This is a genomic window from Variovorax sp. GW821-FHT10B04 (assembly GCF_059415645.1).
Window position 1 is genome coordinate 1 of record NZ_JBWKNQ010000014.1, and the last position, 111,813, is coordinate 111,813.

Consider the following 111,813-nt stretch of genomic DNA (forward strand, 5'->3'; position numbering starts at 1 on the left):
GCGTTGCGCAGCGCATGGATGAGCACCGGCAACACGCCCAGGCCCTTGGCCCGCGCGGTGCGGATGTAGTCCTCCTGTAGCACTTCGAGCACGGTGGCGCGGGTCATGCGCGTGATGAGCGCGATGTAGACCAGCGCGAGGTTCACGCAGGGCAGCACCAACCCGCGCAGCCAGCCGCCCACGCCATCGGAGAGCGATGAGTAGCCCTGCACCGGAAACCACGGCAACTGGATCGCGAACGCGAACACCAGCAAGTAGCCGATCAGGAACACCGGCACCGAGAACGACAGCACCGCGAACAGCATCACCAGCCGGTCGATCCAGCTGCCGGCGCGGTAGGCCGCGAGCGTGCCCAGCGGCACCGCGACCACCAGCGTGAGCAGCATGGTGAGCACCGCGATCGACAACGTTGGCTCCAGCCGCTGGCCGAGCAGTTGCGACACCGGCACCTGCGTGAAGATGGAGGTGCCGAGGTCGCCGGTGGCGAGCCGGCCGAGCCACAGCACGAACTGGCGCCACAGCGGCTGGTCGAGACCGAGCGCGACGCGCAGCTTGTCGATGTCCTCGCCGGTGGCGAGGTCGCCCGCGATGAGCGCGGCCGGGTCGCCCGGCGACAGGTGGATCAGCAGGAACACCACGACCGCCACCACCGCCATCACGGGGAGCGTCGCGACGAGGCGGCGAAGGATGTAGCCCATGGTCGTGGTGTCTTCCCGCGGCGATTACTTGTCGAGTGCCCAGTACACCGGCATGCCCGACCAGAGCTTGTCCAGGCCCTTGATGTTGGCGCGCGCGGCCGAGGCGGCCGTGTACTGGCCGGCGTTCACGTAGGGAATCGCTTCATAGGCGCGCTTCTGGAAGGCGTCGAGCAGCTCCTTGCGCTTGGCCGGGTTGGTCTCCTTGATCCATGAAGTGCGCAGCTCGTCGAGCGGCTTGTCGCAGGGCCACCCGGGCAGGCTGTTGCCGCAGGCCGCGCTCAGGTAGGCGTTGGAGATCGGCGAGTTGACGTCGAACTCGCCGGCCACCGTCACGTACATGTTCCAGCCGCCGGCTTCGGGCGCGTCCTTCTTGGCGCGGCGTGCGCCGATGGAGGCCCAGTCGGAGTTCTGCATGTCCACGTTCATGCCGATGCTGCGCATGGTCTGCGCCGCGACCAGCGCTTCGGCGTTCAGGTAGGTCACGTCGGTCGGCACCAGCAGCACCACCTTCTCGCCCTTGTAGCCGGACTCGGCCAGCAGCGCCTTGGCCTTCGCGATGTCGGGCTTGCGGTAGGGCTCGGCACCGGCGTCGGTTTCGTTCGGGCTGCCGCAGATGAAGTAGGTCGCGCAGTAGGTCACGCGCATGTCGAGCGGGTAGCCCATGCCGGCGGTGAAGCGTTCCTGGCTGGTCGCCATCGCCAGCGCCTGGCGTGCCTTCGGGTTGTTGAAGGGCGGGAACAGCTGGTTCAGCACCAGGAAGCCCTGGTAGGAGCCGCCGGGAACGATCTTGACGCTGGTGTCGGTACGCAGCGGCGTGATGTAGTCGGGCGGCACTTGTTCGATGAAGTCGACTTCGCCGCGCTTCAGGGCCGCGACGGCGCTGTTCGAGTCAGGCAGGTAGAGCCATTCGACGCGGTCGAAGTTGCTCTTCTTGCTGCCGGCCAGGCCGCTCGACGGCTCGCTGCGCGGCACGTAGTTCGGGTTGCGCACGAACACCGCCTTGTTGCCCGGCACCCATTCGTCGCGCTTGAAGATGAAGGGGCCGGAGCCCAGCACTTCGGGCAGCGGCGAGGTCGCGGGCATCTTGGCCAGGCGTTCGGGCAACACCACCGGCGGAAAGCCCGATGGCTTGGCCAGCGCGTCGAGCACCATGCCGAAGGGCTCGTTCAGCGTGAGCGTGAAGTTGCGTGCATCGACGGCCTTCCAGTCGGCACCGGCCGCGCCCATCGCGCGTCCCAGGCTGTCGCGTGCGGCCCAGCGCTGCAGCGACGCCACGGCATCGGCCGAGGTGACCGGCGAGCCGTCCGAGAACTTGAGCCCCGGGCGCAGCGTGAAGCTCCATTGCTTGCCGTCCTTCGAGGTCGTGTACTTCTCGACCATCTGCGGCTGCGGCTTGCCGCTCGCGTCCTGCGCGAACAGCGTGTCGTAGACCATGTAGCCGAAGTTGCGCGAGATGTAGGCCGTGGTGAAGGTCGGGTCGAGGATCTTCACGTCGGCATGCGCGACCACCTTGAGGGTCTTGGTCTGCGCCAGTGCCGGCAGGCTGGCGACGCCTGCGGCGGCCACCAGCGTCAGGGATGCAAGGGCGGAAAGCGTTCGTCGTTTCATCTTGGAATCTCCGAGGGCAGGGAAGGAAGGAAAGCGGAAAGGTGTCGGTGCGTGCGTTGATGGCGTGCGCGCGGTCAGGCGTCCAGCGGCCACTTGGGGCGGCGTACCTTGCGGTAGGGCAGGGTCTTCAGGTCGAGCGTGACGGCGCCCGGTGCGGCCGCGTAGATCACGTGCTTCGCGACCTTCGAGAAGGACGCATAGAAATGCTGTGACGACTTGACCACGATGATCTTCTTGCCCGCCAGGTCGCAGCCCAGGCCTGTGAACACGTCGGTGCCCATCGCCTGGTTGCGCAGCGTGATCAGCACGATCTCGATGCCCTGCGTCTCGATCAGCGCGCAGTCGCCGAGTGCGGTCGGCGTGTTGGCCAGGCCGGTCATCACCATGTCGCGCACCAGCGCCTTCACTGTGCAGTCGAGGTCGAGCGGGTCGCCCGACAGCGGGCTGATCTTGCCGCCCACGCGCAACATCAGCCGCGCACCCACGCCGGCATCGAAGGCGATGCGCACCGCGACCGGGTCCCACATCGGGCCGACCGCGGCGTTGCCGATGCCGCGCTCCAGCATGCGCCGCAGGATGAAGGTCGAGTCGCCGGCCGCGCCGCCGCCGGGGTTGTCGGCGCCGTCCGCCAGCACGACCGGGCCGCCGTCGAAGGCCAGTGCCTGGTCGAGCGAGTCGTCGATCGACGGGTAGTTGACGGCGAGCGCCTCGCGCATGCCGATCAGCTCGTCGGCCAGCTGGCGCGCGAGCGCGTCGGCCTTGGCCTGGTCGCCGTCGGTGTAGACGACCACCTTGGTGCCCATCTCGGGCACGTCGCCCCAGGCGAAGCCGTGCGACACCGAGATCGACAGCACGCCGTCCTTGCCTTCGAGCGACTGGATGCGGTCGACGAAGCCGCGTGCCGGCTGGCGCGAGGTGTGCATGGTCACGATCATTCCGCAGTCGACCACCGCGTGGACCGGCTTGATCTTCTTCGCCACCGTGGCCGCGCAGATGTCGACCACCTCGAGGCCGCGCTCCAGCACGTCGGTGTGCGGGTATTCCTTGAAGGCGATCAGCACGTCGGTGTTGTCGACCATCGCGGGCGTCAGGTGGTTGTGCGGGTCGAGTTCGCCGCCGATCACCACGTCGGGGCCGACGATGGCGCGCACGCGCTCGATCAGGTCACCTTCACAGTCGTCATAGCCGTCGGCCACCATCGCGCCATGCATGCCGAGCAGCACCATGTCGACCGGCAGTGCGGCGCGCAGGTCGGCCAGCAGCTCGTCGCGCAGCGTCTCGTAGGCGTGGCGGGTGGTCGTGCCGCTGGGCTGGGCGCCGGCCGTCATGCCTTCGATCAGCGTCCAGCCGGCCTCCTTGCCGCGGATGCGCGCCGCGCACAGCGGGCCGGAGAACAGCGTGAGCTGCTCGGGGTGCTGGCCGGCCGGGAAGTAGCCGCGGTCCCTGAAGGACGCAAGGCCGGTCGGCATCGGGCCGAAGGTGTTGGTTTCGGTGGCGAGGGATCCGCTGAAGACACGCATGGTGAGCGCTCCGTGGCTTGTTGGAGATGGTGAACGAGAAGTGGGAAAAGCGGAAGGCGAGGCGGTGGTGGCCGGCGTTCAGGCGCCCGCGACCGCCGTCCCCGGAACGGCTTGCAGGGCCCGCGCCTGCACGCTGGCGAGGCGCGACGGGCTCAGCATGTCGGCGGTGAGTCCGAAGCCGGCGACGCGCTCGGGTACGGGCAGGCCACGCGCCAGCGCGGCGCAGGTCTCGCCCATGGCCGCCGAGGTCTGGATGCCGTAGCCGCCCTGGGCCGCGACCCAGAAGAAGCCGGGCACGTCGGGGTCGAAGCCGCCGACCAGGTCGCCGTCGGCCACGAAGGAGCGCAGTCCGGCCCAGGTGCGCGTCGGGCGGCGCACCGTCATGGTGGTGTTTTCCTCGATGCGGTGGATGGCCAGCGCGATGTCCAGCTCCTCGGGCTGGATGTCCTGCGGCGCGACCGGGTCGGCATTGGCCGGCGAGCCGAGCATCATGGCGGCGTCGGGCTTGAAGTACCAGGTCTCGTCGACGGCTGCCGTCATCGGCCACTTCGCGGTATCCGCGAAGCCCTGGGGCGGCGCGAAGATGAAGGCCGAACGACGCCGCGGCTCGAGGCCGATGGGCGGCACGCCGGCACGCGCAGCCACGACATCGGCCCAGGCACCGGCCGCGTTGAGCAGCACCGGTGCCTCATAGGTCCGGCCGCCGGCCGTGACCCGCCACATGTCGCCGACGCGCTCGATGGTTTCGGCCTCGGCGCTGCATTCGATGCGGCCGCCGGCGTGGCGCAGTCCGCGCAGATAGCCCTGGTGGATCGCATGCACGTCCATGTCCGCGGCGTCGGGCTCGTAGACCGCGCCGAGCACGTGATCGGCGCGCAATGCGGGCACCATCGCGCAGGCGCCTTCGCTGTCGAACAGCTTCGCTTTCGGCGACATCGCGCGCAGGATGTCCCAGTGCTCGGCGAGCTCGGCGTCCTGTCCGGGGGCGGCGACCATCATCGCGCCGCGCGGGCTCAGTACCGGGTGTTCACTGAAGCCCTCGGGCGGCGACTGCAGGAAGGCGCGGCTGGCCATCGTCAATGCCCGCACCTGCGCCGTGCCGTAGCTTTCCATGAAGAGGGCGGCGGACCGACCGGTAGAGTGGTAGCCGGGTTGCGACTCGCGTTCGAGCAGCAGCACGCGGCCGTGCGGTGCCAGCCAGTAGCCGACGGAAGCGGCGGCAATGCCGCCGCCGATGATGAGGAAATCGACCGTGTCAGTCATGGCGCTCTGCATGTGGGTGAACCGTGGGGGCTGCCTTCGGTGGTGATCGGCGGCGTGCGCGCAGTCTAAAGAAAATTTGCACATATGCAAATTTTTGTTCGATGATGGCAATCAATCCGATGAGCCTCTTCTGGTGCATTTGCATTTCTGCAATTTGCAGATACGCAACTTTCAGGCCAGAGATTCGCATCGACGGTGCCAGGAAGAAGAGATGTCCGCTGGCAGAATCGAAGCCATCCGAGAACCTGCATGACAAGCCCGAAGACCACTCCGAAGCCCATCAAGACTGCCCAGGCGTCCAAGCCGGCGAAGCCTGCCAAGGCGTCCAAGGCAGCCGATGCAAGGGCCGTGCGCAGCCCGGCGCCGGAACCCGAGCCGCACACGCTCGACCGCGTGGCCTTCGGCAAGCGGCTGCGTGCCGCGCGCAAGCAGTTCGGCTGGACGCTGGCCTACGTCGCAGAGCAGTCCGGCGTGTCGATCACCACCATCTCGCGCGCCGAGCGCGGCCAGCTCGCGCTGAGCTACGAGAAGTTTTCTGCGCTCGGCCACACCCTGCACATGGACATGGGGGCGATGTTTGCCGAGGCCGGTGCCAAGACGCGGCGGCTCGATCGCCCCGTGGTCACGCGCGCGGGCGAGGGCGTGACCTATCGCGGGCTGGCGTTCTCCTATCAGTTCCTCGGCACGCAGGTGGTCGGCAAGCAGATGAGCCCGATCCTCGGCACGGTGCATGCGCGCAGCGTCAACGGCCCCGAAGACTACGCAAGGCACGACGGCGAGGAGTTCGTCTACATCCTGGTCGGCGCGGTCGACGTGCACTTCGAGGATGGCGAGGTCATCCATCTCGAGCGCGGCGACATGCTGTACTTCGACAGCCGCATCGGCCACGCGTATGTCACGGTCAGCCGCCAGCTGGCCAAGACCATCGGCGCCTGCACCAGCGAAAGCAATCTCATGCTGTCGGCCCGGCAGGGCGTGCGCGAGGTGCAGCGCGCGGCGGGCTGAGGCCTGGAGACAGAACGAGAACGCAGGGCGGCGCGGGCCGGTTAGCGTTCTGCAACAACCTGCGCTCGCCACGCCCGTGCCTTTTCGCTAACCTGCATCGATGACTGCCCTTGCCCTGCAGCGGGAGGCCGCCAGCGCTCCGATCGGACCGCCGCCGCCCGCACCCGACATTCCTGTTCCTTCCACGCCGACGACCCCGATTGCACCGCCGCCGACCGTCGACCCGCCCGCAGCCGATCCGCCGCTGACCGAGCCCGGCCACGCGCCGCCGGTGTCGGACCCGCCGCCCGGCGCCCGAGATGCCAGAGATGCCGGCATCGCAATGAATGACGAGGCCACGCCGCGGGTCCTGGGACGACTTCATGCGCGGCGGCTTCGCGAGGTCTATCGCTCTGCGGGCTGGCCGTGCTGCGATGCGATCGAGGTCGACCTGCTCGCCGCGGGACTGCTGGAGCGCGTGCGGTCCGCTGCGGGGCACGAGACCTTGCGCGTGACCGACCGCGGCATCGCCCACATCGCCGGCACGCTGGTGGTCAACCGCGCGGCGATGTCGGCGCACGAGGCGCTGGTCGAGCGCGTGGCGCGCGAGATGACGCGCGCCGGCCGCATCGCCTGGCGCAACCTCGGTCTTCGCGCACGCCTGGCCGGTGCCAACGAAGGCGACAAGCCGCGCTGGTGCATCGCACGGCCGGATGTCTTCTCGATCCGCAACACCAGCGTCGAGGCGTATGCCCAGCCGATCGTCCACGAGATCAAGGTGCGCCGGGCCGACCTGATCGCCGACTTGCGCAAGCCCGACAAGCGGGCCGCCTATCTCGATCTCGGCGGTGAATGCTGGTACGTGCTCGGCGCCGACGCGCGTGGCCGCTGCATCGGCGCGCCGGACGAGATCCCGGCCGAATGCGGCGTGATGGTCGAAGAGGCGGGGCGGCTGGTCGTCGCGCGTGCGGCGGTGCATCGGCCGCTCGCGCGGATGCCGTTCTCGGTCTGGATGGTGTTGGCCAAGGCGCAGCCGGTGGCGGGTTTCGAGGAAGACGTGCAGTCGCTGCTGATCGGCGATGAACGGGAAGAGCCGGGCGACGTGAGCGACTTGCGAATTTGAAGTGCCCCGACGACGCGAGGTATCACGTCGAATAGATCGCTATTTTGGACAAATTTGAAGTCATTGGTCCAAAATAGCGAACATGCCACGCAAACCACCGATCGTTTTTCCGGAGGAGCAGCGCTTGCTTTCCGAGCTTGGAGAGCGGCTGCGCCTTGCCCGCAAGAGGCGCAAGCTGAGCAACGCAGTGGTGTCGCAACGTGCAGGGATTTCGAGGACCACGCTGTACAAGGTCGAGGCCGGTGACGCCGGTGCCACGCTGGGGTCTTATGTCCGGGTGTTGGCGGTGCTGGGCCTGGAAGCGGACCTCGGTCAGCTCGCTGCCGACGACAGGATCGGACGCAAGCTGCAAGACCTGGCACTGGAGCCACAACCGGTGCCCAAGCGCCGTACGACCGCTCGGACAGGCGCGGTCAAGTCCTCATCGGCCTCAGACGCTGAAGAATCGGCATGAGCAAGCAGGACAAGACTCTGGAAGTCTGGCTGGACGACCACTTGAGTCCCGCATGCCAGGTTGGCACGCTTGCGCATGACCGCGGACAGATTCGTTTTCGCTACGAACGCGACTGGCTGAAGGACCCTCGCGCCTTTGCACTGGATCCCGACCTCTCCCTGGACGAACACCCCTTCTTTCCCAAGCCGGAACTGGGTAATTTCGGGATATTCCTCGACTCGTCGCCCGACCGTTGGGGGCAGACGCTCATGAAGCGCCGCGAGGCATTGCAGGCCAAGGACGAGAAGCGGCCACCCCGCACGCTCCATGCCTGGGACTTCCTCATCGGCGTGCAGGATCTCACCCGTCAAGGCGCCTTGCGCTTTCGACTGTCGGGCACCGATACGTTTCTTGGCGACGAGAAGATGGCGGCTCCGCCGGTGACAACCTTGCGCGAACTGGAAGCCGTGGCCCACGAACTCAGCAACCGACGCATCGACGACCTCGATGCCCTGCGCAAGTGGCTCGCCGTGCTCGTTGCTCCGGGCGCATCGCTGGGGGGCGCCAGGCCGAAGGCCAACTTCACGGCGGCCGACGGCTCACTCTGGATCGGCAAGTTTCCCGCCCGGGACGACGATCGGGACGTCGGGGCCTGGGAGTACGTCGTTCATGAGCTTGCCCGGAAAGCCGGCGTGGATGTTCCGCCTGCGAAGCTGATGTCGCTCAACAACGATTTCCACACCTTTTGCGTGCAGAGGTTCGATCGCATCAAGGGCGCCCGCTGTTTCTATGCCTCGGCGATGACCTTGCTGCGCAAGACACAAAGTGAAGGCACGAGCTATCTGGAACTGGCCCAGTTCATCCGCCGGCAAGGCGATGCCGAGCATGTGGACGCAGACTTGGCGCAGCTATTTCGTCGCGTAGCGTTCAATGTCGCGGTCGGCAATCGTGACGATCACCTGCGCAACCATGGCCTTGTGCTCGGCAGGACCGGATGGCGTCTTGCGCCAGCGTTCGACGTCAATCCGAATATCGACAAGGCAGAGCATGTCCTGAACATCGACGACCTGGACAACCGGCCCGATCTGGAAACGGTACTGGGTACAGCCGCGTTCTACGGGCTCGACGACGAGCGGGCTCGGCTGATCGTGAATGAGGTCGTTGCGGCTGTCGATGATTGGCAGGGAACGGCTCGCAGAACGCACATTGCCGGAGCGGATATCGATTTGACGGCAGGCGCGTTCCGGGCGCACCGAGAGTTCCGGGATCAAGAAGATCGCGTGTAGCCGTGCAGCTGCACATGGCACTCTGAGGGTTCGGCTGGAGCGGGTGAAGGGAATCGAACCCTCGTCAGTTGCTTGGGAAGCAACAGCTCTGCCATTGAGCTACACCCGCGGACCGACGCGGATTCTAGCCTCAGCCTTGCCGCCTCAGCCCTGGGGTGGCGCGCTTCGCCGGCGCTCCATCCACTCGAAAATGCCCATCCCCACGAGCATCGCGGCGACGAACAACAGCGCCTTGTGCTCGCCCATGCCGAGTGCGACCAAGGCGGGCCCGGGACAGAAGCCGGCAATGCCCCAGCCGACGCCGAACAGCAGGCTCCCGGCGATGAGCCGGCGGTCGATGCGTCGGCTGCTCGGCAAGGCCATGTCGGCGCCGAGCAGCGATCGAGCTCGTCCGCGGACGCTGCGAAATGCGACGAAGCCCACGGCGATGGCACCGGCCATCACGAAAGCGAGCGACGGGTCCCAATGGCCGCCGAGATCGAGAAATCCGAGCACCTTGGCCGGGTCGGCCATGCCCGAGACGATGAGTCCGAGTCCGAAGACCAGGCCGGCGAGCCATGCGGCGAAGACGGTCATTTGTGCAGGACGCCTTCAGATGCCGACGACGTGGCGCAGCGCGAACACGGTCGCGAAGCCTGCACCCATGAAGGCGAGCGTGGCCGCGATGGAGCGGGGCGACAGCCGCGACAGGCCGCACACGCCATGGCCGCTGGTGCAGCCCGCGCCGTAGCGGGTGCCGATGCCGACCAGCAGGCCGGCGAGCACCAGGGCACCGGTGCCGGCGTCGATCCGCAGCGCCGGCAGCCGCACGAACAGTCCGTGGATCAGCGGCGCGGCGACCAACCCCAGCACGAAGGCAAGCCGCCAGGCGACGTCGCCGCGTGCGGGCCGCAGCAGCCCGCCGACGATGCCGCTGATGCCGGCGATGCGGCCGTTCAACAGCACCAGCATGGCGGCCGCGAGGCCGATCAGGAGGCCGCCGGCCAGCGACGACCAGGGCGTGAATGCAGTCCAGTCGATCGACATGGCGATTCCTCGAGGCAGTAGGGATGAGAGCGTACCGCCAGGAGGCCGCGCTCATCGGTCGGCGCTCGACGGTAGCGTCGAGCCCGGCGATCCGCCCCCACCGATTCAGCCGATGTCAGTGCCGCACGGTGCGCAGTTTGCCCTTGAGCCAGCGAACCGAGAACATCGCGGCGCTGGCGACGATCAGCAGGAAGATCACCATGGAGACCAGGCCGAGGATGAGCGCGAGATCGTGTTCCATCGGGATCAGGAAGATGAGCGCGAACAGCGCGACGAGTGCGGCCACCAAGGCGGCGTTGATTTTCCAGTTCATGTGTCGATCCCTTCTTTCGCCGGAGTTTTCACTCCTGTTTTGTCTCGATTTTTTTGCCGCATCCTATGCGCTCACGAGCGTTTGTTACATACAACATTAGACCTGCCTGCATCGACCGCGGCCTCCGGCCCGCCCGGGTTCAACCGTAACGTGCTGTCAGCCATGTCAGTGAAGGTAGTACGCATGCAAAGCCCGGGCGGATGCAATCCGGCCAGGTTTCGTGATGGCCGTTCAGTCATCCTCGTCCACGCTGGATGCGATGCGCAGCAGGCTGAAGAATGCGAGGCTCGCGAAGGCGGCGGCGACGCACAGAAGGGCGGTAATCATGCTTGTCTTCCTCTGGTTTACGAAGTTGTTCACGGGCGGCCGGTGGCCGTGTGGGGGTTGGTGGGGTTGTTGTTGTTCCGGACCGTTACGTAACGCCGGTCTACAACCAGATACATTTCGCCGCCGTGCATGCGCGGAGCAGGGCAGAATTTCTTCAATGCCGACGCGCATTTGCGAAAGATTGCGGGAATGTGACGGGGTGCTTTCATGGCGTTTTCCGGATGTCTTGGCCTTTAAGTCCGCAATAGCCGTACCACCACAAACGGCCTATTTCCTATGTACGAAAAAGGGCTTCGTGAGAGGAGAAACGGCCGGATGACAAAGGAAAATCAACGCTCTGGGGATATTCCCGAAGGGCGTCATTTTTTGGATACATAAGTACCCAAAAAATGTTCTGTGCCTCGCCATTTACATGTACGGGCTCTCCAATTGGCCTGTACACGCCGAAATACCGCTTAACATTAGTTACCACCAAAGACTTCGAGCGGGGAATCAGCGTTTGAGCAAAAAGCAATTGCCGATCGGCATGGTGTTGGCGAGGCTGCGCGGCCGGTTGGACTACTGGCTGGTCCTGGCGGGCGTCCTGCTGTGCGTCGGGATCATCGGCGTGACCGCTTCCCTGGCTTATGTGCTGAAACACCGTGGCACCGAGGGCGAAGCCCGCGCGCTGTCGACGCTGGCGCTCGTCGTCTCCGAGCAGACCGACCGCACGTTCCAGGCGCTCGATGCGTTGCACGGCGGCATCCTGCAGAGCTTTCCGGCCGATGCCCTGCGTTCCGCGGACGATCTCGCCAGGTACGCCGCCCGGCCGGAAGTCTTCGAGTCGCTGCGCAACAAGAAGCAGGGACTGGTCTTCGTCAACGTCATCCAGATCCTCGACGCGACGGGCAATGTGCTGGTGACTTCGCGCGCCTGGCCCGACAAGGCGCTGAACGTGAGCGATCGCAAGTACTTCCGTGCCCTGGCCGGCAACGACGTGCTGAGCTACATCAGCGAACCCGTCCGCAGCCGCCTCGACGGCGAGTGGATCATCTATCGGCTGGAGAAGATCCGCAGCCCGTCCGGTGCGATGCTCGGCGTGATCGCAAGCGCGATCCAGCTGTCCTACTTCGAGAACTTCCTCGCGTCCATCAGCGCCGGGGAAAGCAGTTCGATCAACCTGGTGCGCAACGACGGTGAACTATTGTTGCGCGTGCCGCGCATCGAGAGTGCGCTGGGCCAGACCTACCCGATTCCGCACGCCGTCGCTGCGAGCGGCAGCACGCGGCGCGGCATGGTGGCCGACGGCCGGTCACTCGATGGCGAGGAGCGGCTCTGGGCTTCGCAGGGGCTGAACGACTACCCGTTGACCGTGATCACCAGCACGACCACCGAACGGCTGTCCGCCGCGTGGCGCGCCGACGCGCTGCCGATCATCCTCACGTCCTGCGTGGCGGTGCTGGCGATCGGCCTGTGCGTCGCCCTGGGGGTGCGCCAGGTTCACGTGCAGTTCGGGCTGACCGCCAAGGCGGAGCACAGCGCGCGGCACGACGAACTCACCGGCCTGCCCAATCGCAACCTGTTCTTCGAGCAGCTCAAGCAATTGCGGCGAACCGCGGCATCGGACAAGTCTTCGGCCATCCTGCTGCTCGACCTCGACAACTTCAAGAACATCAACGACACGCTGGGGCATCCGGCCGGCGACATCCTGTTGAAGACCATCGGTGCGCGGCTGCGCCAGACGATCCGCAAGACCGATCTGGTCGCACGGCTCGGCGGCGACGAATTCGCCGTCCTGCAGCGCGACATCTCCTCGCGCGAGGAGGTCCACGCACTCGCCAAACGCCTGGCGCATGCGGTGAACCTGCCTTGCGACCTCGACGGCTACTACACCAGCACGCAGGTCAGCATCGGCATCACCTTCGTGCCCGACGACGGCATCGACCCCGACACGCTGCTCATGAACGCCGACCTGGCGCTCTACACCGCCAAGGCGGAGGGCAGGGCCACATGGAGCGACTTCGCGCCTCACATGGCGGCGCAGGTCGAGACACGGCGGCTGATAGAGGATGCACTGCGCAACGCGCTGCACGACGACGGCTTCGAGCTTCATTACCAGCCGATCATGTCGGCCGTGACCGGTGAGCCGACCGGCTTCGAGGCGTTGCTGCGCTGGAAGGAGCCCGACAAGAACCCGTGGACGCTGGAGCAGTTCATTCCCGTGGCGGAAGATACCGGCCTGATCGTCCACATCGGCCAGTGGGTCCTGGAGACCGTCTGCAAGGAAGCGTCCCAGTGGGCCGAGCATCTGCACTTTGCCGCCAACGTGTCGGCCCGGCAGTTCAACGAACGGGAACTGGTCAGCAACATCATCCGACTGGTGCTCCAGCATGACCTGCAGCCGCGCCAGCTGGTGCTGGAGATCACCGAAACCGTGCTGCTCCAGGACACGGACGCCATCCGGCACGCGCTGCACGAACTGCGCCGCTTCGGCATGAGCATCGCGCTGGACGATTTCGGCACCGGCTATGCGTCGCTGAGCCATCTGCTGCAGTTCCCGACCGACATCATCAAGATCGACCGGTCCTTCGTATCGAACATGGACACCAGCCCCGAGGCCGAGCGCATCGTGCGCACGCTGCTCGACCTGGGCCGCCATCTGGGCTTGCGCGTGGTGGCCGAAGGCGTCGAGAACGCCGCGCAGCGCGACTTCCTCTCGGCCAACGGATGCACCGACCTGCAGGGCTACTTCTTCGGCCGGCCGATGCCCGCCGGTGCGCTGCGGGAGCGCTTTCCGGAACTGCTCCGCGTGGCGACCGTCTGAGCTGACACGCGAGCGGACGCCCCGCCGGCCGACAGCGTGCGTGGGCCGGTTCTCACAGGCGCGGCGGCGGGCCGCCGGCAGAGTGCAGACCGATCGTCAATGCATTACTGAAAGGACAAGTCCATGGCACAAAGCAGCATCCTCGGTGGCGAGCACGCGCCCGCCCAGCCGAAGGGAACCGATGTCGACGCACTCGGCCCGAGCGACAGCAGCGACAGCGGCAGCGATGTGCAGACCGACCTGAACCACACCGCCATCGACGACGGCGACGAAGGCGCCCTGCCGATGGCCCACGGCGCGACGAGCGACGCGGCCGGCACCGGCGAGCGTGGCTCCGCGGACGCCGCTGCACCGGTCGACGATGCCGACGTCATGCCCGATCGCATCGGCGTCTTCCCGAGGGACGCGATGGAAGTGGCGACGTCCATCGAAGACCTCGATGCCGTGAGCGTCGAAGAACTCGCCGACAGCGACGCCGACGATGGCAGCGAAGACGACGAGGACGGCGACGAGAACGGCCCCGCCTGAGGCGCGCCCGCGGCCTCCGCACCGCGTAAAGGCGGCGTGCGGCCGGGGCAACGCCGGGGCAAGAACCGAGGGAAAGACCGGGTAAGGACAGAGCGCCGGCCGATCCCTGCGCGGGCAGCGGGGATGTGGCCGAAACCTATAATCGAATGTTCAAGCAAATCAAGCATTTAGGTGCACCCAGGCACCTCGAGGCATCCCGGTATTACAAGATTCCAAGATGAGCCAGCCCACTTTCAGCGTCGCAGACATCCGCAAGACCTTCCTCGACTTCTTCGCATCCAAGGGGCACACGGTCGTCCCGTCGAGTTCCCTCGTGCCGGGCAATGACCCGACCCTGATGTTCACGAACTCCGGCATGGTCCAGTTCAAGGACGTGTTTCTCGGCGAAGACAAGCGCAGCTACGTGCGCGCCGCGTCCGTCCAGGCCTGCCTGCGTGCCGGCGGCAAGCACAACGACCTCGAGAACGTGGGCTACACCGCGCGCCACCACACCTTCTTCGAGATGCTGGGCAACTGGAGCTTCGGCGACTACTTCAAGCGCGAATCGCTCACCTGGGCCTGGGAGCTGCTGACCACCGTCTACAAGCTGCCGGCCGACAAGCTCTGGGCCACCGTCTACATCGAGGACGACGAGGCCTACGACATCTGGACCAAGGAGATCGGCCTGCCACCGGAGCGCGTCGTGCGCATCGGCGACAACAAGGGCGGCCGCTACATGTCCGACAACTTCTGGATGATGGCCGACACCGGCCCGTGCGGCCCGTGCTCCGAAATCTTCTTCGACCACGGCCCCGAGATCGCGGGTGGCCCGCCCGGCAGCCCCGACGAAGACGGCGACCGCTACATCGAGATCTGGAACAACGTGTTCATGCAGTTCGACATGCAGCCCGACGGCTCGGTCAAAAAGCTGCCCGCACCCTGCGTCGACACCGGCATGGGCCTGGAGCGGCTGGCCGCGATCCTGCAGCACGTGCACAGCAACTACGAGATCGACATCTTCGACGCGCTGATCAAGGCCGCCGCGCGCGAGACCGGCACGCGGGACCTCGGCAACGCGTCGCTCAAGGTGATCGCCGACCACATCCGCGCCACTTCCTTCCTGGTGGCCGACGGCGTGATCCCGTCGAACGAAGGCCGCGGCTACGTGCAGCGCCGCATCATCCGCCGGGCCATCCGCCACGGCTACAAGCTCGGCCAGAAGAAGCCCTTCTTCCACAAGCTGGTGCCCGACCTCGTGAAGCTCATGGGCGACGCCTACCCCAAGCTGGTGGCCGACGCGCAGCGCATCACCGACACGCTGAAGGCCGAAGAAGAGCGCTTCTTCGAGACGCTGGCCAACGGCATGGAAATCCTCGACACGGCGCTGGCTGGCGGCGCCAAGGTGCTGCCGGGCGACGTCGCCTTCAAGCTGCATGACACCTTCGGCTTCCCGCTCGATTTGTCGGCCGACGTCTGCCGCGAACGCGGTGTCGAGGTCGACGAGGCCGGCTTCAACGCCGCGATGGAACGGCAGAAGGCCGCCGGCCGCGCGGCCGGCAAGTTCAAGATGGACCGCGCGCTGGAATACGCGGGCGCGGGCAACACCTTCACCGGCTATGAGCTGCTCGAAGCGCCCGCCACCGTGGCCGCGCTGTACTTCGAAGGCACGTCCGTCGCGCAGCTGACCGAAGGCCAGCCGGGCGTGGTCGTGCTCGACAGCACGCCCTTCTATTCCGAGAGCGGCGGCCAGATCGGCGATGCCGGCATCCTGACCGCCGAAGGCGTGCAGTTCGGCGTCGAGGACACGCAGAAGATCAAGGCCGACGTGTTCGGCCACCACGGCACGCTCACGCAAGGCACGCTGAAGGTCGGCGACGCCGTCACCGCGCGCGTCGACACCGAGCGCCGCGCCGCCACCATGCGCAACCACAGCGTGACCCACCTGATGCACAAGGCCCTGCGCGAGGTGCTGGGCACGCACGTGCAGCAGAAGGGCTCGCTGGTCGACGCCGACAAGACGCGCTTCGACTTCGCGCACAACGCACCGGTCACGCACGCGCAGATCCTCGAGATCGAGAAGCGCGTGAATGCCGAGATCCTCGCCAACGCCGCCACGCAGGCGCGCGTGATGGACATCGAATCGGCCCAGAAGACCGGCGCGATGATGCTGTTCGGCGAGAAGTACGGCGAGTCGGTCCGCGTGCTCGACATCGGCTCGAGCCGCGAACTCTGCGGCGGCACGCACGTGAGCCGCACCGGCGACATCGGCCTGTTCAAGATCACCAGCGAAAGCGGCGTGGCCGCGGGCGTGCGCCGCATCGAGGCGATCACCGGTGCCAACGCGCTGGCCTACCTGCAGGACCTCGAATCGACCGTGCAGACCGTCGCGCAGACGCTCAAGACCGCGCCCGTCGAACTGCAGAGCCGCCTGTCGCAGGTGCTCGACCAGATGAAGGCGCTGGAGCGCGAGGTCGGCACGCTCAAGGGCAAGCTGGCGTCGTCCAAGGGCGACGAGCTGATCGCGCAGGCGGTCGACGTCAACGGCATCAAGCTGCTGGTCGCCACGCTGGAAGGCGGCGACGTGAAGACCTTGCGCGACACCATGGACAAGCTTAAGGACAAGCTCAAGACCGCGGTCATCGTGCTGGCCGCCGTCGACGGCGCCAAGGTGCAGGTCGCAGCCGGCGTGACGAGCGACACGGTCGGCAAGGTCAAGGCCGGCGAACTGGTCAACTTCGTCGCGCAGCAGGTCGGCGGCAAGGGTGGCGGGAAGCCCGACATGGCGATGGCCGGCGGCACCGATGCGGGCAAGCTGCCCGCGGCCATGCAGTCGGTGCAGGCCTGGGTGGCCGAACGCGTCTGAGCGCATGCAGGTCCGCCAGGGCCGAATCGATGAAGAAAGCGCCCTCGTGGCGCTTTTTTCATTTCGACGTCTCAGCGATCGTCCAGGCGGACGAGGCTGCGCAGCATCAGCCGCAAGGTGTCTGCGGCGGCCTGCCGCTGCACGGCATCAGGGGCCATCTGCGCCCGCACGATGGCGCCGTCGAAAGCCATCGCCGCGGCCTGCGCAAGCGCGTCACGGGTCGGGTCGGCGGGCAGCAGCTGGGCGATCACGGCGGTCATGTCGTCCTTGTGGGCACGCGCCACCGCGACGGCATCGGGCATCGCGTCGGCCAGTTCGACGACCGTGTTGATGAAGGCGCAACCCCGGAAGACAGGCTGCGCGCACCATTCCTCCAGTGCATCGGCCAGCAACAGCAGGCTGCTGCCGTCGGGCGCCGGTGCGTGTGCGCCGCGCCGGCCGAGCGCATCGATGAACCAGGCCATCCATCCATCGTGCCGGTAGTCGAGAAAGGCGCGCACCAGGTCGTCCTTGCTCGGGAAGTGCCGGTAGAAGGTGACCTTGGTCACGCCCGCCTCGGCGATCAGCCGGTCGATGCCGGTGGCGCGGATGCCGTCGCGGTAGAACAGGTCGTGCGCGGTCGCGAGGATGCGTTCGCGCGCGGCGCTCGGGTGAGGTTGCATCGGGCGGATTCTAGGCAGGGCGGCATCGCCGATCGCTTCGGCCGGGCTCAGCCAGCGTCCGCCAGCCGCTGCAATTCCGCCAGCGCCAGTTCGATCGTCAGCAGCCCGGTGTCGATCGCCAGCGCGGGTTGCAGGGGCGGCTCGTAGGGAGACGTGATGCCGGTGAACTCGGCGATCTCCCCGGCTCTCGCCTTGACGTAGAGGCCCTTGGGGTCGCGAGACTCGCACACGGCGAGCGAGGTGCTCACATGCACCTCGCGCAGGTGCTCCGGTCCGATGATGTCGCGGGCCAGCGCACGGTCGGCACGGAAGGGCGAGATGAAGGCGGTGATGACGATCAGCCCCGCGTCGTTCATCAGCCGTGCGACTTCGGCCACGCGGCGGATGTTCTCCGCGCGGTCCTGCACGGAGAAGCCCAGGTTGCGGTTCAGGCCGTGGCGCACGTTGTCGCCGTCGAGCACATAGCAGGCGCGGCCACGGTCCGTCAGCTGCTTCTCCAGCGCGAAGGCCAGCGTCGACTTGCCTGCCGCGCTCAGGCCGGTGAGCCAGATCGTCAGCGGCTTGTGGCCGAGCAGGCGCTCGCGGTCGCCGGGCGAGACGCGCCCGACGTGCCACACCACGCGTGGCGCAGGTTCGCGCGGCGCGGCGGGCAGGTGTTGGGCCGGCGTCGCAGCCGGCGTCACGGGCGGGGGCGCTGCATCGAGGGTCATGCGTCGTTTTCTTTCTGCGGTCTTGTAGCGGCGCGCCATGCGCCGGACGACGTTGCGGGCCTGCTTGAACAGGAATTCGCCGAGCACTTCGTGGATCTTCAGATGGCTGGTCTCGTTGCCGTAGCGCGCATGCATCGGCACATCCACGACCACGGCATGAAGCCCATTGAGATGGAACAGCATGTCCATCTCGAAGAAGTAGCGCCGGCTGACCTGGTCGAAAGGCAGCGCCCGGGCCACGCCGGCACGGATCGCGGTGAAGCCGTTGGTCGGATCGCGCACCTCCCAGTAGCCGGACGAGAGCTTGGTCATCAGCGACAGCACTGCGTTGCCGACCAGCCGTGCCGGCGGCATGCCGCGCAGCCCCGCCAGATCGAAGAAGCGGTTGCCCTTGGCGTAGTCGGCCGTGCCGTCGCAGAGCGGGCGGACCAGCCCGGGGATCAGCGCCGGGTCCATCTGGCCATCGCCATCGAGCTTGACCATCACGTCCATGCCGGCCGCGAGTGCGGCCCGGTAGCCCGCCATCACCGCGCCGCCCACGCCCTCGTTGCGCGCCTGCCTCAGCACGACCACGCGGGCATCGCGGCAGTGCGCCTCGACGTGGTCGCCCGAGCCGTCCGGGCACTGGTCGTCCACCACGTAGATCCTGCAGACCTCGGGTCCGACCGCATCGAGCACCTGGAGGATGTGCGGCACCACCCGATAACACGGGATGACGGCGGCGATGCGCTGCGTCATGGCGTTGCGCCCGGTGGCGTGCGCCGCCAAAGTGCCAGCGCCGCCAGCATGGCTGCCGCGACGCCGAAATACTGGTAGCGGAAGTCGCACGCCAGGCCCACGACGAGGAAGCTGCCGACATAGGCCAGCCCGGCCAGCGCCAGGCTGCTGGCCGTGGCGTTGCGCGTGCGCAGCCCCGCGGCCAGCACCGCGACGAGCAGCAGCGCATAAGGCCAGCCCGAGAACGCAGCCAGGCCCCATTGCCGGTAGCGGTAGAGCAGATCGGTGTGGCGCGGCGCCGCCGGCAGGAAGCCGGGCGGAAAGGTGTAGGGCATGTTCCGCCGCAGGATGTCGAGGGCATCGCTGCTCACGCCCACGTGGGCCGGCAGGCAGCGGCCGTCCAGGCGGTTGCCGAGCAACTGCGCGGCCGCCGCGGCCTTGTGCTCCAGCAGCGACAGCGGCTCGGCGCGGAACAGTGCCCACCACAGCGGCAGCATCTGCGACTTCACGCCGACCAGCGTCGCGTTGAAGGCGGCCAGCGTGTCGACGCGCTCCGGTGTGTACGACTGCCGCGCGGCGCGCACGGCGGCGTCGGCATCGATGCCGAACTGCCGCAGCACGGCGTCGGGATGCCGCGCATGGACCACCATGCCGGCGATGTCGAAGCGTGCGGCCACGCGCCAGCCCTTGCCGCCCGGCGGCGTCTCGGTCTGCTGCGACGCCACCAGCCACGAGAGCGCGAGCACCCAGCCGATCCAGAGCGCGCCGACCTGCAACAGCCGCAGTCCGCGCATCCGCGCGGGCACGTGCACGGTGTTGCGGTCGATCGCCCACGCGGTCGCCACCACCAGCACCAGGGCGGCGATTGCGCCTTGCTGCCGCACCAGCGTCGCCATGGCGGCCAGCAGCATCGACGCGCCGATCACGGCCCAGGGCGGCGCATCGCGGCGCGTCGTCACCAGCGCGAAGGCCAGCAACAGCAGGTTGGCGCAGAAGACGTCCTTCCAGACCGTCCCGTTGTAGATCAGCGTGACCGGGCCGAGCGCGACGGCACCCGCCAGCAACAGCACGGGCCAGCGGCGGCGCCAGCCTGGACCGCCGTCCCGCAGTACCAGCGCGAGCGCGGCGAAGTAGAGCGCGGCGTCGAGCGCCATGAAGGCGCCGTGTCCGCCCCAGCGGCTCACCCAGGCCAGCAGCACGCTCATCCCGGGCGGGTTGAAGCTCGCATAGAAGCCGGTCATGCCCTCGGCCAGCTGCACGATCGAATCGAGCGAGTAGTGGCCCGGCCAGTCGAGCCAGACGGTGACCAGCCAGAGCGCCGCACAGACGATCGGCACCGGGAGCGTCCGGAACCGATGCGGCGTGTACGCGGCGCGGGCCGGCCGGATGCTCATTGCACGGTCGCCCGCCAGGCGCCGCAGGCAACGGCTCGATCGGGCGGGCCGATCAGCACCGACATCCGGTAGACGCCGGCCGGCACGTCGCCGGCCGACAGCGTTGCCGCAAAGCCGGCCGCGTGCAGGGACGGGCGCTTGAAGTGCTGCGCCACATCCGGCCGTTCGCCGCGCTGCAGAGGCGCGGCAAAGCGCTTGCCGTCCTCGCTCGCGAGCAGGAGCCGCACCTGCGCACCGACCTGTTCGTCGTCGACGGACAGGACGGCCCAGCCCTGGTAGGGCCGGGCGTCCGCGGTGGAGATCGCGAAGCCGGCGCCCGTGTCGGGCGCGCCGGCAGCGAGGTCGAGGTTGCAGGCGCCGCCTTCGGTGGGGCGTGCGTCCTGCGTCGACGCGGCGAAGCCGGCCGTCAGCGCGGTGGGCACAGGCACAGGTGCCGGTGCGGGCACCGGGTCGGGCACCTGGCGACCGCAGCCGGACAGGCCGACCACCAGGGCCAGTGACATGGCGGTCAGCGTCATCGCGGCCAGGGCCATCGTGGGTTCGGGCCGTTGCCGGGGTCGTTGTGTCGTGTCGTTCATGGTCATGTCGTGTTCCGTTTTCAGTGGCGCGCCAGGCGCCTGCGCACGCCGGCAAGGCCTTCGGTGCGCAGGATCTCCCAGGCGCGCCGCGTGAGCTTCCGGCGGTGTTCCGCATCGCCTATCGCCTGGCGCAGATGGCCCGACACCAGCGTGGCGTCCCATCGCGGAGCGCCTGCGCCGGCCCGGAACCCGGGCGTCAGTGCGTGCCGCAGCCGATCCATCGCGGCGGCGGCCTGCGCCGGCTGCTGCGCGAAGAAGTCCGGGTACTCGATCCGCCCCTGCGTTTCCCACCAGCCTCGAAAGCCGCTGCCTGCCGTGCTGGCGAAGGGGTCCGCAAAGGCCTTCTGCAGGTCGAGCCGCTCGCGGTACACCAGCCGGGCCGCCGGCGTGATGGCCGTGCCGTCGGCATAGCAGCCGAAGCGCCAGGGCAGGCGGGCCAGCGGGTCCTTGCCGAGCGCCTGCGTGGCGGCGTCGTACCAGTCGACCAGGGCATCGACCGTCGGATTGCCTCCCGCATGGCGCCGCACCATGGTGCGATGCGCGCCGCTGTCGAAGCCGGTGAAGTGATAGAAGCCGAGCGGCTCGCCATCCACGGCGACGGCGTCCGGCGCCGTGCCGCTCAGGCTGCGCTGCGTGAGGTTCCAGGGCGCCACGTTCAGGCGTGGCGTGCGCAGGATGCAGACGCCCTCAAAGAAGGCCGGCACCAGGTCGATCCAGCGCTGGTCGGTGAAGAGCCCGTTCGGAATGTCGGCGCGGCAGAAGTGGTAGATGCGCTCGCCCCACCATTGCGCGAAGGCCTTGCCTTCGGGCGTGGGCGCCACCGCGACGAAGCCAAGGTTGTAGACGCCGTGCTTCAGGCTGGAGATCTCGTTGTCCATGACCGCATCGAGCGACTGCTCCGGCTGCGTGAGGTGCGGCGTCAAGGCGATGTTCGACGCCTCCAGCACCCGAGGCACCTCGTCGATGCGAGAGAACAGGACCGTGTCGGGGTCGAGGTAGATCACGCCCTCGCAGTCCTCCCGGTCGAGCAGGCGCTGCAGCACGAAGGGCTTGATCGCGGTCGACAGCTCCACGATCGAATGGCAGAACGCCCAGCCGCGGAAATCCGGAATGCCGAGTGCCGAGGCCGGATGCACTTCGTCGAACGGTTCGGCCGACAGGTCGACGCCGTCGGGCAGCTCGTCGGACAGCGCCAGATGCATGACCCATTCCGGATGCCAGCGCCGCACCGACTCCGCCAGCATGCGGACCTTGGGGATGTAGTTGCAGGCCGCGCTCGTGTAGACGTGTATTTTTTTCATGAAGCAGTCACTGAATAGGTCGCGCGCCAGAACGCGTCCAGGCGCTCCAGCACGACGCGGGGGTCGAGCGAATCGATCACCAACCCCTTGGGGTAGGTCCGGGCGAGATCGGCCGGCGCACCGAAATCGAAGCAGGCGAAAGGCAGGTCCATCGCGACCAGCTCGTGCGCCACGAAGGAAAAGGTCTCGGCCATGATGGAAGGGAACAGGAACACGTTCGCTCCCGATGCCCGGATCAGCGCCGCGAGCTTTCCGGGCTCGTACGGGCCGGTCACCTGCACCGTGCCGGGTGGCACCTTCGCGTCCAGCGTGCCGATGACCGTCATGGCGCCGCAGCCGCCGCCCTGGCTTTCGCGCCGGGCCATCTCGGTCGCGAGTCCGCTCACGACCTGCGCCCCCTTGTGCTTGCCGATCGCGCCGACCACGCCGATGTGTAGGCGCTGCCCCGCGTCGATCGACACGCGCGGCTGCGGCGTGTGCAGCGCATGCGGTTCGATGTGCCAGGTGTCGGTGGCGACCGTCGGGTAGGCCTTTCGCAGCAGGCGAAAGGAGGATTCCGAGAACAGCCGGACCCGGTCGGCGGCCACCAGCAGCCGCACCCACTTCTCGCGCCACAGCCGCAGGTCCTTCACGCCCGTGATCGACACGAAACCGTCGCGATGGGCCGGCAGGCACTGCGCGCAGCGCCGCGCGTCGGGCACGCCGCAGAACTTGCCCGCATGGTCGATCAGGAACGAGGTCGGGCAGACGCTGAAGTAATCGTGGATCGCCGCCTCGAGCACCACGCCGCGGTGCCGCTTGAGCGCGATCAGCGTGTCGATCACGGCGAACGCGTCGCTGAACGACACGGCGCAGTTGTAGAGCACATGCCGGACGTTGCCGTGTTCCGTCAGCGGCAGCAGCTGTGCCGGTGAATCGACCGACAGGCGGCTCGATGCGCCGCCGTCGAACACTTCGACGAAGTACTGCAGCGACGCGAGGTGGAAGCTCAGCAGCACGACGGTCTCGCCCAGCGCCTGCCGCTGTGCGACGTATTGCGCACGGTAGATGTTGGCGCCGCCGCCCATGTCGTGGTCGACGACCACGGCCAGGTCGCGGTTGCGCAGTTGCCGCTTGAGCTTCAGCAGTTCGTCGTCGCTGGCACGCCGGGGCCGGCCACCGAGATAGTGGGACGCCTTGCGCCACAGCGCGGCCGGCCCCGCCGTGCGCAGCAGGGCCAGGCCCTTGCCCAGCAGCGCGCGGTAGTGCGTGGCGGTCTTGGCGAGTCGCGGCTTGTCGGGCGCCAGGTCGAGCACCGTTTCGACGATGGCTTCGGCCGCGTCGGCCGTCGCGGCGATCTCCCAGCGCAGCAGCGCCCGCGAGACCGGGCGCTCGTCCGAGGCCATGAACAGGAAGCCCGAATGCTCGGCATCGGCGACGTCGGGGAAGAAGGCCTTCACGTCTTCGCGCAGGCGGCCGTGGTCGGCGTCGATCTCGGCCGTGTCGCCGTCGCGGAAGTGCAGCTCCAGCACGACGCGCCGCAACGTACGGCCCGGGACGAAGCCCCAGCCATACGAGAAGAGCTGGCCTTTGCGGTAGAGCAGGTGGTCGACGTTGTGCCGAAGCGCGGGAGCCGTGGGAGGTGTGGAAGGCGCGGGACGCGTAGGAAGTGGGTCGCTCAAGAATGCAATCTCATGGGGTCGGAGCGGCGTCGCCGTCGCTGGGCGACTGCAGCTGCGACAGTGCGTCGAGCCGTTCGAGCGCCAGCCGTTGTGCCTCGGCCAGCGCGTTGTCTGTGGCGGCGATGCGTCGATGCAGCGCCTCGATTTCCTGCAGGCGTTCGATCGCCAGCCGGTCGGCCTCGCCGAGCGCGACGTCGGTCGCGGCGATGCGCGCGGACAGCGCCTGGATCTCGCCGAGCCTTTGCAGCGCCAGATGCTGCGCGTCGCTCAGCCCGGCTTCGGTCAGGGTCAGCCGCTGCTGCAGCCGCAACAGGCTCGCGTCGCTGACGGAGAGCTCGTCGGCGAACTGGAGGCGGGCGGTCATGCCCGTCCACGCGGTGCGCAGCCGCATCCAGTCCGGCGACAGCCCGAGCGCCGCGGCCGACGCGCCGCGCCGGCAGGCCGTCTGCAGCAGGGCGAAGGCGTGTTTCGGCAGGTCCGGCAATGCCGTCGGCGCGGGCAGGGCGGCTTCCGGTGTCGGCAGTTCCGCGGCGACGAACGCCCGGACGGCGGCTTCGCGCTCCGCCGGCATCGGCGGCAGGCCGCAGAACGCGGCGAGCCGCCGCGCGGTGGCGGGTGCGTCGGTCAGCAGGTCGTCGAAGTCGATCAGCATCGACGGCCGGTCCTGCGCCGAGTCGACCGCCGCCATCGTGTGGCCGGTCCAGAGCCAGGCGCTGCGCGACCAGCCGAAGCCGTCGCGGCGCGACAGCGACCGGCAGACGGCCGATGGCGAACGAATCGCCAGCACGTAGCGTTCGTCCAGGCCGCAGCGTGCAAAGGCGCGCTGCCAGAAGGGCAGCAGATGGCACAGGCGCGGGTCCTTCACGGCGAGCATCGGCTGGCCGCCGAGCTGCTGCATGAGCAGCGCGCAGGCCTCGTCGAGAAAGCCGTCGAGCGACGCGAGCGTGGTCGGGATCGGCGGCGCGAGCGATTCCCAGCGGCGGCCGAGCGCGGCGAGCATGCGCTCGTTCATCGCCACCAGGGCGCGGTCCTCGAAGTAGCCCTTGGCATTCCAGTCGTCGCCCGGATAGAGGTTGTCGCCCATCCAGACGCCGGCGGTCTGCAGCACGCCGGCCAGCGCGCTGGTGCCGCTGCGGTGCATGCCGAGGACCACGATGATCCGTGGCCGCGCGCCCGTGCGGATGCTCGTGTCCGTGCGCATGCCGCTCATGCCGTCCATGCCTTCCAGTCCGACAGGTCCTGCTGCAGGTAGTCCTCGAGGCGCTCGATCCGCGGCAGGTAGATGTCGCGCAGGGCAGGCAAAAGCGATGGGCGCAGCGGCATGCCGTCGCCTTCGAAAACCCTGGCCGGCGGGCGCCGGTCCGGGTGTGCCGCATCGAAGAATTCAGGCAGCGCCAGGTGGCGCAGCACACGGTTGGCGGTTGCCACGGGCGACGCGGCAATGGCTTCGTAGCGCAGTACCAGCAGTTGCGCGTCGCCGAACACCGCACGCCAGCGGCGCAGGCAGCCCTCGTAGTCGCCGCGTGCCAGTGAGCCTGCGGAGCGGAAGTGGTCTTCGAACCAGCGGTCGGACGCCTCTTCGTGCCGCATCTCGGCGCGGGCGAGCGCCATGCGCGCCGACGACCAGGCGCGCGCCATCGGGTTGCGGATCAGATAGACCAGCCGCAGCGCCGGAAAGTGGTGCCGGATGTCGCGGATCACGTTCTCCGGGAGGATCGCGTAGGCCGGCGTGATGTCGCCTTCGTGCTGCTGCGCATGCGTGAACAGGCCGCGGTACCAGTCGACGCTGCGTCCCGCCGTGTGGTCCCAGTAGTGCACCTCCTTGCCCGCGGGAAAGCCGATGGCCGGATGCAGCCGCAGCGTGTCGTGCAGCCAGGTCGTGCCGCTCTTCTGCGCGCCGATGCACAGGAAGCTCAGCATGCGGCGGCCTCTTCGTCGGACGGCGTCGGGGCCAGGGTGACGATCTCCGGCACGCAGGCGAAGTTGACGATGCCCGTCGCGTGCGGGGGCGCATCGTCCATCACGCCGAAGCAGCAGGCGTCGAGCAGCCGGTGCAGATGGCGGATCTCGCCGTCGATCTGGGCCGACACGCCCGCATTGAGGAAATAGATGCCGGCGTTGAGCAGGCACTTGAACTGGTATTCCACCCGCACCGCGGCACCGGCCGCCACGTCGGCCAGTCCACCGTCGAAGGCCTTGTGCGACGTGGCGCCGCCGAGCTCGACGCCCGTCGTGGTCTTGACCAGCATGCCGAAGCGCACGCCGCGCGCGGCTTCGGTGAAGCGGACGGTGTACGCATAGCGGTAGGTGCGGCCCGACACCAGCCGGTTCACCCGTTGGCCCGACAGCGTCTGGATGTGCGGGTCGTCGATGTGCGCGCCGCGGGATTCGTAGGCCACCGTGCTCGCGGGCCGCAGCGCGGGGTCGAAGCTCTCCTGCGGCGCATCGCGCTCCCGGGCGGCTGGGGATACGTTCGCCGGCAAGGTGAGCGCAGCCGGGGCGTGGGTGGGCGCCGTCGTCGCTGCCGGTGCCGGTGCCGCTGCCGGTGCCGCTGCAGGTGCGTCGCCGTCCTGCGCCATCGCGGCGATGGCGGCGCGCACGGCCGCCTGGCGTTCGGGCGGCGCGTAGAGCAGCTTTTGGTAGCGCCCGACGATCTGCCGCGGCGAGCCCGAGGCGAGCTTCTCGCCGCCGTCCATCAGGATGGCGCGGTCGCAGACCTCCAGCACCGTGGTGGACGAATGCGACACGAAAAGGATGGTCGCGCCCCGCGCACGCATCTGCTCGATGCGCCCGAAGCACTTGCGCTGGAAGAGTTCGTCGCCCACCGACAGCGCCTCGTCCACGACCAGGATGTCCGGGTCGACGCTGATCGCCACGGCGAATGCCAGGCGCACGAACATGCCGCTGGAATAGGTCTTGACCGGCTGCTCCAGGAAAGCGCCGATGTCGGCGAAGGCGGCGATGCGGTCCATGCGCGCCTCGACTTCGCCGTGGCTCAGCCCGAGCAGCGCACCGTTCATGAAGACGTTCTCGCGGCCGGTGAATTCGGGGTTGAAGCCCGAGCCCAGTTCGAGCAATGCCGAAACCCGGCCCTGCACGCGCACGGCGCCTGCGCTCGGTTGCATCACGCCGCAGACGATCTGCAGCAAGGTCGACTTGCCCGATCCGTTGCGCCCGACGATGCCGACCGCCTCGCCCCGCGCGATGTCGAAGCTCACGTCCTTCAACGCATCGAAGCTGCGGAAACAAGGCCGCGGTGCCAGGCCGGCCATCTGGCGCAGTGGCGCCAGCACGAGCTGGCGGAGCCTGTCCGCGGGAGCGTCGTAGATCTCGAACTGCTTGCTGACGTGCTGGACGCTGATGACTGGACTGTTCATTGCCGCGGGCTGCCCCGCCTGGAAACTGCTGGAAAGGCGCCGGGACGCCCTGGGCGAATGCGCACGAAAGCGTTCGAGGATAGCCCAGTGGCCGCCGCCGCTCGTCGGGCGGTCTTGTAGACAGATCTGTCTACTTGCGCTATCTTCCTGCGACCGGACGGCGTTCGATGCCGCCGGGCGCCGCGCGCGTGGCGCCGTCCCCTGTTCCGCTTCGACTTCGAGGATCCACATGTCCGCTTCTCCACCGATCGCTCCCGCGCCGCTGGTCCCGCCTTTCACGCACGACACGGCCGTGCGCAAGGTTCGTGGCGCCGAAGACGCCTGGAACTCCCGCGACCCCGATCGCGTGGCCGGCGTCTACACCGAGGACACCGTCTGGCGCAACCGCGCCGAGTTCCCCGTCGGGCGCGAGGCGGTGCGCGCCTTTCTGCAGCGCAAGTGGGCGCGCGAGCTCGACTACCGGTTGATCAAGGAGCTGTGGGCCTTCACGGACCATCGCATCGCGGTGCGCTTCGCCTATGAATTCCACGACGATTCCGGCCAGTGGTTCCGCAGCTATGGCAACGAGAACTGGGAATTCAATCCGCAAGGCCTGATGCAGCGCCGCTTCGCCAGCATCAACGACCTGCCGATCGCGCAAGCCGACCGGCTGTTCCATTGGCCGCTGGGCCGCCGGCCGGATGAGCATCCCGGTCTGAGCGACCTCGGTCTGTGACGGCTTGAAAAATCCTTGTTTTCCATTCTTTTAGGCCATTCGGGCATGTATCTGAAATAAATCCTGCAAAACCAGGATCAATGGATGCCGTGCTTCCAGCTCGTGTGGCACACCCATTGCATGCCCACCCCGCATGCACGACCAGGCCCTGACCCTGCCACGCACCGCGGATGCCGGTGTCGACCCGCTGTGGCGCCATCAGCTGAGCCTGTTGCTCGAATCGACCGGCGACGGCATCTTCGGCATCGATCTCGACGGGCATTGCATGTTCATCAATCGGGCTGGCGCGCAGTTGCTCGGCTGGCCGGCGGCCGAGGTCATCGGCCGCAACATGCACGAGCTGACGCACCACTCGCACCCGGACGGTTCGCACTACGCCGACACCGACTGCCCGATCTTCAACGCCTTCCGCCGCGGCCTGCCGTGCCGCATCGACACCGAGGTCTTCTGGCGGCGCGACGGCACGGCCTTCGCGGTCGAGTATTCGAGCCATCCGATCATGGACGAGGGGCTGGTGCGCGGCGCGGTCATCGCCTTCGTCGACATCACCGAGCGCAAGCGTGCCGCCGCCACGCTGCTGCAGGCGCGCCAGGAGCTGGAGCGGCGCGTGAGCGAACGCACGGCCGAGCTCAGCGCCGCGCTGCAGCAGGTGCGCGAGCTGTCGGCCTGGATGGACTCGGTGCGCGAAGAGGAGCGCACCCGCATCGCGCGCGAGGTGCACGACGAGCTCGGCAGCCTGCTGGTCGCGTTGAAGATGGACGTCAACTGGATCGGCAAGCGCCTGGGCGAACAGCAGGGCCGCGCGCCCGAGGCCGCGCAGGAGATGCGCCAGCAGATGCGCTGCAAGTGCAGCAACATGAGCGAGCTGATCGAACGCGCGGTCGACAACGTCGGCCGCATCATCACCGACCTGCGGCCCAGCATCCTCGACCACCAGGGCCTGTGGGCCGCGCTCGAATGGCAGGCGCACGAATTCGCGCAGTCGGCCGAACTCGCGCTCGCGTGGGACATGCAGGTCGACGACGCGCTCGAGCTGCCCGAGCCCGCCGCGATGGCCGTGTTCCGCATCTTCCAGGAGATGCTGAGCAACATCGGCCGCCATGCACGCGCCAGCCGGGCCGACATCCGCATCCGCACCGACGACGGCGTGCTCGACATGCGCGTGCGCGACGACGGCGTGGGCGCGCCGCCGCAGGCCTTCCATGCGCCGACCTCGTACGGCGTGCGCGGCATGCGCGAGCGCGCGCTGCACTTCGGTGGCGCGATCGAGATCGCCAGCGAACCCGGGCGGGGCAGCACCTTCAGGCTGCGGATGCCGCTGCCGCGATGACCAACCCCATCCGCGTCCTCATCGGCGACGACCACCGCATCGTGCGCGAAGGCCTGAAGCAGGTGCTGGGCGACGCGTCGAACGGCGCGCCCGAAATCGTTGTCTGCGCCGAAGCCCAGACCGGCCCCGAAGTCATCGCCCGCGTGGCCGAGCTGCAGGCGCAGGCCATGGCAGCCGGGCAGGGCGCCGCGCTCGACGTCGTGCTGCTCGACATCGCGCTGCCCGAGCGCGATGGCCTCGACGTGCTGCAGGCGTTGCGCGCGGCCTGGCCCACGCTGCCGGTGCTGATGCTGTCGACCTACCCGGAGCGGCAGTACGCGGTGCGCTGCATCAAGCTCGGCGCGGCCGGCTACCTGAACAAGAGCGCCGATGCCGACGCCATGGTCGCTGCCGTGCGCAAGGCCGCGTCCGGCGGCATCTATGTGTCGGCCGCCACGGCCGACGCGCTGGCTGCGGCGGTCGGCAAGGCGTCGGCGACGGAGGCGCTGTCGCACCGCGAGCACCAGGTGTTCCGGCTGCTCACGGCCGGCCACAGCGTCGGCGAGATCGGCACGCAGCTGGGGCTGGCCGCCAACACGGTCAGCACCTACCGCGCACGCATCCTGGAGAAGACCGGCACCAAGAACGATGTGGAACTCGCGCTGTACGCCGAGCGCCACGGCAAGTCGCCGCGCGCAGGCTGACTTGGTGCACCCGGCGGCCCGGCCGCTCAGCCTTGCTGCGTCGGCATGACCACGACCTGTTGCAGGTTCACGTGCTTCGGCAGCGACACCAGAAAGCCGAGCACCTCGGCGACGTCCTCGGGCTGCAGGAATTCCATCGTCTGCGCCGCGCCGGCCAGCCAGTCCTTCGCGCCCTGGAAGGTGACGTGCCCCTGCAGTTCGGTCGCGACGATGCCTGGCTCGATCATCGCGACGCGGATGTTCTTCGGGCCGAGTTCGATGCGCATGTGCCGCGTCAGGTGGCTCACGTAGGCCTTGGTGGCGCTGTACGTCGCGAAGTACGGAAACAGGTACTGCGCCGCGATCGACGAGGTGTTGATCAGGTCCACCGTGGCGCCTTCGGCCGCGGCCTGCACGAGCTGCGGCACGAAGGCATGGACGACCCGCATCACGCCCGTCACGTTCAGGTCGATCTGCTGTTCCCATTCGGCGAGCTTGCGTTCCTCGATGGCGCCGGGAAGCATCACGCCGGCGTTGTTGAACAGCAGGTCGGTGCGGCCGTAGGCGGCCGCGACTTCGGCTGCCGCGGCGTCGACCGATGCCTGGTCGGTGACGTCGACCGCGAGGGCGATCGCCTCGCCGCCCGCGCTGCGGATGTCCGCGACCAGCTGGTCGAGCGTTTCCTTGCGGCGCGCCAGCACGGCGACCTTGGCGCCGCGCGACGCGAGCAGCCATGCGGATGCGCGGCCGATGCCGCTCGATGCGCCGGTGACGACGGCGACGCGGCCTGCCAGGGTGTGGTTGTCGATCATGAAGAACTCCTCGGTGTTGACGCCCGGCGTGATTGCCGGCCTGGGCGCAACTTTAGGAGTCGGGTGACAACCTGCGAAGTCTCTGGACGGCGTTTCATCGACAACCTGAAGTTGCCATCGAACGCCGCAGGCCTAGGATTTCTTCCGGCCCGGCGCTGCTTTTCTGGCCGGCCGAAAAGCCTTCTCGAGCGAGCGCAACTGCGCAGCCGGCACCCTGTACGCGTCGCTGCCCAGGAGCCGCGCAACCGCGAAGTCGATGAAGCGGCGCACCCGGCCCGGCATGTCGGCGCGCTGCGCAAAGTAGATGTACAGCCCCATGCGCTCGCTGACGTGCGCGGCCAGCACCGGCACCAGCGCGCCGCCGCGGATGGCCGCCGCGGCGTTGATGCTGTCGATCTGCCCGATGCCCATGCCGGCGAGCACGGCGTGCATCTCCGTCTCGGGCTCGCTGCTGCACAGCACGGCGGGCAGATGCCTGTGGATCATTTCGCCATCGACATCGAACTCCCAAGGCACCGGTCGGCCGGTGCCCGGCTGGCGGTAGCCGGTACAGCGGTGCTGCAGCAGGTCCTGCAGCGAGACCGGAACGCCGTGCGCCGCCAGGTAGGCCGGCGATGCGCAGGCGATCTGCTGGATGCCGAACAGCCGCCGAACCACGACCTGTGCTTCCGGCGCCATGCCCGCGCGGAAGCCGACGTCGATGCGGCCGTCGACCAGGTCGGTGAAGCGTTCTTCCATCAGCAGGTCGACCTGGATCGACGGATGCAGCGCCTGGAACTCCGCGAGCAACGGCATCAGCACCTTGCGGCCGACCGAGCCGGCGGCGCTGATGCGGATCAACCCCTCGTCGTCGGTCACGGCGCTGCGGGCGCGCGAGATCGCCTCGACCAGGCCGTCGAGGTTCGGCTTGGCGGACGCCAGCAGCCGTTCGCCGTCTTCGGTCAGCGAGCTGTTGCGCGTGGTGCGGTGGAACAGGCGCACGCCCAGGTGCTGTTCCAGCTGGCGGATGGTCTTGCTCACGGCCTGCGGCGTGGTCGCCTGCGCCTCGGCCGCCTTGCGGAAGCTGCCCAGTTCGGCGGTGCGCACAAAAATGGAGATGGCTCTCAATGCGTCCATGGTGGAACCTCAAACGTACGTCGTCGATGACAGCGCCGAGCCTACCGCCTGCGGAGGAGCCGGCGCCGTCGGCGAGCGTGCCCGGGGCGCCTTGTAGTGCTGCCCCTACACGGCATCGACGGACCGCGCACGATTTGCGGTGGCCGGCGTGCGAAGCCGCCGAACCGGCCCGGCGCTTGCAATGCGCACTGCATCTTTTCAACGAGGTGCACCATGTCACGACAGCCGGAATCGACGCCCCACGCCAACGACCCGTACGACGCCGACCAGCCCTTGCGGCTGCGTTGTTCGTGCGGCCAGGACCATGCGCCCGCGCAGCACGCCAGCGCCACGGCCGGCATGGAAGCGGGGCTGCATGCCAAGCTCGAAGCGAGCCTGATGAAGGCGCTGTTCCCGGTCGACAGCGTGCGCCGCCAGTTCCTGCGCGCGGTCGGTGCCGGCACGGCGCGCGCGGCCATCGCGTCGCTGGTGCCGATGGGCGCGCTGAAGGCCATGGCGCAAGAGGCCGGCCCGCTCGAGAAGAAGGACCTGAAGATCGGCTTCATACCGATCACCTGCGCCACGCCGCTGATCATGGCGCACCCGCTGGGCTTCTATCGGCAGCAGGGCCTGAACGTCGAAGTCGTCAAGACGGCGGGCTGGGCGCTGATCCGCGACAAGATGCTCAACAAGGAATACGACGCCACGCACTTCCTGTCGCCGATGCCGCTGGCCATCGCGATGGGCGTGGGTTCGAACGCGACGCCGATGAACGTCGCCACCATCCAGAACACCAACGGCCAGGCGATCACGCTGGCCAACAAGCACAAGGACAAGCGCGACCCGAAGCTGTGGAAGGGCTTCAAGTTCGCGGTGCCCTTCGAATACAGCATGCACAACTTCCTGCTGCGCTACTACGTGGCGGAAGCGGGCCTCAACCCCGACACCGACATCCAGATCCGCGTGGTGCCGCCGGCCGAGATGGTGGCCAACCTGCGCGCCGGCAACATCGACGGCTACCTCGGCCCCGACCCTTTCAACCAGCGCGCGGTGTTCGAGGAAGTGGGCTTCATCCACATCCTGACCAAGGACATCTGGGACGGCCATCCTTGTTGTGCGTTCGGCAGCTCGACCGAGTTCATCCAGAAGAACCCGAACACCTTCGCCGCGCTGTACCGCGCGGTGCTCACCGCATCGGCGATGGCGCGCAAGCCCGAGAACCGCGAGCTGATCGCCAAGGTGATCGCGCCCGCGCAGTACCTCAACCAGCCCGAGACCGTGCTCACGCAGGTGCTGACCGGCCGCTTTGCCGACGGCCTGGGCAACATCCGCAACGTGCCGACGCGCGCCGACTTCGACCCGATCCCGTGGCAGTCGATGGCGGTCTGGATGCTCACGCAGATGAAGCGCTGGGGCTACGTGAAGGGCGAGGTCGACTACAGGCAGATCGCCGAAAAGGTCTTCCTGCTGACCGACGCCAAGAAGCAGATGAAGGCGATCGGCCAGACCCCGCCCGAGGGCGCCTACCCCAAGTTCACCATCATGGGCAAGGTGTTCGACCCGTCGAAGCCCGACGACTACGCCAAGAGCTTCGCCATCCACAAGATGGCGGCCTGATGGGGCCGCGTGCGATGCGCATGAGCCTGAACCTGCGCGCGGCGTTGCTGTCGCTGCTGCTGCTGGCCGCGTTCCTCGGCATCTGGCAACTGGCGACCATGCCAGCCGGCGGCCCCGCGGTCCCCGCGGTCACGCTGACGCCCGAGCAGATCGAATACCAGAAGATGCTCGGCAAGGACCCGGCGGCCGGTGCGCAGGGTCAGGCCAAGGCCTCGGGCTTTCCGACGCCCGCGGCCATGGGCGCGACCGCCTGGGCGCAACTGCGCGACCCGTTCTACGACAACGGCCCCAACGACAAGGGCATCGCGATCCAGCTCGCCTGGTCGCTCGGCCGCGTGGCGCTGGGCTTTGCGCTGGCCTGCGTGGTGGCGGTGCCGCTGGGCTTCGTCATCGGCATGTCGCCGCTGCTGCGCAAGGCCTTCGACCCCTTCATCCAGGTGCTCAAGCCGATCTCGCCGCTGGCCTGGATGCCGCTCGCGCTCTACACGATCAAGGACTCGTCGATCAGCGGCATCTTCGTGATCTTCATCTGCTCGGTCTGGCCGATGCTGTTGAACACGGCCTTCGGCGTGGCGTCGGTCAAGCGCGAGTGGCTCAACGTGGCGAGCACGCTCGAAGTCAAGCCGATGCGCAAGGCCTTCCGCGTGATCTTGCCCGCCGCCGCGCCGACCATCCTCACCGGCATGCGCATCAGCATGGGCATCGCCTGGCTGGTGATCGTCGCGGCCGAGATGCTGGTCGGCGGCACCGGCATCGGCTACTTCGTGTGGAACGAGTGGAACAACCTGTCGCTGACCAACGTGATCTTCGCGATCCTGGTGATCGGCGTGGTCGGCATGCTGCTCGACCTGGCCTTCGCGGCCCTGCAACGCAAGGTGACCTATGCCGAGTGATTTCTTGCGCGTCGAGAAGCTCGGCAAGTCGTATGTGCCTGCGCGCCCGGTGTTCGCCGACGTGTCCTTCACCATGGAGCGCGGCGAGTTCGTCTGCATCATCGGCCACTCGGGCTGCGGCAAGACGACCATCCTGAACGTGCTGGCCGGGCTCGACACCGCCAGCACCGGCCACGCCTTCATGGACGGCCGCGAGATCGTCGGCCCGAGCCTGTCGCGCGGCGTCGTGTTCCAGAGCCACGCGCTGATGCCGTGGCTCAGCGTGCGCCGCAATATCGCCTTCGCGGTCGAATCGCGCTGGCCCGAATGGAAGGCCGCGCAGGTCGATGAACACGTCGAGCGCTTCGTTGCGCTGGTCGGGTTGCAGGGCGCGATCGACAAGAAGCCGTCGCAGCTCTCGGGCGGCATGAAGCAGCGCGTCGGCATCGCGCGCGCCTTCGCGATCCAGCCGCGGATGCTGCTGCTGGACGAGCCCTTCGGCGCGCTCGATGCGCTCACGCGCGGCACCATCCAGGACGAGCTCATCGGCATCGTGCGGCAGACGCAGCAGACCGTCTTCATGATCACGCACGACGTCGACGAAGCCATCCTGCTGGCCGACCGCATCCTGCTGATGCGCAATGGCGCCGACACGCCCGCTGGCTACCAGCCCGGCAGCGTGGCGGCCACCGTCGTCAACCCGCTGCCGCGCGAGCGCACGCGCGCCGGCCTGCATCACCTGGCGGGCTACTACCCGCTGCGCAACCAGATCGTCGATTTCCTCATCGGCCGCGCCGTCGCGGCCTGACCTTTTCACCTTCCTCATGTCACAAGGAGCCATCACCATGAACCGCAACGAAGTCACCGAAAAGATCATCACCGCCAAGGTTGCCAAGGGCATCCAGTGGGCCGACGTCGCCACGAAAGTCGGCCTGTCGAAGGAATGGACCACGGCCGGCTGCCTCGGCCAGATGACCTTCGACGCGCCGCAGGCCGCCGTCATCGGCGAGATCTTCGGTCTGACCGACGAGGAGCAGAAGTGGCTGCAGGTCGTGCCGTACAAGGGCTCGCTGCCCACGCCGGTGCCGACCGATCCGCTGATCTACCGCTGGTATGAAATCGTCAGCGTGTACGGCACGACGATCAAGGAACTGATCCACGAGGAATTCGGCGACGGCATCATGAGCGCGATCGACTTCAGCATGGACATCCAGCGCACCGCCGACCCGAAGGGCGACCGCGTGAACGTGGTGCTGTCGGGCAAGTTCCTGCCGTACAAGACGTATTGATTGGATGGGGCCGCGCCTCGTGCTCCGGCTGCTGCTCCCTCTCCCTCCGGGAGAGGGCTGGGGTGAGGGCGGTACCCGCGCAACGCCAGCTATCGCCTCGAAAGCACGTCCTTGATCCGCTGCCTCACCCATGCCGGCGCTGTCGTCATCCGCATAGCCTCCATGCATTGCGCGAGCCGGCCGTCGCGCGCCAACAGCCGCTCCCCAGCGCGGCGCAGATCGGCCTCCACACTGTTGCCATACGCAGCGGCGGCCTTGTCCTTGGCCCGCCGAAGAAGCGCTGCATCGGGCTGCATCATGGCGAGATCGATCAAGTCGCGACTGAAAACACTGTCGTCCGCCCAACGATCGGAATTGGCCAGCAGCTTTCCTGCCGCCATGTCGAGCGGCGTCAAGGTCGACACCCCCGCGATCCGGTCGTCATCACGGGGAGCCTCGAGCGAGATACGCCCTTCCAGCACGATCTCGAACTTGATGCCCACGCCGCCGGCATCGACGATGGTGCGAATGCCGTACTGATCCGCACGCACCTCGCGCAGCTGCGTCAGGCGACCGTCCTTGCGAGCAACGGCTTGCACGCCGTCCGTACCGGTCATCTTCTGGCGGAGCTGCCGGTAGCCGTCGATGTCGGACACCAAAAAATCGATGTCGACGGATTCGCGGTACTCGCCATAACGCAGCGCCATGGCGGTACCGCCGCCAAAGAGGCACCCACAAGCGCGCAGCAAAGGTGCATCAAGTGCCAGCAACACCGACTCGATGCGTTGATGGTGAACGCGCTCAAACAAGAAGATGCCCCTTGCCCAAGGTTGCAACGAGGCGGTCGATCAGTGCCTGCTCGGCCGGCTCGAGGTGCGCGCGGTCGACGTGCCGCCAATTGCGCTCGTAGAGCGAAAAGGCGGTTTCCGGCGGGAGTTCGACCGCGCCCGGCAGGTGCCATGCGAGTTGCCGGAGCTGCGGGTAATCGGCAAGCCGGATGGGGGCGGGAAGTCCGGTCGGTTGTGCGTGCGGAACAGCCGACGCCTGTGAGGTCTGTGGGCTGTCCTCCGGTGCGGTCAACTCAAAGCCCATGCCCAGCGCGGCCATCGCATTGAGATACGCGCCCATGGTGACGGACGCTTCTCCACGCTCGATGCGATGGAGCGTGACGCGAGACATGCCGGCTGCCTCGGCCATGGTGGTTGCATTGATGCGGAATTGCTTGCGGCGGGCGCGAAGCGTGACGCCTATCGCGGCGAGACGGGCGGTGACTGGGGCGGCAAGTTGCGGGGAGGCGGCTGGCATTGCTGCTCATTCTAGTCATAAAGGGGTGATTGACTGAAATGAGAAACATATTAAGAGCGTCGGGGCTGCCCTCACCCCAGCCCTCTCCCGGCGGGAGAGGGAGCAACAGCCGGAGAGCGCGCCACCAATCAACCGAAGCCTCATGGCCCCCCTGGCCTCCCGCGCCCGGCGCCGGAGGCCTTTTTCGTTTCACCCGGAAAACATGGGTGAGAGGAACGCTCGGGCTTGTTGATCCAACGCAAGACTTCGCCGGATCGCTTGATATTCTTTGGGCTGTTGTTTCATTGATAGATCACTGTTTTATCAGTGAAACAAACGAACCGAGACAAGCCCAGCATCAACCCAAGGAACACCCATGAGCGACATGTCCGATCAGCCCACTCTCCAGCCAGCGGCCAGCTGGGAGCGCCCCGAAGGCGCGAGCCTCGACGCGTGGATGAGCACCCGCATCGCGCGCTACGCGACCCGCAAGTACGACTGGGACGCGCTGAAGTTCCAGGCCGACTTCGACCCGAAATACCGTCGCGCGCAGATGCGCTATGTCGGCACCGGCGGCACCGGCGTCGCGAAGGACGTGAACACGGTGGCGGCCGAGAACTTCACCTTCTCGACCATGGTGATTCCGGCCGGCCACGAAGGCCCGTCGCACCTGCACACCGATGTGGAAGAGGTGTTCTTCCTGATCCGCGGCAAGCTGAAGGTCGTCATCGAGAAGGACGGCGAGCGCTTCGAAACCATCATGACCGACCGCGACCTGATCTCGGTGCCGCCCGGCGTCTACCGCGAAGAGATCAACATCGGCGATGAGGACGCGCTCATGTGCGTGATGCTCGGCGCGAAGAAGCCGGTCACGCCGACCTATCCGGCGGACCATCCGCTGGCCAGCATCAAGCGCTGAGCGCATCGATGAACGACGTTGCTGTCGACGCCGACGCGCTGGCGCGCATGGCCCGCGGCTTTGCGCAGCGGCAGGTCGCCGTCGGCCGGCCGGATGCACAGGTCGCGCAGATCACGGTGCGCGAATGCGGGCCGCGCGACGGCGCCGCCAGCGCGCCGGTGCTGGTCTGCCTGCACGGCATCGGCTCCGGGTCGGCGTCGTGGTGGCCCGTGGCCGACCGGCTCGCGCCGCATGCACGCGTCATCGCCTGGGACGCGCCGGGTTACGGCGCGTCAACGCCGCTCGAATCGCCTCGACCGACCGCGCACGACTACGCCAGCCGTCTGCACGCGCTGCTCGATGCCATGGACATCCACCGCTGCGTGCTGGTCGGCCATTCGCTCGGCGCCTTTGCGGCGGCTGCCACGGCGCGGGCGCTCGGGGCCGAGCGCGTCGCCCGGCTGGTCTTGATCAGCCCGGCGCGTGGCTACGGCAGCGCCGATCGTGCCGCGCGCAGCGCCGAAGTCCGCAGCGAGCGGCTCGCCACGCTGGAGGCGCTGGGCATCGCCGGCATGGCGGCGCAGCGCACCGGGCGCCTGCTGTCCGACGGTGCGGACGACGCGGCCCGCGCCTGGGTCCGCTGGAACATGGCGCGGTTGAACGACGGCGGCTACCGCCAGGCGATCGAGCTGCTGTGCGGCGACGACCTGCTGCGCCACCTGCCGCCACCCGTGCCGTGCGAGGTGTTCTGCGGCTCGCTCGACGTGGTCACGCCGCCATCGGCCTGCGCCGAAATCGCCGCGGCCTGCGGCGTGGCGCTGCAATCCATCCCGGCCGCAGGCCACGCGTCCTATCTTGAACAGCCGGGACTCGTCGCCCAGGCCCTGCTGCGCAACGCGCCGATGCCATGACCGAAGAAGAATCGCCCGACCGCTACACCGTGCCCGCACTCGAACGGGGGCTGCGCATCCTGAGCGAATTCAGCCGGGACAACCGCACGCTGTCGGCGCCCGATCTGGCGCGGCGCTTCGACCTGCCGCGCTCCACCGTGTTCCGGCTGCTCAACACGCTGGAAAACATGGGCTTCATCGAGCGCGCCGACGGCGGCCGCGACTATCGGCTCGGCCTGGCCGTGCTGCGCCTCGGCTTCGAGTACCTCAATTCGCTGGAGCTGACCGAGCTGGGCCAGCCGCTGCTGCGCCGGCTCTGCGACGAGATCCGCTATCCCTGCAACCTCGGCGTGCGCGACGGCCGTTCGATCGTCTACGTCGCCAAGGTGTCGCCGCCGACACCGTTCAACAGCGCAGTCAGCGTCGGCACCCGCATGCCGGCGCACGCGACCGTGCTCGGCCGCATCCTGCTGGAGGAACTCGACCTGCCGGCGTTGCAGGCGCTGTTCCCCGAAGACGTGCTCGAGAGCTTTTCGGACAGCACGCCGCGCACCGTGAGTGCGCTGTTCGACATGGTGCAGGCCGACCGCCAGCGTGGCTACGTGCTGGGCGAGGCCTTCTTCGAATCGCACGTGTCGGCCGTCGCGGCGCCGGTGCGCGACCACACCGGCCACATCGTGGCCGCACTCGGCGCCACCATCACCGCCGGCCGCATCGACGAGGCCGGCGCCGACGAACTGGTGGCGCGTGTGCGCGCCACGGCCGACGAGCTGTCGGGCCTGCTGAACCACCAACCCTCCCTGGCGCGAGCCACATCCCGTACAGGTAGCACATGACGCATTCGATCCACACCGCCCGCATTGCACTCGTCGGCTGCGGCGCCATCGGCACCGCGCTGCTCGAACTCATCCGGCACGACCAGCGCCTGCAGGTCGCGGCCATCGTCGCGTCGGCCACCGGCGCCGCGCAGGCGACCGCCGTGGCGCGGGCGCTGGCGCCGGCTGCCACCGTGGTGCAGGCCGTGCCCCACGAAGGCATCGATCTCGTGATCGAGGCCGCCGGCCACGGCGCCATCGCGCAGCACGTGCTGCCGGCGCTGGCGCGCGGCGTGCCGTGCGTGGTGGCGTCCGTCGGTGCGCTCGCCGTCGCGGGCCTGCCCGAGCAGCTCGAAGCCGCGGCGCGGCAAGGCGGCACCCAGGTGCAGCTGATTGCCGGCGCCATCGGCGGCATCGACGCGCTGTCGGCCGCCGCCGTCGGTGGGCTGGCCCATGTGCGCTACACCGGCCGCAAGCCGCCGCTGGCATGGAAGGGCACGCCCGCCGACGCCGCCCACGACCTCGGCGCGCTGCGCGAGGCCACGGTGATCTTCGAAGGCAGCGCGCGCGAGGCCGCCACGCTGTACCCCAAGAACGCCAACGTCGCGGCCACCGTGTCCCTGGCCGGGCTCGGCCTCGACGCGACCCGCGTGCGGCTCATCGCCGACCCGGCCGTCAGCGAGAACACGCACGAGCTCGAAGCCGAAGGCGCCTTCGGCAGCTTCGAGCTGCGCATGCGCAACAAGCCGTTGCCGGCCAACCCGAAGTCGTCGGCACTGACCGTCTACAGCGCGGTGCGCGCCTTGCGCAACCGCGTGGCCGCGCTCGCTCTGTGAACCTTTCCACCTCCGCAAATACGCATCAACGCACGCAACCGATGAACGCCCCTTTGAACATCTCCCGCCGCACGGCCGTCCTGGCCTCGGCGCTCACGCTGGCTGGCCTGGTTGGCCCGGCCGTCGCCCAGCCCGCCCAGCCCGCCGCGAACGCCGCGAACGCCGCGAACAACATGACCGCTGTCGAGAAGCAGCTCGCGTCCGACCGCTTCATGGTCATCACGCCGTTCCAGGCCGGCGGCCCGACCGACATGCTGGCGCGCATCCTGTCCGACGGGCTGGCCAAGCGCTACGGCACGGTGTCGGTGGTCGACAACCCATTGGGCGCGGCCGGCAACATCGGCATGGAGAAGGTCAAGCGCGCCAAGGGCGACGGCCACACGCTGCTGGTCGTGCCCGCGGGCAACCTCACCATCAACCCGACGCTGATGCAGAACTTCCCGTTCGACATCCAGAAGGACTTCGTGCCGATCACCATGCTGGCCAAGACGCCCAACGTGCTGGTGGCCAACCCGGCGTCGGGCATCCGGACGGCGAAAGACCTGGTGGCGCAGGCGAAGGCCAGGCCCAACACGCTGTCCTATGCGTCACCCGGCGTCGGCAGCGGGCTGCACCTGGCGGGCGAGCTGTTCAAGCAGCAGACCGGCACCGACATCCTGCACGTGCCCTACAAGGGCAGTGCCGCGGCGCTCAACGACGTGCTCGGCGGCGCCGTGCCCATCCTGTTCAGCAACCTGCCGACCACGCTGCCCTTCATCAAGAACGGCAAGCTCGTGGTGCTCGGCATCACCGAGCAGCAGCGCAGCCCGGCTGCGCCGGACATTCCGACGCTGGCGGAGCAGGGGATTTCGGGCGTGACCGTGACCTCGTGGTACGGCCTGCTGGCGCCGGCCGGCACGCCGCCCGCGGTGGCCGAGCAGCTGGCGAAAGACGCGGCCCAGATGCTCGCCCAGCCGGACGTGCGCGAGCGCCTGCTGGGGCAGGGCATGACCGTGTCGACGATGAAGCCCGCCGAGTTTGCGACGGCCATCCGCAATGAGACGGCCACCTGGGCCGGCATCATCAAGTCGCACCACATCGCGGCGGAGTGAGCGGCGAGGCGGGCGGGCCGGTCAGGCCGGTGGCGCCACGCTGGCGCCATCGATGCCATGCCGCGCCATCGCGTCGGCCACGAAGCCGCTGCTCTTCATCTCCTCGACGAAAGCGGCCAGCGCCACCGCCGCGTCTTCCCCGCGCCCCGCGGGCAAACCCATCGCCTGCTGGATCACCATGAAGCGCCCCGGCAGCAGCCGCAACGACGCGTCGGACGCAGAAATCGTCGCCAACTGCTTGCGGATGCCGGCGGCTACGTCGACCTGGCCTGAACGCAGCGCGTCGACCACCGCCTGGGCATTCAGCACGCGCTCGATCTGCGCGTCCTTCAGCTCCCGCGTGAGGAAGAGGTCGTAAGCGCTGCCTGAGCCGACCGCGACGCGCGTTCCGGCGCGGTCGACGTCGCCGTTGGCCTGCAGCGCCGAGGCGCCCGGCACCAGGTAGCTGCCTTCTATCAGTATGTAGGGCGCCGTGAAACGCAGGCCTTCTCCCCGGGCGGGGTCGATCGCGAAGAAGCCGATGTCGGCCTTTTCGGCGCGCACCGCGTCGACCGACTGCGCAGCCTTGTCGAACACCACCAGCTCCACCGCCACGCCCAGCCGCCGGCCCAGTTCGCGCGCCAGGTCGATCGACACGCCGACAGGCTCGCCGCTGGCCGGGTCGCGGTTCGCGAGGATCGGGTTGCCGAGGTTGATGGACGCGCGCAGCACGCCGGTCGGCGCAAAGCGGGCGGTCAGCGACGCGGGCAGCGCCACAGAAGCGGACGAGGAATTGGAGGAGGCGGTGGTCAGGGTCATGGGCAAAACTTTAATCGCGATAGCTTCGGTCGGTGCGGTCCAGCTTGCGGATGAGCGACGGCCAGACAAAGCTGCCGCCCATGCCGCCGGTCTGCACCTTCATGGCCTGGCCGACGCCTTCGACGATGCGCGGGTCGACCTGGGTCAGTTCGCCGCCGCCGGCCTGGGCCGCGACCTGGATCTGGCAGGCGCTTTCGAAGACGTACATGCCGAGGAAGGCGTCCGCGATGGTCTTGCCGCAGGTCAGCAGGCCATGGTTGCGCAGCATCAGAAAGTTGGCTTCGCCCATGTCGGCCTGCAGCCGCGGCTTTTCGTCGTCGCGGAAGGCCACGCCCTCGTAATCGTGGTACGCCAGCGAGGCGAGCACGAAGGTGCTCTGCTGGCTGATCGGCAGCACGCCCTGTTTTTGTGCGCTGACGCCCACACCGGCGCGCGTGTGGGTGTGCAGCACGCACTGAACGTCTTCGCGCACCGCATGCACGGCGCTGTGGATGACGAAGCCCGCGGGGTTGACCGGGTAGGGCGAGTCGATCACCTTGTTGCACTGGGCGTCGACCTTGACCAGGCTCGACGCGGTGATCTCGTCGAACATCAGCCCGTAAGGATTGATCAAAAAATGGTGTTCCGGCCCCGGCACGCGCGCGCTGATGTGGGTAAAGACGAGGTCGCTCCAGCCGTAGAGCGCTACCAGCCGGTAGCACGCGGCAAGGTCGACGCGCAATTGCCATTCTTCGGCCGACACCAGTTGCCGGACTTCACCTTGGGTATTTGCATTCATGGGGTTTTGTCTCCTGTTGGAATGTGCGTTGTACCTTCATTGACAGTCGTAAGCCAAGGGGGTGTCAAAATCCCGCTTCTTTACGTTTGCTGACTTTTTGCGGCCCACCCTGCTGATGCAACCTTCTTCGATAGCGCTCGATCCGCGGTCCGTCATCGTCGTTGCGGGAGTCATGGGGCTGGTGATGGCCGTGGTGCTGTTCTTCATGCGGCGCAGCTACCCGCCCAGCATCCGCGGCCTGCGCGAATGGACCTGGGGCCCGTTGCTGTGCTTCTTGAGCACCGTAATGTTCGCGCTGCGCGGCGTCGTGCCCGACGCCATCAGCGTCGTCCTGGCCAACGGCTTGCTTTTCCAAGGCTGTGTTCTTTATTACGCAGGCAGTCAGCTCTTCCTGGGGCGCACGCGCAACACCCGGCGCTGGACGGCCATCAACGTGGTCATGGCGATGGTGCTCGCATGGTTCACCTACCGGCAACCTGACTACAGCGTGCGCCTGGCGGTCTTCACCGCCGCGGTGTCGGCGCTCTTCGTGGCGCACGCCCGCCAGTACCTGCGCCACGGCGTCAGGGACTTCGACATGCTCTTCATGACCGGCATCCTCATGATGCAGGCGATCGTCGCTGGCGTGCGCTGCCTGAGTGCGCTGGGCGGCCTGTCGGGCAACGACCTGCTCGAGGCCACCTGGGTGCAATCGCTCTACATCGTCATGTATTCGCTGACCGCACTGTTCATGAGCATCGCCGGCGTGCTGATGGCGACCGACCGGGTCCGCGTCGAGTTCGAGTTTCTGGCGAGCCACGACCCGCTGACCGGCGTGCTGAACCGCCGGGCCGTCCTCGACGCGTGCGAGGCCGAACTGGCACGGTGCAAGCGCCAAGGTGGTGCGATGTCGCTGCTGATGATCGACGTCGACCACTTCAAGGCGGTCAACGACACCTACGGCCACCTCGTCGGCGACGAGGTGCTGCGCGAGATGGTCGCGCGCCTGCAGCAGGGGCTGAGCGGGCAGGGCGTGCTGGGGCGCTATGGCGGCGAGGAGTTTCTGGCGCTGCTGCCCCAAACGGACACCCACGCAGCCCTGGCGACTGCTCAAAATCTTCGCACTCGGTTGATGCAGTCCTTTCAATCGGATACAACTTTGGCCGAGTTGGGCCTCCAGCCGCTCACAGTGAGCATGGGAATTGCAAGCTACCAGGGCAGCATGGAAACGATCGACCTCATCCTCGCCCGTGCAGACGAGGCGCTGTACACAAGCAAGGCGCTGGGGCGTGACCGTGTTGAAACCAAATATTAATACTTTAGAAGTATATATGCCCGATTTTGGTGAAAACGCGCTGGTCGGAGGTGCAGAAAATGCACCGTTGTCAATACTCCTTTCAGTGGCGACAAGTTACCGCATGAAAAAGTGCACAAACGCAAAAATGTTCAATTAGACTTACCCTGACAGTGGTCACAGACTGTCAACTAAAGAAGATTTTTTCGAGTGGTGGTTTCCCTCTTGCGCCGTGCCCCAGCGACCGCGATGCAAGCCCATCACTGAACGAACTGAGTCGCTTTGACTTACTGAGCGGGGGATTTTTATGAACAAGTTCTTGGGTTCGAAGGCGATGCGGGCCGTTGTGTCTGCAAGCATGTTGGCTGTTTTGGCTGCTTGCGGTGGTGGTGGCGGTGGTGGTGACGGCGTGGGTACCAACGTCACGGTCAGCGGTACGGCGGCGACCGGTAAGGCTCTTGGGCCCAATGCAGCCGTCAGACTGACTTGCGCCAACAACGCCGTTCTTACCGGATCGACGGATGCCAACGGCAAGTACACGACCATTGAAACGTCCATCCTGTACCCCTGCATTGGCACCGCGACCTTGGGGCCGATCGTTTATCGCGGCGTGCTGGCCAAGGGAACTTCGGCCAACTTCACCCCGCTGACGGACCTGATGGTCGAAGCAATGCTCGCGGCTTCTGCTTCGGGTTCTACGAGCCTGACGCTGGCTCAGTTCCTCGCAAAGATTCAGTCCGATCCGGCATTTGCAGCTTCGGTTTCGTCTGATGCTTCGATGACGGGATATCGCAATGCCGCGATTGCCGTTGCCAAGGCTGCCCTGATTGCTGCGGGTAACACTGCAGCCGAGGCAGATGCAATTTTGGCTGCTGCTTCTTCTGTCAATTACGAATCAACAGGCTTTGTGGTTGGCTCGCCGCTTGACTTGGTTCTTGATAACACTGCGGCGGTTTTGCTGACCAATGGTGTTGTGAAGGCATCGGTGTTGGCTTCTGCGAAGGCGGCTGGTGATGCACTGCCGACGCCAACCAATGGTGCTACGGGTGCCACCGGCGGCACGGGCGGTACAGGCGGCTCCGGTTCGGGCACCTGATTCCCGTGCTCGTGAGAGCAGGTCAATGAATCGAAGGGTGGCACCCCGCTGCCCTTCGATTTTTTTTTAGTGCCCCGGCGGCAGGGGTGTTAAGGGCGAGCGATGGTACGTATTGGTGGCGTGGGTGCAGCGGTGATGTTGGTGGGATTGGGCGTTGCGCAGCCCTCTTCCGCGCAACAGAGTGTCATGAGCGCGGCTGGATACACCGGATTATCTGTAACACCAACGGCTGATCTCTTGCCTTGGGGAAGTGTCGGCATGTCCTACGATAACGAGATCGTCGGCGGACCCACTGTAGGAAGTAAATACTCGAAATATGGTACGAGCGGACATAACGTTGTCGTGGGCTTTGGCATGTTACCGTTTCTGGAGATATCTGGTCGCATGGCGACAAACAAGATCCAGACGAATTGCTATACCGATAATTGCGGCATACGCGATTTATCGTTCAATTTCAAAGGCGGGATTTCGCTGGATGAAAAGAAGCAATTTAAAGTTGCCGCAGGTGCCACGGATTTCGGCGGCAGTGCCAATTTCTTTCGCACCATTTACGGGGTAGCGACGTATAGTCCGCCAAATTTTGATTTAAGCGCTGGTTACGCACGAAAATCTGCAGGCCAAATTGGGGGAACGACGTCGCTTGATGGTTTCTTCGGCAGCGCAGCGTACCGCCCATGGAGTTGGCTGCAAGCACAGTTGGAATACGACGCTGGCAATGCTTGGGCGGGTGCTCGGGTATTCGCACCATCAGATTGGCTGCCAGCGGGATGGTCGGCAAGTGTGGGGGCAACGACTCGTATACATGGAGATAACAAAGGTTCCCGTAACTGGATCAACGTGGGATTGAATATCCCACTGTACAAAGTGCCGGAAATTCGAACCGCCCGAAACTATGTCGAAGCGACCAATATCCATAGTGAGCCATTCGAAGAAATATCTGGAGCCGAGCGTCCGCCCGCAGAATCTTCTACTATTCGTGCGTTTTCATCTGCAGGCCTACCCAAATCTGAGCCTTTAGAAGTCATTACACCTGCTAGTGCGAAAACCGAGCCTGGATTAAGCAGTAAGCCATCCACCGTCGATGCCATCACGGGAGCTGGAGTGCCAAATGAAGAACTTAATCTATTGGCCGCCGCGCTGCGAGCCAAAGGATTTGAGGATATTTATGTCGGCCGCATGCCAACAGGTTCTATCGCAATTCAAATAAATAACGCCACCTACAACGTCAACACAGCGGATGGCTTGGGCGTCGCGCTGGGTGTAATTGCACGTCATCTCGGAGCATTTCGAGCCGGATATCGCTTGGTATTGACACAGAGACAGGTTGCAGTTGTGGGAGTGACCGGGCAAGCTGATTGCCTTGCAGACTGGATCGCAATGAGGCCAGCGCGCTGTTTGGCAGGAACTTTGCATACACCTGGGACTGATGAGGTCGCGTCTTTGGTACGCGGTGCACAGTGGCAGGTGGAAGGCGATAGCGCAAGTTGGAAGACCGCGCGATTTATTTTTCAGCCGGTAGTTCGAACAAGCATTGCAACTGAATACGGTGTTCTGGATTATTCAGCAGGCATTCGGTCAACGGTTCAGCAGCCGCTTTGGCAAGGTGCTTATCTCGAATGGAGCCATGTGTCGCCGGTGAACGAGACTAGCGACTTTAAGCCAACTGCGGTTTATGGCGCAGATCGTCTTGTCAACGTAACTGATAAGGCGCTGTTTCATCAAGTAATGCGCGTGCCGCTTGAATATCTATTTGGTGAAAGTAATGCGAAAGCGGCATCCCGCTGGGGTGCAACAGCATTGACTGCTCACTTTGCAGCCGGAAGAATCAATTCGGAATATAGAGGCCTATATGGCGAATTGCGCTGGGAGCCCTTCGACGGTCATCATAGGTTTGGTATCGAAGGTGGAAAGTTTGAGCGCACCACAGCCTACGACTACTATTTACCTCGTGATGCGCGAACGGTATTAGCAAGTTATCGGTATTCGTTTACACCGACAAAAACGGATTTTGAAGTCACTGCGGGACAATACCTGTATGGCGATAGAGGCGGACAGTTTTTAGTGACACAGTGGTTTGATGATGTTGCTCTAAATTTATACATTAGAAGTACAAAATATATCTACGAGAGCAAATCGCGCACCTTTGCCGGTATTGAATTGATCTTCCCACTTACGCCAAGAAAGGATATGAATCCAACTTATCACGCGCAAATTACCGGGGCGGCGCGGTGGTCCTATGGCGTAGAAACAAAGGTAGGTGGGTTGAATTACATCACGACTTCTCAGGGCGTATTTGTAGGAGCTTCTGCACTCGATCGAATTTTTAACTCCGATCGAGCAGGCGCAGATTATTTCGAAGAAAATATGGCCAGAATTCGTAGCGCAGCAGAAAAATAGTAAATACTGTTATTCAACCGAAAATCGCACTTAGATATTGTGGAGAGTAAATTGAGTTTTAAAAATCGGAGGCTTTTTTCTGCATGTGGCCTCAGTTGCGTCATTTTCCTACAAGGTTGTGCCATGCCGGGTTTTGGATTTGTGACAGCAGGCAGCGAATCAACAGGGGTCGACCGCCAGCATATTATTGGGTATAGGCCCTTGGTTGAAGATCCCCCAGTTGATGCGACCGCACCAGAAGGCGTCCTTACACCTATATCGCTTTCGCTAATTCGAGCGCAGGCAAAGGCTGCACCGTCAGATGTTCCTGACGAAATTAAAAAACTGTTTGGAAAGGCTCCAACGTATACCATCGGCCCGGGAGACGTCGTCGGTGTAATTGTTTATGACCATCCAGAGCTATTGCCAAACGCCGGCGCCGTTATTTCCCAGCAATCTGATCCTACAGGGGTCAGTGTTGCGCCTGGTTTCATTGTGGGTTCGACTGGGTTAATTAGTTTTCCATATGTAGGAAGATTAAAGCTTGAAGGATTAACGGAAATAGAAGCGACGGATTTAATTTCCAAGGCAATTTCTGTATATATAAAAGATCCTCAAGTAACTGTTCGAATTCAGGCATTTCGAAGCAGGCGAGTATATGTCGAAGGTGAAGTAAGAGTTCCAGGAGTTCAAATTTTCACTGACGTCCCAATGACTTTGGCGGAGGCCATCAGTAGATCTGGTGGTATTACTGCTGCAGGTGACCGATCTTTTGTAACGCTGACACGTAGTGATAGAACATATCGACTGGATCTGCCATATTTGCAAGACATAGGATCAGATGCGGGTTCTATTCCATTGCAGAGTGGTGATTTAGTGAATGTGCGAAACCGTGAGGAAAGTAAAGTATATGTTATGGGTGAAATATTAAAGCCATCAGCATTGTTAATGCGAAATGGTCGTCTAAGCCTGAACGACGCACTCGGAGAAGCGGGTGGACCTAATCTATTGACGGCAAATACAGGCCAGATATATGTCATTAGAAACGGTTCTCAAGGTAATGCGCAGGTTTTTCACTTAGATTCTAAGAATCCTATCTCATTAGCGTTGGCGGAAAAATTCCCTCTTAAGCCAAAAGACGTTGTTTATATTGACCCGGTCCCACTGGTTATCTGGAATCGTATTGTTAGCTTAATTTTGCCATCCGCCGAAGTAGTGAATCTGGGCAGTGAGGCTGCAACGCGATGACTGTGGTGCTCACTGTTTGTATTGGAAATATCTGTAGAAGTCCTATGGCAGCAGGATTATTTCAGTCTCGGCTTGAAAATGGAAAGGTATTTTCCGCAGGCACTGCTGCTTTGGTTGGGCATAGCGCTGATCCGCTTGCACAGCAGCTAATGCTTTCCCGTGGAATTGATATCTCATCTCATCGAGCCCAACAGATTAATTTAGGCTTATGTCAGCAAGCAGAGTTGATTTTGGTGATGGATACATTCCAGAAGAAACTCATCGAGCAGCGATATCCATCGGCCCGAGGCAAAATATTTAGAATTGCAGAATCATTGAAACAGGACGTGCCTGATCCTTACCAAAAGCCGCAATTTGCATTTGAGTACGCCTTGGAACTAATAGAGAACGGTGCAACGGCATGGGTTGAGCGCATAAACAAGATTAATAGTTTTGAATCAAAATGAATGCACAGCAACAAGTTACATTGCCTACATCAGCCGTGGATGATAATAACGATGAGGTGAATTTTGCCGAGTACTTCGATATAGTGCTTGATAATCGTTGGCTAATAATCTTCATTACATTACTCGCGCTGTTTTTTGGTGCCGCTTACGCTTTGTTTTCGCGTCCCGTCTATGAGGCAAATATACTTATTCAAGTCGAAGATTCTGACAAATCGGCGGGAAGTTTTTTAGGTGATGCTGCTTCTAGTTTGTTTGATGTAAAAACACCTGCCGCTGGTGAAATTGAGATTATTCGCTCCAGAATGATATTGGGTCAGGCTGTTGAGAACACAAAGCTCTACATTGAAGCACAGCCAAGATATTTTCCAGTTATAGGCAGCTGGCTGGCTCGCCGTGCAAAGGAAAATTCCAACCCGGGTTTTATGGGTTTGGGTGGCTATGTCTACGGCACAGAAAAAATATATGTTCCGAAGTTTGATGTGCCTGTAGATTTTGAATCTACGAAATTCACTTTGACCATTAAAGATAATGGCGCGTACTTAATTGAAAATTCTCAACTGTCCACACCGCTAAATGGCTATTTCGGCAAGCCGCTGTTAGTTAGCGGCCCAGATGGGCGGTTCGATATCCTCGTTAGCTCGGTGGAAGGTAAGGTTGGTGCTCAGTTTGAGATTAAGCGATTTTCCAAGCTTTTGACGCTTAATGATTTGCAGGACGACATAAAGGTCGTGGAGCGGGGGAAGCAATCTGGCGTACTCGATACAAGTTTGCAGAGTCGTAACCCTGAAAAATTGACGCAGTTGCTTAATGAAGTTGGACGCCTATATGTTCGGCAAAATATAGATCGGAAGGCTGCGGAAGCATTAAAGACGCTTGGATTCTTGGATAATCAGCTGCCTCAATTTAAAAAACAACTTGAGCAATCTGAGGATATATATAACAAATATAGAAATCAACATGGAACTGTCAGTCTAGATGACGAAGCAAAAAATGCTTTAACCCAGGTAATTGCATTGCAAGCAAGCTTACTTGATGCACAACAAAAACGCCGTGATTTACTAAGTCGTTTTACCGAAAAACATCCGAGCGTTCAAACGCTAGATGAGCAAATTGCCGCTTGGAATAAAGAAATCGATGTTGTTAATTCAAGAATTAAGCAGATGCCGATCTTGCAGCAGGACACAGTCCGCATGCAGCGCGATATAAAAGTAAATACCGATTTATACCAGTCGCTTCTCAATAGCTCCTTGCAAATGCAGCTAGCTAAAGAAGGCAAGGTTGGAAATGTCCGCCTGCTTGATGAGGCTGTCATGCCGGAAGAGCCGGTTAAGCCAAAAAAAGCTTTAGTGATCGCACTGTCTATTTTGGCTGGTGCCGTTATTGGCGTGATCACCGCGATCGCAAGAAGTACTTTCTTGGGTGGGATTAGAAATCCTCAGGAAATCGAGGCGCATACTGGCTTAAATGTCTATAGCACTATTCCTCTAAGTGAAGTTCAGCTGCAACTCGCCAGAAGTGCCGAGAATCGGGTTGCCGGAATTCACCTATTAGCGCTTAGCCACCCTCAGGATTTGGCGATTGAGAGTTTGCGCAGCCTTCGTACTGCACTCCAATTTGCTATGTTGGAAGCGCCGGATAACAGAGTACTTATCACAGGCGGAACACCAGGAGTGGGGAAAAGCTTTGTGTCGGTTAATTTCGCCGCGATTATGGCCGCTGCCGGAAAACGGGTATTGCTAATTGATGCGGACCTTAGAAAAGGGTATATCAATCAATATTTTGGTATTTCCCGTACCAAGGGATTATCAGAATTGATCGCTGGCGGCATCGATATTGAACGCGCATTGAGGAGGCAAATTGTTCCTAATTTGGACTTGATAACTACTGGCGTATTACCTCCGAATCCTGCCGAGTTGCTAATGAGCGAGTCCTTTGAAAAAGCACTCGGAGATCTATCGGCCAGATATGACTTAGTAATTATTGACAGTCCTCCTGTCCTTGTGGCCGCCGATACGGCTGCAATCGCCCCTCATGTTGGTACGGTACTTTTGGTTGCACGCGCAGAGCATACGCAGCTGGGTGAACTACATGAAAGCGCGAGACGTCTGGCTCATGCAGGGCGGGCCGTTAGCGGTGTCTTGTTTAATGCTATGGATTTCTCTAGAAGACATTACGGAAGCTACGGTTACAAATACGGACGGTATCGGTACACGCAATATGCGTATCAAGGCAATGTCAAAGGGTAAGCAATAAAAATCGCGTGTGGCGCGGTATCTTCACATAGGCACTCAGTTTAGATAAGAGTGCTTATTTTTTACGCGGACCTGTAACCCAAGGTAACTAAATTGTATGAGAGAAAACTCTCGATCAAAAATAAGAAAGGTCTGACGCTTTTTTGATGCGGTTGATCAGAAGCTTGACGCTATGGCATAAATATTGCTGTTAGCACTATCGCCGTAACAAATAGCGAAGGCCTGCACTCTTGAAAAGAATTGACTGTTGTGAAAATGCCAAATTATCGTCATTCCGTTTCGGCGGCCTCTTCATCTGCTAAATCAAATGATGTAGATGCGCTTGACAAAAACTATCATTCGCTGATTTTAAGAATCTCGAAACGGGCAATCGATATATTCGTGTCAATAGTTTTTTTTGTATTGCTTGGCTGGCTATACGTTGTTCTTTGGATCGGCGTTATTGTTACGTCGGGTAGTCCTGCGATGTATTCGCAACTGAGATTTGGAAAAAATGGGAGAGTCTTCAAATTTTACAAATTTCGCTCCATGATTCCAGATGCCGATATAGTGTTGGCGAAGCATTTAAGTGCTGATTCGACTGCAATGGCGCAATGGAAAAAATTTCAAAAATTGGAAAATGATCCAAGGATTACAAAATTTGGTGCATTCATTAGAAAAACTAGTTTAGATGAATTGCCTCAATTTTGGAATGTATTAAAAGGCGATATGAGTATCATTGGTCCGCGGCCATGCATGACGAACCAAAAAGAGCTGTATGGCGCGTATTGGAAATATTATTGTGCAGTGCGCCCCGGTATCACTGGTCTTTGGCAAGTTAGCGGCCGTAATCGGCTCAGCTACGAATCGCGAGTGGCATTGGATGTTCAATATGTGAAGGAATTATCCGTATTCGCGGATATCGCAATTCTTTTCAAGACTTTTTTTGTGGTGGCCACGGGTCACGGTTCGCGCTAATGCGCATTTAATTTTGAGTGATCTTGATGAAAATTAGTGTGATTGGTACAGGATACGTTGGGCTTGTTACGGGCGCATGCTTCGCGGAAATGGGCCATGCCGTAACGTGCGTCGATATTGATCCTTCCAAAATTGAAAAGCTCAAAAATGGAATTATTCCCATATATGAGCCCGGTTTGGAAGAGATAGTACTTCGTACTCATCAATCGAAGCAATTACTGTTTACTACCCAACTGCCAGAAGCCATGAAGGATGCGGAAGTCCTATTCATAGCTGTTGGTACGCCGCCCGGTGAAGATGGATCAGCTGATTTGAAATATGTTCTGGCCGTCGCAGAAGAAATTGGCAAGAATCTTGATAGATATATGGTCGTGGTAGACAAATCAACAGTTCCGGTAGGAACGGCCGATAAAGTTACTCACACAATTCAGGACCAGTTGATAAAGCGGGGTGCATCCATTGAATTTGATGTCGTTTCTAACCCAGAGTTCTTGAAAGAAGGGGCAGCGGTTGGAGACTTCATGAGTCCAGACCGCATTGTTATCGGGGCTGACTCGGAAAGAGCTAAAGCTGTTATGTCAGAGTTGTATGCGGCTTTCAACCGCAGCAATCCTCGGACAGTCTTTATGGGTGTTCGCGATGCAGAAATGACGAAATATGCAGCCAATGCGATGTTGGCTACAAAAATTTCATTTATGAATGAAATTGCCAACTTATGCGAACGCCTTGATGTTGACGTCGAAAGCGTGCGATTGGGAATTGGGAGTGATGCCCGAATTGGATTCCATTTTATATATCCCGGGGCAGGTTATGGGGGATCCTGCTTTCCAAAGGATGTGAAGGCATTAATCAACATGTCTAAACAGGCAGGGCTAGCGCCAGAACTTCTTCAGGCAGTGGAAAATAGAAATGAAAGCCAGAAGAATAGGCTTTTTGAAAAAATCAAGCTGCATTTTGATGGTAACTTGGTGGGCAAAAAGATTGCTGTATGGGGCTTGGCATTTAAGCCAGGTACAGATGATATGAGAGAAGCACCCAGCAAGGTGCTTATAGAATCATTAATTAATGCAGGCGCATCGGTTAAAGCTTATGACCCTGTAGCAAGCGGCTCTGCTCGTAGGGAGTTTGCCGAGAGCTATTTTTCTGAAGAAAAATTGGTTTTTGCTGATGCGCAGTACGAAGCCACTATTGATGCAGATGCTTTGGTATTGGTCACAGAGTGGAAACCGTTTCGATATCCCGATTTTCGGACGCTTCATAAATTAATGAGCGAGCCTGTTATTTTTGACGGACGAAATCAATATGACCCGCATCAGGTTAGTGCATTTGGGTTTGATTATCACGGTATTGGCCGGGAATTAAAGATAACGAAGCCTCAATGACGGAGTATACGATGAAGGCTAATAAAAAGCGTATTTATGTTGCGGGGCATCGTGGCATGGTCGGCTCAGCCATTATGAGAAAGCTGCTGGTACAGGGGCATGATGTCATCACTCGCACACACGCGGAGCTTGATCTTACTGAACAGTCAAAAGTTCGCGATTTTTTTTCTAGCGAGAAAATTGACGAGGTTTATTTGGCAGCTGCGAAAGTTGGAGGTATTTATGCAAATAATACCTACCCTGCTGAATTCATCTATGAGAATTTGATGCTTGAATCGAATGTGATTCATCAGGCATTCGCGTCAGGCGTTCGCAAGCTGCTGTTTTTGGGCTCTAGTTGTATCTATCCTCGACTTAGTGCTCAGCCAATGAGCGAAGATGCGTTGCTTACTGGCACGCTGGAGCCTACAAATGAGCCGTATGCAATTTCCAAAATTGCAGGCATTAAACTGATTGAGAGTTATAACCGTCAGTATGGCGCTAAGCACTTAATTGATTATCGAAGTGTCATGCCGACGAATTTATATGGACCCGGAGACAACTATCACGGGGAAAACAGCCATGTAATTCCGGCTTTAATTAAGAGATTCCACGAGGCAAAGATCGATGGGGCACCAAGCGTATCAATTTGGGGCACGGGAACCCCTAAAAGGGAGTTTCTTCATGTGGATGATATGGCGGATGCAAGCATTCACGTCATGAATTTAGACGAGAGTACATACAGAGAGCATACTAATCCAATGCAGAGCCATATAAATGTTGGTTCCGGCGTGGATATTTCCATTTCAGACGCTGCACGGATAATTGCAATTACCGTCGGTTATAAAGGTGAAGTGGTGTTCGACGTGTCAAAACCAGATGGCGCGCCTAGAAAACTTATGGATGTTAGTAAACTGAGAAAGTTGGGATGGGCCTCAACCATTTCTTTCGAAGACGGCATTAAATCCGCGTACCAGGATTTTTTGTCAAAGCTTTCGTAATACTATTCAATAAAATGAGAATTCTTGTTTCAGGTGCTGCTGGATTTATTGGCTTTCATGCAATCAATCGATTGAGTTCGCATGGGCATGAACTTGTTGGCATTGATAATTTAAATAACTATTATGATGTCAATTTGAAGAATGCAAGATTATTGCGTTTGGAAAAGTTGAAAAATTTCAGCTTTGTCAAAGCGGATTTAGGTGATCGTTCTCAAATGGAGAACGTATTCCAAATGCAGAAATACGATAAAGTCTTACACCTCGGCGCACAGGCTGGTGTTCGCTATTCGTTGGAAAATCCGTATGCGTACTTGAATAGTAATCTGGCAGGCACCTTAAACATTTTAGAAGGTTGTCGGCAGCAGCGGATTGATCATCTTATATACGCATCATCATCTTCGGTTTATGGAAGTAATAAAAAACTTCCATTTTCTATTGAAGATCGTGTCGACTCCCCTGTATCGCTCTACGCTGCTACAAAAAAATCGAATGAGCTTATGTGCCATACATACTCCCATCTTTTTGGATTGAAAAGTACGGGACTAAGGTTTTTTACCGTATATGGACCATGGGGGCGCCCCGATATGGCCTATTTTAAGTTTGCTGACGCGATTAAATCCGGCTCGGCGATCGATGTTTATAATAATGGTGATATGCAGCGTGATTTCACCTATATCGACGACATTATCGATGGGATTGAAGCGATCGTTGATATTGGACCAGTTGGGACATCCGATGTTCCTCATAAAATATATAATTTAGGAAATAACAATCCGGAGCAGCTGCTTGACATGATTAAAATCATGGAGCATTTGCTTGGTAAATCAGCAGAGATGCGGATGCTTCCTATGCAGCCTGGCGATGTCTATTCTACGTACGCAGACATATCGGATTCGGCAAGAGATTATGGATTTTCGCCGAAAACAGATTTGATGGATGGATTGAAGAAGTTCGTCGACTGGTATGAAGAGTATTCTGCTGGAAAATTTCTTGTAGCTTAAAGATTTCTAATTTATATATGACAAAGAGTGCACTTATCACCGGTGTGACCGGCCAAGATGGTTCCTACCTTGCAGAGCTTCTTCTTGAGAAAGGTTACGAAGTCCACGGTATAAAAAGGCGGGCGTCTTCATTTAATACTGAGAGAATTGATCATCTTTATGAAGATCCACATGTCTCTACTAAGGGCTTTTATCTTCATTATGGTGATTTGACCGATACGAGCAATTTGACTCGAATTGTGCAGCAAGTTAAGCCCGACGAGATTTACAACTTGGGTGCACAAAGTCATGTAGCTGTCAGCTTTGAATCACCTGAATATACTGCGGACGTTGATGCCATTGGAACTTTGCGGCTTCTTGAGGCTGTTAGGCTACTTGGCCTTACAGACAAGACAAAATTTTATCAAGCTAGTACCAGTGAGCTCTATGGGCTAGTGCAAGAGAAGCCACAGCGAGAATCCACGCCCTTTTATCCGAGAAGTCCGTATGGTGTCGCGAAGCTATACGCTTATTGGATTACTAAAAATTATAGAGAAGCGTACGGCCTTTTCGCTTGTAATGGTATTCTTTTTAATCACGAAAGCCCTCGGCGTGGTGAGACTTTTGTGACTCGTAAAATTACCCGTGGATTGGCAAACATATCTCAGGGCTTAGAGAAATGCCTTTATATGGGAAATTTGGACGCATTGCGGGATTGGGGTCACGCTAAGGATTATGTGCGAATGCAATGGATGATGCTTCAGCAGGACAGTCCTAAGGATTACGTTATCGCCAGCGGTGTCCAATATAGCGTACGGGAATTTATTGTTAAGGCGGCTGCGACGCTAGGTATTGAGATTACATTCAACGGTACGGGTGTTGAAGAAAAAGGGGTTGTTTCGAAAGTTGGTGATGGGGCGCCTGGGGTAAACGTTGGCGACGTTATCATTCAAATTGATCCAAAGTATTTCCGTCCTGCCGAAGTTGAGACGCTCTGGGGAGATCCGACGCAGGCTATGACTGAGTTGGGATGGAGCCCTCAATTCACATTGGATGAGTTGGTTAAAGAAATGACTCAGCACGATTTGGTCGTGGCAAAGCGGCACGCATTGTTGCGTGCTAATGGAATGGGCATGTCGTTTGGACGGGAAAGCTGAGCTTCATGCGCCTCTTGGTAACTTTTTTTCGGGCAATCATTGTAATGTGCCCTTGGTCAATTAAGAGGCGTATTCTCTCCAGGGTATACAGGTACGAATTACATCCGCGTTCGAGTATCGGTATGTCCTGGGTTTTTCCGCAAAGATTAATTATGCGAGAGAAATCGAGAATTGGTCATTTAACGATGATTAAGGGGTTGGATCTTGTCGAATTAGATGAATATTCAACGATCGGCCGGCTTAATTGGTTCAGCGCTTACCCAAGCTCCGGGAAAGAGTTTTTTCATGATCGAAAGCGGGATCCGAATCTTAAATTAGGGGCGCATACTTCCATAACACATAGGCATATTATAGATTGCACGGACTCAGTGACTGTTGGGAAATTCTCAATTGTTGCCGGGTACAGAAGTCAATTTTTGACGCATAGTGTTAATGTGATGAATGCTAGGCAAGAGTGTTTGCCAATTAGCATCGGGGATTATTGTTTCGTCGGTACTGGCAGTATTGTTTTGCCTGGATCGGCATTGCCATCTTTTTCTATATTGGGTGCAGGATCTGTTTTAAATAAGGTATTTTTAGAAACTCACACTTTGTATGCCGGGACACCCGCTAAAACGGTCAAGCCATTAGATGCGTCTATTCGATTTTTTTCGAGAGAAGTCGGACGAATTACATAGAGCGAGAATGAATTCCAGAACGAAGTTATTTTCTTTTTTAGGAATTATTGGTGGTTTTGCGATTGGCCAAGGGAGCGGGCTAGCCTTAAATATATACTTGGGCGCTAAGGGCGACCTTAGTAGCGTCGCGGCGATTGGTGTGTCGCTCGGCGTACTGACGTTACTGCAGTGGGCCATCGATTGGGGTGGGACTTCCATATTTGCTAGAGAGATCATTTCTCCGTCGCATGATTACCCACAGAGCTTCCTTGGGATATTGGGGTTTCGTCTTTTATTGTCCATTATTGTTGGAATTACCCTACTGATAATTGTCTTTACTTTCCCAGGTAAATTTGGTGCAGATAAAGTTCTTTTATATGGATTGCCATCGCTTTTTTTGTGGTCGCTTAATCTCACGGGGATAGCCGATAGTTTTGGGCGAAGTGGGTTCATTGGACCGTTAAATAGTCTTAATTGGTTGATGGCTAGCGCGGCCGGCTTTATGGTGCACGGTTCAGTTGGATTTTATAGTGCGATAGGGTTCTTCTTTTCGCTGGGTACGTTCGTTACTGTTGCACTTCATTGGCTTTTACTATATTCATATTTGAAGTCTCATTTGGGAATAAAGAAGAGTTTGCTAACAGATGCAAAGCCCTACATTTATGAGGGCGCTGTTTTTAATTTTTCTTTTATCTCTGGTCAATTTTATGGTCGACTTGTTCCTATTATTTTGCTTAATCAATTGGGCTCGTCAACGACCGGTGCTTACGTTTTGGTAAGAAATCTTTTTCTTGCCATATGTCAATTCATCGTAGCAGCACGTCGCGTTGAATATTCATCCGTAATATTATTTATTAAAGAGAAAAACCCTGGGGGGATGCATATATTATTGAAGCAGAAGATTTCATATCTTTCGTGCATTTTCTTCTATTTTTCTGCATTGATTATTTCTTTTTTGTCATTCCAATTCGGTGGCCAAAAATGGCATGAGACCTCCTTGGTTTCTATTGCAATGATACAAGTGCTGCCCTTTTGGTTAATGAGTAGCGCTTTGGGACAAGCTATGCTCGCGGCGAAACTTACAAAAAGATATACCGCCACTCAGACGCTCACTCTAATTTCGGCGGCGCTTTTTTTGTTGGCGATTTCTTCGCGAATCAATTTATTTATTGTTGTCACGATTGAAATTATAATGTTCGGCGCGCAAGCATTATTTTATTGGCGCTGTTTCCCAATAAAAGGGAGATAATTTGATATTCCTGTATTTGTTTTTTGGAGTGTTTCTTGTTTATCTTTATTCCAAAAAATTTAAGTCTAAATTTTATGACCCGCTTCTAATATTTTTAATATTCACGCAAATTTGCGTTTTTTTTGGATATTATTTATATGCTGATCAAGGGCTTGCGTCTGGCACCTTTTATGATCTGAGCATCACGGCGAATGAGTTCTTAGAGGCCGCAGGAATAATTTTGCTATCTTGCTTAATGGCGCTGGTTGGTGGCGTCGGATATAAGGTTTTTTTTGGAAATAAGAAAGCAACAAACAAAGGCCTCGTCAAAACAATTAAGTCCTCGAAGCAACCTTTTTGGGCTCCTCTAATTCTGTCGACTTTACCATTGATTTTTTTAATTATTGGAAATGGGTACGACGCGATATTTTCAAGGTCAGAGTATTTGCCTTTGGAAAATTATGAATTTAAGGTGGCCGGTTCTACATTGGCGCCTTTAGGATTTATTTTTCTGGGGTTCTTATTCTCGTCTAACAGATCATTAATTAAGAAATCTGCGGCACTTCTTATTTTGTTGGTCTACGTATTGCTGTTTTTTGCGTTGGCCAAAAGAATGTTGGCGATTGGACCTATTCTTTTTTCCGCAGCTGCAATTATTGCCCAGCCTACATCTCGACGCATAAAATTTATTGCGACGGTAATTAGCACTTTGTCGATTTTGGTTTTGCTTCCCATTCCATTGGCGCTTCGTGCACTAAATGAACAAGGACTTTTCCCCTTTTTCCAATATATTTTTACTGAATATCAGACGTTCTTTCGCGATCTGGCCGATGGACTTATTGAATCTGCTTTAAACGTCACCTTTTCATTGCCATTGACGGCGCACGTTTTAAAAATAAGAATCCCTACGGAGTACTTTTATATCAGTATTTCTCCATTCCCTGGTGGTGTGGCAGGTTGGGACAAGATTGCAGACCAGCTCAGAGCTTCGCTTTTTATTCCTTATAATTCTATTGGGCAATTGTGGTCGCATGGAGCCGGATACGCCATTGCTTATTTTTTATTTGTAGGGATGTATTTTGCTCGTCTGGGTCGAGTGATTGAAGAGTATTTGAAAAATGGCGACACCACGAAAGCGTTAATTCTTCTGTCGTTATGTTTTATTTTCGTATTCTTGGCGGGCCAATATAACTTGAGGTCTGCGACCCGTATTTTATATTACATTGCTTTATTTGAATTGTTTTTGCGAGTCCTTAATGTGTTGGGACCCATCTTGGTGAAGAGAAAGAAATTATGAGTTTGAAGCGAGGCTTTGAGTGAAAAAAATTGCCGTCCTTGGCCCTTTCCCGCCTCCAGTACATGGGATGGCGAAAAATACGAAAATAATTGCGGATGAACTAGCTCGGTCTGCACATGTTATTCGCTTAGATACATCGCCGGGATCGTTAGTTAGAGGCGCTGGGTATCATTTTCGGAAATTAAAGAAAATACTTGCTTCTGTTATTAAGCTGTGTTTCTTGAAAGATGTAGCGGCGTTATATACCGCAGTCGATGCTGGCTGGGGAATGGTTTACTCATTTATTTTCTTAAAAATATGTGAGCTAAAAAAGATACCTGTCTTCATGCATCACCGTAGTTTTGCTTATATTGACAAAAAATCTCGAATAATGGAGAGTATTTGTGAATTGAAAAATATTAGCTTGACGCATATTTTTCTTTGCTCGTGCATGGAGCGTAAGTTTTCGAAAAATTACGGCGAAGGCTATGAATTTCGAATTGTGTCGAATGCAAAGTATGCGCCCCCAGTCGATCAAATTGAGAGTCACGAAAGTCGTCTTTTTACTATAGGGCACCTCAGTAATCTTGGTGATGAAAAAGGATTGAGTGAAGTACTTCAAGTAGCCGAGAAGCTGAAGCTTGACGGATTTGAATTCATTTTGAAATTGGCTGGCCCACCATCTTCGCCTGCTGCCGCAGATAAGATTCGGCATTTTCAAAATCTTCTTGGTGAGTCATTAATTTACATTGGGCCGGTCACGCAAGATCAGAAATCTGATTACTATAATTCGATAGACATCTTTCTTTTTCCGACAAAATACAAAAACGAGGCACAGCCGAATGTCGTATTTGAGGCCCTTTCGTTTGGAGCTCCCGTTTTGTCGCTTTCAAAAGGATGCATTGCAGATGATTTAGAGGAGGGAGGGGGCGCCGTGTTTGAGGATAATAATTACGTGGAGCGATCGGTTGAGTACATTAAGAACGTCTCCACAGATGCAAAAAAAATCCAACATGCGCGGCTAGCTGCTTTAGCTATCAGTGAACGACACTATGAAAGTAGTTTGGAGAATTATGATCTATTCATTAATGAAATATTGAGTCGGTAGTTAGTTTTGTGGTCCAGCAAGATTTGGATCGAATGGCACAAAACCTTGATTGATTGGCACGGAGTTTGGTGCTAAACGGAAATCGCCTTTATTGATATTCACAAATAACGATGGTTGGGCAGTGGTGGATTTGCTTTTCTGTGGCGCGACATCGACCAAAGAGTTATTTTTGCGGTCTGTGTTTTTGTCCCAAATTCCATAAAACTCGGGGCCGTTTGAATTATATAAAATATTTCGCTCAAAGCGGATGGCGAAAAATGATTCGGGTTTTGTTCGTGTAGCTTGTGGGCCTTTGGATGTTGCAAAGATATTGTTTTCGACAATTACGTCTTTGCCGAAATGCAGATGGTATCCACCTGATTTTGTATTGAACACAAGATTATTTTTTATTGTTACGCCTGATGTTCCTTCGTCGTTGTAAATTCCCCAGCCGCCGTAGTCATACGAGAAAACATTTTCAATAACATTTCCGGTTATCGTTGTGCCTTCCAATGGACCAAGCGTGTATATGCCACCCATGTCGCTTAATATTGATTGGCCGACGTTTTTGATTTTGTTGAATTCTATTCGGTTGTTTTGGGCGACGCTCGGTTTGTATCCCACAGACCAACCAACCGATATCCCTGAGTAGTACAGATCACTAATTAGATTGTGACTGATTAGATTGCCGCCTGAATGCCCGATCCATATTCCATTTGCACCAGGATAAGTGCGACCTAGCTTTGTTAGGCTGTTGTTTGTAATGCGGTTGTTCTCTGTCTTATCGGACTCTCTTTCCGGAAACTGTTCTTCACCTATTTTTATTCCGCCTGCGCCCATATCAGTTATCTGGTTGTGGTCGATGCTTATACTTTTAGATGCTTTGCGGAGCCAGATGCCGTAGCCGTCGGATTTCGTGATGCTGCTCTTTTCTATGGTGACATTTTCGGCGTTTTCTATTTCTATTGCTGAAATTACTTTTGGAGAGCCTATGCGGTCTTTGTATTCGGTGCCTAGGGGTGGAATTGCTGAGTATTCAAGATTAATGTTTTTGAATTGAATATTTTTTATTTTCTCTTTGATGCCTTTGATGGATAGCAGGCCCTGTGAGATCGGAGCAACGAATAAGGAGGATTCTATTTTTTCGTTTTTTTGGGGGTAGTAAACCAGTTCTCCGCTCGACCTGATCATCCATTCTCCTGGTGAATCCAGCGCGCCTTCAAATCCTGCCAATGTGTATCGTTGCTTGCTGTCCCATTTCTTTATTGGCCAGGGAGATGGCGTTTTTAAGGTGACAAATCCGTTGGTGAAGTCTATTGATTTAATGTGGTGAATGGAGACTTGCCATGAATGATAGAGTGTGATTGTGACCTTGGCTAAATCTTCGGCACTAAGATTTTTTAGCTGAATAATGTCTTGAAGATTAGCCTTAAATTTTGTTTTTCTTGTTTGATCGTCTGAGTTTTTTTCCGTTTCTGATTCGTCCTCCATGTGGTAGTAGCCGGTGTTGGGCGATTTTGCGGGAATGAGCCTGATTCCATTCAAATATAGTGATGCTATATTTGGCGGTGCTGAGTTTGAAATCCAAAGCTTATCGACCGATCTCCATTGTTCTATAGATCTTCCGCCTGTTAAATAAGTCGAGCCATTTTCATTTCCTTCATATATTATTTTTGTTGTGGTTCGGGTGTCTTCTTCCGTGAATGTCATTGGGTTTGATAATGAATAAGTGCCTGGCGCCATTTTGATGAGTATTTCTTTTTCGTTCGGGTTATTGGCGAGAATTTCTTTCGAAGCCCTTTGGGCTCCAGCTAATGTTCTTAGCGGGCCATCTTTTTGATCGAGATTGGGGTGAGAAATGGTCCCAGTCCATTTATCGTCTCCTGCTGTGTCAATATATAAGTGCGCCCCCGCTTCGGCCGCATTGATTGCGCATAGCTGGATTAATATAAATGCTGTTAATTTTTTCATGATTTCCTATTGAGGTTTAGATGAAAATTCTTTGCTATGGTATAAATTATTCGCCTGAACTTACTGGAATTGGTAAATATACAAGTGAAATGGCAGAGTGGTTGGTGTCAAGGGGACATGAAGTTAGAGTAATAACTGCACCTCCTTATTATCCTGCGTGGCGTATAGGTGATGGTTATAGCGGAAAGAAGTATGTGGTTGAGGTGCGTGGCGGCGTCACGGTATATCGTACTCCTCTATGGGTTCCTAAAAAGCCATCTGGCCTTAAAAGACTCGTGCACCTTATGTCTTTTGCGGCTTCCAGTTTTCCAACGCTTATTAGGCAATATTTTTGGAGGCCAGATATTGTTTGGCTTGTTGAGCCGCCGTTGTTTTGTGCGCCTTCGATTATTTTATTCTCGAAATTTTCGAGAGCGAAGTCGTGGCTGCATATTCAAGATTTTGAGATTAATGCCGCGTTTGAGATGGGCATCTTGAAGGGTGAAAGAATTCGAAGTTTGGTTTTGCGATTCGAGTCATTTCTTCTGCGGAGGTTCACTCGTATTTCAACAATATCTGGTCGCATGATGGATTTGGCTCGTTCGAAGGGAAGCGCTGAGAATGGCTTGCGGTATTTTCCTAATTGGGTGGATATTTCGAATATCAGCCCGCTTGTCAAGCAAAGCTCCTATCGCTCAGAGCTATTAATTCCAGATTGCGCGGTTGTTGCGTTGTATTCAGGAAATATGGGTGGAAAGCAAGGACTCGAGATACTTGCGGAGGCTGCGACTAATTTAAAAAATGAAAATATTTATTTCGTATTGTGCGGTAATGGATCAGGCAAAGATGAGTTGATTGCCGCTTGTCGTGGTCTGGCAAAGGTTATTTTTTTGGACTTACAGCCATTCGAACGGTTGGGCGAGCTATTGGGGCTGGCAGATATCCACCTTCTTCCTCAGCGAAGTGATGCGGCTGATTTGGTTATGCCGTCAAAATTGACCGGGATGCTGGCGAGCGGTCGCCCAGTTGTTGCTACTGCTGCACGTCATACCGAGCTGGCTACGGTTGTTGGTGGACTTGGCATCGTTACTCCTCCTGAAGACGGTCGCGCTTTTTCGGACGCTATTAAATTTCTAGCAGGTGACGGTGCTCTTCGGGCCGAGTTGGGTTGTGCTGCTCGGTTATATGCTGAAAAATTTCTCGATAAAAATACTGTTCTTTCGAACTTTGAGCAAGATCTTGAAGCTTGTTTGATTTGATTTGATTCGATTCGATTTTTTCAAATTAGGTGTTAGGAGTTTTAGTTCTGGAGTCATCTGTCATAGAGGTAGGAATTACACGCGTTGCTCCGTCGTACTGCTCTCGATGCGGCGCAACGTCTCCTCTATATTGGCACGAAGCGCTTCGTACTCAGATGTTTACGCCGTCAGATCTAATCATGCCAGTGAGCTTTCTCCTGCATGATCGATGGACTACCGATTCACCGATGCCGTGAGGTTGACGATCATCAACAGTTGCTCGACCAGCCTGCGCGGTTCCCCTTTGCGTACGCCACGTTAAGTTCTGGCGTCCGGACTCGTTATCGGTGTGGTCGGTATCACGCCATCGCGCGAAATCTTCTTCCGAACTGCTGTTGGATCGATTGTTCGGAGGCATGTGGCTTCGATTACGTTGAATTGGGGACGTACGCGTATTACCGATAGAGAGGTCAGGCGTAATATGCTCTGGTGTTTGCGTGTACTTCTGGCGCGATAAGCGCTTCAGCGCAATTAACCCACCGGTATGCGTTGTGCTGCGCTTTCGGCAACACCAGCTCACCAGTCTTCACCCGCAACGTGTGCGCCAGCACCACATAGTGCGTCCCGACATCGGTCGCCCCCGTGAAGTCTTCCTCATAAATGTGGTCGTAGAGTCCTTGAAACTCCGCGTCCTTGAGACTGAAGGGCGTTCCCAGCTCGACGAGCGTCAGTCTCTCGAAGGCATCCGCCAGCGTCTCGTTCTTCAGCACCCGCCCACCCGGTACAAACCAGAAGCCCTTCGCAGGCGGGTTGACGCGCATACCCACCAGCAGTTCGTCATGCTCATTGCGCACGAGCAGGTCGATGGCGACCAGCGGCGTCAGCGCCACCACTTGCTTGAACTCACTGCTGCTCAATCGTTGGACCATGTCGAGGTGCTTCCTTCTTCCTATGACTTCGTTGAATGATTGCTTCGCACCGTTGCAACTAAGGTGCCATGTCACAAACAGTGACTGTAAACACGACTTCATCGATTGCCCGCGATGATCGGTACAAGAACTGTTTCTTGTTTTGTGATCAAGGGAGGAATCCATGAGTCTGGAACGTCCAGCGCTGAAGCGCGTCCTAGTCAAGCTGTCGGGTGAGGCCCTGATGGGAGACGACGCCTTCGGCATCAACCGCGCCACCATCGTTCGCATGGTGGGCGAGGTGGCCGAGGTGGTGAACATGGGCGTGCAGGTCGCCGTGGTGATCGGCGGGGGCAACATCTTCCGCGGCGTCGCGGGCGGCTCCGTCGGCATGGACCGCGCCACCGCCGACTACATGGGCATGCTGGCCACCGTGATGAACTCCCTGGCCCTGGCCGATGCCATGGACAAGCAGGGCCTCATCGCCCGCGTGATGTCCGCCATCGCCATCGAGCAGGTGGTCGAGCCCTACGTGCGGCCCAAGGCGCTGCAGTACCTCGAAGAAGGCAAGGTCGTGATCTTCGCGGCCGGTACGGGCAACCCCTTCTTCACGACCGACACGGCCGCTGCGCTGCGGGGAGCCGAGATCGGTGCGGAGCTGGTGCTCAAGGCAACGAAGGTCGACGGCGTGTACACCGCCGACCCGCAAAAGGACCCGAGCGCCACGCGCTACGCCTCTTTGTCGTTCGACGAGGCGATCGGGAAGAACCTCGGCATCATGGACGCGACGGCCTTTGCGCTGTGCCGCGACCAGAAGCTGCCGATCAAGGTGTTCTCCATCCTCAAGAACGGCGCCCTCAAGCGCGTCGTCATGGGGGAGGACGAAGGCACGCTCGTGCATGCCTGAACGCCCATCCCCGCCATACCTCGTTCCTGTGATGCGATAGAGGGCCAAGCTCTCCAGAATCGCGGCGCTTTCCACGTGCCGCACCTTCTCTGGAGTTCTCATGTTTCATCCCCGCCGGGCGCTGAGGCCCTTGTTCCTCGCGCTGCTGTTGGGCGTCGGCGCGGCGAGCGCGTCGACCACCAGCGACTTGTTGCGGATGAGCGAGCAGCTCGATCAGCTCGACCAGGCCGACTTTCAGGCGGCGCTGGACAGTGCCAACCAATGCCGGCGCGTGCGCGACTTTGCCTGCAGCGACAAGCAGCTGCGCGCCGCGCGGAAGTTCGCGAGCAATGCGCGCGCCAAGGCGTCGCTCGCAGCAGCCGAGGCCGAACTCGTCGCCGAGAAGAAGCGGGCCGATGACGAGGCCCGCGCGCTGGCCCGCCGTGAGCGCGAGCTGGAAGAGGCCGAGGAGCGGTTGAAGGCGCAGGAGCTCGCCGCGCAACGCGACGCCGAGCGCGCCGAATCGCAGGCGGATTCGGGCATGAGCACGGCCGAGGGCGTGGCGCTGTTCGGCAGCTTGCTGAACCAATCGCTGGCGGCGCAGTCGGCGGCCCGCGCGGCCGACAACGCGCGCGTCCGGCAGTTCGATCAGCAGCGCGCCCAGGTGGCGGCCAGCGTGGCGCGCGACCAGCAGCGTTTTGCACGGGAACGCGAAGACATCGCCCGGCAGCGCGCCGAGTTCGATCGGCAGCGCGCAGAAGCACAGTCGGCCGCGCGCTTGCGCGATCAGCAGCAGCAGGACGCGGCACGGCGTCAGCGGGAGCGTGCAGAAGCACAGCAAGTCGCCGACAGGCAGCGCGCGCGTGCGGAGGCCGACGAGCTGGCCGAGAAGCAGCAACGCGACCGCGCACGCGAAGACGCGCTGCGCCGAAGCCCGCCACCGGTGGCGTCGGTCGTCGCCAGCGGCGCGACCAAATCGGCGGCCAATGCCGACGGTGCCGAGGCTGGCACCGGCAAAGGGGTGCTGACCGCCAACACCGGCCGCAGCGCGGTGGCCTGCGTCACGGCCACGCGCGAGGGCAACGACATCGCCTTTCAGAACAACTGCGCCGGACAGATCTTCGTGGTGTGGTGCGGCGACCTGAAGTACTCCAAGCAGCGCTGCGGCGACGGCCCGGCCGGCAACAGCTACTACACCCATTCGACCAATGTGGACCCCGGCGAGAAACGCTACGCACGCGGCGTGGGCGACTACCGCTTTGCCGCGTGCGAGGGCGGTATCGCCTTCGGCAAGGACGAGATCAGGGACCAGCCCGACGGCACCTTCGTCTGCGTGCCGAGGTATCGGCGTGGTTAGCGCATTGCGCGAGGTCACGGAGGCCAGGAAGCTCAACGGGCCGGGGGAGAAATTCAATCAATCTACGAGGTCATCGATGAAGAAAGTCCGGTTGGGTCGGGGGCAGGGTCTTGGCGGTCTGTCGAATCTTGGAGGTTTCGAAGGCCTGGGAGGCTTGGGAGGCTTGGGTGTGGCCGTTCTCCTGCTCCTGCCGGTTGCCGCGTCTCACGCGCAGATCAAGGACCCGGCGGTCGTGCGCGTGGTGTGCGTCGACGACAGCGCGGGCGCGGAAATCTCGGTGAATGAGGTGTTCAAGGGCGACTGTCCGCTGGACATTCCCGTGAGCGCCGGGACCGTCAAGCTGCGTGCGTTCAAGAAGATCGACGAGTCGCGTGAAAGCGTGTTCGAGACGGAGTTCCGGATGGCGGGCGGCACGGTCAAGCGGGTCGAGGTCGAGCTCGGTGCGCCTCGCCTCAATGCCGCGGCGGCCAAGCGGGACGAGGAGGCGCGGCGCAAGCAGGAAGACGAGCGCAAGCAGGCCGCCGAGGCGCGCGCACGCGAGGCCGCTGCCGAGCTTGCCACCTTGCGGCTCAAGGCGACGGCGGGCGATGCCGATGCGATGTTGACGTTGGCGGAGACCATCGAAGCCGGGCAGGGCGAGCCGACCGACGAGCGCGCGGCCTTCTGGTATTCGAAGGCGGCCGCGGCGGGCAATGCCTACGCCAGCTTCGTCACCAGCGATTACTACCCCAGGGCCAAGGTGTCTGCGCAGTATTCCGCGAACGCGTTGCGCGAGATCCTGAAGCGCCCGACCCGCGGCGGCGAGCGGGCCGTGTCGGCGGTGGGCACGGACGCCATCCGGCAACTGGTGGCGACCGACCCCTTCTTCGCCATGACCGGGCAGGGCCAGACCGGCTATCGAATCGCTGCCAATGACGATGTCATGCACGACCGCACGTGCACGGCTGCGGGCCGCAACTTTCAGTTCGACGGCAACATCAACGTCAAGAATCCGGGCATCGGCAGCAGAGACCACACGGTGAAGGGCGAGGCCGCACTCGGCGGGCTGCTCTTCATCCACTGGAAATCCAACCGGCTCTTCGAGTCGCGCGAAGTGGTCGCGACGCAGGTCGACCGGCTGTGGGGCCAGCCTTTCCCGCTGAACCCGGCCGAGCGCTTCGGCCTTTCCTTCACCGTGCATGACCGCAGCGACGCCTGGGATGTCAACCAGACGACGTCGTACGTGCTGATGTGCGGCGTCGACAAGACCCGCGCCGGCCAGCTTCCACGCTCGAAACCGGTGCTTTGCCTGGTCAGTTCGGGCGGCAAGCCGGTCGGCCTGTTCAACACCAGCGTGAGCGACGACACCGGCTGCGCGGCGCGTGGGTTTCGGGATGGGGAGATCAGGGGGCTGGCGTATTAGGTTCGGGTGTCCGGCCGGGGTCGGACCTGGTATCGGACTTCATTTCTTGTCGTCTTTCTTGGCCGGCGCAACGGATTTCCTGATGGGCTGAGTTGTAGGCTTTTTCGCCTGCTCTTTGGGCAATCGCTCGCGCACTTCGGCGTACATCATGTCCAGGTTCTTGATGCGTTCGGCGTCCGTGGGATGGCTGTCCATCGGCTGGGCAACCATTTCGAGCATGTCCCCCAGCGATTGCTTGTCCATGTTGACCGTCTTGTTTCGGTCGATCGGAGGCTTGGCGCCCGTCTTGCCGTCATCGGGGGCAGGGGCTGCGGACTCGCGCAGTTCGGTGTCGATCTTCAGCGAGGTCTTGAATTCCGTGATGGACGTGAGGACCTTGCTATCGTCGTTGTAGCCCTTCTTGATGATGCGGACGGCACATGCGTCTGCCTGCAGTTCCTGGCCGCTGTAATGCCGCGCAAAAACGATCTTTCCAGCCATCGCCACCCGCATGATGGCCAATCCCTTGTCCTGCGGTTGCCGGATCATGGCGATCATGTCGGGCACGCTGCCCGTCATGCTGACGGCGTCGATCAGCCGGGCCTGCAGCAACCGGGTTTCGTGGCGCTGCAAGACGTGCGAGATTTCATGGCCGAGTGCGAAGAATGCCTTGGACTTCGATTTCTCGTCCTTGAACAGATCCTGGTCGAAGTAGACGATGCCGCCCGCCAGCGCCTTTGCATTGCCGCCATCACGTGCAAGCACGTAGATCGTGAACTTGTAGTCGTAGGGTTCGTCGATCGTGGCCAGCACCTGCTGGAGCATCCTGTCTGCTTCCGGATAGATCTTTCTTCCGTTGCGGCTGTCGCGTTCCAGGATGTCGGTCTTGAACTTCTCATGGTCCATTTCACCCAGCATGACTTCGGTCGACATGGGAAGCCAGTTCGTCGTCTTGGCAATGAGCTTCACCGTCTCGATGTATTGCTGCCGGCCCTTGGTGAATTGGCTGGCCGATGGAAAGCCCGTGCCGCCGAGCATCGATTGAATGCTGAGGCCGATCTGCGTGGTGGCTTGATCGGCCAAGTCGTTGAAGCTCGTTTCCAGGTCGTAGGGCTTCACCAAGCGCTCGCACTTGGGGTCGAAACTGCCGCTGGCCAGCGTGTCTACACGCTTGCCGATCTTGATCGTGTCGGGCTTGTCGGTCTTGCTGCCTGTCGCCGCCCCGGACGAAAGCATCGAGTCCGGCAATTTCGTGCCGGTCTCACCGCAAGCCGCCAGCAGAACGGCAGAGCACAGAAAAAGCGCTGTCGCGGACTTCATGCTCATTGGCCTTGAAGCTGTTCGACGATCAGGTCGCGTGCCCTGTACTCGCCGAAGTCGTCGAGGGTTGCGGCCTTGATGACTTGGAGCCGAATGGGGTTGGTTTCACCGGATGACGCTTCGCGGAAGGCCTTCGCGAACTCCGGGTCACGGTCCAGCCGCTGGATGTCGCCGGCCGCGGCACCTCTGTCGAGTGGCTTGGGCGCAGTCAGGTCGCGTCCGCCTGCCTTGGTGCGGCGCGACAGCATGGCCAGCACACGGGTAAAGGACGCGCATTGACCCGAGAAGGCCTGACTGACCGCCTGCATCATTTCGGCACTCGCCCTGAGTTCCTTGATCGTGTCGAGCGTGTCGCAGGCCTTTTTGGCCGACTGCGCCGATGCGGCGACGTGCAGCATCGAGAGCGTGATACCTGCCATCAAGAGGCTGGCGCGGGTGCGTGCAGATTTCATGGGCTTATCCAAACATCAAATCAAAAAAAACGTACCCGACGACGGCAGTGCCGACGAGACAAGGCAGGGCGCCGACGATTGCCATGCCGCAGCTCTTCGAGGTTTTCCAGGTCGCCGCGATGCGGGACGCAAGGGGCTTGGCTGATCCGTGGTGCGCCTGCGGCTCGTGCGCCGTGTGCGATGAGTGCGACTCGTGTGCTTGTCCATGGAGCAGGTGCTGCGCAACGGAAACGCTGCCGAGCACGAGACCTTCGAGCGCGACGCCGACGGCCATGGGAACAGGGCTGACCCAGATGCCCCATTTGGCGAAGACGAACCAGGCAAGCACTGCGAGCGCGGTCGTCATGACGAAGAGGCCGGCCAGCATGCCGACGAGGAACACGTATGCAGTTGACGGATCAACGCTTTTGACCACCCCTATTCGCCGCCGGAAATAGGCGTTCCAGCCCCAGTGCACCAACCATGGGAAGGCGAACGTCCCCAGCCCGATGTCGATCGCAAAGCCGATCCAATGTGGGTGATGCTTGCGGGCTTCGATCGCCATGGCCGCATGTACCGTGATCCCCGGTTGCAGCCCCAGCGGTGTCAGAAATTCGTCGTCCTGACTGAAGCTCGAGCCCAGGAAGACCATGCGGATCGGCGCGCAGTCCGGTGCGTCTTTGGCCAGGCACTTGTCGTCCAGATCGAGCGGCTCGCCGCGCATGTACAGGCGCTGCAGATTGGTGAAGACGATGGGTTGCCAGCTCGGCCCATGATGTTCGGCCTGCGAATCCATGATGCCGCAGTGCGTCCGATACACCGATTCCGGCTTTGGGGGAATCTGCCTTTCGCAAAGCTGGCGCGCGATGAGATCGGCAAAGGGCTCGGCAAAGGGTTCCGCTGGGTGCGAATGATCTTCCGGCTCGACGGTGTGCCCGCGCACCAGCCCGTACTGATTTTCGATGTCGGCGTTCCCGAACTTGACCTTGGCCATGGTTTTGAACCAGCCGTCGTGCGCCAAAACGTCGCTCGGTCGCGCGATCGACACGATTCGCTCCGCATGGGTCTTGAGCAGTTCGTCCAGCTTGCTCTGGCAGTCGTCGTCGTGCTCGCTCTTCCGGTAGGTGGGCGACAGAAAGAGGTCGATCGCAATGGTGTGAATGCGCTCATTGGCGAGAAGCCGGCCCAGGTCATTCGCCAGCATGCAGCGATCGAGTGGCGACGTTCCTTGGTACTTGTCGCGGTACCGCTTCGTGTCGATATTCACGATCGCCAGTTCGTTGAGCGGATCGGGCAATGGGTGCTCGTGCCTCACACGTGCCGCCAGGTTGTCCGCCAGACCTGAGGCCGGAAGCTCGAGAGGCATGAGGTAGCCCTGCAGCAGATGCACCACGCTGGCCACCACGAGTGCCGTAACCATGCGGCTGAGCCATTCGTCTTGTCGTTGTAGCCAAGGCGGGCAGCGCTTCAGCAATGCCTGGCCAATGCGTGTGCACAACACGTTCTTTTCCTTCTGCGTCGGTGTGTGACTTTTTTAACAGTCGGTAACCGATGTCGCATCGCACATTCGGGGGATGTGCAGCGGGTGAAAGAGCGGCACATGCGTGCCCGGGGCACCACTCTGCAATCGTGTTCTCGGAGGAGGGAGGGCCAAATTCAGTCCACAATTGGTCTTTTACGTGCACCCATCCAGGACGAAGCCATGAAGTTCTCCACTCAGGTCAAGCCCATCAGCTATCTCAAGAGTCACGCTGCAGAAATCGTGAAGGAGATTTCCGAGAGCCGCGAGCCGATGCTGATCACCCAGAACGGTGAAGCCAAGTTGGTGGTGATGGACGTCCGTTCCTATGAAGCGCATGAAGAGACGCTCTCCTTGCTGAAGCTCTTGGCGCTGGGCAACCGTGAGATCGAACAAGGGCAGTTCCGCAGTGCGGATGACGTCTTCGCCGAGCTGGACGGCGAAGACTCGCAATGAAAGTTGTTTTTCTTCGTTCCGCCGAAGCCGACTTGAAGAACCTGAAGCGCTACATCGTCGACAACTTTGGGCGAGAAGCATGGCTCGGCAGCTACGGAAAGCTCAAGGCATCGGTTGCGATGATTCAAGAGCAGCCGCAGATTGGCAGAGTTCCGCCAGAGCTCGAAAGTCTCAACATTGCTCAGTACCGGCAGGTGCTGTCAGGCATGAACCGAATCATCTATGAGGTACGAGGCGATACCGCCTACATCCACATCGTCTGCGACATGCGGCGCGATCTTCAGGGCCTGTTGATGCAGCGGATCGTGAGTGCCTGACGGCGCCCCGGCGCGAAAGTCACCGCGCAGGCGTCATCCCCTTCACCGCCAACGTCTCCGCCGCCCCCGGCCCGGTCAGCGCCGCCAGAAACTCCCGCGCCGCCGCCGCGTGCGCGCTGTCGCCGGCCACGGCGCCCGCATAGGTCGTGTAGTTCTGCACCGGCTCGGGCAGGGCGCCGACCAGCTCCGCGCCTTTCACGGGCAGGATCTCGCTGATCTGGTGCACGGCCAGGTCGGCTTCGCCGGTCACCAGCCGTTCGGCGACCAGGCCGCCGGGGACCAGCACGGCCTTGGCATGCACCGCGTCGGCGATGCCCATGCGCTGGAACAGCCCGTCGAGGTAGATACCGCTGGAGCCGCCCGACGCCGGGTCGATGTAGGCGACCTTGCGTGCGGCAAGCAGTGCGTCCTTGAACTGGTCGACGGTGTCGATCTTCGGGTGCGTGGCGCCGGCCTTCACGGCCACGCCGATCGCCACCCGTGCCAGCGGCGTCACGCTGTCGCGCGCGACGCGGCCTTGCGCGGCCAGCGGCTGCAGCGCGCCGGGCGTGAGCACGAGCACGTCGAAGGTCTCGCCGTCCGCAACGCGCCTGGCGAGCGCGCCGGCCGTGTCGTTCTGCACGTCGACCTTGTGGCCGGTGCGCGCCTCGAAGGCCGGTACGAAGGCGACGACCACCTGTTTGAAGGCGCCGGCGGTCAAGACTTTGATGGTGTCGGCTTGGGCCGCCGTCGTGGCCAGGGCGACGGCGGTGGCGAGAACGCGAACGAAGAGGTGGTTCATGAGGTCGGGCAGTGGTTGTCTGCCGATTCTTGACCAGGAACCTGTGGCCGGGGCAGTGGCCAGCTACTTGCTGGCTTGCGATGCGCAAGCTGCGAGCATCTGCTTCAGGAGTGCTGTGTCTTCGGTGGTTTTGTGGAGGTTTCCGGCCGTGCCATAGCACGTCACGAGGCCCAAGCCGCGGTAGTACTCCGCCAATCCATTGGCCAAGAACTGCGAAGCGACGCCGGTTGAAAAGACTTTGCCCAATTCGATTCCGGCGGCAATCCCGTTCGTGTTGTTGTTTGTACGAGTCGAACTTTCGAACCTGCCATACACCGAATAAGCGTCTGTCCGGGCAACTACATTTCCGAGCGTCGCATTGGCCGCGGCTGCCTTGGGTTTCAGCTTGTCGACTTCCGGCGCGGCTGCGACTTTTGCCGCTGAGGTCTTTTCATAATCAGTCGTGGCCAAATTGATCGCCGCAGCCAGACCATTCAATTCGGCCAATTCGGCAGGCTGGAGCTTTTCCTTGTCGATCGCGTTTTGCTTCTCGAGTGAATCGTTCAAGGTGGTGATCTCGAGAGGAGTAAGCGGTCCCGCGGCTTTTTTCTGCTGAAGATCGTTGATCGTGGCAGCGAGGGTCGGATTTGCGTCCACCTTGGCTTGGGCAGATTTTTGGCGTGTCTGCAATTCGAGTTGTCGGCTTTGCAATGCGGCAATTCGACGCTTGGCGGCGTCTTCCGCATCCCTCAACGCGTTGAGCTTGTCGAGTTCGACGTTGTATTTTCTGAGCGCCTCTTTCGCTTCCTCCTCGTTCGGCCCCGAAGACGAAGTGCCGTTGCTGCCGAAAGATCCTCTGATAGGAAGCAGCTTGTACATCTCTTCGGTGCAACTCGCGCTCAGGTTTTTGTCGCACTGCTTTGCAACCGCAACCGGTACATACGCTGCATCGACCTGTTTGTACCCAACCGACACAGAAACGCCGGGCGTTTCTGTGGACGTTGCGGACACATCGATACCCACCGCGATCTTGGACGCATAAACCAGCGGTGCTTGCTGCAAGGGTGCACACCCGATGACCAACAGTGTGAGCGCTACGGAAATCCATATTGTTTTCTTCATATCTTTCCTATGGTTTGACGACGCAGATTTGAGAAATACTCTCCCCGCTTTTTTTTAGAATATTGATGAGTTCCTGGACTTGTCCCGGATTGTCAGGAAGCACGATGATTCGGCAGTCGTCCCCGGCGTCTCCAAGATAGACGCGCGATTCCTTGAGCCAGCCAATGGTCAATTCGCCGGAGCGCGAGAAAATTCCGAAGCCGCTGTCGACGACCAACAGCGGATGCGTGTTCAATGCAAGAGTTTGTGTGCCAAGAATGCCGGTGGCGGTAGCGGTTTTATCCTGGGTGGAAATCGTGGTGCTTACGCAGCCAGAAATTCCCAGGCTGATGATCGTCAATAAAGCCAGTTGAAGCCGAATATGCAGTACCGCCGCATGAATTCGTTTGACTCGATCAGTGACATTTGGATGCATGACCGATTGAACGGTCTGCGCTGACGCTGCGCATCACACGATTGGGGTACGCACCCTCACGCCACGCTGGCAAGGCTCAACAGCAGGCGGGTCAGGTCGGCGCGGCTGTCGCAGCCCGTCTTGGCATAGACGTTCTTGAGCTGGGTACGCACGGTGTGCGGGCTCAGGCCCAACTGGCCGGCGGCCTGCTCGAGCTTGTCGGTGCCGAGCGCGTGGACACAGCGGATCTCGGCGGGCGTCAGGCCGTAGAGGCGCTGGAGCACCTCCGGATTGGGTTGCGTCTGGCGGTGCTCCTGGGTGATGAACACGATGGTGCGGGCGCTGCCTTCCAGCGCACCGAAGCGGCTGGTTTCCGGCAGGCGCGATATCTGGAGGAGGTAAGCGCCGCCGCTGCTCTCGGGCGCGCGAAGGACTTCCGAGAAGTGCGACACCCTGCCGACGCCGCCACTGCCCAGCGTCGTGCGAAGCGCCGCCATCCACTTGCGCTGGCTGGCCGGGTCGCGCATCTGCAGGTTGCGGTCGACGCAGGTCATGGCGTTGCTGCGGCGCCAGATCTGTTCGGCCTCGAGGTTGGACTGCACGACACGCCCGGCCGTGTCCAGCAGGACCACGCCGAAGCTCAAGGCGTCCAACGCGGCGGCGGTCGACGCCACCATGAGGTCGGCCGCGCGCAGCCGGAACATCACGCCGAGCGCGCGCGACAGGTGCGGCAGCAGCAGCCGCATCCGCTCGCGGGAGATTTCGTCGAAGCCGGTGTCTTCGGGGCCGCGATAGAAGCAGCAGCCCACCCAGGGCATGGCGCCGTCGGCGGGCGCCATGACGATGCTGGCGAGCAGCCAGGCGATCTCCATGCGCGACAGGTGTTCCCGGTAGTAGTCCGACGCCAGCAGTTCACGGCGTGTCGACAGGTCGCTGTCGAGAATCACGGAGCCTTCGAAGTTGAGCCTGCGTTCCAGGGTGCGAGCGGTCCAGAAGTCCTCGCCGACATGGCGCGAATTCCAGATGTCCATTTCTTCCGCGCTGACGCCGTGCGAATAGAAGAAGCCGCCCGAGCTGAAGTTGGCGCTGGGCGTGAACATCAGCGCGCGTCTGGCGTCGAGCCATTCGGCGGCGGAGGCCAGCACCTCGGGCCAGAGCCAGGGCTCGAGGGCGGCTTGATAGACACGATCGATGAGAGCGCTGTATTCGCGGTCAGGCGTTGTCATGAAAGGCAGAAATGAAATCGAAGGGCTCGCGACAACGGTAGGGGTTGTTGCGTTCGATTACAGCGTAGGTCGTCTGCACTCGACCCTAAACGTTTGGCCGGGCTGCCACATTTCTCCTAAGTTTGCGTGTTGGCGAGACGCGGGCTGTCGACGTCCGCAGGGGCTCAAGCCGCTGCATGCGCCTGCGCCAGGCACTCCGCCAGCAACTGCGTCGCCCGCGACGGCCTCGGCGATTTGCGCGTCAGCCGCACGAAGCGGCATTCGTAGCGGAAGCGCGCCGGGGCGACGGCCTGCATCAGCCCGCGGCGCTCGAAGCTTTCTGCATAGTGGTCGGGCAGAAAGCCGAGGAAGCTGCCCGACAGGATCAGCGTCGCGATCGCTTCCTGGTCGAAGGCCGTGGCCTTGCGTGGCAACTGCTTGCGGTGGCTCAGGTCCATGTTGGGCGAGTGGTCGCCGAGGCCGGCGAAGTCGTGGCTGCGCAGCGTTTCCCAGGTCAGGCCTCGGTGGCTGGCGCCGAACAGCGGATGCTGGCGACCGCAATAGAGCAGCATGGTCTCGCCGAACAGCGGTGCGTAGTCCAGGCTTTGCGAGCTTCGATGCGCGGGGATGATGCCCAGGTGAAAGCTGCCGTCGATCACGCCGCGTTCGATGGTGTTGAGCGACGCCACATGCATGCTCAGCGCGACCGCCGGCGCGCGTGCGCGAAAGAGCGCGATCGCATCGCCGATGCGCGCCTGCGGGTTGCTCGCGGTCTTGTCGAACACGGCCAGTTCGATCTGGCCGCCCATGCGGCTGTGGATGTCGTCGATGCTGCTGCGGAACGCGTCGACCGAGGCCAGCAGCCGCAGCGTTTCGTCGTAGACGCGCTGGCCCTCCGCCGTCAGCGCGAAGCCGGCCCGGCCGCGCCGGCACAGCACGAGGCCGAGCCGCGTTTCCAGGTCCTTCACATGGCGGCTGACGGTGGACGTGCCGATGTTCAGTTCCAGCTCGGCGGCCGCCATGCCGCCGCAGTCGGCCACGCTCTTGAACACGCGCAGCAGGCGCAGGTCCATGTCGCTGAGCTGGCCGAGCAGGGCGCGGTTCTTGGGTGTGGCGTCGCCAGAGAGGGGCGAGGTGGTCGAGCCGGCGGCGGCGGTCGGGGCTGGCTTGGTGCTTGCTTGCATGATCCGGCAAGTGAACATTGATATTGCACCATTTGTACCACTGAGCGGTGCGCCAACAATCGCACTGTTTTCCATCTTCCCAACCTACGGAGCCCGCCGCGCGCGGTGTTCGTCATGACCGTTCTGTCTGCCCAAACCCCTCCCGCCTCGGTGCGCACGGATGCCGCCTGGCTCGACGCGCATTGGCTGCCCTACACCGCCAACCGCAGCTTCAAGAAAGATCCGCGGATCATCGTGGAAGGCAAGGGCGCCTACTTCACCGACGTCGATGGCCGCAAGATCTTCGACGGCCTGTCGGGCCTGTGGTGCTCGGGCCTCGGCCACGGCCGCCCTGAAATCACCGAAGCGGTGAGCCGCCAGATCGCCAAGCTCGACTTCTCGCCCGGCTTCCAGTTCAGCCATCCGGCGTCCTTCGAACTGGCGAACCGCATCAAGGAACTGACGCCCGCCGGCCTCGACTACGTGTTCTTCACCGATTCGGGTTCCGAAGCGGCCGACACCTCGCTGAAGATGGCGCGCGCCTACTGGCGCACCAAGGGCCAGGCCGGCAAGACCCGCCTGATCGGCCGCGAAAAGGGCTACCACGGCGTGAACTACGGCGGCGTGTCGGTCGGCGGCATCAACGCCAACCGCAAGCTGTTCGGCCAGGGCATCGAAGCCGACCATCTGCCGCACACGCAACTGGCCGGCAACGCCTTCAGCCGCGGCATGCCGGAGAACGGTGCCGACCTGGCCGACCGCCTGCTGGACATCATCGCGCTGCACGACGCGTCGACCATCGCCGCCGTGATCGTCGAGCCCTTCTCGGGTTCGGCCGGCGTCGTGGTACCGCCGCAGGGTTACCTGAAGCGCCTGCGAGACATCTGCACCGCCAACAACATCCTGCTGATCTTCGACGAGGTCATCACCGCCTTCGGCCGTTGCGGCGCCATGACCGGTTCGGACGCCTTCGGCGTGGTGCCGGACATCATGAACATCGCCAAGCAGGTGACCAACGGCACGCAGCCGATGGGCGCCTGCATCGCGAAGAAGGAGATCTACGACACGTTCATGGACGCCGGCGGCCCGGACTACATGATCGAGTTTCCGCATGGCTACACCTACTCGGCACACCCGGTGGCGTGCGCGGCCGGCATCGCTGCACTCGACGTGCTGGTGAAGGAAGACATGCCGGCGCGCGTGGCTGCGCTGACGCCGTATTTCGAGAACGCCGTGCACAGCCTGAAGGGCGCCAAGCACGTGCTCGACATTCGCAACTTCGGCTTGGCCGCCGGCCTGACGATCGCGCCGCTGCCGGGCGAGCCCGCACGCCGTCCGTACGACATCGCCATCGCCTGCTGGAAGAAGGGCTTCTACGTGCGCTTCGGCGGCGACACGATCCAGCTGGCACCGCCGTTCATCTCGGAGAAGGCCGAGATCGACCGTTTGATCAGCGCGCTGGGCGACGCACTGACTGAAACGGCTTGATCTTGAAGGCCGCTTGCGGCCTTCAAGCCATCAGACCCTCGTGAAGACGAGGTCCCAGACACCGTGGCCCAGCTTCAGGCCACGGTTCTCGAATTTGGTGAGCGGACGGTAGGCCGGCTTGGGCGCGTAGCCGCCGCTGTCGGCATGTGCGGTGTTGCGCAGCAGGTGCTCGTGCGCCAGTACTTCCAGAATCTGTTCCGCGTACGGCTGCCAGTCGGTCGCGCAATGGATGTAGCCGCCCGGCGCGAGCCGTTCCGCCAGCTTGCGCACCAGCGGTGACTGCAGCAGGCGGCGCTTGTGGTGGCGCTTCTTGTGCCACGGGTCCGGAAAGAACACGTGCACGCCGGCCAGCACGCCCTTAGGCAGCATGTGGTCGAGCACGTCGACCGCGTCGTGCGCCACGATGCGGATGTTGCCGATGCCTTCTTCGCCGCAGCGCTTCAGCAACTTGCCGACGCCGGGCTCATGCACTTCGCAGCACAGGAAATTGATGTCGGGCAGCAGCTTGGCAATGTGTGCCGTCGCTTCACCCATGCCGAAGCCGATCTCCAGCACGGTGGGCGCCTCGCGGCCAAAGGCGGCGGCCAGGTCGAGCGGTTCGGCGCGATAGGGCAGCAGGAACTGCGGGCCGAAGTCCTGGTAGGCCTTGGCCTGGCCTTCGGTGGTGCGGCCGCCACGCTTGACGAAGCTCTTGAGACGACGGTGCAGCGGATGCGGCAACGCCTCCGCAATGGGCTCGGCGGCGGGCTGCGTGGTGTCGGGCACAGCGGCAGGCACAGCGGAAATGGGGGCGTTGGAAGGAAGGTTCATCACGGCGGCGGATTGTAGAGATCGCGCCACCGCGGCACCCAGCCGGCGAGCGCGCTGCCGATGTCGGCCGCATCGCCCGGTGGCAGCCCGAGCACGCCGGCCGCGGCCTGCAGCGCGGCCAGTGCGGCGGCCGGCGTCGCGGTGTCGATCGACGCGGCGCCGTTCTGTTTCGACAGCTTGTGGCCGTCCGCACCGCGCACCAGTGGCGTGTGCAGGTAGCGCGGTTGTTCGAAGCCGAGCGCGCGCTGCAGCAGGATCTGGCGTGCCGTGTTGTCCGCCAGGTCTTCGCCGCGCACGACGTCGGTCACGCCCTGGTCGGCATCGTCGACGACCACCGCGAGCTGGTAGGCCCAGGGGCCGTCGGCGCGCTTCAGCACGAAGTCGCCGACCTCGGCCGCCACGTCCTGCCGTTGCTCGCCGAGGCGTCGGTCGTTCCAGCGCAGCGGATGGTCGGCGGAGGTCGAGAAGGCGTCCACCGCGAAGCGCCAGGCACGTGCGGGACGGCCTTGCAGGCCACAGCGGCAGGTGCCGGGATAGACGCGTTCGCCATGGCGCTGGTGCGTGATGCCGCGCTGCGCGAGCGCTTCGTCGATGTCCTTGCGCGAGCAGGCGCAGGGGTAGGCCAGTCCATGGGCGATCAGCCCGTCCAGCACCTGCTGGTAGCGCACATGGCGCTGGGTCTGCCAGATCGGCGGCAGGTCGGGCATGAGCCCGCAGGCGGTGAGCTGCGCCAGGATGTGCGCTCCCATGCCGGGCAGGCAGCGCTCGGTGTCGGCGTCCTCGATGCGCACCAGCCAGCATGCCTGCGGGCCGCGCGAGCGGACGTCGAGCCAGCTGGCCAGCGCCGCGACCAGCGAGCCCGCGTGCAGCGGGCCGGTGGGCGAGGGCGCAAAACGGCCGACGTGGCGGACGTGGCGGACGTGGCCGGCGGTGCCGACAGGGCCGACCGGCACCGCAGCCGGTGCCGCGCGCGGATCGGCGGCTGCGCTCACATCACGTGCAGCGCGAGCGACAGGCCCGAGAGGAAGGCGTCTTCCACGCGATGGCCCATGCACCAGTCGCCGGCCACGCCGATGCGCGCCTTGGCGTCCCACAGATGCGGTTTGCCGAGCGGTACCTGCGTCTGCGCTTCGGGCCAGCAGCGCGCGCGGACATACGACGGCGTCGCGTGGATGCCGGTGATCTCCGCGAAGGCGCGCAGCAGCTTGGCCTCGACGCGCGCAGCGCCGTCGCGCAGATGCTCCTGCGACCAGGCCGGGCTGGCTTGCAGCGTCCAGCGCTCGATCGTCTCGCGGCCGGGCTTGGACGATTCGCGCGCGAGCCAGGCCACGCGGTGGTGCGTGCTGCGCGCGGCATTCCACTGCGGCCCGAGGTGCGGCAGCGTCGGCTGGCTGGCCTGTGGGAAGGCGATCATCAGCGTCCAGCACGGCGAGGCCTGCACCTTGGCGATACCGCGTGCCAGCGGCGCCGCGACCTTGCTGCGTTCCAGCAGCAGCCGTGCACAGGCCGGTGGCACGGCCAGCAACACGGCATCGAAGCTCGAGTACACATGGCTCTCGCCGCCTTCGCCTTCGGCGCGCAGTTGCCATTGCGCGCGATGCAGCGCGTCGGGCTCGATCCGCACGATCCGGTTGCCGGTCACGAGCCGCTCACCCAGCGGCGCCGCCCAGTGCGCAACCAGCGCGCCCATCGACGGTTGTGCGACCCAGTGCGATTCGAGTGTCGGCAGCGCCGCCTCGGCCACGCGGCCATGCGCGTCGAGCACGCGCACGAGGTTGGCGCTCCAGCGGCGGCACAGGCCGGGCACGGTCTCGAGCGCGCGGGTGAAACGCTCGTCACGCACGGTGAAGTACTGCGCGCCGGCGTCGAAGCTGCCGAAGGATGTCGATTCGCTGACCATGCGGCCACCGGCCGTGGCTTCGGACTCGAAGACGGTGACCTGATGGCCGGCCTGCATCAGCGTGCGCGCTGCGGCGACGCCGGCCATGCCGGCACCGATGACGGCGAAACGGCGGGCGGTGAAGGCGGGGGAGGCTTTGGAGGAGGTGTTGCTGGAGGAACGGTCGGCTGCAAGCGAGGTGCTCATGACGGGTCTCTTTCTTTTCGGTAACGAGAGGTGGCAACGCTGTCGACTCTAACCCGTCATCGGCATGTCATCGTCCTCGATGGCGGGTCAGCAGCGCTTGCCGCGTGCCCTCGTGCTCGAACTGCGCGAGCCACCATTCGAGCGCGCGCCCGGGGCTGCCTGCCGTGCGCACACGCCAGGCGCAATGCAGCTGGCCGACCGGGCGTACGCGTTCGAGCGTGAGCTGGACCAGGTGGCCGGCCTCGATGTACGGCCGCGCCATCGGCTCTGGCAGGAAGCCGCCGCCCAGGCCGTGCAGTTGCGCGGCCAGCTTGCTCTGCATGGTCGGCACGGTGAGCACGTCCTGCCCGCCGACCAGGTTCACCGTCATGCTCGGCCCGGCGCGCGCCGAGTCGGCCGCGGCCACCGCACGGTGGCGGCGCAGCATGTCGTCGCTGATGGGGCCGCTCTGCCGCGCCAGCGGATGGTTCGGCGACACCGCGTAGACGAAGTGCAGCTCACCCAGCGGCCGGCTGCGGATGCCGGTCGCGGTGAAGGCGAGGCTGGCCGCGTCGAGCACCGCGCCGATGGCCAGGTCGGCCTCGCCGCTGGCCAGCGCCTCGATCGTGCCGAGCAGTGTTTCGTCGCGCAGCTTGAGGCGGGTCGGCGGCTCCAGCGCATAGAACGCGCCGACCAGGTCGAGCACGGGGTCGCGCGCGATCACGCCGTCGACCGCGACCGTCAGCAGCGGCTCCCAGCCGGTTGCGACGCGTTTCACCCGGTTGGCGACCGCTTCGACATCGGCCAGCAGCCGTGTCGCCTCGCGCATCAGTTCGGCGCCGGCGCCGGTGAGCTTGGCCTGGCGCGAACTGCGGTCGAACAGCAGCACGTCGAGCGCGTCCTCGATCTGCCGCACACGGTAGCTGAGCGCACTCGGCACCAGCCCGAGCGCGCGGGCGGCACCGGCAAAGCTGCCGCTGCTGACCACGGTCTGCAGCATGGAGAGCGCCTCGGGCGTGAGGACGTCGCGGGCGTTGGACAAGGCGATCCCCTTCGATCAAAAAATTTGAATGATGCCATCAAACCTGGACCGTTGTCCGAGCCGGCTATCGTCCTAAAGTTACACACATCGCAGCACATACGGTGCTGCCATCGAAGGCTCCCAGGAGCCACAAGGAGTTCAACAATGTTGACGATTCGCAAATCCCAGGACCGTGGCTACGCCGACCACGGCTGGCTCAAGTCCTTCCACAGTTTCTCGTTCGCCGGCTACTACGATCCGGCCCACATGGGCTTCGGCAACCTGCGCGTGATCAACGAAGACCGCGTGGCGGGCGGTGCCGGCTTCGGCACCCACGGCCACAAGGACATGGAAATCATCAGCTACGTGCTGTCGGGCGAGCTGGCGCACAAGGACAGCATGGGCAACGTCGAGAGCATTCCGCCGGGCGACGTGCAGCGCATGAGCGCCGGCAACGGCGTGATGCACAGCGAGTTCAACCACAAGACCGACAGCACGACGCACTTTCTGCAGATCTGGATCCAGCCGAACGTGCGCGGTATCGAGCCGAGCTACGAGCAGAAGAATTTCGGTGCGGCCGAGAAGCGCGGCAAGCTGCGCCTGGTCGCCTCGCCCGAAGGCACCGATGGTTCGGTGACGGTGCACGCCGATGCGCGCTTGTACGCCGGGCTGCTCGACGGTGAAGAGAAGGCCGAACTGGCGCTCGACCCGGCCCGCAAGAGCTACGTGCACCTGATCCGCGGCGAGCTGGAGGTCAACGGCAAGAAGCTGGTGACCGGCGATGCCGCCATGCTGCAAGGCGAGCCGCAGCTGTCGCTGGCCGGCGGCAAGGACGCCGAAGTGCTGGTGTTCGACCTGGCCGATTGATTCCCGCCGGGGCAGGCGACTGCCCCGGTGATTTCCCCCCGCTGTCTCTCCAATTTTTCAACCGAGGAGTTTTCCCATGGCAACCATTACCGCATCCGGCACGTCCGGCATCTCGACCAACTCGACCCAGGACGTCATCGCCCTGGTAGGCCGCATCCTCGCGGCCTACCTGTTCATCCCGGCCGGCTTCGGCAAGATCATGGGTTTCGCCGGCACCGTGGGCTACATCAGCTCGGTCGGCCTGCCGCTGCCGGAAGTCGGCGCGATCATCGCGATCATCGTGGAGCTGGGCTTCGGCATCGCGCTGCTGCTGGGCTTCAAGACCCGCATCACGGCGATCGTGCTGGCCGTGTTCACCGTGGCCACCGCGCTGTTCTTCCACAAGTACTGGTCGGCTCCGGACGCGATGAAGATGATGCAGACGATCAACTTCAACAAGAACATCGCGATCGCTGGCGGCCTTCTGGCCTTTGCGGCCTTCGGCGCTGGTCGCATCAGTATCGACAAGCGCTGATACAACCCCGTCACTCATTTTTCAAACAGAGAAACAACATGTCCATCGCAGTCGTCTATCACTCCGGCTACGGCCATACCCAGCGTGTTGCGCAAATCGTGGCTGAAGGCGCTGGCGCCGAGCTGATCGCTATCGACGCCGAGGGCAATCTGCCCGAAGGCGCATGGGAAACGCTGAACGCCGCCAAGGCCATCATCTTCGGCACGCCGACCTACATGGGCGGCGCGAGCTGGCAGTTCAAGAAGTTCGCGGATGCCTCGTCCAAGGCCTGGTTCACCCGCGCCTGGCAAGACAAGGTGTTCGGCGGCTTCACCAACAGCGCCAGCCTGAACGGCGACAAGCAAGTCACGCTGCAATACCTCCAGACGCTGGCTTCGCAGCACGGCGGCCTCTGGGTCAGCCTGGGCCTGCCGCCCACCAACACCAAGGCCGCCACGCGCAACGACGTGAACAACCTCGGCGGTTCGGTCGGCCTGCTGGTGCAGTCGCCGTCGGACGCCAGCGTCACGGAGATTCCGCAGGGTGACCTCGACACCGCGAAGCTCTACGGCGCTCGTGTCGCATCGATCGCAGCTAAGCTCCAAGGCTGATCCAACCCCAATGCGCGGCTTCGGGCCGCGCCCCCCACCATGAACGACCTGCTCATCCTCACCCCGCATGACAAGGATCTCGGCGGTGGCTTCAAGGTCCGGCGCCTGCTGCCGGCCGCGAAGCGTCGTTCGGTGGGGCCTTTCGTCTTCTTCGATCATTTCGGCCCGGCCACGGAACGGCCCGGCGAACAGCACGATGTGCGTCCGCATCCGCACATCGGCCTGGCCACGGTCACCTACCTGTTCGAGGGCGCGATGATGCATCGCGACAGTCTCGGCAGCGTGCAGGAGATCCAGCCCGGCGCCATCAACTGGATGACCGCAGGCCGCGGCATCGTGCATTCCGAACGCAAGCCCGAGCGGCTGTTCGACGAGACCTTCACCAACCACGGGCTGCAGCTCTGGGCAGCGTTGCCGCAGGCCTTCGAGGAAGTCGAGCCGAGCTTCGCGCACACGCCGGCCGCGGCGATTCCCGAGGTCGACGAGCAAGGCGTGCGCGTGCGGGTGCTGATCGGCGAGGCCTTCGGCGCCGTGTCGCCGGTCAGGACCTTCGCGCCGACGCTGTACCTCGACATCGCACTCGTGGCTGGCGCGCAGTTTCAACTTCCCGCCCTGGCGTCCGAGATGGCGCTCTACACCGTGGACGGTGCGCTGTCGGTCGACGGCACCGACGTGGCCGCGCATGCAATGGTCTTGCTGCCCGATGGCCAGGGTGCCACGTTGACGGCACAGGCCGACATGCGCCTGATGGTGATCGGCGGCGACCCGCTCGACGGGCCGCGCTACATCACCTGGAACTTCGTATCGAGCCGGCGCGAACGCATCCTGCAGGCCGGTGACGACTGGGCGGCGCAGCGCATGGGCCACGTGCCGGGCGAAACCGAATTCATCCCGCTGCCGGGGCACCCGTTCCAGGTGCAGTCGCCGACGCCGGACACGGGCACCACGCCAGCCTGAGCCGGCTCCGGCGGGCTTTCAGGCCTTCCGGTCGAAGTCCGGGTCTTCGGACTTGCGTGCGCTGGCGTCGTTGGCGCTGGCGCTCAGGTCCGGCGCCAGCGTGCGGCGGCCGTCGAACACGAAGCAGTCGCCGTGGTAGTGCGCGCCGCCGACCTGCTCGAAATACTTGAGGATGCCGCCTTCGAGCTGCAGCACGTTCTCGACGCCGGCTTCGCGCATCAGGATCGCTGCCTTCTCGCAGCGGATGCCGCCGGTGCAGAAGCTCACGATCGTCTTGCCGGCGAGGTCGTCGCGATGGTCGAGCAGCGCCTGCGGGAATTCGGTGAACTTGGTGATGCGCCAATCGATCGCGTTGTCGAAGGTGCCGTGGTCGACCTCGAAGTCGTTGCGCGTGTCGAGCAGTGCGATCGCCTTGCCGGCGTCGTCATGGCCCTGGTCGAGCCAGCGTTTCAGCGTGGGGGCGTCGACGCCCGGCGCGCGGCCCGCGGCGGGCTGGATCGCCGGATGGTCCATGCGGATGATCTCTCGCTTGACCTTGACCAGCATGCGCCGGAAGGGCTGCGCGTCGGACCAGCTTTCCTTGGTCTCGAGCGCGGCGAAGCGCGGGTCGGCATGCAGGTCGGCGACGAAGCCGCGCACGGCATCGGCGGCGCCGGCGAGGAAGAGATTGATGCCCTCGGTGGCCAGCAGGATCGTGCCGCGGAGTTCGCGGGCGAGTGCGTTGGCCAGAAGCGATTCGCGCAGCACGGGCGCGTCGTCGATCGGGGTGAAAAGATAGGCGGCGATGTTGAGGGTCTGAGGCACGGCGCGGATTGTAGAAGCGCCCACATCGCACCAAGGGAAGATGGGCGGAATGCGTGGCTTGTGATCGCGCCAGCTAGCTCAGGTCCGTACCGCCGGCGTCGAGCGAAGGCGGGCGCGTCAGGTCGTCATCGATTCCCATGACCTCGCTGGCGCGTTCCAGCGCCTGCCAGAGTGGGGCGGGCATCTTCATGATTTCCTCAGACGAACTGGCGCGATCGATCCAGGCGCCGATCTGGTGATGCTGGTCGGACGTGAGAAGGTCCAGGTTCAGCATCTCGTCGATTGTCTTCATCTTGTTTAGGTGGGGTGGTTTCATTGCCATTCAACGATGCATGCAAAGCACTTGCTGCCGTCTTGATATGAACGCATGTTTCGGGCCGTAACTCAATGTTACGATCGAAGTGCGGGACTCCTCTCGCAGCCATGCTGAATCGACAGGCATCCATGTGGATTTCCTGCGTGGTTTCATCAAGAAAATCGAGGGCAACGAAATGTGGGTTGGGGCGAGGGTTGGAGCGAAGTTGTGGTCGTGTGTGGTGCTGATTGCTGCATTGGCGGGCTGTGGTGGCGGAGGCAGTGGGGGCAGTGGGGGCTCGGGAGGTTCTGGTGACGGCGGGACGTTGCAGGTCTCCGTTTCCCTCGGGGCGGATCTGTATCTCTTCAGGCAGTCGAGTGTGCGTGCATCCATTACCGGCCTCGAAGGCCGCACGCCGAATTGCACGCTGAAGTCGGGCCAACTTCCTTTGGGGATGTCGCTCAATGGGGACTGCTCGGTCACCGGAATGCCGAAAGAAATGGGCGTGTTCCGATTCGTCGTGGATTTCAGCGCATCCAATGTCGCGAACCATCTCGACGTGTATGCGGGCGTGACCGTGTTCGGCCCGACGACGATCTATTCGCTTCCGGACAGCCGGATCGTCATCGGTGAGCCGGTCGACTGGCCGACGCTCAACAACTTCTGGACGCCGAGCACACAGGACACGGTGACCTACAGCCTGATTGAAGGCTCGCTGCCGCCGGGCCTCGCGCTGGACGTGCAGACCGGCAGGATTCACGGCCTGGCGACGACCGAGGGTGCGTACCGCTTCGGGGTGGGCGTCACCGTGTCGTCGCCGTTCGGCACAGCCCAGCGCTCGACCGAGCTGCCGATGCTGGTCAATGTCGGCGGGCTCGACCTGCGTTATGGCGCGAATGGCGATTTCGGCAGCTTTGCCGGGTTCCCGATACGTTCGTCCGTGGTTGGGCTGCAGCCGGGCGCCAGCTACACCTTTGCCTGGGATGGCGCGCAGCCGCCGCCGGTCGGGCTCGATCTCGACGCGGCGACCGGCACGGTGACTGGCACCCCGACGACGCTGTACAACGACGTGGCGTACCGCGTGCTGGTGACCGTGCGCAGCCAGGGCCAGGAGGTCCACGGTTCGTTGATCTACAGGCTGGGCATCAGTTCGCCGGTTTGGGTCAGCTACGACTGCAACGGAAAGGTCGGGGTGCCGTTGCAATGCCAGCCACACTTCTATCCGAACAATGGTCTGAACATCGACGGCGCGAGCTACCGTTTTGCACTGGCTGACGGCTACCTCCCGGGAACCATCGCGCTGGACCCGCTGACGGGCGCTTTCACCGGCGTATGGGACGCTCACTTCAGCCAGACCGAACGCCTGACGGTGACGGTCACCATCAACGGGGCAACTTTCGACATCCCGGTCGACGCGCATGTGCTGGTGACCTACTGATCCTGTGCGGCTCGCGCGGCCGGGCCGGCTTTCTACAATGGCGCGATGTTTGTCCACCTGCGCCTGCACACCGAATTTTCCGTCGTCGACGGCACCAACCGCATCGACGAGGTCGTCAAGGCGGCCGCCGCCGACCAGCAACCGGCACTCGCCATCACCGACCTGAACAACCTGTTCGGCGGCGTCAAGTTCTACAAGGAAGCGCGCGGCAAGGGCGTCAAGCCGGTGCTGGGTGCTGAAATCTTTCTCGAAGGCCTGGGTGCCGAGCCCAGCGCGCCGACCCGCATCGTGCTGCTGGTGCAGAACACCGAGGGCTACCTGAATCTTTCCGAGCTGCTCGCGCGCGCCTGGACGCAGAACGTGAGCCGCGGGCAGGCCCAGCCGGCCTGCAAGGTCGCTTGGCTCGAAGAACTGAACGGCGGGCTGATCGCGCTTTCGGGCGCGCAGGCCGGGCCGCTCGGCGCACCGCTGCTGCAAGGCCAGGCCGAGCGCGCGACCGAGGTCGCGTTGCGCCTGGCGGGCCTTTTCACGCACCGCTTCTATATCGAGCTGCAGCGCGCCGGGCGGCCGGAAGACGAGCCGCACGTGGTGGCGGCGGTGCAGCTTGCAGCGCGGCTGCGGTTGCCCGTGGTGGCGACGCACCCGGTGCAGTTCCCCGGGCCGGACGACTACGAGGCGCATGAGGCGCGCATCTGCATCTCCGAGGGCGAGATCCTCGGCAATCCGCGGCGCGTGCGCAAATTCACGCGTGACCAGTACTTCAAGTCCTCGGCCGAAATGGAGGCGCTGTTTGCCGACGTGCCGAGCGCACTCGCCAACACGGTCGAGATCGCCAAGCGCTGCAGCCTGACGCTGGTGCTCGGCAAGCCGCAACTGCCCAACTTCCCGACGCCGGACAACATGCCGGTCGACGCGTATTTCCGGCAACTGTCCTTCGAGGGGCTGGAAGACCGGCTGGCGCATCTGTACCCCGACGCCGCCAAGCGTGACGCCGAGCGTCCGCGCTACGTCGAGCGGCTCGAATTCGAGATCAACACGATCCTGAAGATGGGGTTCCCCGGTTACTTCCTGATCGTGGGCGACTTCATCATCTGGGCCAAGCAGAACGGCTGCCCGGTCGGGCCTGGCCGGGGCTCGGGCGCCGGCTCGCTGGTCGCGTATGCGCTGAAGATCACCGACCTCGATCCGCTCCAGTACAACCTGCTGTTCGAACGCTTCCTGAACCCCGAACGCGTCTCGATGCCCGACTTCGACATCGACTTCTGCCAGGGCAACCGCGACCGCGTGATCGACTACGTGAAGGACAAGTACGGCCGCGACGCCGTGAGCCAGATCGCGACCTTCGGCACGATGGCGGCGCGCGCCGCGATCCGCGACGTCGGCCGCGTGCTGGACATGAGCTACATGTTCTGCGACGGCATCAGCAAGCTGATCCCGAACAAGCCGGGCAAGCCGGTGACGATCCAGTACCCGCCGGCGAACCTGTCGGAGGCCGACAAGGAAAAGTACGCGATCGCGGCCGAGCCGCTGCTGGCGCAGCGCATCGAGAAGGAAGAGGAAGTGCGGATGCTGGTCGAGCTCGCGCAGAAGCTCGAAGGCATGACCCGCAACATCGGCATGCACGCGGGCGGCGTGCTGATCGCGCCGGGCAAGCTCACCGACTTCACGCCGCTCTACCAGCAGCCGGGCAGCGATTCGGCCGTGAGCCAGTACGACAAGGACGACGTGGAGGCCGTCGGCCTCGTGAAGTTCGACTTTCTGGGCCTGGCCACGCTGACCATCCTGGAGATCGCGCGCGAGTTCATCGTGAAGCGCCACAAGGGCCAGGAAGCCTTCGCGTTCGAGAACATCGCGCTCGACGACACGCGCACCTACAGGCTGTTCTCCGACGGCAAGACCGAAGCGGTGTTCCAGTTCGAATCGCGCGGCATGCAGGGCATGCTGAAGGACGCGCGGCCGACCCGGCTGGAAGACCTGATCGCCCTGAACGCGCTGTACCGTCCGGGCCCGATGGACCTGATCCCGAGCTTCGTCGCGCGCAAGCACGGCCGCGAAGAGGTGGAGTATCCGCACCCGGCCGTGGCCGAGATGCTGTCCGAGACCTACGGCATCATGGTCTACCAGGAACAGGTGATGCAGACCGCGCAGATCCTGGGCGGCTACAGCCTGGGCGGCGCCGACCTGCTGCGCCGCGCGATGGGCAAGAAGAAGGCCGAGGAAATGGCCGAGCACCGCGAGAAGTTCCGCGCCGGTGCGCTGGCGACGCACGGCATCGTCCAGGAGAAGGCCGACGAGATCTTCGACTTGATGGAGAAGTTCGCAGGCTACGGCTTCAACAAGTCGCACGCGGCTGCCTACTCGCTGCTGGCCTATCACACCGGCTGGCTGAAGGTGCACTACACGGCGGAGTTCTACTGCGCGAACATGACCGTGGAAATGGACGACACCGACAAGCTGAAGGTGCTGTTCGAGGACGCGATCAAGAACTTCGGCATGACCTTCGAGCCGCCGGACGTGAACCGCGGCAACTACCGTTTCGAGCCGGTCACCGACAAGGTCATCCGCTACGGTCTGGGCGCCGTCAAGGGCACGGGCCAGCTCGCGGTCGAGGCGATCGTCAAGGCACGCGAAGAGGGCGGCCCGTTCACCAGTCTCTACAACTTCTGCGTGCGCATCGACCGCCAGCGCATCAACAAGCGCACGGTCGAGGCACTGATCAAGGCCGGCGCCTTCGACGCGATCCAGCAGAACCGTGCGTCGCTGGTGGCATCGATCGATCGCGCCTTCGAGTTTTCCGCGGCCACCGAGGCGAACGCCGCGCAGGTCGACATCTTCGGCGACAGCGAACATGGTTCCGCCACGCAGGAGCCCGAGCTGATCGACATGACGCCCTGGGGCGTGAAGGAGCGCCTGACCTACGAGAAGACCGCCGTCGGCTTCTACCTGTCAGGCCATTTGTTCGACGAAGTGGCGCACGAGGTGCGGCGCTTCTGCAAGCGCGAGATCACCGACCTGATGGACAGCCGCGAGCAGCAGGTGATCGCCGGCATCGTGAGCGACATGCGCGTCATCAACGGCCAGCGCGGCCGGCTGGCGATCTTCAAGCTCGACGACAAGTCCGACACCATCGAGGCGACCGCCGACGAGGCGGTGATGAACGCCAATCGCAACACGCTGAAGGACGACGAACTCGTGATCGTGAGCGGCCGGCTGCAGCCGGGACGTGGCGGTTTCGAGGCGCGCTTCCAGGTGCAGCAGGTCTATGACCTGGCGACTGCGCGCTGCCGCTTCGGCAAGTTCCTGCGTGTCGCGGTGAACGGCAAGGCGCCGGACATCGCTCGGCTGGTCAAGGACTTTCCGCCGCGCGTGGAAGTCAGCGAAGTCGGCGAGCTGCACACCGGGCTGACGGTGCGGCTGGCGATGGCGCGCAACGGGGCGCAGGTCGAACTGCAGCTGGGCGAGCGCGCCAAGTTCTTCCCGACCGACGCGGCGCTCGCAAGCTGGACGGCGCAGGCCGAGGCGGGCAAGGCGGCGATCGTGTACGAGTGATGGCGTCTGGCCGTTGAGCCGCCAGGGTTTGCGCTGGTGCTTAGCGCTTGGGGCGCAACGCGATGATCAACCGGGACGGCACGGTGCCGTCGATGTCGCGCGGCAGCTTCTCGGTCTTCTGCAGGGCGCGCAGCGCGGCCTGGTCCCATGCCGGCAGGCCGCTCGACTTCACGAGCTGCGGGACGCCGACGATGGTGCCGTCGGGCGCGAGCCGGATGTCGAACTCGGCGCCGGGGTTGCCATTGACCTGGTCGGCATCGGGGAACACCACGTTCGGGCGGACCGCTGCCGCGACCTTGCCGCCGTAGCTGCCCGACGGGCCGGATGACTTGAGCGCAGTACCGGTCGAGTCGTCGGCACCGCTGGCGCCCGCCAGGCCCTGCATGCGCTTGAGCGTGGCGGCGCGGTCGGCCGCGGCCTGCTTGGCCTCGGCATCTTTCTTCTTGGCATCGGCCACGGCCTTGGCTTCTGCGGCTGCCTTCTTCTTGGCCGCGTCGGCGGCAGCGGCTTGCTTGGCTTCCGCCGCTTCGCGCCGTTGTGCCTCGGCCTGTGCCTTCTGCTGCGCCTCCTTGCGCTCGGCCTCTTCTTCGGCGCGCTGCTGGGCCAGTTGCTGCGCCTTGCGGTCCTGGGCAGCCTTCTGGGCGGCTTCCTGCTTCAGCTTCTGCTGACGCGCGGCTTCGAGTTCGCGTTCGCGCTCCTTCTGCTCGATGCGCTTCTGCTCACGCTCGAGCGCGATGTCGGGCGCCTTGGGCGCTGGCGTCGGGTCCGGTGCCCGCACCTGCGGCGGCGGTGGAGGAGGGGGCGGCGGTGGCGGCGCAGGCGTGGGTTCCGGCGCAGGCGCGGGCGGTGTGGGCGGCGTCGGCACCGACAGCCGTGGAGCCGCCTGCTGGACGGTCGTCGACCAGAGTTCGGCTTCGACCGCGTCGTTCTCCGAGTCGCGCTTCCAGTGCACGCCCCAGGTCAGCGCCGCGATCAACGCCGCGTGCGCGATCAGGGCCAGGATCACGGCGCGCGGCGTGCCGCGCTGCGGCGGCGGCGCGAACTCGGGGCGGTCGGCGGCGAGCGACATGCCTTACTTCGCTCCGGAGGTCTGGACGGAGAGGCCGACGCGCTCGATGCCCGCGCGCTTGAGTTCGTTCATGGCCTTGACCACGGTTTCGTACTTCACGCTCTTGTCCGCGCTGATCACGACCGGCCGTTCGGCGTCGCCGCCCTGCGCGGCCTTGGCGGTGGCGCCGATCTGCGTGAAGGGAACGGCGCTGCCACCGCTGCCGGTGGACGGGTCCTTCTTGATCTGGATCTCGTCGTCGCTCTTGATGACGATCTCGATCGGCTTGTCGGGTTGCCGGTTGGCGCGGTCGACCGTGGGCAGGTTGATCACGCTCGGCGTGATGAGCGGTGCTGTGACCATGAAGATGATCAGCAGCACCAGCATCACGTCGATGAACGGGACCATGTTGATCTCGTTGATCGTGCGCCGGCCGCGGCCGCGGGAGGAAACGGATGCCATCGGATCGGGTCCTTGTGGGTGCTTGCGGGCGTTCGCTCAGCGGCCGGTGGCCGAGCCGCCGGTCTGCGATGGCTGGTGCACCGACAGGTTGCGCTGCAGGATGTTGGAGAACTCCTCGGTGAAGGTCTCCAGCGAGATCGCGATCTTGTCGATTTCGCGGGCGAAGCGGTTGTAGCTGACCACCGCGGGGATCGCCGAGAACAGGCCGATGGCCGTCGCGACCAGCGCTTCGGCGATGCCGGGCGCCACCGTGGCGAGCGTCACCTGCGTGAGCGCGGCCAGGCCGGTGAAGGCATGCATGATCCCCCAGACCGTGCCGAACAGGCCGACGTAGGGCGACACCGAACCGACGGTCGCCAGGAAGGACAGGTTCTGTTCGGCCACGTCGAGTTCGCGCTGGAAGCTCGCGCGCATCGCACGGCGCGAGCCGTCGAGCAACGTGGTCGGGTCGGAGATCTGGCGCTCGCGCAGCTTCTGGTACTCGCGCATGCCCGAGGCGAAGATGCGTTCCATCGGGCCTGCGAACTTCGCGTTCTGCGCGGCCGACGCGAACAGCTCGTTCAGGCTGGTGCCCGACCAGAACTCGCGTTCGAAGTCCTCGTTGAGCTGGCGCATGCGCTTGAGCGCGAAGTACTTGCGGATGATCGCCGCCCAGCTCGCCACCGAGATGCAGACGAGCAGCAGCACGACGAGTTGAACCACGAAGCTCGCATGGAGCAGGAGAGTGATGATCGAGAGGTCTTGGTTCATGGCTTGAGAGGTTGAGACATGGAGCGGCGATAGCCCTCGAGGGTTCCCGTAACTTCCGTTGGAATGCGTGCGGGGCGCAATTTGGCGGCGTCGACCCAGCCGATGCGGATCGTGCCTTCGCACAGCAGCACCGGCGCAGCTTCGCTCGTCGTCGGCTGCAACAGCACCTGCTGGCCGATCACCATCGACGCCGAGCCCATCTGCCGCAGTTCGGCGGTCACCCGCAGCTCGTCATCGAGCCGCGCGGGGCGATGGTACTTGAGCTGGGTCTCGCTCACGACGAACATGCCGCCCGTGGCTTCGCGCAGCAGCCGCTGCTCGATGCCCAGCGAACGCAGCCATTCGGTGCGCGCACGCTCCATGAACTTGAGGTAGTTGGCATAGAACACGATGCCGCCGGCATCGGTGTCCTCCCAGTAGACGCGGACCGGATGCGTGAAGCTCATCCGGCGATGGCGCGCAGCCGCGCGATCGATTCCTCGAGATGCGCCATCGAGCTCGCAGTCGAGAAGCGCACGAAGCGGCCGGTCTCGGCGGTGCCGAAGTCGCGCCCCGGCGTCACCGCCACGTGGGCGCGCCGCATCACCTCGAAGGCGAAGTCCCAGCTGCCGGCGATGCCGAGCTTCTGCGCCATCGCGCTGCAGTCGGCCCAGGCGTAGAACGCGCCGTCGGGCATCACCGGCACGTTCAGTCCCAGCGCATTGAGCTGGGGGATGAACCAGTCGCGCCGTGCCTTGAACTCGGCGCGGCGGCGTTCGTACTCGGTGATGCTTTCGGTCTCGAAACAGGCCAGCGCCGCGTACTGCGACACCGTGCTCGCGCAGATGAAGAGGTTTTGTGCCAGACGCTCGACCACCGGCACCAGCGCGTCCGGCACCACCAGCCAGCCGAGGCGCCAGCCGGTCATGTTGAAGTACTTGCTGAAGCTGTTGATGCTGATGACCTGATCGTCGATGGCCAGTGCGGTCTGCGCGAAGGCATCGTCGTACGACAGGCCGAGGTAGATCTCGTCGATCAGCGTGATGCCGCCGCGGCGCGTGACCACCTCGTGGATGCGCCGCAGCTCGTCCGGCGCGATCGAGGTGCCGGTCGGATTGGAGGGCGACGCGAGCAGCACGCCGCGCGTCTTGTCGGTCCAGGCGGCCTCGACCTTGTCGGCGCTCAGCTGGAAGCGTTCATCGGCGGTGGTCGGCACCAGCACGGCATTGCCGCCGGCGGCCGTCACGAAGTGGCGATTGCAGGGATAGCTCGGATCGGGCAGCAGCACTTCATCGCCCGTCTCGATCAGCGTCAGGCAGGCCAGTTGCAGCGCGGCCGAGGCGCCGGCGGTGATCACGATGCGCCGGGCCGGCACGTCGACACCGAAGCGCTGCGCGTACCAGGCGCTGATGCGCTCGCGCAGCTCGGCCAGGCCGGTTGCCTGGGTGTACTGCGTGGCGCCGGCGCGGACCGCGCGCATCGCGGCTTCCTGGACCAGCGGCGGAGCGGTGAAATCGGGTTCGCCGATGTTCAGGAAGATCATCGGCCGGTCGGTGTCGGCGACTTCGCGCGCCAGCGCCGACGCCGCCTTGGCGACCTCCATCACATAGAAAGGCTCGATCTTCTCGGCGCGCTGCGAGACCCTCATGGGCGGGCTTTTCCGTTCGCGCGGTCGGCTTCGACCTCGGCCGGGCGCAGGGCTGGTGCGAGGCCGTTGAGCACCGCGTTCACGTACTTGTGGCCGTCGGTGCCGCCGAATTCCTTGGCGAGCTCGATGCACTCGTTGAGCACCACGCGCCATGGCACGTCGAGGCAGTGCTTGAACTCGTAGACACCGATCCACATCACGGCGTGTTCGACCGGCGAGATCTCTTCCATCTTGCGGTCCAGCAGCGGCAGGATCAGCGCATCGAGTTCGGCCGATTCGTTGATCGAGCCGTGCAGCAGCGCGTCGTAGTGCGCCGCGTCGGCCTTGTGGAAGCCTGCGAGGTCGCGCGTGAAGTGGTCGATGTCGGTCGGGTCGTTGCGGCCCACCAGATACTGGTAGATCGCCTGCAGCGCGAACTCGCGCGCGCGGCTGCGGTTGGACTTGGCCGAAGCCTTGCGTGTGCCGGTGGCCTTGAGGCCCGTGCGGGTCTGGCGCGGCTTGCCGCTGTCGGTCGTGATGTCGTCGGTCATGAAAGAGTGGCCAGCAGCCGCGCCATCTCGACTGCAACGCGCGCCGCGTCGCGGCCCTTGTCGGTCTGGCGCGCCACGGCTTGTTCGAGGTTTTCGGTGGTGAGGATCGCGTTGGCGATGGGAAGGCTGTAGTCGAGCGCGATGCGACTCACGCTGGCGCCGGATTCGTTGGCGACCAGCTCGAAGTGGTAGGTCTCGCCGCGGATGATGCAGCCCAGCGCGACCAGCGCGTGGCAGCCGCCGCGCTCGGCCATGGCCTGCAGCGCGACCGGCACTTCGAGCGCGCCGGGCACGCGGACATGCTCGATGTCACCGGCCTCGACGCCGAGCGCTTCGAGTTCGGCCAGACAGGCGGTCGCGAGCGCGTCGGTGATGTCTTCGTTGAAGCGCGCCTGGACGATGCCGATGCGCAGGCCCTTGCCGTCGAGCGGCGCCTCGGCGCCCTTGTTTGCGTGCAGCATGCGGTCAGTCCTTGTGGATGTAGCTGTCGATCTCGATGCCGTAGCCGGCGGCCATGCTGGGCATGCGGCGCGGCGCGCCGAGCACCTTCATGCGGTGCACGCCGCATTCGCGCAGGATCTGCGCGCCCACGCCGTAGCTGCGCAGGTCCATGCGGCCGCGCTCGGGCGCCTGCGCCGGACGCGCGGTGCCTTCGAACTGCGCGAGCAGTTCGGCGCCGGTCTCGCCGCAATTCAGCAGCACGGCCACGCCCTTGTCCTGTTTCGCGATGTAGCCGAGGCTCGCGTCCAGGCTCCAGGAATGCAGCGAACGGTTGGTCTCGAGCGCGTCGAGCACCGACAGCGGCTCGTGCACGCGCACGGGCACGGCTTCGTCGGCACTCCAGCTGCCACGCACCAGCGCCAGGTGGACGCCGCCGCTCGGCTGGTCGACGAAGGCATGCGCGGTGAAGCCGCCGAAGGCCGTCTGGATCTCGCGCGAGCCGACCTTGCGGATCAGCGATTCGTGGCGGCTGCGGTGTTCGATCAGCGCGGCGATGGTGCCGATCTTCAAGCCGTGGTCGGCCGCGAAGATCTGCAGGTCGGGCAGGCGCGCCATCGTGCCGTCCTCGTTCATCACCTCGCAGATCACCGAAGCCGGCGAGCAGCCGGCCATCGCGGCCAGGTCGGAGCCGGCCTCGGTATGGCCGGCACGCATCAGCACGCCACCATCGACCGCCTGCAGCGGAAAGATATGGCCCGGCTGGACCAGGTCGGCCGCAATGGCGTTGCGCGCCACCGCGGCCTGCACGGTGCGCGAGCGGTCGGCGGCGGAGATGCCGGTGGTCACGCCTTCCGCCGCCTCGATCGACACCGTGAAGGCGGTCGAGTGCTTGGCGCCGTTGCGCGACACCATCGGCGGCAGGTTGAGGCGCTCGCACATCTCGCGCGACAGCGTCAGGCAGATCAGTCCGCGCGCATGGCGGGCCATGAAGTTGATGGCTTCGGGCGTGATGTGGTCGGCGGCGATGACGATGTCGCCTTCGTTCTCACGGTCTTCCTCGTCGACGAGGATGACCATGCGGCCGGCCGCCATCTCGGCGACGATTTCTTCGACCGGCGAGATCGGGGCGGGTGCCCGTCCGTTGCGCGGAGACGCGATGGGCGTGACGGATGCGTTCATGTGTTGTTGTCTTTCTTTGGAGTCGGCAGCGCGCCGGCCTGGAGCATGCGCTCCACGTAGCGCGCGACCGTGTCGATTTCGAGGTTCACGCGGTCGCCCGCATGCAGCGTGCCGAGCGCCGTGTTCTCGACCGTGTGCGGGATCAGGTTGATGCTGATCTCGGCACCCTCGGCACCCTCGGCCACGTCGGCCACGCGGTTGACGGTGAGGCTCACGCCGTTGACCGTGATGGAGCCCTTGTAGGCCAGGAAGCGGGCGAGCGCCGGTGGCGCCATGATGCGCAGTTCCCAGCTCTCGCCGACGGGCGCGAAATGGCTGATGTGGCCGATGCCGTCCACGTGGCCCGAAACGATGTGGCCGCCCAGGCGGTCATGGGCGCGCAAGGCCTTCTCGAGGTTGACGCGGCCCTCCGCTTCGGCGAGACCGGCGGTCTTGTCGAGCGATTCGGCCGAGATGTCGATGGTGAAAAGCTGCTGTGCCGGCTCGAGCGAGGTGACGGTCATGCAGGCACCGTTGAGGGCGATGCTGTCGCCCAGCCCCACGTCGTCGAGATAGCCCTCGGGCGTGGCGATGCTGAGTCGCTTGCCGTAGGTTGAAGAGCTGCCGAGGTCGCGTACGGCGGCGATGCGCCCCACGCCGGTGATGATTCCGGTGAACATCGTCGCATTTTCGCACTAGAGGACGGCCCTCCGGCTTTTCACGTGTTTTGCGCGGTTGGCGCCGTCCACCGAGGGCAGGCTGCCGCCTTGGAACGCCCCGGCGGCGGCCGCTAAAAAACGTCGTGTCCGGCGACGCGGGCGACGATGCGCAGGTCGGGGCCGATCAGGTCGACCGATCGGAATTCCAGCGGCAGGGCGCCGGTCAGCGCCGTGAGCGGGCCGCCGGGGAAAGGCTGGCTGGCGATGTCGAGGCCGCTGCCGATGAGCTTGGGCGCGAGGTAGACCAGAAGTTCGTCGACCAGGCCTTCGCGCAGCAGCGAGCCGTTGAGCTTGTGGCCGGCTTCGGCGTGCAGTTCGTTGATGCCGCGCGCGGCGAGGTCGGCCAGCATGGCGGCGAGGTCGACCTTGCCGTCGGCGTTCGGCAGGCAGGTGATGGTTGCGCCACGCGCTTCCAGTGCCACGGCGCGTGCTTCATCGCGATGGGCGGCGTAGATCCACACGGCGCGGTCGCCCGAAAGAATGCGTGCGTCGGGCGGTGTCTGCAGCTGGCTGTCGACGACGACCAGGTGCGGCTGGCGTGGTGTTTCGACCAGCCGCACGTCGAGCATCGGGTCGTCCTCGATCACGGTGCCGACGCCGGTCAGGATGGCGCCAGCCCGGGCCCGCCAGGCATGGCCATCGGCGCGAGCGGCCGGCCCGGTGATCCACTGGCTGACGCCGTTGTGCAGACCGGTCTTGCCGTCCAGCGATGCCGCGACCTTGAGCCGCACCCAGGGTGTCTTGCGCACCATGCGGCTGAAGAAGCCGATGTTGAGCTCGCGGGAGTCGTTGGCGCCAGGGCCGACCTCGACAGCAATGCCTGCGGCGCGCAGGCGTTCGAAGCCCTGGCCGGCCACCAGTGGATTGGGGTCGGCGAGGGATGCGACCACGCGGCCGATGCCCGCGGCAATCAGCGCGTCGCAGCAAGGGCCGGTGCGGCCATGATGCGAGCAGGGTTCGAGCGTGACGTACGCCGTGGCGCCCGCAACCGAGTGCCCGCGGGCCTCTGCGTCGCGCAAGGCCACGATTTCGGCGTGCGGTCCGCCTGCGCGCTGCGTATGTCCGATGCCGATCGGTCGGCCGTCCGGGTCGGTCAGCACGCAGCCGACGCGCGGATTCGGGTCCGTCAGATAAAGCGATTGCCGCGCCGCGTCGAGCGCGCGGCCCATGTTGTCCATCGAATCCATCATCCGGCACGGGCCGGTGCGGCCGCTTCAGTCGTTGGCACCGCCCAGGCAGCGGCGATCGGTGGCCGATGTGGGCGTGCACAGCCGTACGCGGCCGGTGGTTGCAATGACGACGCGCCGCGTCTGTGAGGTGACTTCGCTGTCGGAGACATCGTTTCGGAGAATGTTGAAGGTGAGGTTGCCAGCGCCGCCGTCGGCCTTCCTGGCAAAGCCCGAACCATCGTAGCGTACATAGGGCGGGCTGGCCTTGGCGCTTCCGGTGCCGCTGATGGAGAGGAAGCCGCCCTTGATGGGGCGCGTCAGTACCACGATGTCGGTGCCTTCGTCGTAGCGTGCATTCCAGTTGACGTCGACGAAGGCGACGAAACCCTGGGTCCAGTCGACATGCGCGTCGTCCAGCGGTGCGACCAGTGCGGGCAGGTTGCGCTTCAGTGCTTCCGAGCGCGCGGCATTGAGCGCCGACACGAATGAGTTGGCGACGGCGGTCAATTCCGAATTGCGCAGGAAGCCGCTCAAGGACGGCGCCGCGGCCGCCATCAGGATCCCCATGATCGCGAGCGTCACCATGAGTTCGACCAGCGTCATGCCGCGGACACGGCTTGGCGTGCGCGTCATCGCCAACAAAGGCCGGGTTCGTTGCGCCGCGTTCCGTCGCAGTCCCGGTGGCTGGTGCTGTCGACCCACAGCGTGCCGGCGTCGGTATCGGGCTGCTGCGGCGTGGCGTAGACGCGCACGCATTCGTCCAGCGGCAGCGAACCGCCGCTGTCGCTTTCACATTCGGTGGCGCCGAGCAGATAGCTCGTGCTGGCACGCCGATCGCCGGCGTAGGTCTTGAAGGGCGCCGAGACGTCGCCCAGCGCCGTCTTGCGGTAGCTGCCGGCTTGCGTCATGTGCCGCTCCTGCTGTTGCATGAGTTCGGCCAGCGCCGCACGGGCTTCGCTGCGGCGACCCTTGAGGACCGTCTCGACATACGACGGATACGCGAATGCCGACAGGATGGCGAGTACAGCCAGGACGATCATCAGTTCAATCAGCGTGAATCCGCTTGCCGCGCGGCCGCGCATGGCCATCTCAACTTCCCGCATTCTTCAGGTCCTGGTAATTGTGGATACGTCGCCAGCTCAGCACGCCCCAGCGCTGGCTGCTCGACAGCGCAATGGCGGTCGACTGCATGCCGCCCGGACCGGGCACAAGCACACGGCCGGTGCTCTCGCTGCTTCCGCGACCCTGGCTGCTGAATGCGCCGTGCACGGCTGCGCCCGCTTGCAGAAGCACCGGCGTGGCCGGAATGCCGACCGTCGACGCGACGAACTCCGCTGCGCCGGTTGCCAGTTGCACGATCCATGTGTTGCCGCCGCCGCCATCGCACGCCTGGGCTGGATCGGGCGGGATCAGCGAAGCGAACACCAGGCTGCTTCCGAACATCTGCATCGCGCCGGTCTGCCGCTCGCCGCGGCCGGGCAGATCGATGTACCAGCCCGCCCGCTGGGACTTGTCGTCGTCGCGTTGCGGGCGTCCCCACGCAAAGTCCGGGACGGCGATGCGGTGCGGGCCGTCCGGTGCACCCGCGGCGAGCCGGGGCCGGCCGCTGATGGCACTGGCACCGCCTGCGGTGTCCGGCACGGACCCTGCGCCGTCGTACAGCGCATAGACCGACTGCACCGATGCCGTGGCGGCGTTGTCGGCAGGCTCGAGGTATTTCCCGGTGCCGAAGGCCACGATCACGCTCTGCTGCGGACCCGCAACAAGCAGCGGCGCCATGCCGATCGGCTGCACGCCGCGCGCGTCGTCGGTCGCGATGAAGAGCGGGATCGGTGTCGTGCCGTTCTTGAATGCCGACAAGTGCGCCATGTCCCATTGCGTCTGGCTCACCTTCAGGAAGTCGAGCTTCCAGAGGCGGCCGTGCAGATCGCCGAAGTAGATGTAGCGGAGTTCGCCGGCGGCCCCGGTCGTTGCGCTGAAGTCGAGCACGCCTGGCGCGGTCGTCACGGCGATCGCTGCGTCCATGGGGACTGCGATCTTGAAGTAGTTGCTGTTGAGCTTCCATGCAGCGCCTGCCGGCTTGGACAGGTCCAGCAGGAAGAGAAAGGGCGCACCTGTGCCGGCATGGTCATCGGCGACGCCGCTGTTCACGCCGCTCGCGACCACGGCGTAGCTGCGGTAGGTGGCTGCCGTCTTGCTGTTGGCCGCGGCGTTGGTGCGCAGCTTGAAGATCTGTGGCGGGCGCAGGACGTTGCCGATGTCGGGGTCGTCCCGGTCGGTGAATTCCCAGAGCACCTTCGAGGCGTCGAATGCGGCCGGGTCGCTGACGTCGAGCGCAAACACGCCCTGGCCGCCTGCGCCGGTGCCCCCGACCAGCACGGTTGCCCAGGCGGTGCCACCGTCGGCGCGTACGAGCTCGGCATCCGCCACGCCGGGCGTGCTGTCGACGAAGCTGCGGTGTGTGCCGGTGTTGTAGCCGGGCGCGCTCAGTTCGGCGAGTTGGGGGCCCATCCAACTCGGGATGTAGGCGAACAGCTCTGCGCCGTTGGCGGCGTCGAAGGCGTGCAGCATGCCGTCGTTGGCGCCAGCAAAGACGGCATGTGCGCGCGCCTGGTGGCTGGCGAGGAAGCTGCGGTAGGTTTCCGAGCCGACGCCGGCCGACGGTGCACCGACGTCGACCACGCCGGAGTGGATGAAGTCGCCGAGCCGGCTGTCGCGCTGGCGAAAGAGCCTGCCTTCCTGTGCGCGATCGCCCCGCAAGAATGACAGCCGCGCTTCGCCCAGGCCATCGGCCATCGCGCTGGCGGCTGGTCGATTCAGCAATGCCTTCAGGCTGTAGCCCGGCGCATCTTCGATACGGTCCCAGAGAAAGGGCGTGGCGGTTCCTCCGGCCGCGTCGACGCGACCCACCACGATGTTGCGGCGACCGATGTCGAGGCCTGGTGCATCGAGCTGGGCGGCGGCGGACCATCGAGCTTGCCGGGTCGTGGCGACGGTCAATTGGCTGCCCTCGCTCAGGCTCAAGGGCAAGGCGAGCAGATCGCCGCTCCAGCGTCGCGGGTCGTAGCGGGTCTGGTAGCTGTCGATGGCGTGGCCTGGATCGATGCGGTTGCCGGTGGTCGCGACTGCTGCGGTGGCGGCGTCCGGCTTGGCGATGTCGGAGAGGAGTTCGTCCAGCCCGGCCAACAGCGCGCGGGCATCGGTCGCCAGGCGGTAGCTGCGCGGTTCTCCGGGCGCTGCAGGATCTTCCCAGCCGCTGTCGTCCGGATGGCCTTCCGTATCGACGAAGGGGCTGCCGCGGCCTGTCGGATCGTCGAACGCACCGTACTTCGCTGCGAGAAAGAGAGGGCTGCGGCGCCGCGTCTCGAAGTCGGCGCTGCCGTTGCGTTCGTTCAGGTCCAGCGCGCGGGTCCGGATCCGCATGCCGGGCCGTCGCTGAGCGGCCGATGCCCAGGATGCGCCGCGGACGTCCTGCGTGTGAGCCCAGTACGCCATGCCAGCCATGTAGTAGGCGCCGCCCTGTGTCCCAGCCGCCGCGGTGGCCATGTCGAGGAGTGAAGCGACAGGTGCATGGCGGCTGTCGGTGCCCGCGCGCGGTGACGTGGACTCGAGTTGCGCGACCCGTTGCGTCCAATCGACGAAGTCGGGCTCGTTGCCTGCGGGATTGGCGGCGCGTGCGAACTCCTGCACGTCGAGCCGCGTCGTGTTGCCGGGGATCGACTTGTCGTTGTTAGCGTTGGCGTCGCCGATCGCGAGGATGTCGGTGCGCACGCACGCCTGCTGCTGCGTGGGCGTGCCGCTCGCATGCGGATCGGCCCAGACCGTGAGGGCGGGGAAGCCGGCCTTCATCGGCTCGGACATCGCATCCGTTGCCGCCGCGCTGGGCGGCAGTCCCTGCAGATAGCGCAATGCTTCGTAGTAAAGCTCGCTCAGGGGGCGTCGCTGCCGGTAGATGCCTTCGGCCGCCTCGGTGCGGCCCAACTGGTTGATGTATTGGATGGCGCCGCTGCGGCCTTCGGGCGCACCGTCGAGGTTCGGCTGGAGCACGCCATTCGACGGATCCCACTCGAGCGCTGCAGTGCCTGTGGCGTCCACCGGCTTCATCGGGGTGCGCAGCACGCCACCGTAGCGCCCGTCGCGGTCGTCCAGCAGATAGCCGAAGACGGCGACGCGCAGCCTGTCGGATTGGCGCTGCAGTCCGCCGATCGGCTTGAAGTCGCCATGCGGATAGGGCGCGCAGTAGGCGCCGCGTGGGTCTTGCAGGCCGCCGGAAGCGTCGGCCTCGCAGACCTTGATCCGCACGCGGAACGCACCCTCGCTGGCGAGAGAAACGCCAAGGTCCGCAGCGTGTCCGGGTGCTGTGCAACTGCCGGATGCAGACGTACCGAAATGCACCCGGTCGAGGCAATTGGCGACGAAGACGCTGCCGCTCAGGTCGCCGAGCAGCGCGGCGGGCAACGCATCACGTGCAGTGGCCGCGTCGATCGACTTGCCCGGGAAGTCCGTCGCACTGTTGAAGAAGCTCGGGGGCAGCATGGCACGCTGCAGGACGGTCAGATCGGGTGTGTCGACGACGCGGTCGCCGCCGGTGAGGCCGATGCGCAGCACATCGAGTGTCGACGCCGTCGCCCAGTTCATAAAGTTGCCGCTGAAGCCCGCCCCACCGCATCGCCGGGCCGCCGCTGCCGACTGGCGCTCGAAGCGGCGCAGCGCGGGATCGGCGTCATCGACGTACGCGTAGCAGCTTTCCGTGTCGAAGTAACCCAGGTATTCGTCGCTCGATGCATAAACCGGCTGCCGGTGTTGAGCGCCCGCCGTGGACGTTCCGATCGATAGCGCCACTGCCAGCGCGGGTTTCGGGCCGCCAAGGCCCGACAGCGGCAGCGACGAGAGCGCGATGACCGCGACCGGTTTGCTCTGGCCCGAAGCCCACCACGAGACACAGGCTGCACCCAGCAGCGCTGCGGCCGCGAGTTGACGCAAGGCGACGCGCATTCGTCAGTCCCTCTTTTTTCGGTAGACCATTTGCAGCACGGCCTGAATGTCCTGACGCGGGCCGAATCCCATGGCCGTGACGCGGTACACGTAGCCGGTCTTGCGTCGCAGGTCCGTGAAGACTTCGCCGTCCGGGACGGCTTCGATGACGTAGCGGGGCCTTGCTGCGGGCAGCACGCCTTGGCTGCCGCCATCCTCGGCCGAGGCGAAAGAACGTCCGGTGAATTCACCCAGCGACACGGCGCGTGAGCGGGCCGGTGGCGCAGTGAAGTCGACCGTCAGCCAGACGGGTTGTCCCGCCAGCGCAGGCATGCAGAGGCCCTTGCCATGGCCGCTGGCGGCATCGCCGCAGCCCTCCTGGAAATCCGCGCTGCTGTCGATGGCGAAGACTTCGGGGCGACTGACTGCCACGGCGCCCGTGCCGTCGATGTCGTAGGCCGCATCGGCCAGTGCGGCTTCGGCCGCCTGCAAGGCGAGTTGCAGATCGCGGTCGTTGCGCGAGCCCCGCTCGCTCATGACCGTGATCTCGACGGCGGCCAGACCCAGCATCGACACGATGATCAGAACCATCATCACCGTCATGAGCGCCGCGCCGCGTTGCTGCGTGATCCGCGCGCGAGACGAGGGAAATGGGCGCAACGTGTGACAGGGCATCAGAGCTGCTGCAGGTTGCGCAGGTGGATGGTGAAGCTCAGGGTCTGACGGAGCCGACCATCGTTCGGGGCGGCAAAAGTGCTCCCGACGTCGTCGGCCGATGCCAGCGGCACACCCAGCGGATAGAGCACCGTCGGCAGGGCCTTGTCCTGCAGCGAGCCGACCGGGCCTCGCAGCACCATGCCGATGCGCAGCGCGCGCACCCGCTGCCAATTGGCGAGCGTGGCCGCGTCGTCGCCCGCAACGACCATCTGGTCGGCGCGCAGGTAGCGGTCGGGTACGCCGTCCGTCGAGTCGGTCGGCGCCGCATGGGGCGTGACGCCATCGACGCCGTACAAGACCTGGAAGCTCTCGACACCTTGGACGACGGGTTGCGTGCCCGCACGCATCGCGGCGGTGGTGCCAACGCTGCACATCAGCGATGGCTCGTCGTCGCTGCCGACATCGACGTAGAAGACGCTGACCAACAGGTCGTTGCGTGCGGTCGGAACGGCATCGATGGCGTTGCCCATGCAGTTGATCAGGGCCTTGTCGGTATCCGTTGCGCCCGCAACGCGCGCGCTGGCCTGGGCCCGCACGACGAGCACGTCGCTGCCGTTGGCGCATGCGCTTCCGGCGCTGCGTGCGCAACCCGTGGAACGGCTTGCGTTGATACCCACTGCGCCGGTCGGCTGAAGTGCGTTGTCGTAGCCCTGGACGTAGGCGACCGGCGAGACGGCCGTTGCCAGCTTGAATGCCGCGCCTTGCGTGTCCACCGCGTAATTGACGTCGAGGTAGCCGCTCTGTGCGGCCGTGCGCAGGATGACGTCGGCCGCAAAACGCGCGTTGTCCTGGAGCTGGCTCACCGCATCGACTGTCGAGAAGCCACGGCGGCCCAGCAGGAGTGCGGCGCTCGACGCCGCCATGATGGTCGCGGTCAGCGCCAGCGCGACCAGCAGTTCGACCAGCGTCAGGCCGCGCATGCGGCGGGCCGGCGCGACGCTCATGACGGAATGCCCAACGCGGCCGGGATGCTGACCAGCGGACGGCTGTCACGCGCATTCGGGTCTTCGATCGCGTCGCTGCCGGTCTTGGAGCGGTCGGTCGCGCCGCGGCGCCATCCGAGCTTGATCTGTACGGTCCCGCCGCTGTGCGTGCATTCCCAGTGCGGGCGGCCGTCGAGGTCATAAGGCGCCTCATCGAAGCAGACCGTGGCGCGCGGGCCCGGCAACCCGCCATGGGCGGTATCGACCAACTGAGTCAGCCATTCGGCGATATCTCCGCGGGCGGTGTCGAGCGGGCTGCCGCAGCCGGTAAGGATGCAGTCAACGGTCGACGACGTCGCGGCGCCATTGAAATCGTCGAGGAGATAGGGGTTTTCGGTCGGGCTGGGTTGCATCGCAATGGCGCGGTTGCCCTGCATCCGCTCGCTCAGTTCGGTGGCGAGACGAATCGCCAGAACCTGCAGGCGCGCCTCGCGGTTGCCCTGCAAGGCGCCGGCTTGCAGGGCAACCATGCCGAGCAGGCCAAAAGACAGCAACAGCAGCGAAACCAGAATCTCGATCAGCGTGAAGCCGACGCCGTGGCGTCGTGCGCGATACCTGCGTTGCAATGAAACTCCCGGGAAGATGCGGTCGTGCGGGTGTGACGACGCGAACTGAAAATTCTGCGGTCGCAGTTGCCGCAGGGCGTCGCCGTTCAGCGCAGATCGACTGCCGCTCAGCGGGCAGAGTCCCCGTCATCCTTTGTGCAATCTTTTCGAAAGTTTTCCCGCTCTGCGCAGCTCATTCCGATCATCGTTCGAAGAGGCGCCAGCGTCTTTGCATACGCCGGGAAGTCGCTGACTTTCCTGCCTTGCTTGATTGCTGCGACAAGTCCATCCAGACCCATATCCAACCTTTGCCGATGGTGGTTCGCTTGCGGCTGGGGAAGCGATTTGCGCTGGCCGAAGATCGTGGTGATCTGGCTCGGATTCATCTCGAGAAAGCCGCTGATCAGGTGATCGCTGCACCTGCTCGAACTCCATAGATGACGAATGGCATCGATGGCCGTCCAGGCTTTCACAAGCGCCGCGGAATCCGCGGACTTCGCCTCGGCCTCGACCCTGCCATCCGGCGATGCTTTTGGAGACTCTGGCGCCAGTTCAGGCAACGAGGGACGCGAGATCGGGTCTCGGACTTCCAGCGCGTCCCAGGCGTCGGCCTCCATGGCCTCGAGTATCTTGTCCAGTTGCGCCGCTGTCGCGTCGTGCATGAATGCTGCGATTTCGTCGAGCTGCGCGAGGTGCCTGGCGCATTGCGTTTGCGCTTCGCTCGCAGAAGGCGCATGCGCTTTCAGCCGGTTCGATATCTCCGTTTGCCGAGCATCCATCAGATCGTGGATGCGCTTCTGCACGCGAAGGCGTGGGGCCTCTTTGTGCGTGCTTTCCATCAAACCGGGGCGCTGCTTCTCGATGCCTGCGGAAGACTCGAGTCGGCTGCGCATATCGCCGATGGCTGAGGTGGTCGGCGCGATGGCGTCCCATAGCGCCTGCAGCGCGCCACCGTCGCCACGCAGCAGGATCTCGTTCGTGTTCGGCTGATGCTGCCAGTTCTTGCAGAGGCACAGTACTGCCTCGAGTGAACCCTCGAAGTTTCTCAGGCGCGCGAGAAATTTCGTACGGGCTTCAAAATTCTCGAGCGGCTCGTTTTTCTGACGAGTCACCAGCTGCTCGTGAAAGGTCCGCGGCATGCGAGCCACGCTGAAGACGCCAGCGTCCTTTCGGTGCAACTTGACGGTCGCTGTGCCTGACCCTGCGAGCGTTGCGCCATCTGGTCCGATGACGCTCAGAGTCCATGGCGCCGCAGCTTGGCCTTCTGCAGCCAAAGCTTCGAAGACGTTGGGTGCTGCGTCGATCATGGCGCGCGCTCTGCTCTTGACGCCCGCAGGTACGTCCTCGGTCGGTGGCGAGGCGGAAAAATCGGCGTTCGAAGTGCAGCGGCGCTTCACCGCGGTTTGCACGAGCATGTCGGTTTGTGCGTCTGCGAGGCGATGAGGTTTTTTCTCGACGTCCGAACTCGTTGTTGGCGCGCGCACCGACGAGGATGCGTCGTCCTCGTGAATCGGTGATCGTCTTCCGGCTCCTGTGATGGTCATTGCGAACTCGTGCTGAATGAGCGCGCAATGTCCCATCCGCGCGATGCTGCACGACTCGCACAGGCGAAACGCCTCGTGGACATGCGAAGCCTGTGGTGCCCGCAATCGCATGCCGGCTGCACGTTGCAGCGTTGGCCGCGCCGCCCGCTGCCACTCAACAGCGGATGCGCGCCGCCGAACGGCTCAGATGTCCTGCAGCAGCTGCCGGAACTCGTCCACGTCCTCGAAGCTTCGATAGACGGAGGCGAAGCGCACGTAGGCGACCTTGTCCAGCCCTTTGAGCTCGCGCATCACGAGTTCGCCGAGCTTCTTCGAGCCGATCTCACGACGTGCTCCGGCCAGGAGTTCCTGCTCGATGCGTAGCAGAGCGTTGTCGATCTGCTCGATGCTGACCGGCCGCTTGCGCAGCGCGAGCATCATCGACGCGCGAACCTTGTTGGAGTCGAAGTCGGCGCGACTGCCGTCCTTCTTCACGACGACAGGGAAATTGACGTCGGGCCGCTCGTAGGTGGTGAAGCGCTTGTCGCAAGCGCCGCACTGCCGGCGACGGCGCACGAAGTCGCCGTCCTCCGACACGCGGGTTTCGACGACCTGCGTTTCGAGATGACCGCAAAAAGGGCATTTCATGCGGTCAGGTCTTTCTGCCCAGCGGTCAGCGGTAGACCGGGAAACGGCTGGTCAGCGCATGCACCTTGGCGCGCACGGCCTCGATGTTCGCCGCGTCGCGCGGGTTCTCGAGCACGTCGGCCACCAGGTTGGCGGTGGCGCGCGCTTCCTCGTCCTTGAAGCCGCGCGTGGTCATCGCCGGCGTGCCGATGCGCACGCCGCTCGTGACCATCGGCTTTTCCGGGTCGTTGGGGATCGCGTTCTTGTTGATCGTCATGTGCGCGCTGCCCAGCACGGCTTCGGCTTCCTTGCCGGTGATGCCCTTGGAGCGCAGGTCGACCAGCATCACGTGGCTTTCGGTGCGCCCACTGACGATACGCAGGCCGCGTGCCGTGAGCGTCTCGGCGACGATCTGGGCGTTCTTCACCACCTGTTGTTGGTAGGTCTTGAATTCCGGCGACATCGCTTCCTTGAAGGCCACGGCCTTGGCTGCGATGACGTGCATCAGCGGGCCGCCTTGCAGGCCGGGGAAGATCGCGCTGTTGATCGCCTTCTCGTGCTGCGACTTCATCAGGATGATGCCGCCGCGCGGGCCGCGCAGGCTCTTGTGCGTGGTCGAGGTCACGATGTCGGCGTGCGGCACCGGGTTCGGATAGACGCCCGCGGCCACGAGGCCGGCGTAGTGGGCGATGTCGACCATGAAGATCGCGCCGACGTCCTTCGCGACCTTGGCGAAGCGCTCGAAATCGATGCGCAGCGAATAAGCCGATGCACCCGCGATGATCAGCTTGGGCAGGTGCTCGTGCGCCTTGCGCTCCATCGCGTCGTAGTCGATGGCTTCGTTGGCGTCGAGCCCGTAGCTCACCACATTGAACCACTTGCCGCTCATGTTCAGCGGCATGCCGTGGGTCAGGTGGCCGCCCTCGGCGAGGCTCATGCCCATGATGGTGTCGCCAGGCTTCAGGAAGGCCAGCATCACGGCTTCGTTGGCCGAGGCACCGCAATGCGGCTGCACGTTGGCGGCATCGGCGCCGAAGATCTGCTTGATGCGGTCGATCGCCAGTTGCTCGGCCACGTCGACATGTTCGCAACCACCGTAGTAACGCTTGCCGGGATAGCCTTCGGCGTACTTGTTGGTGAGCTGCGAGCCCTGGGCCTGCATGACGGCCGGCGAGGCGTAGTTCTCGCTGGCGATCAGTTCGATGTGGTGTTCCTGGCGGGCGTTCTCGGCCTGGATGGCAGCCCAGAGTTCGGGATCGGTCTGTTCGACCAGGATGTCGCGGTGGTACATGGCAGTCCTTTGAAGACGGTGGTCCTTGTTCTTCAAATCAAACAAGGGCTGCCCAGGCGAACGGCTGATCGCCCGGACAGTGCCGGGCGGTACGCTTCCCAGTGGTAGTCCACGTCAGCGCAAAACCCTTGGAAAGATTGCGCCTATCGCCAGTCGCGTACCCCGCAAGTGTAGCCGAGCGGCGCCGCGAGGCCGCTCAGGAATCGGCGAGCAGGGCGACCTTCTGTGCGTCCGGCGACGTCTTTTCGGGCACCGGCGTGGTAGCCACTGGCAGCGGCGGCACGGCAGGTTGCGTGCGCATGGCGGGTGGTGCGGGCTGCGAGGGCCAGATCGGCAGTGAGCGGCCGTTGGCCACCAGGCGCAGACGTTCGTGTTCTGCCATCACCTTGGCGGCGTAACCGCCGTCGCTGTCCATGTTGGCGGCACCGACGTAATAGCGGAGGCCGCCTTCGAGCGAGCCCGCCCGGGATATGCATTCGAGCAGCACCTTGACGCCCACCCGCATGTTGGTGACCGGATCGAAGGCCGTGAGCGCGCCACCGGCGCTCTCGTATTTCTCGGTGTGGACGCGGGTCATGACCTGCATCAGGCCTTGCGCACCGACCTGGCTTTGCGCAAACGGGTTGAAGCTGGATTCGACGGCCATGATCGCGAGGATCAGCGTGGGGTCGAGCTTGGTGTTCTTGCCCAGTTGGTAGGCCTCGGACACCAGCACGCTCAGCGGTTCCGCGGCGACGCTGTACTTCTTGCTGAGCCAGTACGCGACGGCCGCCTGCTGCTTCGGCAGCTCCAGCGGGCTGGATGCCGTCGTGCGCTCGATGGCGTTCGGCGGGAGCGCGATGGCTTCTGGGGCAGCGACGGGCAGGCGCGACTGCAGCCAGCTCATCAAGTGGACTTCGCCGGTCTGGCGGAGGTCGGGGCGTGCCACCAGCGCGAGGCCGGCGAACACGATGGCAAGACCCAGCAGCGCAAAGCCGTTGTGGGTGATTTCGAAGAAGCCGTCAGCTACATCGGAGCCAAAGGTTTTGAGACCTCGGGCAGTGGCTTCCAAAGCCTGGTGCATCGCTCTTTCCTTTCTGTGCGGCATCTCGGATGCCAAGGCCGCACGAGGGGCGATGGCAAGGAGTTGGCGACG

Annotated in this window: 107 protein-coding genes, 1 tRNA gene, 1 pseudogene and 1 riboswitch; of the genes and pseudogenes, 47 read left to right on the forward strand and 62 right to left on the reverse strand. The window is 62.8% G+C overall.

Annotated features, from left to right (window positions below; genetic code table 11):
- The 5 genes from AC07PZ_RS26635 to AC07PZ_RS26655 all read right to left on the reverse strand — a co-directional run.
- A partial coding sequence (locus AC07PZ_RS26635; protein ID WP_495298180.1) for an ABC transporter permease occupies positions 1-698 on the reverse strand: 698 nt, incomplete at its 3' end.
- 24 nt (positions 699-722) lie between these two features.
- Positions 723-2,306 carry an ABC transporter substrate-binding protein gene (locus AC07PZ_RS26640; protein ID WP_495298181.1) on the reverse strand — a complete coding sequence of 528 codons (1,584 nt, stop codon included), beginning with the start codon at positions 2,304-2,306 and terminating at the stop codon, positions 723-725.
- A 74-nt stretch (positions 2,307-2,380) separates the two neighbouring features.
- Positions 2,381-3,826 carry a M81 family metallopeptidase gene (locus AC07PZ_RS26645; RefSeq protein WP_495298182.1) on the reverse strand — a complete coding sequence of 482 codons (1,446 nt, stop codon included), beginning with the start codon at positions 3,824-3,826 and terminating at the stop codon, positions 2,381-2,383.
- 78 nt (positions 3,827-3,904) lie between these two features.
- Positions 3,905-5,089, reverse strand: coding sequence for an NAD(P)/FAD-dependent oxidoreductase (locus tag AC07PZ_RS26650; RefSeq protein WP_495298183.1), 1,185 nt, complete (start codon positions 5,087-5,089; stop codon positions 3,905-3,907).
- A complete protein-coding gene (locus AC07PZ_RS26655; protein ID WP_495298184.1) occupies positions 5,082-5,279 on the reverse strand; it encodes a hypothetical protein in 198 nt (65 codons plus the stop codon). The genes AC07PZ_RS26650 and AC07PZ_RS26655 overlap by 8 nt, the downstream gene beginning before the upstream one ends.
- A 59-nt stretch (positions 5,280-5,338) precedes the next feature.
- On the opposite strand from AC07PZ_RS26655, the gene AC07PZ_RS26660 reads away from it, so the two are divergent.
- The 4 genes from AC07PZ_RS26660 to AC07PZ_RS26675 all read left to right on the forward strand — a co-directional run bounded on the left by AC07PZ_RS26660 (position 5,339) and on the right by AC07PZ_RS26675 (position 8,915).
- Complete coding sequence (locus AC07PZ_RS26660) at positions 5,339-6,094, forward strand: helix-turn-helix domain-containing protein (protein WP_495298185.1); 756 nt, start codon at positions 5,339-5,341, stop codon at positions 6,092-6,094.
- Positions 6,095-6,194: 100 nt separating this feature from the next.
- The gene (locus AC07PZ_RS26665; RefSeq protein ID WP_495298186.1) at positions 6,195-7,196 is read left to right on the forward strand and encodes a hypothetical protein; all 1,002 of its coding nucleotides are present in this window, start codon (positions 6,195-6,197) and stop codon (positions 7,194-7,196) included.
- Positions 7,197-7,278: 82 nt separating this feature from the next.
- On the forward strand, positions 7,279-7,650 hold the full coding sequence (locus AC07PZ_RS26670) for a helix-turn-helix domain-containing protein (protein WP_495298187.1): 372 nt from the start codon (positions 7,279-7,281) through the stop codon (positions 7,648-7,650).
- Positions 7,647-8,915 (forward strand): type II toxin-antitoxin system HipA family toxin, encoded by a 1,269-nt coding sequence (locus AC07PZ_RS26675; RefSeq protein ID WP_495298188.1) that lies wholly within the window; start codon positions 7,647-7,649, stop codon positions 8,913-8,915. The genes AC07PZ_RS26670 and AC07PZ_RS26675 overlap by 4 nt, the downstream gene beginning before the upstream one ends.
- Before the next feature lie 35 nt (positions 8,916-8,950).
- Here AC07PZ_RS26675 and AC07PZ_RS26680 read toward each other — a convergent pair.
- The 5 genes from AC07PZ_RS26680 to AC07PZ_RS26700 form a co-directional block, all read right to left on the reverse strand.
- Positions 8,951-9,024 (reverse strand) — tRNA-Gly (locus tag AC07PZ_RS26680).
- Positions 9,025-9,059: 35 nt separating this feature from the next.
- The gene (locus AC07PZ_RS26685) at positions 9,060-9,491 is read right to left on the reverse strand and encodes a DUF6691 family protein (protein WP_495298189.1); all 432 of its coding nucleotides are present in this window, start codon (positions 9,489-9,491) and stop codon (positions 9,060-9,062) included.
- 15 nt (positions 9,492-9,506) lie between these two features.
- Positions 9,507-9,941, reverse strand: coding sequence for a YeeE/YedE family protein (locus tag AC07PZ_RS26690; protein WP_495298190.1), 435 nt, complete (start codon positions 9,939-9,941; stop codon positions 9,507-9,509).
- 115 nt (positions 9,942-10,056) lie between these two features.
- Positions 10,057-10,254: a hypothetical protein gene (locus tag AC07PZ_RS26695; RefSeq protein ID WP_495298191.1), complete on the reverse strand. Its 198-nt coding sequence runs from the start codon at positions 10,252-10,254 to the stop codon at positions 10,057-10,059.
- A 356-nt stretch (positions 10,255-10,610) separates the two neighbouring features.
- Positions 10,611-10,790 carry a hypothetical protein gene (locus tag AC07PZ_RS26700; RefSeq protein ID WP_495298192.1) on the reverse strand — a complete coding sequence of 60 codons (180 nt, stop codon included), beginning with the start codon at positions 10,788-10,790 and terminating at the stop codon, positions 10,611-10,613.
- Positions 10,791-11,080: 290 nt separating this feature from the next.
- On the opposite strand from AC07PZ_RS26700, the gene AC07PZ_RS26705 reads away from it, so the two are divergent.
- The 3 genes from AC07PZ_RS26705 to alaS all read left to right on the forward strand — a co-directional run bounded on the left by AC07PZ_RS26705 (position 11,081) and on the right by alaS (position 16,754).
- The gene (locus tag AC07PZ_RS26705; protein WP_495298193.1) at positions 11,081-13,384 is read left to right on the forward strand and encodes a putative bifunctional diguanylate cyclase/phosphodiesterase; all 2,304 of its coding nucleotides are present in this window, start codon (positions 11,081-11,083) and stop codon (positions 13,382-13,384) included.
- Positions 13,385-13,507: 123 nt separating this feature from the next.
- Positions 13,508-13,912 carry a hypothetical protein gene (locus tag AC07PZ_RS26710; RefSeq protein ID WP_495298194.1) on the forward strand — a complete coding sequence of 135 codons (405 nt, stop codon included), beginning with the start codon at positions 13,508-13,510 and terminating at the stop codon, positions 13,910-13,912.
- 217 nt (positions 13,913-14,129) lie between these two features.
- Positions 14,130-16,754 carry an alanine--tRNA ligase gene (gene alaS / locus AC07PZ_RS26715; protein ID WP_495298195.1) on the forward strand — a complete coding sequence of 875 codons (2,625 nt, stop codon included), beginning with the start codon at positions 14,130-14,132 and terminating at the stop codon, positions 16,752-16,754.
- A 71-nt stretch (positions 16,755-16,825) separates the two neighbouring features.
- Here the strand turns inward: alaS and AC07PZ_RS26720 are convergent, their stop codons facing one another.
- From AC07PZ_RS26720 to AC07PZ_RS26765, 10 genes and pseudogenes are all read right to left on the reverse strand, one after another.
- A complete protein-coding gene (locus tag AC07PZ_RS26720; protein ID WP_495298196.1) occupies positions 16,826-17,416 on the reverse strand; it encodes a TetR/AcrR family transcriptional regulator in 591 nt (196 codons plus the stop codon).
- A gap of 47 nt (positions 17,417-17,463) precedes the next feature.
- A complete protein-coding gene (gene cysC / locus AC07PZ_RS26725) occupies positions 17,464-18,126 on the reverse strand; it encodes an adenylyl-sulfate kinase (RefSeq protein WP_495298343.1) in 663 nt (220 codons plus the stop codon).
- A 246-nt stretch (positions 18,127-18,372) separates the two neighbouring features.
- A pseudogene (locus AC07PZ_RS26730) lies at positions 18,373-18,864 on the reverse strand (glycosyltransferase family 2 protein); the annotation flags it as partial.
- Complete coding sequence (locus tag AC07PZ_RS26735; protein WP_495298197.1) at positions 18,861-20,237, reverse strand: hypothetical protein; 1,377 nt, start codon at positions 20,235-20,237, stop codon at positions 18,861-18,863. The gene AC07PZ_RS26735 and the pseudogene AC07PZ_RS26730, both read right to left, overlap by 4 nt.
- Positions 20,234-20,821, reverse strand: a complete 588-nt coding sequence (locus AC07PZ_RS26740; RefSeq protein WP_495298198.1) for a hypothetical protein — start codon at positions 20,819-20,821, stop codon at positions 20,234-20,236. Before AC07PZ_RS26740 ends, AC07PZ_RS26735 begins: the two co-directional genes overlap by 4 nt.
- Positions 20,822-20,835: 14 nt before the next feature.
- Positions 20,836-22,116, reverse strand: coding sequence for a glycosyl transferase (locus AC07PZ_RS26745; RefSeq protein ID WP_495298199.1), 1,281 nt, complete (start codon positions 22,114-22,116; stop codon positions 20,836-20,838).
- Positions 22,113-23,777, reverse strand: coding sequence for a glycosyltransferase family protein (locus AC07PZ_RS26750; protein ID WP_495298200.1), 1,665 nt, complete (start codon positions 23,775-23,777; stop codon positions 22,113-22,115). Before AC07PZ_RS26750 ends, AC07PZ_RS26745 begins: the two co-directional genes overlap by 4 nt.
- Positions 23,778-23,787: 10 nt before the next feature.
- A complete protein-coding gene (locus tag AC07PZ_RS26755; protein WP_495298201.1) occupies positions 23,788-24,996 on the reverse strand; it encodes a sulfotransferase family protein in 1,209 nt (402 codons plus the stop codon).
- Positions 24,984-25,697: a sulfotransferase family protein gene (locus tag AC07PZ_RS26760; protein ID WP_495298202.1), complete on the reverse strand. Its 714-nt coding sequence runs from the start codon at positions 25,695-25,697 to the stop codon at positions 24,984-24,986. The genes AC07PZ_RS26755 and AC07PZ_RS26760 overlap by 13 nt, the downstream gene beginning before the upstream one ends.
- Positions 25,691-27,154, reverse strand: coding sequence for an ABC transporter ATP-binding protein (locus tag AC07PZ_RS26765; protein ID WP_495298203.1), 1,464 nt, complete (start codon positions 27,152-27,154; stop codon positions 25,691-25,693). The genes AC07PZ_RS26760 and AC07PZ_RS26765 overlap by 7 nt, the downstream gene beginning before the upstream one ends.
- A 229-nt stretch (positions 27,155-27,383) precedes the next feature.
- On the opposite strand from AC07PZ_RS26765, the gene AC07PZ_RS26770 reads away from it, so the two are divergent.
- The 3 genes from AC07PZ_RS26770 (at position 27,384) to AC07PZ_RS26780 (ending at position 29,882) form a co-directional block, all read left to right on the forward strand.
- Positions 27,384-27,869: a nuclear transport factor 2 family protein gene (locus tag AC07PZ_RS26770; protein WP_495298204.1), complete on the forward strand. Its 486-nt coding sequence runs from the start codon at positions 27,384-27,386 to the stop codon at positions 27,867-27,869.
- A gap of 133 nt (positions 27,870-28,002) precedes the next feature.
- Positions 28,003-29,199: a sensor histidine kinase gene (locus AC07PZ_RS26775; RefSeq protein ID WP_495298205.1), complete on the forward strand. Its 1,197-nt coding sequence runs from the start codon at positions 28,003-28,005 to the stop codon at positions 29,197-29,199.
- Positions 29,196-29,882, forward strand: a complete 687-nt coding sequence (locus tag AC07PZ_RS26780; protein ID WP_495298206.1) for a response regulator transcription factor — start codon at positions 29,196-29,198, stop codon at positions 29,880-29,882. The genes AC07PZ_RS26775 and AC07PZ_RS26780 overlap by 4 nt, the downstream gene beginning before the upstream one ends.
- A 26-nt stretch (positions 29,883-29,908) precedes the next feature.
- Here the strand turns inward: AC07PZ_RS26780 and AC07PZ_RS26785 are convergent, their stop codons facing one another.
- Positions 29,909-30,673 carry an SDR family oxidoreductase gene (locus AC07PZ_RS26785; RefSeq protein ID WP_495298207.1) on the reverse strand — a complete coding sequence of 255 codons (765 nt, stop codon included), beginning with the start codon at positions 30,671-30,673 and terminating at the stop codon, positions 29,909-29,911.
- 132 nt (positions 30,674-30,805) lie between these two features.
- Positions 30,806-31,789: a LysR family transcriptional regulator gene (locus AC07PZ_RS26790; RefSeq protein WP_495298208.1), complete on the reverse strand. Its 984-nt coding sequence runs from the start codon at positions 31,787-31,789 to the stop codon at positions 30,806-30,808.
- 213 nt (positions 31,790-32,002) lie between these two features.
- Here AC07PZ_RS26790 and AC07PZ_RS26795 point away from each other — a divergent pair, with 213 nt between their 5' ends.
- From AC07PZ_RS26795 to cynS, 4 genes are read left to right on the forward strand one after another with little or no spacing between them, the layout of a single operon-like run.
- The gene (locus tag AC07PZ_RS26795) at positions 32,003-33,385 is read left to right on the forward strand and encodes a CmpA/NrtA family ABC transporter substrate-binding protein (protein ID WP_495298209.1); all 1,383 of its coding nucleotides are present in this window, start codon (positions 32,003-32,005) and stop codon (positions 33,383-33,385) included.
- Positions 33,386-33,399: 14 nt separating this feature from the next.
- Positions 33,400-34,278, forward strand: coding sequence for a nitrate ABC transporter permease (gene ntrB, locus AC07PZ_RS26800; protein WP_495298344.1), 879 nt, complete (start codon positions 33,400-33,402; stop codon positions 34,276-34,278).
- Positions 34,268-35,065, forward strand: a complete 798-nt coding sequence (locus tag AC07PZ_RS26805; protein ID WP_495298210.1) for an ABC transporter ATP-binding protein — start codon at positions 34,268-34,270, stop codon at positions 35,063-35,065. The genes ntrB and AC07PZ_RS26805 overlap by 11 nt, the downstream gene beginning before the upstream one ends.
- A gap of 37 nt (positions 35,066-35,102) precedes the next feature.
- The gene (gene cynS / locus AC07PZ_RS26810) at positions 35,103-35,546 is read left to right on the forward strand and encodes a cyanase (RefSeq protein WP_495298211.1); all 444 of its coding nucleotides are present in this window, start codon (positions 35,103-35,105) and stop codon (positions 35,544-35,546) included.
- Positions 35,547-35,635: 89 nt separating this feature from the next.
- Here cynS and AC07PZ_RS26815 read toward each other — a convergent pair whose 3' ends face one another.
- Positions 35,636-36,334 (reverse strand): nucleotidyl transferase AbiEii/AbiGii toxin family protein, encoded by a 699-nt coding sequence (locus AC07PZ_RS26815; protein ID WP_495298212.1) that lies wholly within the window; start codon positions 36,332-36,334, stop codon positions 35,636-35,638.
- On the reverse strand, positions 36,327-36,830 hold the full coding sequence (locus AC07PZ_RS26820) for a helix-turn-helix domain-containing protein (protein WP_495298213.1): 504 nt from the start codon (positions 36,828-36,830) through the stop codon (positions 36,327-36,329). Before AC07PZ_RS26820 ends, AC07PZ_RS26815 begins: the two co-directional genes overlap by 8 nt.
- A gap of 355 nt (positions 36,831-37,185) precedes the next feature.
- Here AC07PZ_RS26820 and AC07PZ_RS26825 point away from each other — a divergent pair, with 355 nt between their 5' ends.
- Genes AC07PZ_RS26825 through AC07PZ_RS26845 form a run of 5 tightly spaced genes read left to right on the forward strand, consistent with a single transcriptional unit; the run spans position 37,186 to position 41,339 of the window.
- Positions 37,186-37,728, forward strand: a complete 543-nt coding sequence (locus AC07PZ_RS26825) for a cupin domain-containing protein (protein ID WP_495298214.1) — start codon at positions 37,186-37,188, stop codon at positions 37,726-37,728.
- 8 nt (positions 37,729-37,736) lie between these two features.
- Positions 37,737-38,618 carry an alpha/beta fold hydrolase gene (locus AC07PZ_RS26830; protein WP_495298215.1) on the forward strand — a complete coding sequence of 294 codons (882 nt, stop codon included), beginning with the start codon at positions 37,737-37,739 and terminating at the stop codon, positions 38,616-38,618.
- On the forward strand, positions 38,615-39,433 hold the full coding sequence (locus AC07PZ_RS26835; RefSeq protein ID WP_495298216.1) for an IclR family transcriptional regulator: 819 nt from the start codon (positions 38,615-38,617) through the stop codon (positions 39,431-39,433). Before AC07PZ_RS26830 ends, AC07PZ_RS26835 begins: the two co-directional genes overlap by 4 nt.
- Entirely contained in the window at positions 39,430-40,248 is an 819-nt protein-coding gene (locus AC07PZ_RS26840; protein WP_495298217.1) for an aspartate dehydrogenase, read from the forward strand. Before AC07PZ_RS26835 ends, AC07PZ_RS26840 begins: the two co-directional genes overlap by 4 nt.
- Before the next feature lie 41 nt (positions 40,249-40,289).
- The gene (locus AC07PZ_RS26845; protein ID WP_495298218.1) at positions 40,290-41,339 is read left to right on the forward strand and encodes a Bug family tripartite tricarboxylate transporter substrate binding protein; all 1,050 of its coding nucleotides are present in this window, start codon (positions 40,290-40,292) and stop codon (positions 41,337-41,339) included.
- A 21-nt stretch (positions 41,340-41,360) separates the two neighbouring features.
- Here AC07PZ_RS26845 and AC07PZ_RS26850 read toward each other — a convergent pair whose 3' ends face one another.
- Positions 41,361-42,137 carry a transporter substrate-binding domain-containing protein gene (locus tag AC07PZ_RS26850; protein ID WP_495298219.1) on the reverse strand — a complete coding sequence of 259 codons (777 nt, stop codon included), beginning with the start codon at positions 42,135-42,137 and terminating at the stop codon, positions 41,361-41,363.
- 10 nt (positions 42,138-42,147) lie between these two features.
- The gene (locus AC07PZ_RS26855; protein ID WP_495298220.1) at positions 42,148-42,915 is read right to left on the reverse strand and encodes a class II aldolase/adducin family protein; all 768 of its coding nucleotides are present in this window, start codon (positions 42,913-42,915) and stop codon (positions 42,148-42,150) included.
- Positions 42,916-42,976: 61 nt separating this feature from the next.
- Here AC07PZ_RS26855 and AC07PZ_RS26860 point away from each other — a divergent pair, with 61 nt between their 5' ends.
- The 15 genes from AC07PZ_RS26860 to AC07PZ_RS26930 all read left to right on the forward strand — a co-directional run bounded on the left by AC07PZ_RS26860 (position 42,977) and on the right by AC07PZ_RS26930 (position 61,330).
- On the forward strand, positions 42,977-44,209 hold the full coding sequence (locus AC07PZ_RS26860; RefSeq protein ID WP_495298221.1) for a GGDEF domain-containing protein: 1,233 nt from the start codon (positions 42,977-42,979) through the stop codon (positions 44,207-44,209).
- A gap of 286 nt (positions 44,210-44,495) precedes the next feature.
- Entirely contained in the window at positions 44,496-45,284 is a 789-nt protein-coding gene (locus tag AC07PZ_RS26865; RefSeq protein ID WP_495298222.1) for a hypothetical protein, read from the forward strand.
- Positions 45,285-45,386: 102 nt separating this feature from the next.
- On the forward strand, positions 45,387-47,681 hold the full coding sequence (locus AC07PZ_RS26870; RefSeq protein WP_495298223.1) for a YjbH domain-containing protein: 2,295 nt from the start codon (positions 45,387-45,389) through the stop codon (positions 47,679-47,681).
- Between the two features lie 123 nt (positions 47,682-47,804).
- Positions 47,805-48,908, forward strand: coding sequence for a polysaccharide biosynthesis/export family protein (locus tag AC07PZ_RS26875; protein ID WP_495298345.1), 1,104 nt, complete (start codon positions 47,805-47,807; stop codon positions 48,906-48,908).
- Entirely contained in the window at positions 48,905-49,354 is a 450-nt protein-coding gene (locus tag AC07PZ_RS26880) for a low molecular weight protein-tyrosine-phosphatase (protein ID WP_495298224.1), read from the forward strand. Before AC07PZ_RS26875 ends, AC07PZ_RS26880 begins: the two co-directional genes overlap by 4 nt.
- Positions 49,351-51,600, forward strand: coding sequence for a polysaccharide biosynthesis tyrosine autokinase (locus AC07PZ_RS26885; RefSeq protein ID WP_495298225.1), 2,250 nt, complete (start codon positions 49,351-49,353; stop codon positions 51,598-51,600). The genes AC07PZ_RS26880 and AC07PZ_RS26885 overlap by 4 nt, the downstream gene beginning before the upstream one ends.
- Before the next feature lie 261 nt (positions 51,601-51,861).
- The gene (locus AC07PZ_RS26890) at positions 51,862-52,563 is read left to right on the forward strand and encodes a sugar transferase (RefSeq protein WP_495298346.1); all 702 of its coding nucleotides are present in this window, start codon (positions 51,862-51,864) and stop codon (positions 52,561-52,563) included.
- A 26-nt stretch (positions 52,564-52,589) separates the two neighbouring features.
- Positions 52,590-53,945, forward strand: coding sequence for a UDP-glucose dehydrogenase family protein (locus AC07PZ_RS26895; protein ID WP_495298226.1), 1,356 nt, complete (start codon positions 52,590-52,592; stop codon positions 53,943-53,945).
- A complete protein-coding gene (gene fcl, locus AC07PZ_RS26900) occupies positions 53,942-54,925 on the forward strand; it encodes a GDP-L-fucose synthase (RefSeq protein WP_495298227.1) in 984 nt (327 codons plus the stop codon). The genes AC07PZ_RS26895 and fcl overlap by 4 nt, the downstream gene beginning before the upstream one ends.
- 14 nt (positions 54,926-54,939) lie before the next feature.
- Entirely contained in the window at positions 54,940-55,926 is a 987-nt protein-coding gene (locus tag AC07PZ_RS26905; protein ID WP_495298228.1) for an NAD-dependent epimerase/dehydratase family protein, read from the forward strand.
- Between the two features lie 17 nt (positions 55,927-55,943).
- The gene (gene gmd, locus AC07PZ_RS26910) at positions 55,944-57,062 is read left to right on the forward strand and encodes a GDP-mannose 4,6-dehydratase (RefSeq protein WP_495298229.1); all 1,119 of its coding nucleotides are present in this window, start codon (positions 55,944-55,946) and stop codon (positions 57,060-57,062) included.
- A 122-nt stretch (positions 57,063-57,184) separates the two neighbouring features.
- Positions 57,185-57,739 carry an acyltransferase gene (locus tag AC07PZ_RS26915; protein WP_495298230.1) on the forward strand — a complete coding sequence of 185 codons (555 nt, stop codon included), beginning with the start codon at positions 57,185-57,187 and terminating at the stop codon, positions 57,737-57,739.
- 7 nt (positions 57,740-57,746) lie between these two features.
- Positions 57,747-58,967 (forward strand): polysaccharide biosynthesis protein, encoded by a 1,221-nt coding sequence (locus AC07PZ_RS26920; RefSeq protein WP_495298231.1) that lies wholly within the window; start codon positions 57,747-57,749, stop codon positions 58,965-58,967.
- 1 nt (position 58,968) lies between these two features.
- Positions 58,969-60,243 (forward strand): hypothetical protein, encoded by a 1,275-nt coding sequence (locus AC07PZ_RS26925; protein ID WP_495298232.1) that lies wholly within the window; start codon positions 58,969-58,971, stop codon positions 60,241-60,243.
- 19 nt (positions 60,244-60,262) lie between these two features.
- The gene (locus AC07PZ_RS26930; protein ID WP_495298233.1) at positions 60,263-61,330 is read left to right on the forward strand and encodes a glycosyltransferase family 4 protein; all 1,068 of its coding nucleotides are present in this window, start codon (positions 60,263-60,265) and stop codon (positions 61,328-61,330) included.
- Here the strand turns inward: AC07PZ_RS26930 and AC07PZ_RS26935 are convergent, their stop codons facing one another.
- Positions 61,331-63,280 (reverse strand): right-handed parallel beta-helix repeat-containing protein, encoded by a 1,950-nt coding sequence (locus AC07PZ_RS26935; RefSeq protein WP_495298234.1) that lies wholly within the window; start codon positions 63,278-63,280, stop codon positions 61,331-61,333.
- A 20-nt stretch (positions 63,281-63,300) separates the two neighbouring features.
- Between AC07PZ_RS26935 and AC07PZ_RS26940 the strand changes: the two genes are divergently transcribed.
- Positions 63,301-64,518: a glycosyltransferase WbuB gene (locus AC07PZ_RS26940; RefSeq protein WP_495298235.1), complete on the forward strand. Its 1,218-nt coding sequence runs from the start codon at positions 63,301-63,303 to the stop codon at positions 64,516-64,518.
- A 449-nt stretch (positions 64,519-64,967) separates the two neighbouring features.
- Here AC07PZ_RS26940 and AC07PZ_RS26945 read toward each other — a convergent pair whose 3' ends face one another.
- Positions 64,968-65,426 carry a GDP-mannose mannosyl hydrolase gene (locus AC07PZ_RS26945; RefSeq protein ID WP_495298236.1) on the reverse strand — a complete coding sequence of 153 codons (459 nt, stop codon included), beginning with the start codon at positions 65,424-65,426 and terminating at the stop codon, positions 64,968-64,970.
- 163 nt (positions 65,427-65,589) lie between these two features.
- Here AC07PZ_RS26945 and pyrH point away from each other — a divergent pair, with 163 nt between their 5' ends.
- The 3 genes from pyrH (at position 65,590) to AC07PZ_RS26960 (ending at position 69,050) form a co-directional block, all read left to right on the forward strand.
- Positions 65,590-66,312 carry a UMP kinase gene (pyrH, locus tag AC07PZ_RS26950; protein ID WP_495298237.1) on the forward strand — a complete coding sequence of 241 codons (723 nt, stop codon included), beginning with the start codon at positions 65,590-65,592 and terminating at the stop codon, positions 66,310-66,312.
- A 100-nt stretch (positions 66,313-66,412) separates the two neighbouring features.
- Positions 66,413-67,648, forward strand: coding sequence for a hypothetical protein (locus AC07PZ_RS26955; RefSeq protein WP_495298238.1), 1,236 nt, complete (start codon positions 66,413-66,415; stop codon positions 67,646-67,648).
- 169 nt (positions 67,649-67,817) lie between these two features.
- Positions 67,818-69,050 (forward strand): hypothetical protein, encoded by a 1,233-nt coding sequence (locus AC07PZ_RS26960; RefSeq protein ID WP_495298239.1) that lies wholly within the window; start codon positions 67,818-67,820, stop codon positions 69,048-69,050.
- A 39-nt stretch (positions 69,051-69,089) separates the two neighbouring features.
- Here AC07PZ_RS26960 and AC07PZ_RS26965 read toward each other — a convergent pair whose 3' ends face one another.
- The 3 genes from AC07PZ_RS26965 to AC07PZ_RS26975 are packed head-to-tail and all read right to left on the reverse strand — an operon-like array spanning position 69,090 to position 72,200.
- Positions 69,090-70,349, reverse strand: a complete 1,260-nt coding sequence (locus tag AC07PZ_RS26965) for a M48 family metalloprotease (protein ID WP_495298240.1) — start codon at positions 70,347-70,349, stop codon at positions 69,090-69,092.
- A 2-nt stretch (positions 70,350-70,351) separates the two neighbouring features.
- Complete coding sequence (locus AC07PZ_RS26970) at positions 70,352-70,813, reverse strand: hypothetical protein (protein WP_495298241.1); 462 nt, start codon at positions 70,811-70,813, stop codon at positions 70,352-70,354.
- Complete coding sequence (locus AC07PZ_RS26975; RefSeq protein WP_495298242.1) at positions 70,806-72,200, reverse strand: CHASE2 domain-containing protein; 1,395 nt, start codon at positions 72,198-72,200, stop codon at positions 70,806-70,808. The genes AC07PZ_RS26970 and AC07PZ_RS26975 overlap by 8 nt, the downstream gene beginning before the upstream one ends.
- Positions 72,201-72,482: 282 nt before the next feature.
- Between AC07PZ_RS26975 and AC07PZ_RS26980 the strand changes: the two genes are divergently transcribed.
- On the forward strand, positions 72,483-72,755 hold the full coding sequence (locus AC07PZ_RS26980) for a type II toxin-antitoxin system Phd/YefM family antitoxin (protein ID WP_495298243.1): 273 nt from the start codon (positions 72,483-72,485) through the stop codon (positions 72,753-72,755).
- The gene (locus AC07PZ_RS26985) at positions 72,752-73,072 is read left to right on the forward strand and encodes a type II toxin-antitoxin system RelE/ParE family toxin (protein WP_495298244.1); all 321 of its coding nucleotides are present in this window, start codon (positions 72,752-72,754) and stop codon (positions 73,070-73,072) included. Before AC07PZ_RS26980 ends, AC07PZ_RS26985 begins: the two co-directional genes overlap by 4 nt.
- A gap of 19 nt (positions 73,073-73,091) precedes the next feature.
- On the opposite strand, the gene AC07PZ_RS26990 is transcribed toward AC07PZ_RS26985, so the two are convergent.
- The 5 genes from AC07PZ_RS26990 to AC07PZ_RS27010 all read right to left on the reverse strand — a co-directional run bounded on the left by AC07PZ_RS26990 (position 73,092) and on the right by AC07PZ_RS27010 (position 77,755).
- Positions 73,092-73,853 carry a substrate-binding domain-containing protein gene (locus AC07PZ_RS26990; protein ID WP_495298245.1) on the reverse strand — a complete coding sequence of 254 codons (762 nt, stop codon included), beginning with the start codon at positions 73,851-73,853 and terminating at the stop codon, positions 73,092-73,094.
- Positions 73,854-73,916: 63 nt separating this feature from the next.
- Complete coding sequence (locus tag AC07PZ_RS26995) at positions 73,917-74,954, reverse strand: hypothetical protein (protein WP_495298246.1); 1,038 nt, start codon at positions 74,952-74,954, stop codon at positions 73,917-73,919.
- Positions 74,955-74,961: 7 nt separating this feature from the next.
- Complete coding sequence (locus AC07PZ_RS27000; RefSeq protein ID WP_495298247.1) at positions 74,962-75,369, reverse strand: hypothetical protein; 408 nt, start codon at positions 75,367-75,369, stop codon at positions 74,962-74,964.
- Between the two features lie 56 nt (positions 75,370-75,425).
- Complete coding sequence (locus tag AC07PZ_RS27005; RefSeq protein ID WP_495298248.1) at positions 75,426-76,574, reverse strand: helix-turn-helix transcriptional regulator; 1,149 nt, start codon at positions 76,572-76,574, stop codon at positions 75,426-75,428.
- Between the two features lie 164 nt (positions 76,575-76,738).
- On the reverse strand, positions 76,739-77,755 hold the full coding sequence (locus AC07PZ_RS27010) for a LysR family transcriptional regulator (RefSeq protein WP_495298249.1): 1,017 nt from the start codon (positions 77,753-77,755) through the stop codon (positions 76,739-76,741).
- Between the two features lie 96 nt (positions 77,756-77,851).
- Here AC07PZ_RS27010 and aptA point away from each other — a divergent pair, with 96 nt between their 5' ends.
- Positions 77,852-79,204, forward strand: a complete 1,353-nt coding sequence (gene aptA, locus AC07PZ_RS27015; protein ID WP_495298250.1) for an omega-aminotransferase AptA — start codon at positions 77,852-77,854, stop codon at positions 79,202-79,204.
- 30 nt (positions 79,205-79,234) lie between these two features.
- Here the strand turns inward: aptA and trmB are convergent, their stop codons facing one another.
- The 4 genes from trmB to AC07PZ_RS27035 form a co-directional block, all read right to left on the reverse strand.
- Complete coding sequence (trmB, locus tag AC07PZ_RS27020) at positions 79,235-80,014, reverse strand: tRNA (guanosine(46)-N7)-methyltransferase TrmB (RefSeq protein ID WP_495298251.1); 780 nt, start codon at positions 80,012-80,014, stop codon at positions 79,235-79,237.
- On the reverse strand, positions 80,014-80,967 hold the full coding sequence (gluQRS, locus tag AC07PZ_RS27025; protein WP_495298347.1) for a tRNA glutamyl-Q(34) synthetase GluQRS: 954 nt from the start codon (positions 80,965-80,967) through the stop codon (positions 80,014-80,016). Before gluQRS ends, trmB begins: the two co-directional genes overlap by 1 nt.
- Positions 80,968-81,002: 35 nt before the next feature.
- Positions 81,003-82,001: an NAD(P)/FAD-dependent oxidoreductase gene (locus AC07PZ_RS27030; RefSeq protein ID WP_495298348.1), complete on the reverse strand. Its 999-nt coding sequence runs from the start codon at positions 81,999-82,001 to the stop codon at positions 81,003-81,005.
- A 166-nt stretch (positions 82,002-82,167) separates the two neighbouring features.
- The gene (locus tag AC07PZ_RS27035; protein WP_495298252.1) at positions 82,168-83,121 is read right to left on the reverse strand and encodes a LysR family transcriptional regulator; all 954 of its coding nucleotides are present in this window, start codon (positions 83,119-83,121) and stop codon (positions 82,168-82,170) included.
- Positions 83,122-83,265: 144 nt separating this feature from the next.
- On the opposite strand from AC07PZ_RS27035, the gene AC07PZ_RS27040 reads away from it, so the two are divergent.
- The 4 genes from AC07PZ_RS27040 to AC07PZ_RS27055 all read left to right on the forward strand — a co-directional run bounded on the left by AC07PZ_RS27040 (position 83,266) and on the right by AC07PZ_RS27055 (position 86,028).
- A complete protein-coding gene (locus AC07PZ_RS27040) occupies positions 83,266-83,967 on the forward strand; it encodes a pirin family protein (RefSeq protein ID WP_495298253.1) in 702 nt (233 codons plus the stop codon).
- 76 nt (positions 83,968-84,043) lie between these two features.
- The gene (locus AC07PZ_RS27045; protein ID WP_495298254.1) at positions 84,044-84,481 is read left to right on the forward strand and encodes a DoxX family protein; all 438 of its coding nucleotides are present in this window, start codon (positions 84,044-84,046) and stop codon (positions 84,479-84,481) included.
- A 38-nt stretch (positions 84,482-84,519) separates the two neighbouring features.
- Positions 84,520-85,071, forward strand: coding sequence for a flavodoxin family protein (locus tag AC07PZ_RS27050; RefSeq protein WP_495298255.1), 552 nt, complete (start codon positions 84,520-84,522; stop codon positions 85,069-85,071).
- 39 nt (positions 85,072-85,110) lie between these two features.
- Positions 85,111-86,028, forward strand: coding sequence for a pirin family protein (locus AC07PZ_RS27055; protein WP_495298256.1), 918 nt, complete (start codon positions 85,111-85,113; stop codon positions 86,026-86,028).
- A gap of 18 nt (positions 86,029-86,046) precedes the next feature.
- Here AC07PZ_RS27055 and AC07PZ_RS27060 read toward each other — a convergent pair whose 3' ends face one another.
- Both AC07PZ_RS27060 and AC07PZ_RS27065 read right to left on the reverse strand, forming a co-directional pair.
- A complete protein-coding gene (locus AC07PZ_RS27060; protein ID WP_495298257.1) occupies positions 86,047-86,832 on the reverse strand; it encodes a sulfurtransferase in 786 nt (261 codons plus the stop codon).
- Positions 86,833-86,905: 73 nt separating this feature from the next.
- Complete coding sequence (locus tag AC07PZ_RS27065) at positions 86,906-87,124, reverse strand: hypothetical protein (protein ID WP_495298258.1); 219 nt, start codon at positions 87,122-87,124, stop codon at positions 86,906-86,908.
- Between the two features lie 154 nt (positions 87,125-87,278).
- On the opposite strand from AC07PZ_RS27065, the gene AC07PZ_RS27070 reads away from it, so the two are divergent.
- The gene (locus AC07PZ_RS27070) at positions 87,279-88,565 is read left to right on the forward strand and encodes an Ig domain-containing protein (RefSeq protein WP_495298259.1); all 1,287 of its coding nucleotides are present in this window, start codon (positions 87,279-87,281) and stop codon (positions 88,563-88,565) included.
- Positions 88,566-88,610: 45 nt separating this feature from the next.
- Entirely contained in the window at positions 88,611-92,114 is a 3,504-nt protein-coding gene (gene dnaE / locus AC07PZ_RS27075; protein WP_495298260.1) for a DNA polymerase III subunit alpha, read from the forward strand.
- 40 nt (positions 92,115-92,154) lie between these two features.
- Here the strand turns inward: dnaE and tolA are convergent, their stop codons facing one another.
- The 20 genes from tolA to AC07PZ_RS27175 all read right to left on the reverse strand — a co-directional run bounded on the left by tolA (position 92,155) and on the right by AC07PZ_RS27175 (position 111,741).
- Positions 92,155-93,183, reverse strand: a complete 1,029-nt coding sequence (tolA, locus tag AC07PZ_RS27080; protein ID WP_495298261.1) for a cell envelope integrity protein TolA — start codon at positions 93,181-93,183, stop codon at positions 92,155-92,157.
- A gap of 3 nt (positions 93,184-93,186) precedes the next feature.
- Complete coding sequence (locus tag AC07PZ_RS27085) at positions 93,187-93,624, reverse strand: ExbD/TolR family protein (RefSeq protein ID WP_495298262.1); 438 nt, start codon at positions 93,622-93,624, stop codon at positions 93,187-93,189.
- A 36-nt stretch (positions 93,625-93,660) separates the two neighbouring features.
- Positions 93,661-94,374 (reverse strand): protein TolQ, encoded by a 714-nt coding sequence (tolQ, locus tag AC07PZ_RS27090; protein ID WP_495298263.1) that lies wholly within the window; start codon positions 94,372-94,374, stop codon positions 93,661-93,663.
- Entirely contained in the window at positions 94,371-94,820 is a 450-nt protein-coding gene (ybgC, locus tag AC07PZ_RS27095) for a tol-pal system-associated acyl-CoA thioesterase (protein ID WP_495298264.1), read from the reverse strand. The genes tolQ and ybgC overlap by 4 nt, the downstream gene beginning before the upstream one ends.
- Positions 94,817-96,001 carry a pyridoxal phosphate-dependent aminotransferase gene (locus tag AC07PZ_RS27100; protein WP_495298265.1) on the reverse strand — a complete coding sequence of 395 codons (1,185 nt, stop codon included), beginning with the start codon at positions 95,999-96,001 and terminating at the stop codon, positions 94,817-94,819. Before AC07PZ_RS27100 ends, ybgC begins: the two co-directional genes overlap by 4 nt.
- Positions 95,998-96,531, reverse strand: a complete 534-nt coding sequence (nusB, locus tag AC07PZ_RS27105; protein WP_495298266.1) for a transcription antitermination factor NusB — start codon at positions 96,529-96,531, stop codon at positions 95,998-96,000. Before nusB ends, AC07PZ_RS27100 begins: the two co-directional genes overlap by 4 nt.
- Positions 96,528-96,992, reverse strand: coding sequence for a 6,7-dimethyl-8-ribityllumazine synthase (ribH, locus tag AC07PZ_RS27110; RefSeq protein WP_495298267.1), 465 nt, complete (start codon positions 96,990-96,992; stop codon positions 96,528-96,530). The genes nusB and ribH overlap by 4 nt, the downstream gene beginning before the upstream one ends.
- 4 nt (positions 96,993-96,996) lie before the next feature.
- Complete coding sequence (ribBA, locus tag AC07PZ_RS27115) at positions 96,997-98,151, reverse strand: bifunctional 3,4-dihydroxy-2-butanone-4-phosphate synthase/GTP cyclohydrolase II (protein WP_495298268.1); 1,155 nt, start codon at positions 98,149-98,151, stop codon at positions 96,997-96,999.
- A complete protein-coding gene (locus AC07PZ_RS27120; RefSeq protein WP_495298269.1) occupies positions 98,148-98,810 on the reverse strand; it encodes a riboflavin synthase in 663 nt (220 codons plus the stop codon). The genes ribBA and AC07PZ_RS27120 overlap by 4 nt, the downstream gene beginning before the upstream one ends.
- Positions 98,811-98,920: 110 nt before the next feature.
- A complete protein-coding gene (gene ribD / locus AC07PZ_RS27125) occupies positions 98,921-100,036 on the reverse strand; it encodes a bifunctional diaminohydroxyphosphoribosylaminopyrimidine deaminase/5-amino-6-(5-phosphoribosylamino)uracil reductase RibD (RefSeq protein ID WP_495298349.1) in 1,116 nt (371 codons plus the stop codon).
- Between the two features lie 27 nt (positions 100,037-100,063).
- Positions 100,064-100,651, reverse strand: coding sequence for a GspH/FimT family pseudopilin (locus AC07PZ_RS27130; RefSeq protein ID WP_495298270.1), 588 nt, complete (start codon positions 100,649-100,651; stop codon positions 100,064-100,066).
- On the reverse strand, positions 100,648-101,121 hold the full coding sequence (locus AC07PZ_RS27135; RefSeq protein WP_495298271.1) for a type IV pilin protein: 474 nt from the start codon (positions 101,119-101,121) through the stop codon (positions 100,648-100,650). Before AC07PZ_RS27135 ends, AC07PZ_RS27130 begins: the two co-directional genes overlap by 4 nt.
- Positions 101,108-105,013 carry a pilus assembly protein gene (locus tag AC07PZ_RS27140; protein WP_495298272.1) on the reverse strand — a complete coding sequence of 1,302 codons (3,906 nt, stop codon included), beginning with the start codon at positions 105,011-105,013 and terminating at the stop codon, positions 101,108-101,110. Before AC07PZ_RS27140 ends, AC07PZ_RS27135 begins: the two co-directional genes overlap by 14 nt.
- A gap of 3 nt (positions 105,014-105,016) precedes the next feature.
- Positions 105,017-105,667 carry a pilus assembly PilX family protein gene (locus tag AC07PZ_RS27145; RefSeq protein ID WP_495298273.1) on the reverse strand — a complete coding sequence of 217 codons (651 nt, stop codon included), beginning with the start codon at positions 105,665-105,667 and terminating at the stop codon, positions 105,017-105,019.
- Complete coding sequence (locus AC07PZ_RS27150; protein WP_495298274.1) at positions 105,667-106,653, reverse strand: PilW family protein; 987 nt, start codon at positions 106,651-106,653, stop codon at positions 105,667-105,669. The genes AC07PZ_RS27145 and AC07PZ_RS27150 overlap by 1 nt, the downstream gene beginning before the upstream one ends.
- Positions 106,650-107,258: a type IV pilus modification protein PilV gene (gene pilV / locus AC07PZ_RS27155; RefSeq protein ID WP_495298275.1), complete on the reverse strand. Its 609-nt coding sequence runs from the start codon at positions 107,256-107,258 to the stop codon at positions 106,650-106,652. The genes AC07PZ_RS27150 and pilV overlap by 4 nt, the downstream gene beginning before the upstream one ends.
- 107 nt (positions 107,259-107,365) lie before the next feature.
- Positions 107,366-108,781, reverse strand: coding sequence for a hypothetical protein (locus AC07PZ_RS27160; RefSeq protein ID WP_495298276.1), 1,416 nt, complete (start codon positions 108,779-108,781; stop codon positions 107,366-107,368).
- A gap of 183 nt (positions 108,782-108,964) precedes the next feature.
- The gene (gene nrdR, locus AC07PZ_RS27165; RefSeq protein WP_495298277.1) at positions 108,965-109,408 is read right to left on the reverse strand and encodes a transcriptional regulator NrdR; all 444 of its coding nucleotides are present in this window, start codon (positions 109,406-109,408) and stop codon (positions 108,965-108,967) included.
- A 25-nt stretch (positions 109,409-109,433) separates the two neighbouring features.
- The gene (gene glyA, locus AC07PZ_RS27170; RefSeq protein ID WP_495298278.1) at positions 109,434-110,678 is read right to left on the reverse strand and encodes a serine hydroxymethyltransferase; all 1,245 of its coding nucleotides are present in this window, start codon (positions 110,676-110,678) and stop codon (positions 109,434-109,436) included.
- A gap of 43 nt (positions 110,679-110,721) precedes the next feature.
- Positions 110,722-110,845: riboswitch (ZMP/ZTP riboswitch) on the reverse strand.
- A 29-nt stretch (positions 110,846-110,874) separates the two neighbouring features.
- Entirely contained in the window at positions 110,875-111,741 is an 867-nt protein-coding gene (locus tag AC07PZ_RS27175; protein ID WP_495298350.1) for a lytic transglycosylase domain-containing protein, read from the reverse strand.
- Positions 111,742-111,813 lie beyond the last annotated feature (72 nt).

Bases quoted from the DNA above. Each gene is read 5' to 3' on its own strand.
- AC07PZ_RS26640 (WP_495298181.1), bottom strand. From the start codon at position 2,306: ATGAAACGACGAACGCTTTCCGCCCTTGCATCCCTGACGCTGGTGGCC.
- AC07PZ_RS26645 (WP_495298182.1), bottom strand. From the start codon at position 3,826: ATGCGTGTCTTCAGCGGATCCCTCGCCACCGAAACCAACACCTTCGGC.
- AC07PZ_RS26650 (WP_495298183.1), bottom strand. From the start codon at position 5,089: ATGACTGACACGGTCGATTTCCTCATCATCGGCGGCGGCATTGCCGCC.
- AC07PZ_RS26655 (WP_495298184.1), bottom strand. From the start codon at position 5,279: ATGCGAATCTCTGGCCTGAAAGTTGCGTATCTGCAAATTGCAGAAATG.
- AC07PZ_RS26660 (WP_495298185.1), top strand. From the start codon at position 5,339: ATGACAAGCCCGAAGACCACTCCGAAGCCCATCAAGACTGCCCAGGCG.
- AC07PZ_RS26665 (WP_495298186.1), top strand. From the start codon at position 6,195: ATGACTGCCCTTGCCCTGCAGCGGGAGGCCGCCAGCGCTCCGATCGGA.
- AC07PZ_RS26670 (WP_495298187.1), top strand. From the start codon at position 7,279: ATGCCACGCAAACCACCGATCGTTTTTCCGGAGGAGCAGCGCTTGCTT.
- AC07PZ_RS26675 (WP_495298188.1), top strand. From the start codon at position 7,647: ATGAGCAAGCAGGACAAGACTCTGGAAGTCTGGCTGGACGACCACTTG.
- AC07PZ_RS26685 (WP_495298189.1), bottom strand. From the start codon at position 9,491: ATGACCGTCTTCGCCGCATGGCTCGCCGGCCTGGTCTTCGGACTCGGA.
- AC07PZ_RS26690 (WP_495298190.1), bottom strand. From the start codon at position 9,941: ATGTCGATCGACTGGACTGCATTCACGCCCTGGTCGTCGCTGGCCGGC.
- AC07PZ_RS26695 (WP_495298191.1), bottom strand. From the start codon at position 10,254: ATGAACTGGAAAATCAACGCCGCCTTGGTGGCCGCACTCGTCGCGCTG.
- AC07PZ_RS26700 (WP_495298192.1), bottom strand. From the start codon at position 10,790: ATGAAAGCACCCCGTCACATTCCCGCAATCTTTCGCAAATGCGCGTCG.
- AC07PZ_RS26710 (WP_495298194.1), top strand. From the start codon at position 13,508: ATGGCACAAAGCAGCATCCTCGGTGGCGAGCACGCGCCCGCCCAGCCG.
- alaS (WP_495298195.1), top strand. From the start codon at position 14,130: ATGAGCCAGCCCACTTTCAGCGTCGCAGACATCCGCAAGACCTTCCTC.
- AC07PZ_RS26720 (WP_495298196.1), bottom strand. From the start codon at position 17,416: ATGCAACCTCACCCGAGCGCCGCGCGCGAACGCATCCTCGCGACCGCG.
- cysC (WP_495298343.1), bottom strand. From the start codon at position 18,126: ATGACCCTCGATGCAGCGCCCCCGCCCGTGACGCCGGCTGCGACGCCG.
- AC07PZ_RS26735 (WP_495298197.1), bottom strand. From the start codon at position 20,237: ATGAGCATCCGGCCGGCCCGCGCCGCGTACACGCCGCATCGGTTCCGG.
- AC07PZ_RS26740 (WP_495298198.1), bottom strand. From the start codon at position 20,821: ATGACCATGAACGACACGACACAACGACCCCGGCAACGGCCCGAACCC.
- AC07PZ_RS26745 (WP_495298199.1), bottom strand. From the start codon at position 22,116: ATGAAAAAAATACACGTCTACACGAGCGCGGCCTGCAACTACATCCCC.
- AC07PZ_RS26755 (WP_495298201.1), bottom strand. From the start codon at position 24,996: ATGGACGGCATGAGCGGCATGCGCACGGACACGAGCATCCGCACGGGC.
- AC07PZ_RS26760 (WP_495298202.1), bottom strand. From the start codon at position 25,697: ATGCTGAGCTTCCTGTGCATCGGCGCGCAGAAGAGCGGCACGACCTGG.
- AC07PZ_RS26765 (WP_495298203.1), bottom strand. From the start codon at position 27,154: ATGAACAGTCCAGTCATCAGCGTCCAGCACGTCAGCAAGCAGTTCGAG.
- AC07PZ_RS26770 (WP_495298204.1), top strand. From the start codon at position 27,384: ATGTCCGCTTCTCCACCGATCGCTCCCGCGCCGCTGGTCCCGCCTTTC.
- AC07PZ_RS26775 (WP_495298205.1), top strand. From the start codon at position 28,003: ATGCACGACCAGGCCCTGACCCTGCCACGCACCGCGGATGCCGGTGTC.
- AC07PZ_RS26780 (WP_495298206.1), top strand. From the start codon at position 29,196: ATGACCAACCCCATCCGCGTCCTCATCGGCGACGACCACCGCATCGTG.
- AC07PZ_RS26785 (WP_495298207.1), bottom strand. From the start codon at position 30,673: ATGATCGACAACCACACCCTGGCAGGCCGCGTCGCCGTCGTCACCGGC.
- AC07PZ_RS26790 (WP_495298208.1), bottom strand. From the start codon at position 31,789: ATGGACGCATTGAGAGCCATCTCCATTTTTGTGCGCACCGCCGAACTG.
- AC07PZ_RS26795 (WP_495298209.1), top strand. From the start codon at position 32,003: ATGTCACGACAGCCGGAATCGACGCCCCACGCCAACGACCCGTACGAC.
- ntrB (WP_495298344.1), top strand. From the start codon at position 33,400: ATGCGCATGAGCCTGAACCTGCGCGCGGCGTTGCTGTCGCTGCTGCTG.
- AC07PZ_RS26805 (WP_495298210.1), top strand. From the start codon at position 34,268: ATGCCGAGTGATTTCTTGCGCGTCGAGAAGCTCGGCAAGTCGTATGTG.
- cynS (WP_495298211.1), top strand. From the start codon at position 35,103: ATGAACCGCAACGAAGTCACCGAAAAGATCATCACCGCCAAGGTTGCC.
- AC07PZ_RS26820 (WP_495298213.1), bottom strand. From the start codon at position 36,830: ATGCCAGCCGCCTCCCCGCAACTTGCCGCCCCAGTCACCGCCCGTCTC.
- AC07PZ_RS26825 (WP_495298214.1), top strand. From the start codon at position 37,186: ATGAGCGACATGTCCGATCAGCCCACTCTCCAGCCAGCGGCCAGCTGG.
- AC07PZ_RS26830 (WP_495298215.1), top strand. From the start codon at position 37,737: ATGAACGACGTTGCTGTCGACGCCGACGCGCTGGCGCGCATGGCCCGC.
- AC07PZ_RS26835 (WP_495298216.1), top strand. From the start codon at position 38,615: ATGACCGAAGAAGAATCGCCCGACCGCTACACCGTGCCCGCACTCGAA.
- AC07PZ_RS26840 (WP_495298217.1), top strand. From the start codon at position 39,430: ATGACGCATTCGATCCACACCGCCCGCATTGCACTCGTCGGCTGCGGC.
- AC07PZ_RS26845 (WP_495298218.1), top strand. From the start codon at position 40,290: ATGAACGCCCCTTTGAACATCTCCCGCCGCACGGCCGTCCTGGCCTCG.
- AC07PZ_RS26850 (WP_495298219.1), bottom strand. From the start codon at position 42,137: ATGACCCTGACCACCGCCTCCTCCAATTCCTCGTCCGCTTCTGTGGCG.
- AC07PZ_RS26855 (WP_495298220.1), bottom strand. From the start codon at position 42,915: ATGAATGCAAATACCCAAGGTGAAGTCCGGCAACTGGTGTCGGCCGAA.
- AC07PZ_RS26865 (WP_495298222.1), top strand. From the start codon at position 44,496: ATGAACAAGTTCTTGGGTTCGAAGGCGATGCGGGCCGTTGTGTCTGCA.
- AC07PZ_RS26870 (WP_495298223.1), top strand. From the start codon at position 45,387: ATGGTACGTATTGGTGGCGTGGGTGCAGCGGTGATGTTGGTGGGATTG.
- AC07PZ_RS26875 (WP_495298345.1), top strand. From the start codon at position 47,805: ATGCCGGGTTTTGGATTTGTGACAGCAGGCAGCGAATCAACAGGGGTC.
- AC07PZ_RS26880 (WP_495298224.1), top strand. From the start codon at position 48,905: ATGACTGTGGTGCTCACTGTTTGTATTGGAAATATCTGTAGAAGTCCT.
- AC07PZ_RS26885 (WP_495298225.1), top strand. From the start codon at position 49,351: ATGAATGCACAGCAACAAGTTACATTGCCTACATCAGCCGTGGATGAT.
- AC07PZ_RS26890 (WP_495298346.1), top strand. From the start codon at position 51,862: ATGCCAAATTATCGTCATTCCGTTTCGGCGGCCTCTTCATCTGCTAAA.
- AC07PZ_RS26895 (WP_495298226.1), top strand. From the start codon at position 52,590: ATGAAAATTAGTGTGATTGGTACAGGATACGTTGGGCTTGTTACGGGC.
- fcl (WP_495298227.1), top strand. From the start codon at position 53,942: ATGACGGAGTATACGATGAAGGCTAATAAAAAGCGTATTTATGTTGCG.
- AC07PZ_RS26905 (WP_495298228.1), top strand. From the start codon at position 54,940: ATGAGAATTCTTGTTTCAGGTGCTGCTGGATTTATTGGCTTTCATGCA.
- gmd (WP_495298229.1), top strand. From the start codon at position 55,944: ATGACAAAGAGTGCACTTATCACCGGTGTGACCGGCCAAGATGGTTCC.
- AC07PZ_RS26915 (WP_495298230.1), top strand. From the start codon at position 57,185: ATGTCCTGGGTTTTTCCGCAAAGATTAATTATGCGAGAGAAATCGAGA.
- AC07PZ_RS26920 (WP_495298231.1), top strand. From the start codon at position 57,747: ATGAATTCCAGAACGAAGTTATTTTCTTTTTTAGGAATTATTGGTGGT.
- AC07PZ_RS26935 (WP_495298234.1), bottom strand. From the start codon at position 63,280: ATGAAAAAATTAACAGCATTTATATTAATCCAGCTATGCGCAATCAAT.
- AC07PZ_RS26940 (WP_495298235.1), top strand. From the start codon at position 63,301: ATGAAAATTCTTTGCTATGGTATAAATTATTCGCCTGAACTTACTGGA.
- AC07PZ_RS26945 (WP_495298236.1), bottom strand. From the start codon at position 65,426: ATGGTCCAACGATTGAGCAGCAGTGAGTTCAAGCAAGTGGTGGCGCTG.
- pyrH (WP_495298237.1), top strand. From the start codon at position 65,590: ATGAGTCTGGAACGTCCAGCGCTGAAGCGCGTCCTAGTCAAGCTGTCG.
- AC07PZ_RS26955 (WP_495298238.1), top strand. From the start codon at position 66,413: ATGTTTCATCCCCGCCGGGCGCTGAGGCCCTTGTTCCTCGCGCTGCTG.
- AC07PZ_RS26965 (WP_495298240.1), bottom strand. From the start codon at position 70,349: ATGAAGTCCGCGACAGCGCTTTTTCTGTGCTCTGCCGTTCTGCTGGCG.
- AC07PZ_RS26975 (WP_495298242.1), bottom strand. From the start codon at position 72,200: ATGGTTACGGCACTCGTGGTGGCCAGCGTGGTGCATCTGCTGCAGGGC.
- AC07PZ_RS26980 (WP_495298243.1), top strand. From the start codon at position 72,483: ATGAAGTTCTCCACTCAGGTCAAGCCCATCAGCTATCTCAAGAGTCAC.
- AC07PZ_RS26985 (WP_495298244.1), top strand. From the start codon at position 72,752: ATGAAAGTTGTTTTTCTTCGTTCCGCCGAAGCCGACTTGAAGAACCTG.
- AC07PZ_RS26990 (WP_495298245.1), bottom strand. From the start codon at position 73,853: ATGAACCACCTCTTCGTTCGCGTTCTCGCCACCGCCGTCGCCCTGGCC.
- AC07PZ_RS26995 (WP_495298246.1), bottom strand. From the start codon at position 74,954: ATGAAGAAAACAATATGGATTTCCGTAGCGCTCACACTGTTGGTCATC.
- AC07PZ_RS27000 (WP_495298247.1), bottom strand. From the start codon at position 75,369: ATGCATCCAAATGTCACTGATCGAGTCAAACGAATTCATGCGGCGGTA.
- AC07PZ_RS27005 (WP_495298248.1), bottom strand. From the start codon at position 76,574: ATGACAACGCCTGACCGCGAATACAGCGCTCTCATCGATCGTGTCTAT.
- AC07PZ_RS27010 (WP_495298249.1), bottom strand. From the start codon at position 77,755: ATGTTCACTTGCCGGATCATGCAAGCAAGCACCAAGCCAGCCCCGACC.
- aptA (WP_495298250.1), top strand. From the start codon at position 77,852: ATGACCGTTCTGTCTGCCCAAACCCCTCCCGCCTCGGTGCGCACGGAT.
- trmB (WP_495298251.1), bottom strand. From the start codon at position 80,014: ATGAACCTTCCTTCCAACGCCCCCATTTCCGCTGTGCCTGCCGCTGTG.
- AC07PZ_RS27030 (WP_495298348.1), bottom strand. From the start codon at position 82,001: ATGGCCGGCGTCGCCGCAGCGCGCACGCTGATGCAGGCCGGCCATCAG.
- AC07PZ_RS27040 (WP_495298253.1), top strand. From the start codon at position 83,266: ATGTTGACGATTCGCAAATCCCAGGACCGTGGCTACGCCGACCACGGC.
- AC07PZ_RS27045 (WP_495298254.1), top strand. From the start codon at position 84,044: ATGGCAACCATTACCGCATCCGGCACGTCCGGCATCTCGACCAACTCG.
- AC07PZ_RS27050 (WP_495298255.1), top strand. From the start codon at position 84,520: ATGTCCATCGCAGTCGTCTATCACTCCGGCTACGGCCATACCCAGCGT.
- AC07PZ_RS27055 (WP_495298256.1), top strand. From the start codon at position 85,111: ATGAACGACCTGCTCATCCTCACCCCGCATGACAAGGATCTCGGCGGT.
- AC07PZ_RS27065 (WP_495298258.1), bottom strand. From the start codon at position 87,124: ATGAAGACAATCGACGAGATGCTGAACCTGGACCTTCTCACGTCCGAC.
- dnaE (WP_495298260.1), top strand. From the start codon at position 88,611: ATGTTTGTCCACCTGCGCCTGCACACCGAATTTTCCGTCGTCGACGGC.
- tolA (WP_495298261.1), bottom strand. From the start codon at position 93,183: ATGTCGCTCGCCGCCGACCGCCCCGAGTTCGCGCCGCCGCCGCAGCGC.
- AC07PZ_RS27085 (WP_495298262.1), bottom strand. From the start codon at position 93,624: ATGGCATCCGTTTCCTCCCGCGGCCGCGGCCGGCGCACGATCAACGAG.
- tolQ (WP_495298263.1), bottom strand. From the start codon at position 94,374: ATGAACCAAGACCTCTCGATCATCACTCTCCTGCTCCATGCGAGCTTC.
- ybgC (WP_495298264.1), bottom strand. From the start codon at position 94,820: ATGAGCTTCACGCATCCGGTCCGCGTCTACTGGGAGGACACCGATGCC.
- AC07PZ_RS27100 (WP_495298265.1), bottom strand. From the start codon at position 96,001: ATGAGGGTCTCGCAGCGCGCCGAGAAGATCGAGCCTTTCTATGTGATG.
- nusB (WP_495298266.1), bottom strand. From the start codon at position 96,531: ATGACCGACGACATCACGACCGACAGCGGCAAGCCGCGCCAGACCCGC.
- ribH (WP_495298267.1), bottom strand. From the start codon at position 96,992: ATGCTGCACGCAAACAAGGGCGCCGAGGCGCCGCTCGACGGCAAGGGC.
- ribBA (WP_495298268.1), bottom strand. From the start codon at position 98,151: ATGAACGCATCCGTCACGCCCATCGCGTCTCCGCGCAACGGACGGGCA.
- AC07PZ_RS27120 (WP_495298269.1), bottom strand. From the start codon at position 98,810: ATGTTCACCGGAATCATCACCGGCGTGGGGCGCATCGCCGCCGTACGC.
- ribD (WP_495298349.1), bottom strand. From the start codon at position 100,036: ATGGATTCGATGGACAACATGGGCCGCGCGCTCGACGCGGCGCGGCAA.
- AC07PZ_RS27130 (WP_495298270.1), bottom strand. From the start codon at position 100,651: ATGACGCGCACGCCAAGCCGTGTCCGCGGCATGACGCTGGTCGAACTC.
- AC07PZ_RS27135 (WP_495298271.1), bottom strand. From the start codon at position 101,121: ATGCGGGAAGTTGAGATGGCCATGCGCGGCCGCGCGGCAAGCGGATTC.
- AC07PZ_RS27140 (WP_495298272.1), bottom strand. From the start codon at position 105,013: ATGCGCGTCGCCTTGCGTCAACTCGCGGCCGCAGCGCTGCTGGGTGCA.
- AC07PZ_RS27145 (WP_495298273.1), bottom strand. From the start codon at position 105,667: ATGCCCTGTCACACGTTGCGCCCATTTCCCTCGTCTCGCGCGCGGATC.
- AC07PZ_RS27150 (WP_495298274.1), bottom strand. From the start codon at position 106,653: ATGAGCGTCGCGCCGGCCCGCCGCATGCGCGGCCTGACGCTGGTCGAA.
- AC07PZ_RS27160 (WP_495298276.1), bottom strand. From the start codon at position 108,781: ATGACCATCACAGGAGCCGGAAGACGATCACCGATTCACGAGGACGAC.
- nrdR (WP_495298277.1), bottom strand. From the start codon at position 109,408: ATGAAATGCCCTTTTTGCGGTCATCTCGAAACGCAGGTCGTCGAAACC.
- glyA (WP_495298278.1), bottom strand. From the start codon at position 110,678: ATGTACCACCGCGACATCCTGGTCGAACAGACCGATCCCGAACTCTGG.
- AC07PZ_RS27175 (WP_495298350.1), bottom strand. From the start codon at position 111,741: ATGCACCAGGCTTTGGAAGCCACTGCCCGAGGTCTCAAAACCTTTGGC.